Origin of the sequence: Mesorhizobium sp. LNJC394B00 (assembly GCF_000502555.1) — a bacterium.
In the GTDB taxonomy this organism is placed as follows: Bacteria; Pseudomonadota; Alphaproteobacteria; order Rhizobiales; family Rhizobiaceae; genus Mesorhizobium.
On record NZ_AYWH01000002.1, the window covers coordinates 234,938 to 346,744 of the forward strand.

At 64.0% G+C, this 111,807-nt stretch carries 111 protein-coding genes and 2 pseudogenes (2 of these 113 only partly in view); 53 read left to right on the forward strand and 60 right to left on the reverse strand.

What is annotated here, in order from left to right:
* From X751_RS157990 to X751_RS157975, 4 genes are all read right to left on the reverse strand, one after another.
* On the reverse strand, positions 1–2,755 hold the 5' portion of the coding sequence (locus X751_RS157990) for a caspase family protein (protein WP_023744077.1). 269 nt of this gene lie to the left of the window's left edge; the window shows 2,755 of its 3,024 coding nt (coding positions 1–2,755); its start codon is at positions 2,753–2,755; its stop codon lies off the left edge, out of view.
* Positions 2,756–2,767: 12 nt separating this feature from the next.
* The gene (locus tag X751_RS157985) at positions 2,768–3,481 is read right to left on the reverse strand and encodes a hypothetical protein (protein WP_023740817.1); all 714 of its coding nucleotides are present in this window, start codon (positions 3,479–3,481) and stop codon (positions 2,768–2,770) included.
* Entirely contained in the window at positions 3,478–3,858 is a 381-nt protein-coding gene (locus X751_RS157980; protein WP_245265737.1) for a hypothetical protein, read from the reverse strand. Before X751_RS157980 ends, X751_RS157985 begins: the two co-directional genes overlap by 4 nt.
* A 101-nt stretch (positions 3,859–3,959) precedes the next feature.
* Positions 3,960–6,179, reverse strand: a complete 2,220-nt coding sequence (locus X751_RS157975) for a caspase family protein (RefSeq protein ID WP_023744078.1) — start codon at positions 6,177–6,179, stop codon at positions 3,960–3,962.
* A gap of 295 nt (positions 6,180–6,474) precedes the next feature.
* Between X751_RS157975 and X751_RS157970 the strand changes: the two genes are divergently transcribed.
* Positions 6,475–6,879, forward strand: coding sequence for a Fur family transcriptional regulator (locus tag X751_RS157970; RefSeq protein ID WP_023669789.1), 405 nt, complete (start codon positions 6,475–6,477; stop codon positions 6,877–6,879).
* A gap of 8 nt (positions 6,880–6,887) precedes the next feature.
* Here the strand turns inward: X751_RS157970 and X751_RS157965 are convergent, their stop codons facing one another.
* Both X751_RS157965 and polA read right to left on the reverse strand, forming a co-directional pair.
* Complete coding sequence (locus tag X751_RS157965; RefSeq protein ID WP_023728547.1) at positions 6,888–7,376, reverse strand: macro domain-containing protein; 489 nt, start codon at positions 7,374–7,376, stop codon at positions 6,888–6,890.
* A 7-nt stretch (positions 7,377–7,383) separates the two neighbouring features.
* Positions 7,384–10,311, reverse strand: a complete 2,928-nt coding sequence (gene polA, locus X751_RS157960) for a DNA polymerase I (RefSeq protein WP_023744079.1) — start codon at positions 10,309–10,311, stop codon at positions 7,384–7,386.
* A 444-nt stretch (positions 10,312–10,755) separates the two neighbouring features.
* Here polA and X751_RS157955 point away from each other — a divergent pair, with 444 nt between their 5' ends.
* The 9 genes from X751_RS157955 (at position 10,756) to X751_RS157915 (ending at position 17,801) form a co-directional block, all read left to right on the forward strand.
* Positions 10,756–12,141 carry a M20/M25/M40 family metallo-hydrolase gene (locus tag X751_RS157955; protein WP_023686593.1) on the forward strand — a complete coding sequence of 462 codons (1,386 nt, stop codon included), beginning with the start codon at positions 10,756–10,758 and terminating at the stop codon, positions 12,139–12,141.
* Positions 12,142–12,218: 77 nt separating this feature from the next.
* Complete coding sequence (locus X751_RS157950) at positions 12,219–12,839, forward strand: ribonuclease D (protein WP_023698188.1); 621 nt, start codon at positions 12,219–12,221, stop codon at positions 12,837–12,839.
* Positions 12,840–12,919: 80 nt separating this feature from the next.
* Positions 12,920–13,126 (forward strand): hypothetical protein, encoded by a 207-nt coding sequence (locus tag X751_RS157945; RefSeq protein WP_023683046.1) that lies wholly within the window; start codon positions 12,920–12,922, stop codon positions 13,124–13,126.
* Between the two features lie 105 nt (positions 13,127–13,231).
* On the forward strand, positions 13,232–13,486 hold the full coding sequence (locus X751_RS157940) for a GlsB/YeaQ/YmgE family stress response membrane protein (RefSeq protein ID WP_023683047.1): 255 nt from the start codon (positions 13,232–13,234) through the stop codon (positions 13,484–13,486).
* 25 nt (positions 13,487–13,511) lie between these two features.
* Complete coding sequence (locus X751_RS1000000165345; RefSeq protein WP_023683048.1) at positions 13,512–13,658, forward strand: hypothetical protein; 147 nt, start codon at positions 13,512–13,514, stop codon at positions 13,656–13,658.
* A gap of 143 nt (positions 13,659–13,801) precedes the next feature.
* Complete coding sequence (locus tag X751_RS157930) at positions 13,802–13,984, forward strand: type II toxin-antitoxin system HicA family toxin (protein ID WP_023669780.1); 183 nt, start codon at positions 13,802–13,804, stop codon at positions 13,982–13,984.
* A gap of 63 nt (positions 13,985–14,047) precedes the next feature.
* Positions 14,048–14,458: a type II toxin-antitoxin system HicB family antitoxin gene (locus X751_RS157925; protein WP_023669779.1), complete on the forward strand. Its 411-nt coding sequence runs from the start codon at positions 14,048–14,050 to the stop codon at positions 14,456–14,458.
* Positions 14,459–14,641: 183 nt separating this feature from the next.
* Positions 14,642–16,918, forward strand: a complete 2,277-nt coding sequence (locus X751_RS157920; RefSeq protein WP_023669778.1) for a transglycosylase domain-containing protein — start codon at positions 14,642–14,644, stop codon at positions 16,916–16,918.
* Between the two features lie 130 nt (positions 16,919–17,048).
* On the forward strand, positions 17,049–17,801 hold the full coding sequence (locus X751_RS157915; RefSeq protein WP_023669777.1) for an SDR family oxidoreductase: 753 nt from the start codon (positions 17,049–17,051) through the stop codon (positions 17,799–17,801).
* A gap of 15 nt (positions 17,802–17,816) precedes the next feature.
* Here X751_RS157915 and X751_RS157910 read toward each other — a convergent pair whose 3' ends face one another.
* Complete coding sequence (locus tag X751_RS157910; protein ID WP_023669776.1) at positions 17,817–18,737, reverse strand: zinc-binding dehydrogenase; 921 nt, start codon at positions 18,735–18,737, stop codon at positions 17,817–17,819.
* A 111-nt stretch (positions 18,738–18,848) separates the two neighbouring features.
* Between X751_RS157910 and X751_RS157905 the strand changes: the two genes are divergently transcribed.
* On the forward strand, positions 18,849–19,658 hold the full coding sequence (locus X751_RS157905; RefSeq protein ID WP_023744080.1) for a helix-turn-helix transcriptional regulator: 810 nt from the start codon (positions 18,849–18,851) through the stop codon (positions 19,656–19,658).
* A 20-nt stretch (positions 19,659–19,678) separates the two neighbouring features.
* Here X751_RS157905 and ybaL read toward each other — a convergent pair whose 3' ends face one another.
* Positions 19,679–21,469, reverse strand: a complete 1,791-nt coding sequence (gene ybaL, locus X751_RS157900; RefSeq protein ID WP_023744081.1) for a YbaL family putative K(+) efflux transporter — start codon at positions 21,467–21,469, stop codon at positions 19,679–19,681.
* A 184-nt stretch (positions 21,470–21,653) separates the two neighbouring features.
* Positions 21,654–22,106, reverse strand: a complete 453-nt coding sequence (locus X751_RS157895) for a host attachment family protein (RefSeq protein WP_023700117.1) — start codon at positions 22,104–22,106, stop codon at positions 21,654–21,656.
* Positions 22,107–22,526: 420 nt separating this feature from the next.
* On the opposite strand from X751_RS157895, the gene cysG reads away from it, so the two are divergent.
* The 6 genes from cysG (at position 22,527) to X751_RS1000000168410 (ending at position 27,530) form a co-directional block, all read left to right on the forward strand.
* Positions 22,527–23,978 (forward strand): siroheme synthase CysG, encoded by a 1,452-nt coding sequence (gene cysG / locus X751_RS157890; RefSeq protein WP_023744082.1) that lies wholly within the window; start codon positions 22,527–22,529, stop codon positions 23,976–23,978.
* Positions 23,975–24,268: a DUF2849 domain-containing protein gene (locus X751_RS157885; RefSeq protein WP_023737532.1), complete on the forward strand. Its 294-nt coding sequence runs from the start codon at positions 23,975–23,977 to the stop codon at positions 24,266–24,268. Before cysG ends, X751_RS157885 begins: the two co-directional genes overlap by 4 nt.
* A gap of 35 nt (positions 24,269–24,303) precedes the next feature.
* Positions 24,304–25,974 carry a nitrite/sulfite reductase gene (locus X751_RS157880; protein WP_023744083.1) on the forward strand — a complete coding sequence of 557 codons (1,671 nt, stop codon included), beginning with the start codon at positions 24,304–24,306 and terminating at the stop codon, positions 25,972–25,974.
* Positions 25,949–26,713, forward strand: coding sequence for a phosphoadenylyl-sulfate reductase (locus tag X751_RS157875; protein WP_023744084.1), 765 nt, complete (start codon positions 25,949–25,951; stop codon positions 26,711–26,713). The genes X751_RS157880 and X751_RS157875 overlap by 26 nt, the downstream gene beginning before the upstream one ends.
* A 118-nt stretch (positions 26,714–26,831) precedes the next feature.
* Positions 26,832–27,365, forward strand: a complete 534-nt coding sequence (locus tag X751_RS157870; protein ID WP_023744085.1) for a DUF934 domain-containing protein — start codon at positions 26,832–26,834, stop codon at positions 27,363–27,365.
* Between the two features lie 42 nt (positions 27,366–27,407).
* Complete coding sequence (locus tag X751_RS1000000168410; RefSeq protein ID WP_023728539.1) at positions 27,408–27,530, forward strand: hypothetical protein; 123 nt, start codon at positions 27,408–27,410, stop codon at positions 27,528–27,530.
* Positions 27,531–27,683: 153 nt separating this feature from the next.
* Here X751_RS1000000168410 and X751_RS157865 read toward each other — a convergent pair whose 3' ends face one another.
* Both X751_RS157865 and X751_RS157860 read right to left on the reverse strand, forming a co-directional pair.
* On the reverse strand, positions 27,684–28,706 hold the full coding sequence (locus tag X751_RS157865) for a fatty acid desaturase (protein ID WP_023744086.1): 1,023 nt from the start codon (positions 28,704–28,706) through the stop codon (positions 27,684–27,686).
* An 84-nt stretch (positions 28,707–28,790) separates the two neighbouring features.
* A complete protein-coding gene (locus tag X751_RS157860; RefSeq protein WP_023669766.1) occupies positions 28,791–28,991 on the reverse strand; it encodes a hypothetical protein in 201 nt (66 codons plus the stop codon).
* Between the two features lie 259 nt (positions 28,992–29,250).
* Between X751_RS157860 and grpE the strand changes: the two genes are divergently transcribed.
* Together grpE and X751_RS157850 are read left to right on the forward strand one after the other, a co-directional pair.
* Complete coding sequence (gene grpE / locus X751_RS157855; protein ID WP_023691975.1) at positions 29,251–29,880, forward strand: nucleotide exchange factor GrpE; 630 nt, start codon at positions 29,251–29,253, stop codon at positions 29,878–29,880.
* A 161-nt stretch (positions 29,881–30,041) separates the two neighbouring features.
* Positions 30,042–30,674, forward strand: a complete 633-nt coding sequence (locus X751_RS157850; RefSeq protein ID WP_023744087.1) for a trimeric intracellular cation channel family protein — start codon at positions 30,042–30,044, stop codon at positions 30,672–30,674.
* A gap of 86 nt (positions 30,675–30,760) precedes the next feature.
* Here X751_RS157850 and X751_RS157845 read toward each other — a convergent pair whose 3' ends face one another.
* The 6 genes from X751_RS157845 to X751_RS157820 all read right to left on the reverse strand — a co-directional run bounded on the left by X751_RS157845 (position 30,761) and on the right by X751_RS157820 (position 37,846).
* Complete coding sequence (locus X751_RS157845; RefSeq protein ID WP_031203911.1) at positions 30,761–31,648, reverse strand: GNAT family N-acetyltransferase; 888 nt, start codon at positions 31,646–31,648, stop codon at positions 30,761–30,763.
* 253 nt (positions 31,649–31,901) lie between these two features.
* Positions 31,902–34,190: a response regulator gene (locus tag X751_RS157840; protein ID WP_023744089.1), complete on the reverse strand. Its 2,289-nt coding sequence runs from the start codon at positions 34,188–34,190 to the stop codon at positions 31,902–31,904.
* A 101-nt stretch (positions 34,191–34,291) separates the two neighbouring features.
* On the reverse strand, positions 34,292–35,281 hold the full coding sequence (locus tag X751_RS157835; RefSeq protein WP_023744090.1) for an MDR family oxidoreductase: 990 nt from the start codon (positions 35,279–35,281) through the stop codon (positions 34,292–34,294).
* A 105-nt stretch (positions 35,282–35,386) separates the two neighbouring features.
* On the reverse strand, positions 35,387–35,875 hold the full coding sequence (gene lspA, locus X751_RS157830; RefSeq protein WP_023683060.1) for a signal peptidase II: 489 nt from the start codon (positions 35,873–35,875) through the stop codon (positions 35,387–35,389).
* Complete coding sequence (locus X751_RS157825; RefSeq protein WP_023683061.1) at positions 35,872–36,729, reverse strand: RNA methyltransferase; 858 nt, start codon at positions 36,727–36,729, stop codon at positions 35,872–35,874. Before X751_RS157825 ends, lspA begins: the two co-directional genes overlap by 4 nt.
* A 34-nt stretch (positions 36,730–36,763) precedes the next feature.
* The gene (locus X751_RS157820; protein WP_023744091.1) at positions 36,764–37,846 is read right to left on the reverse strand and encodes a class I SAM-dependent rRNA methyltransferase; all 1,083 of its coding nucleotides are present in this window, start codon (positions 37,844–37,846) and stop codon (positions 36,764–36,766) included.
* A 127-nt stretch (positions 37,847–37,973) separates the two neighbouring features.
* On the opposite strand from X751_RS157820, the gene X751_RS157815 reads away from it, so the two are divergent.
* The 4 genes from X751_RS157815 to X751_RS157800 all read left to right on the forward strand — a co-directional run bounded on the left by X751_RS157815 (position 37,974) and on the right by X751_RS157800 (position 40,145).
* Positions 37,974–38,672, forward strand: coding sequence for a YafY family protein (locus X751_RS157815; RefSeq protein ID WP_023683063.1), 699 nt, complete (start codon positions 37,974–37,976; stop codon positions 38,670–38,672).
* A 91-nt stretch (positions 38,673–38,763) separates the two neighbouring features.
* The gene (locus tag X751_RS157810; RefSeq protein WP_023683064.1) at positions 38,764–39,174 is read left to right on the forward strand and encodes a VOC family protein; all 411 of its coding nucleotides are present in this window, start codon (positions 38,764–38,766) and stop codon (positions 39,172–39,174) included.
* On the forward strand, positions 39,171–39,602 hold the full coding sequence (locus X751_RS157805; protein ID WP_023714121.1) for an EVE domain-containing protein: 432 nt from the start codon (positions 39,171–39,173) through the stop codon (positions 39,600–39,602). The genes X751_RS157810 and X751_RS157805 overlap by 4 nt, the downstream gene beginning before the upstream one ends.
* Before the next feature lie 120 nt (positions 39,603–39,722).
* Positions 39,723–40,145, forward strand: a complete 423-nt coding sequence (locus X751_RS157800; RefSeq protein ID WP_023744092.1) for a VOC family protein — start codon at positions 39,723–39,725, stop codon at positions 40,143–40,145.
* Here the strand turns inward: X751_RS157800 and X751_RS157795 are convergent.
* From X751_RS157795 to sppA, 4 genes are all read right to left on the reverse strand, one after another.
* Complete coding sequence (locus tag X751_RS157795) at positions 40,135–41,100, reverse strand: ornithine cyclodeaminase family protein (protein ID WP_023714119.1); 966 nt, start codon at positions 41,098–41,100, stop codon at positions 40,135–40,137. The two genes, X751_RS157800 and X751_RS157795, sit on opposite strands and share 11 nt — an antisense overlap.
* A gap of 31 nt (positions 41,101–41,131) precedes the next feature.
* Positions 41,132–41,476, reverse strand: coding sequence for a lipopolysaccharide assembly protein LapA domain-containing protein (locus tag X751_RS157790; protein WP_023698203.1), 345 nt, complete (start codon positions 41,474–41,476; stop codon positions 41,132–41,134).
* Positions 41,477–41,529: 53 nt separating this feature from the next.
* Positions 41,530–41,814, reverse strand: a complete 285-nt coding sequence (locus tag X751_RS157785) for an integration host factor subunit beta (protein ID WP_023700102.1) — start codon at positions 41,812–41,814, stop codon at positions 41,530–41,532.
* 80 nt (positions 41,815–41,894) lie between these two features.
* The gene (gene sppA, locus X751_RS157780; protein WP_023700101.1) at positions 41,895–42,851 is read right to left on the reverse strand and encodes a signal peptide peptidase SppA; all 957 of its coding nucleotides are present in this window, start codon (positions 42,849–42,851) and stop codon (positions 41,895–41,897) included.
* Positions 42,852–43,471: 620 nt separating this feature from the next.
* On the opposite strand from sppA, the gene lptC reads away from it, so the two are divergent.
* The 6 genes from lptC (at position 43,472) to ptsN (ending at position 48,617) form a co-directional block, all read left to right on the forward strand.
* Complete coding sequence (gene lptC, locus X751_RS1000000167815; protein WP_245265738.1) at positions 43,472–43,936, forward strand: LPS export ABC transporter periplasmic protein LptC; 465 nt, start codon at positions 43,472–43,474, stop codon at positions 43,934–43,936.
* A complete protein-coding gene (locus X751_RS157775; protein ID WP_023683069.1) occupies positions 43,923–44,507 on the forward strand; it encodes an LptA/OstA family protein in 585 nt (194 codons plus the stop codon). The genes lptC and X751_RS157775 overlap by 14 nt, the downstream gene beginning before the upstream one ends.
* Positions 44,504–45,322 carry an LPS export ABC transporter ATP-binding protein gene (gene lptB / locus X751_RS157770; RefSeq protein WP_023669746.1) on the forward strand — a complete coding sequence of 273 codons (819 nt, stop codon included), beginning with the start codon at positions 44,504–44,506 and terminating at the stop codon, positions 45,320–45,322. Before X751_RS157775 ends, lptB begins: the two co-directional genes overlap by 4 nt.
* A gap of 213 nt (positions 45,323–45,535) precedes the next feature.
* Positions 45,536–47,062: an RNA polymerase factor sigma-54 gene (rpoN, locus tag X751_RS157765; RefSeq protein WP_023735117.1), complete on the forward strand. Its 1,527-nt coding sequence runs from the start codon at positions 45,536–45,538 to the stop codon at positions 47,060–47,062.
* A gap of 397 nt (positions 47,063–47,459) precedes the next feature.
* Positions 47,460–48,044, forward strand: a complete 585-nt coding sequence (gene raiA, locus X751_RS157760) for a ribosome-associated translation inhibitor RaiA (protein WP_023683071.1) — start codon at positions 47,460–47,462, stop codon at positions 48,042–48,044.
* Positions 48,045–48,152: 108 nt separating this feature from the next.
* Positions 48,153–48,617 (forward strand): PTS IIA-like nitrogen regulatory protein PtsN, encoded by a 465-nt coding sequence (ptsN, locus tag X751_RS157755; protein WP_023669743.1) that lies wholly within the window; start codon positions 48,153–48,155, stop codon positions 48,615–48,617.
* A 71-nt stretch (positions 48,618–48,688) separates the two neighbouring features.
* On the opposite strand, the gene X751_RS157750 is transcribed toward ptsN, so the two are convergent.
* Together X751_RS157750 and X751_RS157745 are read right to left on the reverse strand one after the other, a co-directional pair.
* Complete coding sequence (locus tag X751_RS157750; protein ID WP_023683072.1) at positions 48,689–48,946, reverse strand: DUF1150 family protein; 258 nt, start codon at positions 48,944–48,946, stop codon at positions 48,689–48,691.
* A gap of 64 nt (positions 48,947–49,010) precedes the next feature.
* The gene (locus tag X751_RS157745) at positions 49,011–49,436 is read right to left on the reverse strand and encodes an Hsp20 family protein (RefSeq protein WP_023669741.1); all 426 of its coding nucleotides are present in this window, start codon (positions 49,434–49,436) and stop codon (positions 49,011–49,013) included.
* Between the two features lie 144 nt (positions 49,437–49,580).
* On the opposite strand from X751_RS157745, the gene X751_RS157740 reads away from it, so the two are divergent.
* Positions 49,581–50,522 (forward strand): nucleoside hydrolase, encoded by a 942-nt coding sequence (locus X751_RS157740; RefSeq protein WP_023698210.1) that lies wholly within the window; start codon positions 49,581–49,583, stop codon positions 50,520–50,522.
* A 209-nt stretch (positions 50,523–50,731) separates the two neighbouring features.
* Here X751_RS157740 and X751_RS157735 read toward each other — a convergent pair whose 3' ends face one another.
* The 5 genes from X751_RS157735 to X751_RS157715 form a co-directional block, all read right to left on the reverse strand.
* Positions 50,732–51,004 (reverse strand): hypothetical protein, encoded by a 273-nt coding sequence (locus X751_RS157735; RefSeq protein ID WP_245261353.1) that lies wholly within the window; start codon positions 51,002–51,004, stop codon positions 50,732–50,734.
* A 148-nt stretch (positions 51,005–51,152) separates the two neighbouring features.
* On the reverse strand, positions 51,153–51,767 hold the full coding sequence (locus X751_RS157730; protein WP_023669737.1) for a LysE family translocator: 615 nt from the start codon (positions 51,765–51,767) through the stop codon (positions 51,153–51,155).
* 98 nt (positions 51,768–51,865) lie between these two features.
* Positions 51,866–53,326, reverse strand: a complete 1,461-nt coding sequence (locus X751_RS157725) for an amidase (RefSeq protein WP_031196903.1) — start codon at positions 53,324–53,326, stop codon at positions 51,866–51,868.
* A complete protein-coding gene (locus X751_RS157720; protein ID WP_023744094.1) occupies positions 53,323–54,231 on the reverse strand; it encodes a ribokinase in 909 nt (302 codons plus the stop codon). Before X751_RS157720 ends, X751_RS157725 begins: the two co-directional genes overlap by 4 nt.
* A gap of 141 nt (positions 54,232–54,372) precedes the next feature.
* Positions 54,373–55,278, reverse strand: coding sequence for a methylated-DNA--[protein]-cysteine S-methyltransferase (locus X751_RS157715; protein ID WP_031192912.1), 906 nt, complete (start codon positions 55,276–55,278; stop codon positions 54,373–54,375).
* A 115-nt stretch (positions 55,279–55,393) separates the two neighbouring features.
* On the opposite strand from X751_RS157715, the gene X751_RS157710 reads away from it, so the two are divergent.
* Positions 55,394–56,209, forward strand: coding sequence for a class I SAM-dependent methyltransferase (locus tag X751_RS157710; protein ID WP_023737543.1), 816 nt, complete (start codon positions 55,394–55,396; stop codon positions 56,207–56,209).
* Between the two features lie 10 nt (positions 56,210–56,219).
* On the opposite strand, the gene X751_RS157705 is transcribed toward X751_RS157710, so the two are convergent.
* Positions 56,220–56,714, reverse strand: a complete 495-nt coding sequence (locus X751_RS157705; protein WP_023744095.1) for a DUF2244 domain-containing protein — start codon at positions 56,712–56,714, stop codon at positions 56,220–56,222.
* Positions 56,715–56,736: 22 nt separating this feature from the next.
* On the opposite strand from X751_RS157705, the gene nth reads away from it, so the two are divergent.
* Entirely contained in the window at positions 56,737–57,570 is an 834-nt protein-coding gene (gene nth, locus X751_RS157700) for an endonuclease III (protein WP_023691952.1), read from the forward strand.
* Here the strand turns inward: nth and X751_RS157695 are convergent.
* From X751_RS157695 to X751_RS157680, 4 genes are all read right to left on the reverse strand, one after another.
* Complete coding sequence (locus X751_RS157695; protein WP_023683079.1) at positions 57,530–59,038, reverse strand: tripartite tricarboxylate transporter permease; 1,509 nt, start codon at positions 59,036–59,038, stop codon at positions 57,530–57,532. The two genes, nth and X751_RS157695, sit on opposite strands and share 41 nt — an antisense overlap.
* A 9-nt stretch (positions 59,039–59,047) precedes the next feature.
* Positions 59,048–59,521 carry a tripartite tricarboxylate transporter TctB family protein gene (locus tag X751_RS157690; protein WP_023744096.1) on the reverse strand — a complete coding sequence of 158 codons (474 nt, stop codon included), beginning with the start codon at positions 59,519–59,521 and terminating at the stop codon, positions 59,048–59,050.
* Positions 59,522–59,619: 98 nt separating this feature from the next.
* On the reverse strand, positions 59,620–60,597 hold the full coding sequence (locus tag X751_RS157685) for a tripartite tricarboxylate transporter substrate-binding protein (protein ID WP_023744097.1): 978 nt from the start codon (positions 60,595–60,597) through the stop codon (positions 59,620–59,622).
* Positions 60,598–60,775: 178 nt separating this feature from the next.
* Entirely contained in the window at positions 60,776–61,231 is a 456-nt protein-coding gene (locus X751_RS157680) for a DUF2214 family protein (RefSeq protein ID WP_023669727.1), read from the reverse strand.
* A 141-nt stretch (positions 61,232–61,372) separates the two neighbouring features.
* Here X751_RS157680 and X751_RS157675 point away from each other — a divergent pair, with 141 nt between their 5' ends.
* The 3 genes from X751_RS157675 (at position 61,373) to X751_RS157665 (ending at position 63,506) form a co-directional block, all read left to right on the forward strand.
* A complete protein-coding gene (locus tag X751_RS157675; RefSeq protein WP_023669726.1) occupies positions 61,373–61,603 on the forward strand; it encodes a YdeI/OmpD-associated family protein in 231 nt (76 codons plus the stop codon).
* Between the two features lie 142 nt (positions 61,604–61,745).
* On the forward strand, positions 61,746–62,285 hold the full coding sequence (locus X751_RS157670) for a GNAT family N-acetyltransferase (protein ID WP_023726468.1): 540 nt from the start codon (positions 61,746–61,748) through the stop codon (positions 62,283–62,285).
* Between the two features lie 120 nt (positions 62,286–62,405).
* On the forward strand, positions 62,406–63,506 hold the full coding sequence (locus X751_RS157665; protein ID WP_023744098.1) for an OmpA family protein: 1,101 nt from the start codon (positions 62,406–62,408) through the stop codon (positions 63,504–63,506).
* Here the strand turns inward: X751_RS157665 and X751_RS157660 are convergent.
* A complete protein-coding gene (locus X751_RS157660) occupies positions 63,493–64,266 on the reverse strand; it encodes an IclR family transcriptional regulator (RefSeq protein ID WP_023683085.1) in 774 nt (257 codons plus the stop codon). The genes X751_RS157665 and X751_RS157660 overlap by 14 nt on opposite strands.
* Positions 64,267–64,472: 206 nt before the next feature.
* Here X751_RS157660 and X751_RS157655 point away from each other — a divergent pair, with 206 nt between their 5' ends.
* The 5 genes from X751_RS157655 (at position 64,473) to X751_RS0132805 (ending at position 69,690) form a co-directional block, all read left to right on the forward strand.
* Entirely contained in the window at positions 64,473–65,450 is a 978-nt protein-coding gene (locus X751_RS157655; RefSeq protein WP_023744099.1) for a tripartite tricarboxylate transporter substrate-binding protein, read from the forward strand.
* A gap of 124 nt (positions 65,451–65,574) precedes the next feature.
* Positions 65,575–66,111, forward strand: coding sequence for a tripartite tricarboxylate transporter TctB family protein (locus X751_RS157650; protein ID WP_023700086.1), 537 nt, complete (start codon positions 65,575–65,577; stop codon positions 66,109–66,111).
* 4 nt (positions 66,112–66,115) lie between these two features.
* On the forward strand, positions 66,116–67,639 hold the full coding sequence (locus X751_RS157645; protein ID WP_023744100.1) for a tripartite tricarboxylate transporter permease: 1,524 nt from the start codon (positions 66,116–66,118) through the stop codon (positions 67,637–67,639).
* Positions 67,640–67,654: 15 nt separating this feature from the next.
* Positions 67,655–68,833 carry a CoA transferase gene (locus tag X751_RS0132800; protein ID WP_031246961.1) on the forward strand — a complete coding sequence of 393 codons (1,179 nt, stop codon included), beginning with the start codon at positions 67,655–67,657 and terminating at the stop codon, positions 68,831–68,833.
* The gene (locus X751_RS0132805) at positions 68,830–69,690 is read left to right on the forward strand and encodes a citryl-CoA lyase (RefSeq protein WP_032892537.1); all 861 of its coding nucleotides are present in this window, start codon (positions 68,830–68,832) and stop codon (positions 69,688–69,690) included. The genes X751_RS0132800 and X751_RS0132805 overlap by 4 nt, the downstream gene beginning before the upstream one ends.
* A gap of 6 nt (positions 69,691–69,696) precedes the next feature.
* Here the strand turns inward: X751_RS0132805 and X751_RS157640 are convergent, their stop codons facing one another.
* Both X751_RS157640 and X751_RS157635 read right to left on the reverse strand, forming a co-directional pair.
* Positions 69,697–70,173, reverse strand: a complete 477-nt coding sequence (locus X751_RS157640; protein WP_023669717.1) for an NUDIX hydrolase — start codon at positions 70,171–70,173, stop codon at positions 69,697–69,699.
* A 122-nt stretch (positions 70,174–70,295) separates the two neighbouring features.
* The gene (locus X751_RS157635; RefSeq protein ID WP_023683090.1) at positions 70,296–70,598 is read right to left on the reverse strand and encodes a hypothetical protein; all 303 of its coding nucleotides are present in this window, start codon (positions 70,596–70,598) and stop codon (positions 70,296–70,298) included.
* 218 nt (positions 70,599–70,816) lie between these two features.
* Here X751_RS157635 and X751_RS0132810 point away from each other — a divergent pair, with 218 nt between their 5' ends.
* Positions 70,817–71,407 (forward strand): invasion associated locus B family protein, encoded by a 591-nt coding sequence (locus X751_RS0132810; RefSeq protein WP_023669715.1) that lies wholly within the window; start codon positions 70,817–70,819, stop codon positions 71,405–71,407.
* A gap of 15 nt (positions 71,408–71,422) precedes the next feature.
* Here X751_RS0132810 and X751_RS157630 read toward each other — a convergent pair whose 3' ends face one another.
* The 6 genes and pseudogenes from X751_RS157630 to X751_RS22890 form a co-directional block, all read right to left on the reverse strand.
* Positions 71,423–72,115, reverse strand: coding sequence for a response regulator transcription factor (locus X751_RS157630; protein WP_023704189.1), 693 nt, complete (start codon positions 72,113–72,115; stop codon positions 71,423–71,425).
* Positions 72,112–74,851: pseudogene (locus X751_RS01000000163570) on the reverse strand (sensor histidine kinase KdpD). Before X751_RS01000000163570 ends, X751_RS157630 begins: the two are co-directional and overlap by 4 nt.
* 67 nt (positions 74,852–74,918) lie before the next feature.
* Positions 74,919–75,485, reverse strand: a complete 567-nt coding sequence (kdpC, locus tag X751_RS157625) for a potassium-transporting ATPase subunit KdpC (protein ID WP_023744101.1) — start codon at positions 75,483–75,485, stop codon at positions 74,919–74,921.
* 12 nt (positions 75,486–75,497) lie between these two features.
* Positions 75,498–77,602 (reverse strand): annotated as a pseudogene (gene kdpB / locus X751_RS01000000163575) (potassium-transporting ATPase subunit KdpB).
* Complete coding sequence (locus X751_RS157620; RefSeq protein ID WP_023686545.1) at positions 77,599–77,826, reverse strand: hypothetical protein; 228 nt, start codon at positions 77,824–77,826, stop codon at positions 77,599–77,601. Before X751_RS157620 ends, kdpB begins: the two are co-directional and overlap by 4 nt.
* Before the next feature lie 1,807 nt (positions 77,827–79,633).
* On the reverse strand, positions 79,634–79,723 hold the full coding sequence (locus tag X751_RS22890) for a K(+)-transporting ATPase subunit F (protein ID WP_023669708.1): 90 nt from the start codon (positions 79,721–79,723) through the stop codon (positions 79,634–79,636).
* A gap of 402 nt (positions 79,724–80,125) precedes the next feature.
* On the opposite strand from X751_RS22890, the gene X751_RS157615 reads away from it, so the two are divergent.
* A complete protein-coding gene (locus X751_RS157615; RefSeq protein WP_023744102.1) occupies positions 80,126–81,916 on the forward strand; it encodes an NAD(P)/FAD-dependent oxidoreductase in 1,791 nt (596 codons plus the stop codon).
* Positions 81,917–82,071: 155 nt separating this feature from the next.
* Here the strand turns inward: X751_RS157615 and X751_RS157610 are convergent, their stop codons facing one another.
* Complete coding sequence (locus X751_RS157610) at positions 82,072–83,298, reverse strand: amidohydrolase/deacetylase family metallohydrolase (protein WP_023744103.1); 1,227 nt, start codon at positions 83,296–83,298, stop codon at positions 82,072–82,074.
* A gap of 104 nt (positions 83,299–83,402) precedes the next feature.
* A complete protein-coding gene (locus X751_RS157605; RefSeq protein WP_023707576.1) occupies positions 83,403–83,768 on the reverse strand; it encodes a RidA family protein in 366 nt (121 codons plus the stop codon).
* Between the two features lie 175 nt (positions 83,769–83,943).
* Between X751_RS157605 and X751_RS157600 the strand changes: the two genes are divergently transcribed.
* Entirely contained in the window at positions 83,944–84,429 is a 486-nt protein-coding gene (locus tag X751_RS157600; RefSeq protein WP_023669704.1) for a hypothetical protein, read from the forward strand.
* Positions 84,430–84,561: 132 nt separating this feature from the next.
* Here the strand turns inward: X751_RS157600 and X751_RS157595 are convergent, their stop codons facing one another.
* Positions 84,562–84,792, reverse strand: coding sequence for a hypothetical protein (locus X751_RS157595; protein ID WP_023669703.1), 231 nt, complete (start codon positions 84,790–84,792; stop codon positions 84,562–84,564).
* Between the two features lie 146 nt (positions 84,793–84,938).
* On the opposite strand from X751_RS157595, the gene X751_RS157590 reads away from it, so the two are divergent.
* From X751_RS157590 to X751_RS157580, 3 genes are all read left to right on the forward strand, one after another.
* Positions 84,939–85,580, forward strand: coding sequence for a glutathione S-transferase family protein (locus tag X751_RS157590; protein ID WP_023700072.1), 642 nt, complete (start codon positions 84,939–84,941; stop codon positions 85,578–85,580).
* A 136-nt stretch (positions 85,581–85,716) separates the two neighbouring features.
* On the forward strand, positions 85,717–87,264 hold the full coding sequence (locus tag X751_RS157585) for an ATP-binding protein (protein ID WP_023744104.1): 1,548 nt from the start codon (positions 85,717–85,719) through the stop codon (positions 87,262–87,264).
* A gap of 128 nt (positions 87,265–87,392) precedes the next feature.
* A complete protein-coding gene (locus tag X751_RS157580) occupies positions 87,393–88,358 on the forward strand; it encodes a hypothetical protein (protein ID WP_023744105.1) in 966 nt (321 codons plus the stop codon).
* A gap of 70 nt (positions 88,359–88,428) precedes the next feature.
* Here the strand turns inward: X751_RS157580 and X751_RS157575 are convergent, their stop codons facing one another.
* Positions 88,429–88,872, reverse strand: coding sequence for an SRPBCC family protein (locus X751_RS157575; protein WP_023683102.1), 444 nt, complete (start codon positions 88,870–88,872; stop codon positions 88,429–88,431).
* Positions 88,873–89,283: 411 nt separating this feature from the next.
* Here X751_RS157575 and X751_RS157570 point away from each other — a divergent pair, with 411 nt between their 5' ends.
* The 3 genes from X751_RS157570 to X751_RS157560 are packed head-to-tail and all read left to right on the forward strand — an operon-like array spanning position 89,284 to position 93,792.
* Positions 89,284–90,708 (forward strand): family 16 glycosylhydrolase, encoded by a 1,425-nt coding sequence (locus X751_RS157570; protein WP_023698648.1) that lies wholly within the window; start codon positions 89,284–89,286, stop codon positions 90,706–90,708.
* Positions 90,709–92,469 (forward strand): type I secretion system permease/ATPase, encoded by a 1,761-nt coding sequence (locus X751_RS157565; protein WP_023744106.1) that lies wholly within the window; start codon positions 90,709–90,711, stop codon positions 92,467–92,469.
* Between the two features lie 3 nt (positions 92,470–92,472).
* Positions 92,473–93,792, forward strand: a complete 1,320-nt coding sequence (locus tag X751_RS157560) for an HlyD family type I secretion periplasmic adaptor subunit (RefSeq protein WP_023744107.1) — start codon at positions 92,473–92,475, stop codon at positions 93,790–93,792.
* On the opposite strand, the gene X751_RS157555 is transcribed toward X751_RS157560, so the two are convergent.
* The 3 genes from X751_RS157555 to X751_RS157545 form a co-directional block, all read right to left on the reverse strand.
* Positions 93,779–94,093, reverse strand: a complete 315-nt coding sequence (locus tag X751_RS157555) for a type II toxin-antitoxin system RelE/ParE family toxin (protein WP_023669695.1) — start codon at positions 94,091–94,093, stop codon at positions 93,779–93,781. The genes X751_RS157560 and X751_RS157555 overlap by 14 nt on opposite strands.
* Complete coding sequence (locus tag X751_RS157550) at positions 94,090–94,371, reverse strand: type II toxin-antitoxin system ParD family antitoxin (protein ID WP_023669694.1); 282 nt, start codon at positions 94,369–94,371, stop codon at positions 94,090–94,092. The genes X751_RS157555 and X751_RS157550 overlap by 4 nt, the downstream gene beginning before the upstream one ends.
* A gap of 68 nt (positions 94,372–94,439) precedes the next feature.
* A complete protein-coding gene (locus X751_RS157545) occupies positions 94,440–95,435 on the reverse strand; it encodes a GlxA family transcriptional regulator (protein WP_023744108.1) in 996 nt (331 codons plus the stop codon).
* Between the two features lie 278 nt (positions 95,436–95,713).
* On the opposite strand from X751_RS157545, the gene X751_RS157535 reads away from it, so the two are divergent.
* The 3 genes from X751_RS157535 (at position 95,714) to X751_RS157525 (ending at position 98,191) form a co-directional block, all read left to right on the forward strand.
* Complete coding sequence (locus tag X751_RS157535) at positions 95,714–96,862, forward strand: amidohydrolase (RefSeq protein WP_023700064.1); 1,149 nt, start codon at positions 95,714–95,716, stop codon at positions 96,860–96,862.
* Between the two features lie 88 nt (positions 96,863–96,950).
* A complete protein-coding gene (locus X751_RS157530; protein ID WP_023744109.1) occupies positions 96,951–97,310 on the forward strand; it encodes a hypothetical protein in 360 nt (119 codons plus the stop codon).
* Positions 97,311–97,756: 446 nt separating this feature from the next.
* Positions 97,757–98,191 (forward strand): hypothetical protein, encoded by a 435-nt coding sequence (locus tag X751_RS157525; RefSeq protein WP_023744110.1) that lies wholly within the window; start codon positions 97,757–97,759, stop codon positions 98,189–98,191.
* Between the two features lie 293 nt (positions 98,192–98,484).
* On the opposite strand, the gene X751_RS157520 is transcribed toward X751_RS157525, so the two are convergent.
* From X751_RS157520 to X751_RS157490, 8 genes are all read right to left on the reverse strand, one after another.
* On the reverse strand, positions 98,485–99,465 hold the full coding sequence (locus X751_RS157520; RefSeq protein WP_023728503.1) for an ABC transporter permease: 981 nt from the start codon (positions 99,463–99,465) through the stop codon (positions 98,485–98,487).
* A gap of 262 nt (positions 99,466–99,727) precedes the next feature.
* Entirely contained in the window at positions 99,728–100,699 is a 972-nt protein-coding gene (locus tag X751_RS157515) for an ABC transporter permease (protein ID WP_023744111.1), read from the reverse strand.
* Positions 100,696–102,246 (reverse strand): sugar ABC transporter ATP-binding protein, encoded by a 1,551-nt coding sequence (locus X751_RS157510; RefSeq protein ID WP_023744112.1) that lies wholly within the window; start codon positions 102,244–102,246, stop codon positions 100,696–100,698. The genes X751_RS157515 and X751_RS157510 overlap by 4 nt, the downstream gene beginning before the upstream one ends.
* A 277-nt stretch (positions 102,247–102,523) precedes the next feature.
* The gene (locus tag X751_RS157505; RefSeq protein WP_023704174.1) at positions 102,524–103,558 is read right to left on the reverse strand and encodes an ABC transporter substrate-binding protein; all 1,035 of its coding nucleotides are present in this window, start codon (positions 103,556–103,558) and stop codon (positions 102,524–102,526) included.
* Between the two features lie 78 nt (positions 103,559–103,636).
* Entirely contained in the window at positions 103,637–104,551 is a 915-nt protein-coding gene (locus tag X751_RS157500; protein WP_023744113.1) for a sugar phosphate isomerase/epimerase, read from the reverse strand.
* Positions 104,552–104,574: 23 nt separating this feature from the next.
* Entirely contained in the window at positions 104,575–106,029 is a 1,455-nt protein-coding gene (locus X751_RS01000000163585; RefSeq protein ID WP_348524578.1) for a mannitol dehydrogenase family protein, read from the reverse strand.
* A gap of 153 nt (positions 106,030–106,182) precedes the next feature.
* The gene (locus X751_RS157495) at positions 106,183–106,965 is read right to left on the reverse strand and encodes an SDR family oxidoreductase (protein WP_023744114.1); all 783 of its coding nucleotides are present in this window, start codon (positions 106,963–106,965) and stop codon (positions 106,183–106,185) included.
* Positions 106,966–107,044: 79 nt separating this feature from the next.
* Positions 107,045–107,932, reverse strand: coding sequence for a MurR/RpiR family transcriptional regulator (locus X751_RS157490; RefSeq protein ID WP_023744115.1), 888 nt, complete (start codon positions 107,930–107,932; stop codon positions 107,045–107,047).
* A gap of 301 nt (positions 107,933–108,233) precedes the next feature.
* Here X751_RS157490 and X751_RS157485 point away from each other — a divergent pair, with 301 nt between their 5' ends.
* Positions 108,234–109,418: a Gfo/Idh/MocA family oxidoreductase gene (locus X751_RS157485; protein WP_023737575.1), complete on the forward strand. Its 1,185-nt coding sequence runs from the start codon at positions 108,234–108,236 to the stop codon at positions 109,416–109,418.
* A gap of 6 nt (positions 109,419–109,424) precedes the next feature.
* Here X751_RS157485 and X751_RS157480 read toward each other — a convergent pair whose 3' ends face one another.
* The 3 genes in view from X751_RS157480 to X751_RS157470 are tightly spaced (each overlapping or abutting the next) and all read right to left on the reverse strand, a layout consistent with a single transcriptional unit that may run on beyond the window.
* On the reverse strand, positions 109,425–110,288 hold the full coding sequence (locus tag X751_RS157480; RefSeq protein ID WP_023671061.1) for a carbohydrate ABC transporter permease: 864 nt from the start codon (positions 110,286–110,288) through the stop codon (positions 109,425–109,427).
* Entirely contained in the window at positions 110,285–111,175 is an 891-nt protein-coding gene (locus X751_RS157475; RefSeq protein WP_023744116.1) for a sugar ABC transporter permease, read from the reverse strand. The genes X751_RS157480 and X751_RS157475 overlap by 4 nt, the downstream gene beginning before the upstream one ends.
* On the reverse strand, positions 111,175–111,807 hold the 3' end of the coding sequence (locus X751_RS157470; protein WP_023744117.1) for an extracellular solute-binding protein. Its footprint extends 660 nt past the window's final position; only the last 633 of its 1,293 coding nucleotides appear in the window; its start codon lies off the right edge, out of view; its stop codon occupies positions 111,175–111,177. Before X751_RS157470 ends, X751_RS157475 begins: the two co-directional genes overlap by 1 nt.

Here is a 111,807-nt window from a genome sequence, read left to right on the forward strand (position 1 = left end):
CCAGGCGCGGGTTGAAGGCGTTGGCGGCGTGGCAGGTGTCGAGCAGCATGAAGCGCATGCCCTTGGCCCGCTCAACCGATTTCTGGATGTCGCCCCAGTCGACCAGCGAGGAGCGCTTCCAGCGGTCGGGATCCTGTTTGCGGCCGTCCGTGGGGATGAAATAATAGTCTTCGTCGATGTTGATGCCGTGACCGGCGACGAAAATGATGGTGGTGTCGTTCTCGCCGGGTTTGTCGAGGAAATCGGCGAGCTGGTCGTCGATGGTGTCGGAATCCGGTTCCAGGATGGTGTCGGCGCTGGCGACCTTGAACACGTCCTTGCCGGTATCGGGCGCCTCATCCAGCGCTTCGCGGTTGACCAGAACCAGCGTCTCCATCGCCGAAAACAAGGGCGCGGATTTCTGCGAGATCACCTTGAGGAATTCGGTGGCGTCATCGACGGGATAGCGCAGATCGCAGGCGTGGCCGGCGCATGCATCGGTGAGGAAAGGATATTTGTCGACGCCGATCACGGCGACGTAGAGCTTGCCCTTGTTGGCTGGATTTTCGGTTTTCCTGGCAAGCGCTGTGACACTGCGCTCGGTCAGATAGCCGAACTCGTTGGTGCCGGTGATGCGAATGGTATTTTCGCCATTCTCGACCGGCACTTCGACGATGGTGCTCTTGCCGCCATCGATTGACCGAGCGGTGACATCGCCGACATTGCGGCTGTCCGACAGGATCGAAAATCCGGCGACATCGGCGCCGGCTTCCTGCGCGCCCGAAATCTCGACGGCGACATAGCCCTCGCGGACGTTGCTCTGGTCGGCGGCAAGCTTGATGCCGAATTCCGGCGGTTTGCGCTCGAGCAGCTTTTCCAGCTCGCGGTCGACGCCGGGGCGCATTTCCTGGACCGCCTGTTCGGCGCTGCGCAGGATGATGGCCCGGCGCACCATTTCCGGGCTCCAGAGATATTTCTTCAGCTGGCCGGCGCTGATGAAACGCCCTTCGTGGTCGCGACCCTGATTGACGTGCCAGCCTATCAACTTGTCGCCGTCGGCGGAGGAATAATAGTAGCCCTGCGGCATCCAGGCGATCCATTCGGAACCGGCGAAGAACATCGACACGATCAGTTTGTGGCTCTTCAAATTCCACAACCGCACGGTCTGGTCGGCGCTGCCGGTGACCAACAGCCCTTCCTTCTCGGCGGCAACCATGGCGTTGATCTCGCCGGTGTGGCCGGTGAATCCACCCGATACATCGGCGGTCGCGGTTTTGTATTCCAACAGCGTGCCGTCGCTGCCGCCGGTGATCAGGCCAAGCCCATTGCCGATCAGCGTGTAAGCCGAATGGACGAAGCCATTGGTGGCGGCATTCTCGATGCTGTGCATCACCTTTCCGCCGCTCGCGATTTCGAGCACGGCATTCTCCAGGCCGTCCTTGCCGCCGGGGGCAGCACGGAGCGACCACTCACCCTCTGCGAGTGCCGCGCGGGCATAGGCGCCCTGTTCCGCCAACGCCACCGGGTCTTCGAAGAACCGCTCGGCCGTCGGTAGTGCCAGTACCTTGTCCAGCGTGCCCTGCAGCTCGGGACAGGACACGCGTTCAGGGCAGGGGTTGGTGTTGCCCCAAGCGATGGAGTTGCTCGCCGCATCGATCCCGATCGCCGTCACGGGTTCGCCGACCCCTTGCAGCAGCGCCTTGCGCTCGCCGGTCATGGGGTTCCAGACCTGGATGCCGTTGCGGGTGCCGCCGGCTGTCGCCACCAGCGAGCCGTCGGCATTGCCGGCGCCAGCAAAGACCGTGCCGTCATGGCCGTTATAGTCGAGCAGTTGCTCGCCGCTGTCGGTATTCCAGATCACCGAGCGATGCTTGTCGGCGCAGCGATAGCTGCATGACGCCACAAGCCGCGAACCCGTCGCGAAGCTCAGAGCGCCGATCTGGAAATCCTGCTTCGGCATGGCGCGGACGAATTTGCCCGTGCTGGCCTGCCAGAGCTGGACGTCGCCGTCCTTGCTGCCGGTGGCGAACAGCCTGCCATCCAATGACACGGCGAGTGCGGCGACGCCGACATCGCGCAGCGGTTCGGCCTCGGCGGGCAAAGCGATTTCCTCTGACTTGGCGACGTCCCAGAGCCGGATGCCATTGTCGGTGGTCGTCGCTGCCAGCCGGGTTCCCGCAGCGGCGAAGGCGAGCTTTTCCACACGCCAGGAATCGGCATCGAATTTTTCCGCCAGCGTCCAGCCCGACGCGGATTTGTCGTCCGCCCGCCAGAGGTAGACGAAACCATCGCCACCGCCGGCGGCGAGCGTGTTTCCGTCGGGTGAAAAGGCGACATCATAGATGGCATAGTCGGCGGCCTTGAGCACGGTTCTGATCTTGCCGGTGGCGAAATCGAACAGCCTGATATCGCCATAAGGGGGCTTGTCGCCGATGCCGGCGCCGAAATAACCGCCGGCGGCGATCGTCTTGCCATCCGGCGACACGGCAATCGCAAAGACCTTGCCGTCATTGCCATTGCCAAGATAGCCGCGAATGGTGCGGAGCGTCACCCCGCTCTGCCAGTCCCAGATGCGGATGGTCTTGTCATCGGACGCCGAGACCAGTCCCTCGCCGTCCGGCGTGAAGGCAAGATCGGTGACCCTGGCGCTGTGGCCGCCGGTGTTGAGATCGAGATGGAAATCGAGGTCCTCGGCACCGGCGGTTGACGTTAACGCCAGAAGACCGACCAGGATTAGCCACCGGATAGCACGAAAGGGATGGGAGCTGCCCGGCACCTTGTTGCGCCGCTATTTGGAGTCGGCGGGCGGCGGCGACCCGTGACGCACATAATTCTCGATCGCCTGGGCATAATTGGCGGAACCGGCCTTGCGTTCTTTTTCGATGTAGCCGGCAAAATAGCTCCAGAACGACACCGCATAGTCGCGGAAATAGGCATCGGCGACATCGCGCGAACAGAGCTTGCCCTCAACACAGATGGAGAGACGATTGAGGAAATAGACGATGCGATCAAAATTGTCGTTGAAATCGGCGATCGGCATGGTGCCGCCGCCGGCAGTCATCGCCTCGATGCCAATGCGTTGCCGGAAGACCTGTTCCTCGGTCGGCGACGGCGTGGCGCTGAGCAGATTGTCGTATTTGGCGTTGAGCGACGAGAGGCGCTCCTTGAGCGCGCGCTGCGCCTGCTGAAAATCCTTGCTTTCCCAAAGCTCGACCAGCGACATCGTCTGCTCGACGCGCTTCTGTTCCTGGTTTGCCAGAAACTGGAAGACCGAGAAGGCCAGGGTGAAGATGATCGCCAGGCGCACGGCGAGACCCGACCAGGCGTAGATCAGCATGCGCCAGTCGCGGTCGGTGAAGGGGTTGGCTTCCTTCTTGATCTCGTGACTGCTCGGCCACGGAAAGCCTTCGGTGGTTTCGGGCAAGGTCGCCGGCTTCTTGGCCGGCGGAGGCGCCGATGTGGCCGGCGATTTCTGCGTTGCAGTGCCCCCCGGCTTTTTCATCCGCAGCTGTCCAGTTGGATAATTGCGGTGGGATCGAGCACGATGCCGGGTGTCTCTAGCTTCTTTTTCAGGCAATCGAGCTGCGTGCGCGAAATCATGAACTGCACGTCCGGTTCGGCAGCCGCCTTGCTGGGTGACGGCAAGGGCTCGACCACGCCGCGCGAGGCGCAGCTGGAGAGATCGACGACAACGGCCGTGTTGCCGGTCTTGGCGATCTGGTCGTACTGGTCGAGAAAGCAGGTGGCGAGCTCGGAATTGGTGACGATCTGCTTGGCGCACAGGCCGCAATTCTCGTCCGCCGAGGCGCTGGCAACCAGCAACAGGCTGCCGGCAAGGCCGACCGTCGCTGCACGCCAGGAGAGCACGGGGATAGTCACTGATGTCCTCATCTGTTGCATCCAGCCGCGGCGCATAGAAGTGTCGCGAGCCGGGAATGTTCATATATCACGCCGGCAAGAGCCGGCGAAGCGATGTCCGGTCAGGCGCGGGGCACCGTCTCCATCGGGAAGATCATCACCGCGCCTTTGGGACCGCTCTTGTCGGCAAGCCGCATCACCGAGCGCGTCGCCGGCGCCATGCCGATGTCGGCCAGCATGTCGGAAAAACCAGGCGTTCCCGATGCGGCACGCGTCACGGCGCGCACGCCTTCCTGGGCAAGAAAGCTCAGATCCTCTTTCTCGCTCTGCGGCGGCGCCTCGGTCAGCACGGCAATCATGCGCTCCATGCCGAAGCTGGTGTCGGTGAAGGCGAGCAGCCCTTCCTTCAGGCCCTGATCGGCCTGCTGGTTGATCGGCGCCAGCCGCTCTGCGACGATATGGGTGATCGAATAGTCGCTGCCGATGTAGAGCACGTTGATGTCGACGAACTCGTCGGACCCGTTCTTGGCCGCAATGTGTACCTGATCGCCCGGCGAAACGCGCGGCACCGTCGAGGATTCGATCGGCTCCAGCACATCGCTGTCCTGGCGCTTGATCAGGAACTGGACGCTGACCTCGTCCGGCCGGTAGTCGGACGCCGCGGCGAGCCGCGACAGGCCGGTGGCGCGGAAGATCGTGGTCAGGTTCTTGGCGGTGTTTTCCGCAAGCTTGTCGCGGCCATCCTGATGGATGACGATGCGTGGCGGCTTGCTGCCGTCCTTCAGGCTGATGTCGCCGGACGCCGGCAGGAACCACAGCGCCGGTTCGTCGCTGGCGTTGGCGGCAGCGCCGTCCATGGATTTTTCGCGCAGCACCGCAAGCCGCAGATCGGCGCTCTTGCCGGGCTCGACCAGCGCGATGTGGAAGCCGGACTTCGGCTTCGCCACCAATTCGTCCAGAACCGAATTGACCAGCTCGGTTTCCTTTTCGAGCCCTGCGGTCGGCGCCGGCTTTGCCACCAGCAGCTTGTAGTCGACCGCGAGTTCGGCAACGCGCGCATAGGCGCCGGCGGGCACCGCCGTCGGCGCAAGCGCCGGCTTGCCGTCGAATTCGACCGGTGCGAGCTGGCTGTCGAGGTTTTTTGCCGATTTCACTTCGAGATAGCCGACGGAGTCGGAGAGCTTCGACAGCGCCGAAGGCAAAATGGCGAGCTTGCTGCCGGGGGTCAGACCCTGCAGCAGCCCGGCGCCGATCGCGACATCGCCGTCCTTGACGGCAATCGGCCATTGCATGACGGCGTCGGTCTTGTCGGTGCCGAACACGCGGGCGTCCAGTTCGCCCTCGAACAGGGGCGTCGGCCTTGTGCGGCCGTCGGCCGAATATTGCTGCAGCACGGCCTGGCCGAGCTGGCGATAGGTGACGTTGGGGTTCTCGGCCAATTTCGACAGGATGGTGAAGGTGAACAGGCCGAAGCGCGGCGCGTCGGGCGTGCCCTTGGGCAGCGGCATTTCCGGCGTCGTCTCGACCGTCTGCGCGGCATAGAAGGCGACCAGCTTGCCCCTGGCGATCGGCTCTGCGCCGGTCGGCGTCAGGTTGAAGGCCGGCTTGCGGCCGCCATTCTCGTCGAAACCGCGCGATGCGCTTGCCGAGATGTCGTCATAGGCCTTCACCGCGGCTGCTCTCGCCGCGTCGTCGCCGCCGACGAGGTCGGCGAACTCGACCTTGCGCTCCAGTTCGTCATCGACTTCCGCGGCGCGCGTCGCGGTGCCGGAATGGCAGCAGTCGAACACCACCCAGACAAAGGCGCCCTTGTCGCGGATGGCGTCGAGTGCGGCGCCGACCTCGTTGTCGACCAGCGCGTTCGGCACGCCCTCTTCGCGGTTGATCCATTTGTCGATATCGGACGGCAGGAAAATCTCGTCGAGGCCGTCGGTCTCGTCACCGGCCTTGGCTTGCGGCTGCTGGGCGCCGTGGCCCGACAGATGCAGATAGACGAAATCGTCGCGTTGCACCTTGCCGGCGAGGTCGGCAAGGGCGGCCTTGATCGCCGCATGCGTCGGCGGGCCGTTGGCGCCTTCGACGTCCTTGGCGAGCAGGATCACATTCTCGGCCGAGAACTTCACCGGATCGGGCGTGTTCTTCAGGAGATAGTCGCGCACCAGGCCGGCATCGTTCTTCGGCCCGATCAGCCAGTTCTTCTGCGGCAGGTTCGGATAGTCGGTGCAGGCAACCAGCAGCGCGTGATAGGTGCGCGAGGCGGCGAGAGCGCGGAACGAAACCGTACCGGCAGCCACAAGCGCCGACGTGCCGACGAGCAGCGTCCGTCGTGTCAGTTTGATCATAATTGCTTCCCCAAGCCCGATCGAATTTGCAAGTGCGGCACCTTTCGTCGCGAATTTTGTCAGTATTTTGAATGTGGTCGGTGCCGTCAATCGGCGGTGGTGGTCATGGTGTCGATGGCGATAACGGAAACAGTGGCAAAAAGCCTGCTTCATCGCTATCTCAAGAGAATTGAGACCGTCGCATGGCAGAAATGATTTGCGAGCGGCGCTGGATCAAACAGATGGAACGTGATGTCGTCCGAGAACCGCTCCACACTTTTCGGCATCATGCTCTAAACGATCGGAAAACGGGATCATGGCGGCAAGGGATGTGCTGACGAAGAATCAGCTGAGCGTGCTCGAAAAGCTCGAGGCCGCCAGCGGACCGCTCAGCGCCTATACGCTTCTCGACCAGCTGCGCGAGCGCGGTTTCCGCGCGCCGCTACAGGTTTACCGGGCGCTCGACAGCCTGGTGAAGTCAGGCTTCGTGCACCGGTTGGAAAGCCTCAACTCCTTCGTCGCCTGCGCCGAACCGCACGACCATACGCATTCGATGACAGCCTTCGCTATCTGCGACACATGCGGGCAGGTGATGGAGATGTCCGACCATGACGTCGACCATCGGCTGGACGAATGGGTGCGCTCGACCGGGTTTGCTGCGAAGAAGGCGGTGATCGAGTTTCGAGGGACGTGTGCCAAGTGCCTGGCTGAGGCGGCTTAGCTTGCTTCCTACTTGAGCCGAGGCGGTGCGCTATTCTCGAATTCGTTCAAGAATGTCTCATAGACGACGTACCGCGTAGGCCCAGGTGTTAGCTGCTCCATAAGCAGGGGTTTCACCTCGTCGAGCCAAGATAATTTGCCAAGGCCAGACCCGATTTTTGGCAAGGCGATGGATTCTACCCGGTTTTTGTCGGCCCATTTCACAAGCCCGCGAACTGCTTTCCGTAAATAGGGAAGCGTGGCGTGATACATATCTGGCTGGGTTGCCAGATAAATGAAGCCCGGCCGATTGCCGTCTGGCTCCAATGTCCAGATATGACCGCCAATAAACCTGCCGGTCCGAGCATATTTCTTGAACGCAGCCTGCACATTCGGCCACTTTTTCGAAATCTTCAGCGCAAGTCCGGTGCCAAGGCCCTCTTGATTGCCCTCTGCCACGCCTTGAGCGATATAGCTTTCCTTGGCGGCCAGCAGGTCTCCCGTGACAAAGACAATCATCGCACCTTCAATGCGCCTCGTCCCAGTTGTTCGCCGCCCGCGCATCGACATGCAGCGGCACCGACATCGAGATGGCCGGCATCGGCGCGTTCTCCATCACCCTGCGCACCACGGGGATCGTCGCCTCGACTTCCGCTTCAACCGTCTCGAAGATCAATTCGTCATGCACCTGCAAGAGCATGCGGGCGGACAGGCCGGCCTTTTCCAGCGCCTCGTCCATATGCACCATGGCGCGGCGGATGATATCGGCAGCGGTGCCTTGCAGCCTGGCGTTGATCGAGGCGCGCTCGTTGAAGGCACGGATCGACGGGTTTGACGACCGGATCTCAGGATAGTGGATGCGGCGGCCGAAGATGGTTTCGACGAAGCCATGTTCGCGCGCATAGGCCTTTGTTGCCTCGATATAGTCGCGGATGCCGGGGAAACGCTCGAAATACTTCTTGATGTAGGCGCCGGCCTCCTCGCGCGGGATCGACAGCTGGTTGGCGAGCCCAAAGGCCGAGATGCCGTAGATGATGCCGAAATTGATCGCCTTGGCGCGGCGGCGCACTTCGGACGGCATGCCTTCGACCGGCACGTTGAACATTTCCGAGGCGGTGATGGCGTGGATGTCGGCGCCATCGGCGAAGGCCTGCTTCAACTGCGGGATCTCGGCGACGTGGGCAAGCACGCGCAGTTCGATCTGGCTGTAGTCGGCCGAGACCAGTTTCTGGCCCTTGTCGGCGATGAAGGCCGTCCTGATCTTGCGTCCCTCCGCGGTGCGCACCGGGATGTTCTGCAGATTGGGATCGGAGGAGGACAGCCGGCCCGTCGTCGTTGCGGCCAGCGCATAAGATGTGTGCACGCGCCTGGTGTCGGGATGGATGAAACCGGGCAGCGCGTCGGTGTAGGTCGATTTCAGCTTGGTCAGCTGACGCCAGTCGACGATCTTGCGCGGCAGTTCGTGGCCTTCGGCGGCGAGGTCTTCCAGAAGCTGCGCGGAGGTCGACCATTGCCCGGTCTTGGTCTTGGAGCCGCCGGGCAGGCCCATGCGGCCGAACAGGATGTCGCCGAGTTGCTTTGGCGACCCGATGTTGATGCGCTCGCCGACAAGGCCGTAGATTTCCTCTTCCAGCCGTGCCGCGCCTTGCGCCAGCTCGCCGGAGAGCCGCGACAGAATCTGGCGGTCGACCGAGATGCCGCGCTGCTCCATACGCGCCAGAACCGGCACCAGCGGACGCTCCAGCCGCTCATAGACCGAGACCAGGCCCTTGGCGGCCAGCCGCGGCTTCAGCACCTGCCATAGCCGCAGCGCTACGTCGGCATGGCCGGCGGCGTAGGCGGTCGCCCGGTCGATGTCGACCTGCTCGAACCCGACCGAGCTTCTGCCGGAACCGGCGAGGTCCTTGAGCGGCGTCGTGGCATGGCCGAGCCATTTGTCGGCAATCGAGGACAAAGTGTGGTGGCCGGTGCCGGCGTCGAGCACATAGGAAATCAACATCGTGTCGTCGAAGGGTGCGATATCGATGCCGTGGCGGCTCATGACGACGATGTCGTATTTGGCGTCCTGGGCGATCTTGAGCACCGATTTGTCTTCCAGCAGCGGCTTCAGCAGCGCCAGCGCCTCGCGGACCGGAATCTGGTTCTCCAGCGTGCCGCCGCCGAGCAGGTCGCCGGCGCCGCTCTTGTGGGCGAGCGGCACATAGGCGGCGCGGCCGGGGCCGATCGCCAGGGAGAAACCGATGAGGTCGGCCAGCATCGGATCGGAAGACGTGGTTTCGGTGTCGAAGGCGACGATCCCGGTCTCCTTGGCTTGGGCCAGCCAGGTCTTGAGCGTCGCCGTGTCGCGGATGGCGACATAGGCGGCGGGATCGATTTTGGCCGCAGCGGCCGTTTCCAGGCGAAGTGCGGCAAGCAGCGAAGGGGCGTCGCCGGCCCTGGCGGTTTCGGTTTTGGCTTCATCCTGTGTTGCCGCAGGCGCCGCTATGCCGGAACCGACATCGGGGCCGTGCGCGGTGTCGGCGCGCTCGACGGTGACGGCGACAGCCTGCACATCGCCGGCTTCGGTGCTGGTCGCTTCAGCAACGCGCCGGGTCAGCGAGGTGAATTCCATGGTTTTGAGAAAGCCGATCAGCTTCGGCCCATCCGGCGCATGCAGCACGAAATCGTCGAGCCCGTCGGTCACCGGCACGTCGTTCTTCAGCGTCACCAGCTGGCGCGATATGCGCGCCTTGTCGGCATTGGCGATGATGGATTCGCGCCTCTTGTCCTGCTTGATCTCGCTGGCCCGGGCGAGCAGCCCGTCAAGGTCGCCGAACTGTTCCAGAAGCTGCGCCGCCGTTTTCGGCCCGATGCCGGGTACGCCCGGCACATTGTCGACGGAGTCGCCGGTCAGCGCCTGCAGGTCTATCATCTTTTCCGGCGGCACGCCCCATTTCTCGATGACTTCGGGGATGCCGATCTGGCGGTCCTTCATCGGGTCGTACATGCCGACCGTGGGTCCGACCAGCTGCATCAGATCCTTGTCAGAGGAGATGATAGTGGTGTCGCCGCCGGCCTCGCACGCCAGCCTGGCATAAGTGGCGATGAGGTCGTCGGCCTCGTAGCCTTCGATCTCGATGCAAGGCAGGTTGAAGGCCACGGTTGCCTGGCGGATCAGACCGAATTGCGGGATCAGGTCTTCGGGCGGTGCGTTGCGGTTGGCCTTGTATTCCGGGTAAAGATCATTGCGGAAGGTTTTCGACGAATAATCGAAAATGACCGCTAAATGCGTCGGCACGATGCCTACATCGGTGTTGCGGGCGTCCTGCATCAGCTTCCACAACATGTTGCAGAAGCCGGAGACCGCGCCGACCGGCAGCCCATCGGATTTGCGGGTCAGCGGCGGCAGCGCATGATAGGCGCGAAAGATGTAGCCGGAGCCGTCGATAAGGAAGAGATGGTCGCCTTTTTTCATGCCGGCAGGGATAGCGCGGCAGGACGGCGCGGTCCATGGCAAAGGCGGGCTTCCAACAGGTGTTGCGGCGACATGCTGACAGAGCCTGCCTGCCGATAGGTCCTGCTGCTGTTTGCCTCGGCGCTCACGGCTATGTTACAAAAGTGTAATTTTTGTGCCCTTGAAACGCCACGATCCGAGACACAAATAAAGGTCATCGGCAGTTTTCGCCGAGTCCGGAGCAAGGCCCGTCCCCCGCCTATCCCGGACAATTGCGGCAGCCTATCCCCCCTCTCCGGGCTGCCGCATCGTTTCGAGTAAAAGACCGCCGTGGTTCCCCTCCACCACGGCGGTTCTTTTTTGCCTTCTGACAAGTGTTTACGGTCCGTGGTCCAACGATCGCGGGCTTTTCGTTTTGATGCGCTGCCTTTACGGTCCCGGCACCGAAAAGAAAGGCCCGCAGTAATGTCCACCATTTCCTCCGTCCTCGACCGTCTCGACAAAAATCTCGACCAGAGCCTGGAGCGCCTGTTCGGCCTGCTCCGCATCAAGTCGATCTCCACCGATTCAGACTATGCCGCCGACTGCCGCAAGGCCGCCGAATGGCTGGTGGCGGACCTCAAGCTGATCGGCTTCGACGCTTCGGTGCGCGACACGCCGGGACACCCGATGGTGGTTGCGCACCATGAAGGCCCCGCCGGTTCGCCGCATGTGCTGTTTTATGGCCATTACGACGTGCAGCCGGTCGATCCGATCGAGCTTTGGGAGAACGACCCGTTTGCGCCGGCGGTCAAGGAGATCGAGCCCGGTCACAAGGTAATCACCGGCCGTGGCTCGGCCGACGACAAGGGGCAGCTGATGACCTTCGTCGAGGCCTGCCGCGCCTGGAAGCAGGTGCATGGCAATCTGCCCTGCCGCATCACCATCCTGTTCGAGGGCGAGGAGGAGTCCGGTTCGCCGTCGCTGAAGCCGTTCCTCGAGGCCAATGCCGATGAGCTCAAGGCCGATTTCGCTCTGGTCTGCGACACCGGCATGTGGGACCGCGAAACGCCGTCGATCTGCGTTTCGCTGCGCGGAATGGTCGGCGAGGAGGTCACCGTCAAGGCCGCCGATCGCGACCTGCATTCGGGCCTCTATGGCGGCGCCGCCGCCAACCCGATCCGCATCCTGGCGAAAATCCTCGCCGACATCCATGACGAGAACGGCCACATCACCATTCCCGGCTTCTATGACGGGGTCGAGGAAACGCCGTCGCAGATCCTGAAATCATGGGAAACTCTGGGCGAGACCGCCGAAACCTTCCTCGGACCGATCGGCCTCTCGATCCCGTCGGGCGAAAAAGGCCGCTCGGTGATGGAACTGACCTGGGCGCGGCCGACGGCCGAGTTCAACGGCATCATCGGCGGCTACACCGGCAAGGGGTTCAAGACGGTGATCGCGGCGGAAGCGTCGTCGAAAATCTCCTTCCGCCTCGTCCACAAGCAGGACCCCGAGAAGATCCGCGCCGCGTTCCGGGAATTCGTCAAGGCGCGCATTCCCAGGGACTGTTCGGTCGAATTCCACCCGCATGGCGGCGGGCCGGCAATTCAGCTTTCCTACGACTCGCCATTCCTGGCCAAGGCCAAGACTGCGCTGTCGGATGAATGGCCGAAGCCAGCGGTGACGACCGGCAGCGGAGGCTCGATACCGGTGGTCGGCGACTTCCAGACCTATCTCGGCATGGAATCGCTGCTGGTCGGGTTCGGGCTCGACGACGACCGCATCCACTCGCCCAACGAGAAATACGAGCTGACCTCCTTCCACAAGGGCCAGCGCTCCTGGGCGCGCATTCTCGATGCGCTGACGCGCTGAGGAGGCTGGGAAGTTTTCTTGTTGATTTTTCAGCGGATCGCGGCGAGGACGAGTTACGCCGCGATCCGGAGACAACTATGCCCGACATCCGCTTCCACAAGAACGATCTGCCCGACCTCGCCCACTACAATGTCGACGCGGTGGCCATCGATACCGAGACGCTGGGGTTGAACCCGCACCGCGACCGGCTTTGCGTGGTGCAGATCTCGCCCGGCGATGGCTCGGCCGACGTGATCCAGATCGCGCCCGGCCAGAAGAAAGCGCCGAACCTCGTCAGCCTGCTCCGCAACCGCGGCATATCGAAACTGTTCCACTACGGCCGTTTCGACCTCGCCGTGCTGTACAATGCCTTCGGCGTCATGCCGGAGCCGGTGTTCTGCACCAAGATCGCCTCGCGGCTGACCCGCACCTATACCGACCGGCACGGCTTGAAGGACATCTGCTTCGAACTGCTTGGCGTCGGCCTGTCGAAGGCGCAGCAATCGTCGGACTGGGCGGCCGAGACCCTGTCGCCCGAACAGCTCGAATATGCCGCTTCCGACGTTCTCTATCTGCACCGTCTGCGCGAGGTGCTGGCTGGACGCCTGGCGCGGGACGGGCGCACCAAGGAAGCCGACGCCTGCTTCCGCTTCCTGCCGACGCGTGCCAAGCTCGATTTGATGGGTTGGGACGAAGAGGATATTTTTGCCCACAGCTAATGGCCTTCGGATAACGCTTCCGGCAGCCTTGCAACCAGACACGCGTCGTGGCGTTCTGTCGACTCAATGAGGGGGATGACGTGGCAGACCGCAAACCGATAGCGACCGCCCCGACGGATGGATCCAAGGTCACTGTTCTGTGGAAGGACGGCGCCGGCGTCGTCAGCGAATCCGTCGGGCAATATCGCGACGGCGCCTGGTGGGTCTACACCGACAGCGATACCCAGAAAAAGGTCGACCCGACCAGCTGGCGGCCAGTCTCCAGCGACGATGACGACGATCAATGAGCGCCGCTGGCGGGTGCAACTGCTTTCGCATAGCCTGAAGTCGTTGATATCGAGGCCGATTCGGGGCCTTCCGCTCCGTAGCCTCTCTTCCTGGAGGAACGCGTCATGGGCATCGAAAGCCTTCTCATCTTCATCATAATCGGCGCCATTGCCGGCTGGCTCGCCGGCCTCATCGTCTCGGGCTTCGGCTTCGGCCTCATCGGCAACATCGTCGTCGGCATTATCGGCGCCCTGATCGCCGGCTGGCTGTTTCCAAGGCTGGGCTTCGCAATCGGCGGCGGCATTCTGGCTGCCATCATCAACGCCACGATCGGCGCTGTCATCCTGCTGGTGCTGGTCAAGGTCTTGAAGCGAGCGTGACGCTCGATACGAAACGGAGCGCGCCATGAAACAGAACACCCTCTATCTCCTCATCGGCGCGCTCTTGGTCGTGGTCATTGCGCTAGGTATCTATGTCTATCACGAGCAGACCAAGCCAAAGGGCGTGGAGCTGAAGATCGACGACAAAGGCATTTCGATCCAGCAGAATTGATGATGTCCGCCTGCGGGTGGCGCTGATTTGTCATCCAGGCATTTTACGGCGATTGGGAGTTTCCTTGTGCAAATATTTGCACATCGTGATTGACTTTCGTTTCCACTATGTGCAAAAATTTGCACATAGATTTGAGCCGAGAAATGAACGAAACCAACACCGCCAAAGTCAAGGCCCGGCTCGAGAGGGAAGGCTGGAAGAACGTCGGCGGCACGAAGCATGACAAGTACAAAAAAGACGGCATGCCGACGATCATGGTTCCTCGCCACAAGACTCTGACGCCGTTGGTAGCTCGGTCTATAGCCAAGGCGGCAGGCTGGGAATAAACCGACCTCATCGCGTTCCGAAGCCTAATGGACATAAAGTCGGAATAAGGAAAGCTGTTAGATATGTCTCGCTATGTCGCACTCGTGGATGCTGCCGACGGCTTTGTCGGCGTCTCGTTTCCCGATGCTCCTGGCTGCGTCGCGCAGTCGGAAAGCCGGGACGAGGCTGTAAAGGACGCTATGGCCGCGTTGGCCGAATGGGTGGCTGAAGAAATCGCGGACGGCCGTAAAATCCCCACTCCTCGCAAAGTCGAGGCGCTTTTAGAAGATGCTGAGGTTCGAGCAGCGCTCGCCGCTGGCGCTATCTTGATGTCCGTGCCCTTGATCCGAGATGCCGGCCGTCCGGCCCGGGCCAATATCTCGTTGGATGCCGGTTTGCTCGCCGAGGCTGACGAAACAGCCAATCGGTTGGGGGTCACCCGATCGGCCTTTGTCGCCGCCGCGTTGCGAGACAAGATCCGTCAAACTGTTTGAACAGTGATCTCGGGCACCCGCCAAAGTACCGCGTTGCCGACGCCTGTTAGCCAGCGGCAGCGGATTTTAGAAATTCTTAAGGAATTTCAGAAGGGTGCATAAACCCTGCTTTAACGCGCCCTTAAACCGCCGCATCTACCCTCCAACCCGAGCGCCATTGATACCGGGAAGACAGCGCAACGCATGGCGAACCGCAGAGACAGTCGCGTCGAACCCAGCTTCGAGGGATCGCCAAAGGCGAAATCCGCGGCCGGTTTTTCGGTGAACGAGGAGGATCGGGTCGTGCCGGCCAATCGCAAATCATCTTCGGCGCGCAAAACCTCCAAGGCAAAATCATCGTCACGCGGCAAGCGCGGCAAACCCCGGCGCGGGCTGTTCGGCGTGATGGCCCGGATGTTCTACTGGTGCTTCGTGCTCTGCATCTGGGGCGGCATCGCGGTGGCCGGCATCGTCGTCTATTACGGCGCCAAGATGCCGGCGGCGACCACCTGGTCGATCCCCGACCGTGCGCCCAACATCAAGATCGTCTCGGTCGACGGGCAACTGCTTGCCAACCGCGGCATGAGCGGCGGCGAGGCGGTCGGCCTGCACGAAATGTCGCCCTACATTCCGGAAGCCGTCATCGCCATCGAGGACCGCCGCTTCTATTCGCATTTCGGCATCGACCCGATCGGCCTGTCACGCGCCATGGTGACCAATGTTCTGGGCCGGCGTTTCTCGCAGGGCGGCTCGACGCTGACCCAGCAACTGGCCAAGAACCTGTTCCTGAAGCCCGACCGCACGCTGGAGCGCAAGGTGCAGGAAGTGCTGCTGGCGCTGTGGCTGGAGCACAAGCATACCAAGGACCAGATCCTCGAAATGTACCTCAACCGGGTCTATTTCGGCTCCGGCGCCTATGGCGTCGAGGCGGCCTCGCGCCGCTATTTCGGCAAGAGCGCGCGCGACGTCACTCTGTCGGAGGCGGCCCTTCTCGCCGGCCTCTTGAAGGCGCCGTCGCGACTGTCGCCGGCGCGGGATCCGAAGGCGGCGGAGGAGCGTTCGCAGCTGGTGCTCGCCGCCATGCGCGACGAAGGCAAGATCAGCGCCAAGGAACTGGCCTCGGCGATGAGCGCGCCGGCAACGCGCGCGCCATCCTACTGGACCGGTTCGGAAAACTACGTCGCCGACACCATCATGGAAGAGCTGCCCGATTTGATCGGCGACGTGCGCAGCGACATCGTCGTCGACACCACCGTCGACCTCAACCTGCAGAAGCTCGCCGAAGAGTCGATCCGCCGGCTGATCGACGAGAGCGGCAAGAAGCTCAATGTCAGCCAGGGCGCGCTGGTCTCGATCGACAATTCCGGCGCCGTGCGCGCCATGGTCGGCGGCTACGACTATTCGACCAGCCAGTTCGACCGCGCCTCCGAAGCACGCCGTCAACCGGGCTCGGCCTTCAAGCCGTTCGTCTATATGGCCGCGCTGGAAGCTGGTCGCACGCCCGACAGCGTGCGCAACGACGCACCGATCAAGATCGGCAAGTGGACACCGGACAATTACGGCGGCAAGTATTTCGGCAAGGTGACGTTGGCGACCGCTTTGGCGAAGTCGCTGAATTCCGTCGCGGCACAGCTAACCATGGAGGTCGGCCCCGACGCGGTGGTCGAGGCGGCGCATCGCATGGGCATCCAATCCGATCTGATCGCCAACACCTCGATCGCGCTCGGCACCTCGGAAGTGACGCCGCTGGAGCTGACATCGGCCTATGTGCCGTTCGCCAATGGCGGCTACAAGCCCGACATCCATTTCATCCGCCGCATCACCACGACCGAAGGCAAGGTGCTCTATGACGACAATGGCGGCAGCGCGCCGCGCGTCGTCAAGCCGAACATTGTCGGCATGATGAACTCGATGATGACCGGCACGGTCGAGATCGGCACGGCGAAGAAGGCGGCCTTCGCCTGGCCGTCTGCCGGCAAGACCGGAACCAGCCAGAATTCGCGCGACGCCTGGTTCGTCGGTTACACCGCAAACCTCACCACCGGCGTGTGGTTCGGCAACGATGACGGCACGCCGATGAAGAAGGTCACCGGTGGCGCGCTGCCGGCACAGGCCTGGCACGAGTTCATGGTGGCCGCGCATGAAGGTGTGCCGGTCCGGCCGCTGCCCGGCACCTGGAAGTCGACGCCGCCCGACACCATCGTGCCCGACGATATTCCGTCAGTCGATAACAATCAGGCGGCGCCGTTGCCTGCCGTGGCCGTCAGCCGTTCTGAGCCTGCTGCCGCACCGGCACCTGCTGCTGTACCCGCACAAGCACCGGTCCGCCGTCCGGCCGAAACCGTCGATGCCGACGGTTTCAACATGCCGGGCGACGGCGGCACCACGGCCTCGATCAAGCATCCGGTACCGCCGGGCAGCGTCGGCGGCCCGACCAAGAAGCGGAAAACCTCAATCCTGGATATTCTCGGCGGCGGCTGAGTGGCTCGTCATTCTAGCTTCGAACCAAATGCGAGCTGGCAATCCGTTCCTCATATGAGAGCTGCGGTGACAATTCGGCCTCTCGCCACCTTCGCGGCATTCGGCTACATCTCCGGCCGGAGTGACAGACATGGCTGAGACCGACACCAGAAAAACCATCGTGCTGACCGGAGCCAGCCGCGGCATCGGACATGCCACGGTCAAGCGCTTTTCGCGTGAGGGCTGGCGGGTCATCACCTGTTCGCGCCAGGCTTTTGCCGAGGATTGCCCGTGGCCAGCCGGCCCAGAGGACCACATCAAGGTCGATCTCGCCGACCAGGAGGATGTCGGCATCGCCGTCTCGGAGATCCGTCACCGGCTGGAAGCGCATGGCGGGCAATTGCACGCGCTGGTCAACAATGCCGGCATTTCGCCGAAGCTCAAGGACGGCAACAGCCGCATGGATTCGATCGACACGCCGATGCATGTCTGGCGCGACGTGTTCCAGGTCAATTTCTTCGCGCCGATCATGCTCGCGCGGGGCCTCTTCAAGGAGCTTGCTGCAGCAAAAGGCTCGATCGTCAACGTCACCTCGATCGCCGGCACGCGCGTGCATCCTTTCGCCGGCACCGCCTATGCGACCTCGAAGGCGGCGCTCGGCTCGCTGACGCGCGAGATGGCGCATGATTTCGGCCCGCACGGCATCCGCGTCAATGCGATTGCGCCGGGCGAGATCGACACCGCGATTCTGTCGCCTGGCACCGACAAGATCGTCGAGACGATCCCACTCAGGCGCCTTGGCGCCACCTCGGAAGTCGCCGACATCATCTTCTTCCTGTGCTCGCAGCAGGCGTCCTATGTGACGGGCTCGGAAATCCACATCAATGGCGGCCAGCACGTCTGAGCACTGACAGACTGCTCATTCGGCGATGGTGAGAACAGCCTTGCCGCTGAAGCTGCGCTGTCGCAAGGCGTCCAGAGCCTGGGCGATGTCTGTCCACGGCACGGTCATGGACACACGGGTTTCCAGCCGGCCAGCCGCGACCAGAGCGAGCAGCGAGGCGATGTCCGCGCCAATGGCTGGACCGGATGTGTAGTAGGCGAAAGTCTGAAGCCTCGCTCCCTCATGGCCCGGAACGAACTGTCTGAAGCCAACCGGCGTGAGTTCGCCGCTGCTCGAACCGAACATGACGATGGTGCCGCCGGGGGCGACGCGTTCGATGGCATGGGCGAGGCTTTGGCCGCCGACCGACTCGGTGATCAGAGAGAATGGCCCTTCGGCCAGTTCGATCGACTCGACGACTTCGTGAGCACCAAGACCGCGGAGATCCTCGGCGTGCCGGGCGGCGGCGATTGCAGTCACCGCGGCGCCTTGCTCGCGGGCGATCTGGATCTGGAAACGGCCGACCGCGCCGCTGGCGCCGGTGATCAACACCTGCTGTCCCGCGAGGTCGCCGCCATGGCGCAAGACCCTTAGGGCCGTCGTGCCCGCCACGGGAAGCGTGGCGGCGGAAACGAAGCTGACCTCATCCGGGATGACGGCGAAGCGGTCGGTCGGAACGGCGACCCGTTGCGCCCAGCCGGCCTCGTCGACCAAAGCCACAACCCGGGCGCCGACGGCAGGCCCGGAGCCATCGGCTGCCGCCCGTTCGACAATCCCTGCGATGTCCTGGCCGGGTATCCAGCCTTTTGGGCGTATGGTGAGCAGGCGCAGTTCGCCGCGGTTCAACGAGGTTGCGTGGACGCAGACAAGCGCTTCGTTGGCGAGGGGTTGAGGTTCGTTGGCCTCGGCAAACGTCAGTCCGGTGGGGCTGTCGGGAGAGATGACGAGGGCGCGCATGGGAAGCCTTCCTGCCGGTTTGTGAAATGCCAGCCACGAACCAGAGCCTATCGACATCCCGGATCAAAGAATTTAGCTATCATAGCGAATAGTCGCTAAAAGCCGTCAATCATAAGACAGCCTCTCCGCTACCCCTGGGTCAATTTCGACGTCGATGATGTGATCGCTCCTGCAATTGCGGTTCGCGTCGATGTCACCGAAACCAAAGCGGAAGTGGCGACCCATTGGCACCGCAAGGGCCAACTCGTCTTCGCGCTCGGCGGTGGCGTCACATGCCGCGTCCCGAGCGGCCTGTGGATGGTGCCGCCGCATTGCGGTGTGTGGATTCCCGGCAGTATGGAACACAGCAACATCGCGACCGCCAATGCGCGGATCTTCTTCGTCTATATCGAGCCGGGAGCCGCCGATCTGCCGGACCGGTGCTGCACGCTGTCGATCTCGCCATTGTTGCGCGAACTGATCATCGAGCTGGCCGATCGCGTGGAGGAAGATGAGGCGAGGGACGGGCTCTTGAACACGATCCTGCTTTCGGAACTGCCGCGCATGCCTGTCCAGCAGCTGCATCTGCCGATCTCCGCCGAGCCGCGCTTGCGGCGGATCGCCGAAGCGTTGGCGCAGAACCCTGCCGATCGCAGCACGCTTGCCGAGTGGGCCAACCGTGTTGCGCTCTCAGAAAGCAGCCTCGCCCGTCTCATCGTGAAGCAGACCGGCCTGAGCTTCGGCCGCTGGCGCCAGCAATTGCACCTGATCGTCGCCATACGGGAGCTGGCCTCCGGTGCGAGTGTCCAGCAGGTTTCGGGCGATCTCGGTTACGGCTCCGTCACCGCCTTCATCACCATGTTCAAGAAGGCGCTTGGCAAGCCGCCGGCAAAATATCTCGCCAGCGTCGCGCGAAATGGCGGCTCCGCCTTCGTGGCGTGATGGGATCGGCGGTACAAGCCTCAGGCCGGAGAGGGTTCAATGGCTTCGTGGCGCGGCATTGGCTTTGGCCCCAGCACTTCTTCGACAATGCCGCGGGCGATTTCGCGTTCACCCATGATGACGGTGTCGGCGCCGAGCCCCTTCAGGTGCTCGACCTCGGCATCGGAATGGGCTCGCGCGATGACGTTGATGCCGGGGTTGGCGGCGCGTGCCCTGAGTACGATCTGCCCGGCCTCGAAGGCGTTGGGTATGGCAAGGATCAATCGCCTGGCGCCCTGCGGATTCGCGGCGGCGAATACACCTGCATTGGCCGCATTGCCGGAGACGATTTCGACGCCGTCGTCTCTGAGCCTCGCCAGCGTCTTGTCGGCGTCCTCGATGACCAGGAAGGGCAGCGATGCCTGTTTCAGCGCCGCGCCGATCAGGCTGCCGACGCGGCCGTAGCCGATCAGGATGGTGTGGCCCGAAAGCGTTGTGCGTGGCGGTGGGCCATTCTCTTTTGCCGCGGCGGCCACCGAGGCCACTTGTCCGGGCTGCGTCGCCGGGCCGACCGGCTTGGCCTCTTCCGGTGGTGCTGCCTTGGCGGCGCGCGCGTCCAGCCATGGCTTCATCCAGTCGAGGGCGAGGAACATCAGCGGATTGACCAGGATCGACAGGATGGCGCCTGCCAGGATCAGGTCGCGTCCCTGTTCGGGCAACAGCTTCAGCCCGACGCCGAGCTCCGCCAGGATGAAGGAGAATTCGCCGATCTGCGCGAGGCTGGCCGAGATCATCAAGGCGGTTCCCAGCGGATAGCGGAAGGCGATGACGATAACGAAGGCGGCCAGCGACTTGCCGATGACGATGATGGCCAGCGTCGCCAGGATCGGCCAGCCATTGCTCATCAGGCTGAACGGATCGAACAGCATGCCGACCGAGACGAAGAACAGCACCGAGAAGGCGTCGCGCAGCGGCAGTGATTCCTCCGCCGCGCGGTGGCTGAGCTCGGATTCGCTCATGATCATGCCGGCGAAGAAGGCACCGAGCGCCAGCGAGACGCCGAACAGTTTGGCGGCGCCGAAGGCGACGCCGAGCGCGATCGCCAGCACCGCCAGCCGGAACAGTTCGCGCGAGCCGGTATGGGCGACGTAATGCAGGATCCACGGAATGACGCGGCGGCCAACCACCAGCATGACGATGACGAAGGCGACGACCTTGGCCAGCGTGAGGCCGACGACGCCCCAGATGCCGAAGCTGGCCGGCAGCGACAAAAGGCTCGCATGGTCATCGACCTGCGGCTGGCCGCCGAGCACGCCGGCCAACGCCGGCAAAAGCACCAGCGCCAGCACCATGGCGAGGTCCTCGACGATCAGCCAGCCGACGGCGATGCGGCCGCGCTCGGTCTCGATCAGCCGTCGCTCCTGCAACGCGCGCAACAGCACCACTGTGGACGCGACGGAAAGCGCCAGGCCGAAGACGAGGCCTGCGCCCATCGACCAGCCGAGCATCCAGGCAAGGCCGGCGCCCAGCGCGGTGGCAAAGCCGATCTGGACGATGGCGCCGGGTACGGCGATGACGCGGACGGAGAGAAGATCCTTCAGCGAGAAATGCAGGCCGACGCCGAACATGAGCAGGATGACGCCGATTTCGGCCAGCTCATTGGCAAGACCGGCATCGGCGACGAAACCCGGCGTGTTCGGTCCAACCAGCACGCCGGCGACGAGATAGCCGACCAGCGGCGGGATGCGAAAACGGTTGGCGAGCGCCCCGAAGATGGATGCCAGCCCCAGACCGGCGACGATGGTGGCGATAAGGGGCGTGTCATGCGGCATTGTCTATGGAGCGCCTTTCGGGAAATGTCGGGTGTGCGCCGCCCGCAGCCGCCGCCTTTGCAATATGGTGGAGGGGGTGCGGGCGACGCAACCCGCGAGACGTAAATTGGTGGCCAGAGGCGCCGAAAAACGAAAGGCGCGCGCAGCGAAAACGCTGCGCGCGCGAATGATCTATGAGATAGCGTCAGGCTGCCTGCTGCAGCATGGCCTCGATGTCGATCAGCGGGCGGTTGGTCAGTGTCTTTGGGATCTCCGCCTGCACCTTGTCGGTGACTTCCTTGTGCAATTTCTTGCGCATGGTGCCGAGCACCAGCGGCGGCGCGACCAGCACGATGTCGTCGAAGATGCCGTGATGGGCGAGCTTGTAGAGCCGGTCCGCGATCTCTTCGGCAAAGCGTTCCTTGCCCTGCCGGTGCCAGTCGGTTTCCTCAACCGCGCTGCGATGCACGGAGGGGCCGTCATTGTAGCGGCCGGGACTGTCGCTGCCTTGCTCGCGCGTCGCCGGATTGTCCTGTTTCATCTCCTGGAAGAGCTGCAGGTTCGGATAGAGATTGTCGCCCTCGTTCTTCAGGAACAGCGCTTTTTCGCCATCGGCCACCATGACCAGAAGGCCATGTTTCAGGTTGATCTTGCTCATGTGCGCGCTCCTGCTTGAAGGGTTCAAATCCTGCCGACGATTGTCTGTTACGGCAAGGGCAGAACGCGTGGTGAAGCGGGAACGTTCCACTTCGTTTGCCGGGTTCGCACGCAGCCCATATTGAGCCGATTCAACCGGCTATCGGAGCAATGTCCGTGGTGGCGGCTTTAATCTACTAAATTGGTAGAATTTAGAAAAAACAATTTTGCGGCTTGGCCGGATGGCGGATAAAAGAGCCGCAGAACAAGGCCTGCGGCAGCAGCTTGAATCCGCCTGATAGGCGGATGTGGAATATTTTTCTCCTGGCCTTCAGGCTTGCGGAAAACCGATTGCCTCCCGTCAGGGGATGCGCGAGTGGGTTCCTTCAGCTTTTTCACGCCCGCGCGTAAAACTGCCACCTTGTTCCGGAATCTGTTCGTCATGCCGCAGGCCAATCCCAAGCTCAACGCGTTCCCGGTGTTCATGCGGGTCGAAGGCGAAGCCGTGGCCATCGTCGGCGGCGGCGATGAAGCATTGGCAAAGGCACGGCTGCTCGATCAGTCGAGCGCTGTGCTGCGCATCGTCACCGATGCCGCCGACGCCGAATTGCTGACCTTCATCGCCACGACCGGCGCCACCCACATCGACGCCCCTTACGACGCCGAGCATCTCGAAGGCGCGGTCTTGGTGTTTGCCGCCAGCGGCGACGAGACGCTCGACCGCCGCGTCGCCCACGATGCGCGCCGCCTTGGCATTCCGGTCAATGCCGTCGACCGGCCGGAGCTATGCGATTTCTTCACCCCGGCGCTGGTCAACCGCGCCCCGGTCGCCATCGCCATCGGCACGGAAGGCGCGGGTCCGGTGCTGGCGCAGATGCTGCGCAGCCGCATCGACCGCATGCTGTCGCCGTCGCTCGGGCCGCTGGCAGCGCTTGCCGCCTCGTTCCGGGGTGCCGCCGAAAAGCTGCTGCCGAAAGGCAACGCCCGCCGCCAGTTCTGGAGCAGTTTTTTCCAGGGTGCACCGGCGCGCGCCGTCGAAGCCGGCGAGCTTTCGCAGGCGCATGACGCCGCCGCCGATCTGTTGCTGTCGAAGGCTCCGGCTTCGGGCCATATCGCGTTGGTTGGCGCCGGGCCAGGTGCTGAGGATCTTCTGACGCTGCGCGCCCATCGGCTTTTGATGGAAGCCGACGTCATCGTCTATGACGCGCTGGTGCCGGAGGCGATCGTCGCCATGGGCCGCCGCGACGCCGAGCGGCTGCCGGTCGGAAAACGCAAGGGATGCCACACCAAGAGCCAGGCCGAGATCAATGCGCTGCTGGTCGATCTCGACAGGCAGGGCAAGCGCGTCGTGCGGCTGAAGTCGGGCGACCCGCTGGTGTTCGGCCGCGCCGGCGAGGAGATTGCCGCACTGCGCGATGCCGGCATCGCCTATGATGTCGTTCCCGGGGTCACCGCCGCCTTTGCCGCCGCCGCCGATTTCGAGCTGCCGCTGACGCTGCGCGGCGTCTCCTCGTCGATGGTGTTCACCACCGGCCATGATCTGAAGGGCAATTCGCTGCCGGATTGGGCCAAGCTCGCCATTTCCGGCGCCACCGTAGCCGTCTATATGGGCCGCTCGGTCGCCGCCGAAGTCGCCGGACGGCTGATCGAGGCCGGCCTGTCGCCGGACACGGCGGTTGCCGTGGTCGAGAATGCCAGCTTGCAGAACCGCCGCCGTTTCCACGGCACACTGGCCGATTTGCCGTCGCTGGAAGAGCGCGCCGATCTGGCCGGTCCGGTGATGACCATCATCGGCGACGCGGTTGCCGGCGCCAACTTTGAACGTTCCGAGCCGCTCGCGGCACATAACTATGAGGGCGCCGCCAACGCGGCCGACGCAGAGGTCGAGCCATGAAGATACTGACCGCAAACCGCCTCTCCGACGGCATCGCCGTCTGGTATGCCGATGGCGGCTGGGCCGAGACGGTCGACCATGCCGACCTTGCCCATGACCAAGCGGCAGAGGACAGGCTGGAAGCAATCGGCGCCAAGGCCAACGCCAACAATCAGGTTGTCGACGTGAATCTGATCGACGCTGAAGTCGTCAATGGCGTCGTCGTGCCGGTGCGGCTGCGCGAAAAGATCCGCGCCGCCGGCCCGACCATCCGGGAAGATCTGGGCAAGCAGGCTGCGCGGGCAGCTTAACAAAATACGGGCGGACGCGCCCTGAAAGACGAAACATGTACCGCTACGATGAGTTCGACCACGATTTTGTCCAGGCCCGCGTCGCCGAGTTCAGCGACCAGGTCGAACGCCGCCTCTCCGGCGAGATCACCGAGGATCAGTTCCGGCCGCTGCGGCTGATGAACGGCGTCTACCTGCAGCTGCACGCCTACATGCTGCGCATCGCGGTGCCCTATGGCACGCTGAACAGCGCGCAACTGCGCATGCTCGGCCACATCGCGCGCAAATACGACAAAGGCTACGGCCACTTCACCACGCGCCAGAACATCCAGTTCAACTGGCCGGCGCTGTCCGACATTCCGGCGATCCTGGCCGATCTCGCCACCGTCGAGATGCATGCCATCCAGACCAGCGGCAATTGCATCCGCAACGTCACCGCCGACCATTTTGCCGGCGCCGCCGCCGACGAGGTCGCCGACCCGCGCCCCTATGCCGAGATCCTGCGGCAATGGTCGTCGGTGCATCCGGAATTCTCGTTCCTGCCGCGCAAGTTCAAGATCGCGGTGACCGGGGCCGAGCGCGACCGCGCCGCCATCCAGACGCATGATATCGGCCTGCATCTGAAGAAGAACGCCGCCGGCGAGCTCGGCTTTGCCGTCTATGTCGGTGGCGGCCAGGGCCGCACGCCGATGGTGGCGCGCAAGATCCGCGACTTCCTGCCGGAAGCCGACCTGCTGTCCTACTGCACCGCGATCCTGCGCGTGTACAACCTCTATGGCCGCCGCGACAACAAGTACAAGGCGCGCATCAAGATCCTCGTCCACGAGACCGGCGTCGGGGAAATCACCCGCCAGGTCGAGGCCGAATGGCAGGAGCTGAAGGACGCCGAGCTGAAGCTGCCGGAAGCCGACATCCGTGCCATCGACGCCTATTTCGCGCCGCCGGCACTGACCGCCCGGCCGGAAGGCGACGCGGCGATCAAGCTGGCGCGGCTCGATTCCAAGAGCTTCTCGGATTGGCTCGACCAGAATGTCGTGACGCATCGCCATCCCGACTATGCCGCGGTGACGATCTCGCTGAAAGGCATTGGCGAGGTGCCGGGCGATGCCACCGACAGCCAGATGGAAGCGGTCGCCGACATCGCCGAGAAATACGCGTTCGACGAACTGCGCGTCAGCCATGAGCAGAACCTGATCCTGCCGCATGTGGCGCGCGCCGATTTGAAAGCGGTCTACGACGCTTTGGTCGACATTGGCCTCGCGACGGCCAATTCCAACCTGATCAGCGACATCATCGCGTGCCCTGGCCTCGATTATTGCGCGCTGGCGACAGCGCGCTCGATCCCGATCGCGCAGGAGATTTCGCTTCGCTTCGCCTCGCTGGAGCGGCAGCGCGAGATCGGCGAATTGAAGCTGAAGATTTCCGGCTGCATCAATGCCTGCGGACATCACCATGTGGGCCACATCGGTATCCTCGGCGTCGAGAAGAAAGGCTCCGAACTCTACCAGGTGACGCTTGGCGGATCGGCCGACGAGAACACCTCGGTTGGCGAAATCATCGGCCGCGGCTTCTCTTCGGAAGAGATCACGGACGCCATCGAGCAGATCGTCGACACCTATCTCGGCCTTCGGCTCGGTCCCAGTGAACGTTTTATCGACGCCTACCGCCGTGTCGGTCCCGCGCCGTTCAAGGAGGCGCTCTATGCTGGCGAAACCAAGGCCGCTTGACCGCATCGTCGACGTCGACGACAGCATCGCCGCCAAAGCGGCGGGCTTCGAGGCGCTGTATGGACATCTGAGCCCGCTCGACATCATCGAACGCGCGGCGAGCGAATTGTTTCATGACGAGATCGCCGCCGTGTCGTCCTTCGGCGCGGATTCCGCCGTCCTGCTGCATATGATCGCCAAGGTCGACCGCACGCTGCCGGTCATTTTCCTGGACACCGGCAAGCATTTCGAAGAGACGCTGGGCTATCGCGATGCGCTGGTCGCCGATTTCGGGCTGACCAACATCAGGGTGATCAAGCCCGAAGACGCGGCGCTCGAGCGGGTCGATCCGACCGGCAATCTGCACCAGAGCAACACCGATGCCTGCTGCGACGTGCGCAAGGTCGAGCCGCTGGCGCGCGGCGTCGCCCCCTTCCGGGCCTGGCTGACCGGCCGCAAGCGCTTCCAGGCGGCGACGCGAGCCGCGCTGCCGGTGTTCGAGGCGGTCGGCCCGCGCGTACGCGTCAATCCGCTGGCGCACTGGACGACATCCGACCAGGCTGACTACATGCGCGCGCATGCGCTGCGCGAAAATCCGCTGGTTGCGTACGGCTATCTGTCGATCGGCTGCTTCCCATGCACGCAGCCGGTGCAGCCGGGCGAGGATGCGCGAAGCGGACGCTGGGCCGGTCATGCCAAGACCGAGTGCGGCATCCATCTGTCGGGACTGGAAGTGTCGCTGACCGACGCATCCCTTTAAGCTATGGTGATATTCAGGTGAGGCTGGCCTGCAACGGCGGCTTCCGCTCGGAGGCCGCCGGTTTCGTGTGGACCGGCTTTCGCGGACTTTCGATTTTTTGGGGCTTTAGGAATTTTCGATGACTGAACAGACCACAGCGGAGACCCGCCTCTGGACCCCGACGGGTTTTCGCGAAGACGAGTGGAGCCATGCCGAAAGCGCAGACGCGCTGACGGGCAATGGCCGCTTCATCCTGCCGTTGCAGGCATTTCTCGGCCTCGATGCCGAGGTGCGGCGCTCGGCCAAGGAGCGGCTTGGCGTCGCGCTGCAGCCCGGCGACCAGCTGGAAAAGATCGTGGATCTGCTGGAGCAGCTGTCGCTGGTGGCGCTGGCCTTTCCGGCCTTCAGCGACGGCCGCTCGTTTTCCAAGGGCGAATTGCTGCGCAGCCGCTACGATTTCGAGGGCGCGGTCCGCGCCACGGGCCAGGTGCTCGTCGACCAGCTGCCGCATATGCTGCGCCTCGGCTTCGACGAGTTCGAGATCTCCAACCCGGTTCTGCTGAAGCGCCTCGAAGAAGGCCGCACAGGCGGGCTGGGCCTTTACTATCAGCCGACCGAAGCGTCGGAGCCGAAGGGGCCGAAATACTCCTGGCGGCGCGTTCGCAACAGCTGACGCAGCGGTAATTTCGCCTGTCTTTACAAAGACTGTGATCTCTTGGCTGTCCGGACGGAAGTATCCGCCAGGGAGGAAGCCGCGCTGATCGGCGGCAACACCAATGCAGCGACCATCATGATCGCCGAAAAGGCGGCTGACGTGATCAGGGCTGCAAGGTCCTGATGCGCGAGGAGCGCAAGGCCACCTGAGCAGATCTTCTGGGAGATGCAGCCGCGCCTTTGGTACGGCGGTTTATTTCTTGTTTTATGCGATCCCGAGGGAAGGCGCTGCGCGCTTTTCCCGGGAAAACCGCATCACACTTTGCTGGGATTGCTTTCAGGCCAAGGCCCGCGCTTCGCGAAACGAGATCAGCTTGCGGCGATTCTCGTCCCATAGCGCCAGCTTTACGCAGCGCAGGCTGTCGAGAAGCGTGACGCGGCCGATGCCGCGCAATTCCGGATAGTCGCGCAGCACTTCCTGCAGCCGGTACCCCGGCACCTTGGCCGAGAGATGGTGCACGTGATGGACGCCGATATTGCCGGTGAACCAGTTCAGCACCGGCGGCAAATCGTAATAGGACGAGCCGTGCAGGGCGGCACGCTGGAATTCCCACTCTTCGTCCTTCGCCCATTCCGTCTCCTCGAACTGGTGCTGGACGTAGAACAGCCAGATGCCGGCCGATCCGGCCAGGATCACGATCGGCAAATGGACAATCAGGAAAGCGCCGGGGCCGACCAGCCAGATAAGCAGCGCTGCCGCGATCGCGATGCCGAGATTGGTGGTCATCGACGACACCCAGGGCGTCAGGCCGCCGCGCATCATTCCGACGGGCAGCCTCTGCTCGAAGATGAACAGCCAGATCGGCCCGAGGCCGAACATCACCAGGGGATGGCGGTAGAGACGATAGGCAAGGCGTCCCCGCCAAGACAGCTCCCGGTATTCAGCAACCGTCAACGTCCTGATATCGCCCATGCCGCGCTCGTCAAGATTGCCGGCGCTGGCGTGATGGGTGGCGTGCGCGCGCCGCCAGCAATCGTAAGGGGTCAGCGTCAGCACGCCGAGCGCGCGGCCGATCCAGTCGTCGGCAGTGCGGTTGGCGAAGAAGGAGCCGTGGCCGCAATCGTGCTGGATCATGAAGATCCGCACCAGAAAACCGGCGGCGGGAAGGATCAGGATCAAGCCCCACCAGTGGCCATAGGAATAGGCTGCCGAAGACAGCGCCCACAGCGTAACGAAAGGAATGAGGGTGATGGCGAGTTCAAGAGTGCTGCGTCGCCGGTCGGGCTTCTTGTAGCGCGCCAGGATCTTCAACCAGGCGCGCTTGCTGTTGGCGGCCGTCTCGGGGGAAATCATGTTCATCAGGAAGCATAGGCGGGGCGTCCCGCTGCCGCAAGGAAAAGCTCACGCAAAATTACTGCGCGTAATTGTCGCGCGATTGCATCGCTATTGACGGCGTTGGCCGCCGGCCATGCTGGCTTCTATGCCGTCCAGCCGGTCGAGCAGGTCCCGGAAACGGGCGGGAATGTCGGCCTCGGTGCGGAAGGCCGGCAAGGTGCGCAAGAAGCGCGTCGTCGCCTCGGTGCCGAACTGGCGCCTGATGTCGGCGGCGAGCTCTTCGCTTCTGTTGCCAGTATTGCGGTCCATTGTCTCAAATCCTGTGTCGGTTTCAAAACTCCTCCAAGCTTTGAATGGTTCCCCATAGCGGGGTATTGGCAAGCAAAGGCTGCCGTTACGGTAAAGTTTGAATTAATTTTGAACGTCTTTGCGTCCCGCACCAAGTCCGACGGGCAGCCCGCAACATTGCCTGCTGTTGGGCGTCCTCCTGGGCTTGCCCCTTGATTTTTGGCCGCCAAACCTCGATATCGGGCGCAAATCCAAACCATTCGAATGACGGGAAATGGCGATGAGCGACCAGACAAAAGACGAACGCGCGCCCGAGGATATCGAAACGGCCGAGGCCGAGCGCACGCAAGGCGGCATCGACGGCGACTATGAAGCGCTGGTGCGGCTGCTGAAGGAAAACGAGGAGCTGAAGGACCGCGCGCTGCGCGTCGCAGCCGAGATGGAGAATCTGCGCCGCCGCACCGCCCGCGACGTGCATGATGCGCGCGCCTATGCGGTGGCCAATTTCGCCCGCGACATGCTGTCGGTGTCGGACAATCTGCGCCGCGCGCTCGATGCTATCCCCGCCGAGGCGAAAGCGGCCGGAGATGCCGGCTTCAAGGCGCTGATCGACGGCGTCGAGATCACCGAGCGCGCCATGCTGTCGACGCTGGAACGGCATGGGGTGAAGAAGCTTGAGCCGGAAGGTGAGAAGTTCGACCCGAATTTCCACCAGGCGATGTTCGAAGTGCCCAATCCAGATGTGCCGGCCAACACCGTCGTCCAGGTCGTGCAGCCGGGCTATTCGATCGGCGAGCGCGTGCTGCGGCCGGCCATGGTCGGGGTCGCCAAGGGCGGCCCCAAGATCGCGGCCACCGAAGCGCCGGTCGAGCCGGGGCCGGTGAACGAGCAGGCCGAGAAGGATGCGTGAGTAGGGAATAGCCAGTAGGGCATAGGGAATAGGGAATAGGGAATAGGGAATAGGGAATAGGGAATAGGGAATAGGGAATAGGGAATAGGCAGGCGTATCAATCGCGCGGCTTCGTGTTATTCATACTTTCCCTAATTCCCAATCCCTACTACCTCATGTCCCTGACACCCATCGACCTCCTCGACTATGCCGGCGTCGCCGTCTTTGCCGCGACCGGGGCGTTGGCGGCTTCGCGCAAGCAGCTCGACATTATCGGCTTCCTGTTTCTGGCCAGCGTCACCGGCATTGGCGGCGGCACGCTTCGCGACGTCATCCTCAACCTGCCCGTCTTTTGGGTCGCCAACTCCGGCTATGTGCTGGTTTGCGCGGCGGTTGCGGTGCTGGTCTTCTTCATCGCTCACCGCGTCGAATCCCGCTGGAAATGGCTGCTCTGGCTCGACGCCATCGGATTGGCGGCCTTTTCCGTAATGGGCGCGGCCAAGGGGCTGGCCATCACCGGCTCGCCGGTCGTCTCCGTTGTTATGGGCGTGCTGACAGCTACGTTCGGCGGCATCCTGCGCGATCTGCTGGCCGGCGAGCCATCGGTGCTGCTCAGGCCCGAAATCTACGTCACCGCCGCACTCGCGGGCGCCGGCCTCTACACACTTGGCGATCTTGCCGGCCTGCCACCGCTCGCCTCGGATGTCGCCGGCTTCGTCGCGGCTTTCCTGGTGCGCGGCGGCGCGCTGAAATTCGGCTGGACCTTTCCGTCCTACAAGAGCCGCCCGGGACGGCGACCGGAGGATATTCCGTAGGGAGAGGGATTAGGGAATAGGGAATAGTCGGTAGTCAGCAATTCGCGGCAGCCTTCACTACTGCCTACTGCCTACTGCCTACTGCCTCACGCCGCAAAGCGCTGCACTTCCCCGCCATAATAGTTGACGTAGCGGGCGCCGATTTCCTTGACCGGCATCACCACGAACACATCGACCGTGGAGAACTCACGGTCGATGACGCAGCCGTCGCCGATGCGGGCGCCGACGCGCAGATAGCCCTTGACCAACGGCGGCATGGCCGCGATCGCCGCCTTGGCGTTGACCGCCTCGATCGGCATCAGGTCCATCGAGCAATAGCGCCCGGAGACCGCCCGCACATCCCAGGCGGAGTTGGTCCGGCAGTGATGGGCAAGGTAGGTGAGCGCCTCGGCATGCGCAGCCGGCACCGTGCCAGGGAACGAGGCACAACCGGTCATCACGCCGATCTCATAGTGGTTGATGTAGGCCCAGATGCCTTGCCACAGCGCCTCGATGGTGCGCTTCGAGCGGTATTCCGGCAGCACGCAGGAGCGGCCGAGCTCAAGGAAGCGCTGGCCGGGATGGCGGGCGATCAGCTTGGTCAGTTCGAACTCGCCTTCGGAATAGAAGCCGCCGGCGGTCGCCGCAATCTCTTGCCGCAGCAGGCGGTAAGTGCCGACGATGCGGCGATGCTCGGGGCCGGAGATCGAGGTGTCAAGCACCAGCAGATGGTCGCACAGCGGGTCGAAGCGGTCGGCGTCGCGCCGGTCCTGCGCCTGGAACAGGTCCTTCCTGGCGCCAAGCTCGTCATAAAACACCCGGTAGCGCACTTCCTGCGCGGCGGCGATCTCGGCCTCATTGCGGGCAAGCCGCACTTCGAGATTGCCGATACGGCCCAGCGGTGCGCCTGTTGCGACGGCATCGGCGTTCCGCGCGGCGAGCAAAGCGCCGCCTGCGCTGGGCCGAGTGTCACATTCCGGCATAACTGTATGCACGAGTGATTCTCCTTCGAGCCATCCCTCTTGGCACGGGGATACGGTGTAGGTGCAACAGGATTGTGACAGTACCGTGATACGGCGCGACGGGCAATACTTCGTCGGCTGGCGAAAACCCTCATTCGGCTACCTACGTGACGCGAGGATTGCGCCAGCGTCGCGTCGCGCTGGGACGATTCACGCGACGCGCTTCTGTCTTTGTTTTGTGCATGTCGTCTTCTCAAAACCGGGGCCACTTTTGAGGGACATGAATTCAGGCGGCCACCTGGCCCTCGACGGCATGGACCAGCGCGTCGGGATCGAGCGGCTTGGTGACAAAGCCGCTGGCGCCATGGGCGAGCACGGTGTGGCGGGTCTTTTCCTGGCTGTCGGCCGAAAGCACCATGATCGGAACCGGCGGCACAGCCATTTCCTCCTCGTGGCGGCGGATGGCGGCGATCGCGTCCAGCCCGTCCATGACCGGCATGTGCAAATCCATCAGCACCACATCGAAGCGATTTTTCAGCCCGGCTTCGGTCACCGCCTCGACCGCGGCCTTGCCATTGCCGACCACTTTCACGCGATGTCCCGCCTTCAAAAGCGTGGCGCGGGCAAGCATGGCGTTGATGTCGTTGTCTTCGGCGATCAGCACCGACAAACCTTGCTGGCGCCCGCCATGGGCACGAAGCGAGGACGCGCCGGTCTTTTCCGGCTTGGGCGGCGGCAAGGCAGGGGCATGACTGGTCAGCAGCACGCGCAGCAGGGTTTCGCCGCGCACCGGCCTCGCCAGGAAGGTGGCGTAGCCGTTGGTGCGGAATTCGCCAAGCATGCCGCGGTCGGTCGGCGCGATCAGCGTGATCGCCTCGCAATCGGCAAAGCCACTCTGGCGCAGGCGCTTGAGCAGTCTGCCGTCGCCGTCCTCCAGGGCCGCGTCGATCAACAGCACATCGCAATGTTCGGCGAAGGGCGTCGCCTGGGAAGCGGTTGCGGCGACGTCGACGGCGCCGCCATGGGCGCGGATGGTGCGGGCGATGGCGTCGGCCTCGACGGCGTTCTTCGACACGATCACGGCGCGCCGGCCGGCCAGGATGTTCTGCCGGTTCTGCGGTGCTTCGGTTGCTCCTGCGGCCGGGATCTCGAAGACGAATTCCGATCCCTCGCCAAGCCGGCTCGACACCGAAATGGCACCGCCCATGGCGGCGACCAGGCGCCTCGATATGGCCAGACCGAGGCCGGCGCCGCCATGGGTGCGGGTCGAGGTGCCGTCGGACTGTTCGAATTCCTCGAAGATGCGCTCCATATCGTCTTCGCGCAGGCCAGGGCCGGTGTCGGCGACGGTGAAGCAGATGCGGTCGCTGATCTCGGTGCGGGCCCGTGCAACCGAAACCAGCACGCCGCCGGTGTCGGTGAACTTGATCGCATTGCCGATCAGGTTGAGCAGCACCTGCCTGACTCTTCCCGGATCGGCCATGATCATCTGTGGCACGTCGGGCTCGACATGACAGCCGAGGCCGATGTTCTTGGCGAAGGCTTTCGCCGCCATCAGTTCGATGATGTTGTCGGCGATTTCGCGCAGCGATGTCGGCTGCGGCTCCGGGTCGAAACGGCCGGCCTCTATCTTGGAATAGTCGAGCAAATCCTCGATGAGCGCCAAAAGGGCGCTGGCCGAGGTCGAGACAGCGCCGACATAGGTGCGCTGCTCGGGCGACAGATTGGTGTCAGCCAGAAGCTTGGCCATGCCCATGATGCCGTTCATCGGCGTGCGGATCTCATGGCTGACGGTGGCGAGGAAGCGCGACTTGGCCTGGCTGGCATATTCGGCGCGCTCACGCGCGGTGATCAACGAGGATTCGGCGCGCTTGCGGGCGGTGATGTCACGGGCAATCGCCCGGTGCGAGACGGCGCCGCTATCCTTGTCGCGCACCGACAGTTCGATCCATGAGAACCAGCGCGGACCGTTCGGGGTACGTATGGAGACGTCGGTGGAACTCAGGCATTCATGATCGGAAAAGGCGGCGTCGGGAACGATACCGACATCAATGCCGAGGTCGGCCAGAGTCCTGCCGGCAAGGTCGCGCTGATCGGTTCCGACGAGGCCGGCGAAAACCATGTTCGCATAGACGATGTGGCCGTCGCGGTCGCGGTGGACGACGAGATCGCCGAGCGCATCGATCAGCCCGCGAAAACGCTCCTCGCTCTCCTGCATCTCCCACATGCGGTCGGCCAGCGTCTCGATTTCGGCGCGGCTACGGGCCGCGGTTTCGTCGAGCAAGGCCGCCGCGCGGCGGACGGTGCGCCGGCTGCGCAGGTGCATGGCGACGCCGGCAACGCCTGTCGCCAGCAAGCCAAGGGTGATGAAGATTGGCGCCCCGGTGAGGTGGGAGAGGCCCGCCAGCACGACACTAGCGACCACCGTCAGAAACGGCAGGCCCTCGGGCGTGGCGCGCGGCAAATCCGGCGCAAGAGGCGGCGCAGCAACATGCTGCCGCTTGGGCGTCGCCGGGCTCGGCCGGTCGATGCTTTCGGCGCGGCTCTTCTCTTTCCTGGCGGACTCCGCGATCATGCGGAAATCCTTGCCAGATAGAGATTATGGAAAAGCGCGGCGGATCGTTCGAATTTTAGCGGTCATGCATTTTTGCCGCCCGTTCTGGTGGCTTCGGGGCCTCACATATCCACGACCATGCGCCCCCTGATCTTGCCCTCGACGATGTCATGGGCGGCGGTGATGATGCCGTCGAAGCCGATGGTCGTCGACAGGCCGGCGAGCTTCTTGAGATCAAGATCGCTGCCGATGCGGCGCCAGGCTTCCAGCCGCACAGCCTTTGGCGCCATCACTGAATCGATGCCGAGCAGCGAGACGCCGCGCAGGATGAACGGGGCGACGCTCGACGGCAGATCCATGCCACTCGCCAGGCCGCAGGCGGCGACCGCGCCGCCATAGGCGGTCATCGACAGCACATTGGCCAGCGTGTGGCTGCCGACGGCATCGATGCCGCCGGCCCAGCGCTCCTTGGCCAGCGGCTTGGCCGGCTGGGAGAGTTCCTCGCGCGAAATCACTTCGGCGGCACCGAGGTCGATCAGATAGGAGCTTTCCGCGTTGCGGCCGGTCGAGGCGATGACGTGATAGCCAAGGCTGGACAGGATCGAGACCGCGACCGACCCAACGCCGACGGCTGCACCCGTCACCACCACCGGGCCGCGATCCGGCAGGATGCCGTGCCGCTCCAGCGCCATGACGCTGAGCATGGCCGTATAGCCGGCGGTGCCGACCGCCATCGCATCGTGCGCGCTGATGCCGTCGGGCAACGGCACCAGCCAGCCGCCGTTGACGCGGGCGCGCCCGGCATAGGCGCCGAAATGCGTCTCGCCGACGCCCCAGCCATTGAGGATGACCTTGTCGCCCTTGCGCCAGTCGGCATGCGATGAGGAGAGGACGGTTCCGGCGAAATCGATGCCCGGCACCAGCGGCCAGCGGCGGATCACTGGCGCTTTCCCAGTGATGGCCAGCCCGTCCTTGTAGTTGACCGTCGTCGCCTCGACCGCGACGGTTACGTCGCCTTCCATCAGATCGGCTTCGCCGAAATCGACGATCTCGACCGACTGCTTCTTTTCGGCGTCGCGCGAAACGAGGATGGCTTTGAAGGTTTCAGGCATCTCTTCTCCTCGGCTTCGCAAAGGCTGGCGGTCGGCATTGGCTGGCTCTGGCCGAACTGTGCGGCGACCGTCCGGCGAGGTCAATTGGTCAAATGAGTCGGGCCGTCAGGCTTCTGGGCCTTGCGGCTTGGCCTCGCGCCGCCAGCCGATGAATTCGTCGAAGACGACCAGCGCCGCGCCGACCGAAATGAAGGCATCGGCGAGGTTGAAGACGGCGAAGGACCATACCGGCGTGTGGAACAATATATAGTCGATGACGTGGCCGTAGACGGCGCGGTCGATCAGATTGCCGATCGCGCCACCGATGATCAGGGCAAAGCCGATGCGGGCCAGCACATGGCCGGATGGCGTACGCGTTGCCAGATAAAGCACGAAGGCGACGACGACGACCGCGATGACGACCAGGCCGGTGTCGCCGAAGGACGAGAACATCGAGAAGGCGATGCCGGTATTGTAGGTGCGAAACAGCGCCAGGAATGGCACCAGGTCGAGCTTTTCCTGGAAGACGAGGCCGGTCTCGATCAGATGCTTTATCCACTGGTCGAGCGCGATTGCCACCATCACCAGCAGCGCATAGGGAGACCATGATTTCACGATGTGGCGTCCTCGGGGGCAAGTTTCAGCGCGCCGCGCCGGATCTCGAACAGCATGATTCCGGTGGCGACCGCCAAATTGAGTGAATCGGCGCGGCCGGCCTGCGGAATCCGCAGCAGCCGGTCGCAGCTTTCCGCCAGATTGTCGGGCAGGCCCTGCTGCTCATTGCCCATCATCAAGAGCACCGGTCCTCGGGAGAAATCGACCGAGCGGTAGTCGACCGCACCCTTCAGATGGGTGCCGACCACCAGGCCCGAGAAGCTGTTTCGCCAAGCCAGAAATGCTTCCGGCGTCGCCTTGGTCACCGGCACGGCGAAGATCGAGCCCATGGTGGCGCGCACGGTCTCGACCGAAAAAGGATCGGTAGTCTCGCCGACCAGGATGACGCCCTTGGCGCCGACGGCATCGACGGTGCGGATGACGGTGCCGAGATTGCCGGGATCGCGCACCCGGTCGAGCGCCACCCAGACGTCGCCGTCGTGAGCGCGGATGTCTCTTAGCGGCAGCAGTTTTTGCCGGAAGACGCCGACCACCATTTGCGGATTGTCACGGCGGGTGATGGCGACCAGCACTTTTTCGGACACTTCGAGCACGGTGCCGCCGGCGGCAACCGTGCGCGCCGCCACCTTTTCGACCGCCGCATTGCCGCGTCCGGCCTTGGCGAAAACCAGCGTCCTGATCGACCAGCCGAGGTCGAGGGCGTCGATGACCAGCTTCAGCCCTTCGGCCATGAAGGCGTTCTGCTGGTCGCGGAATTTCTTCTGGGCGAGCGCCTTGATGTCCTTGATCAGCGGATTGGCAAGGCTGGTGACTTCCTTGACCTGCCCGGGCGCACCTGCGTGCCGCTCATTCATTCGGGACTCCCGGGCATTCAGGTCTCCCGGGCATTCAGGCCACCCAGCGCGAAAACAGCGATGTCGACAGCGCCCGCCCGGCGGTTTGCTCGCGGATGATCAGTTCGCCTGATTCAACGGTGCCGCCCATGCCGGCAAAGGTGTCGCGCATCAAGGCATGGATGGCGAAGAAGGAGGCGCGGATGGAATAGGCGGTCAGCACCACGGTGAGCGGTTTCGGCGTCAGGATCGCGCGGCAAAGATCGGTCAGGCCGGGCAGGTCCTCGAACAACTGCCAGACCTCGCCCTTGGGGCCGCGGCCATAGGCGGGCGGGTCGAACAGGATGATGTCGTAGCGGCTGCCGCGGCGCTCTTCGCGCTCGGCGAATTTCACAGCATCGTCGACGATCCAGCGGATCGGCTTGCTGCCGAGACCGGCCATTTCCTGGTTTTCGCGCGCCCAGCCGACCGCCTTCTTGGAGGCATCGACATGGGTGACCTCGGCACCGGCGCGGGCGGCTACGAGAGACGCGAGCCCGGTATAGCCGAACAGGTTCAGCACCTTGACCGGGCGGTTGGCCGCCGCGATCAGGCTGGCCATATGGTCCCAGTGCGAAGCCTGCTCGGGGAAGACGCCGACATGGCGAAACGAGGTGAAGCGGCCGAGATAGTCGATGCCGTCATGCTTCATCGGCCAGGTCTCGCCCAGCGGTACCTTCGGGAACCGCCAGCGGCCGATGCCTTCCTCGTCGGTGTCGCCGGTGAAGATGGCGTCGGCTCGGTCCCAGTCCCTGGCGGGCAAGGCCTTTTGCCAGATCGCCTGTCCCTCGGGCCGCACGATGCGGTAGGGGCCGTATTGTTCGAGCTTCTCGCCGGCACCGCTGTCGAGCAGTGCATAATCCTGATTGGGCGCCACTTCGAGGATCACCGGCAGGCGCTCAGTGGGCAGGATGCCTTCGCGACGCGCCAGGATACGGGGGGCGGGCTTCGGATCAGACCGGTCGTCCGGTTTTGTTTCGTGGCGTTGCTGTCTGACTTCGGGTCGGATTGGTACGGTCTCCGGCTGCGGCCGCGCATGTTCGGTCCTGCCTTTTGCGGGCGGACGGTTGTCGCGGCGTTTGTCGCGAAAAGACTTCAAGCAGGAGCGTCTCCGGAGGCGGCAGGCCGCTTTTGGCATAGGGTCACCGGCTGCGCAAACAAAATGGTCCAGCGTGCGAATGTCTGAGGTGGTGGACCTCGCTGAGGAAACAGGCAAATCTCGAATCATGTCCCGTTCCGAACGCCTGCTCGACCTGATCCAGATCCTGCGCCGGCATCGCCGGCCGGTGAGCGGTCGCACGCTTGCCGGCGAGATGGACGTTTCGATCCGAACGCTCTACCGCGACATTGCCACGCTGCAGGGGCAAGGCGCGCCGATCGAGGGCGAGGCTGGGCTGGGCTATGTGCTGAAACCCGGCTTCATGCTGCCGCCACTGATGTTCACCGACGAGGAGATCGAGGCCATCGTTCTGGGATCGCGTTGGGTTGCCAGACAACCGGACAAGCGGCTGTCGGCCGCCGCCACCGACGCGCTGGCCAAGATCGCCGCTGTGCTGCCGGATGATCTGCGCGAGGACCTCGATGCGACCGCGCTTTTGGTCGGGCCGCACGGCGATGCTGTCGAAAGCATCGACCTTGGCCTGGTGCGCCAGGCGATCCGCAACGAGAGAAAACTCGGCTTTCTTTACCGCGATGCCGGCGGCGCCGCCTCCGAGCGCTTGATCTGGCCATTCGCGCTCGGCTTTTTCGACAAGGTGCGGGTGGTGGTGGCCTGGTGCGAGACGCGGCAGGATTTCAGACATTTTCGCGCCGACCGGATGTCGGGGCTCAACACCACGTATATCCGCTATCCGCGTCGTCGGCAGGCGCTGCTGAAGGAATGGCGCGCGACGCTGGACGCACCGAAGCGCCAGCCTGGCGCTTAATGCTCCTTTCCACGCGCCCACAAGACGCTGCTGCCAGAATCTGACAGTGGGGTCACCTATGCTCCTCCAATCGAAACCCTGGAGAGCAGACATGAACACCCCCAATTTCGTCATCCTTTATGTCGACAGCCCGGAGCGGAGCGGCGCCTTCTACGGTGCGCTGCTGGGACGCCAGCCGGTGGAGACGTCGCCGACCTTCGTGCTGTTCGTGCTCGACAATGGCTTCAAGCTCGGCCTGTGGTCGCGCCACACGGTGGAGCCGTCGGCCGCGGCCGCGGGCGGCGGTGCGGAGCTCGTCTTCGCGTTGGACCGGCCTGATGCGGTGGACGCCGCCTACACGGACTGGGCAGGACGCGGCTTGACCGTTCTGCAGACGCCGACCGACATGGACTTCGGCCGCACCTTCGTTGCGCTCGATCCCGACAAGCACCGGCTGCGCGTCTACTGGCTGAACGACGGAGAACAGGCCAATGGGGAACAGGCCAATGGAGAACAGAAATGAGTGCGCACTGGATCGCGGTCGCTTCCGCCGAACATGTCCGGCGCGGCCGCGAGGCCGGCTTCATGCAGGTCAACCACGGCAAGGCGGCACCTTTGCGCCGCATCAAGCCCGGCGACGGCATCATCTACTACTCGCCGACCACAATTCTGCGCGAGAAGGACGGCCTGCAGGCCTTCACGGCAATCGGCACCGTGCGCGAAGGCGAGCCTTATCAGGGCGACATGGGCGGTGGCTTCACGCCGTTCCGCAGGGATGTCGAATGGGCCAAGGCCGAGGAGGCGCCGATCAAGCCGCTGCTCGAGCAGCTCGACTTCACCGCGGGCAAATCGAACTGGGGTTATCAACTGCGCTTTGGCCTGTTCGAAATTACGGCGCATGATTTCGCGCTGATCGCCGAGGCGATGGGCGCTGCCATGAAGGCAGGCTGAAGCATCCAGCCGCCGGATCGGCAAGGCACCGTGACAAGGCTGCTGACACCAAGTTGTCAGCAGCCTTGTGCGACAAGCGATTGTCTTCAGATAGCGTCGCGCTTGCCCCAGGAGAATAAGATGGACTTCGTCTCGATCCGCATCATTACCGATCAGATCAAGCCCTTGGTGGCATTCTACGACACGATCACCGGGCTTACCGCAACCTGGTTCACAGACGATTTCGCCGAACTGGCAACGCCGTCCTGCACACTGGCGATCGGCAGCACCCGCACGCTGGCCCTGTTCGGAACTGATGTGGCGCAGCTGGCCGCCAATCGCTCAGCGATCATCGAGTTTCGCGTCGCCGATGTTGATGCTGAGTACAGCAGGCTGGCGAAAATTATCGGCGATTTCGTACAGACGCCGACGACGATGCCATGGGGTAACCGGTCGCTGCTGCTGCGCGATCCCGATGGCAATCTGGTGAACTTCTTCACCCCGGTCAGCGCGGAAGCGATCAGGAAGTTCGATCGCAGAACCGGCGCAGACGCTACTGCTTGAGCGCGTTGTAGACGGCAATGCCGGCGGCAAGGTCCTCAAGCGCGGCGCCGACCGACTTGAACAGCGTGACCTCAGTGGGGCTCTGCCGGCCCTGTTTTTCCCCGCGCGCCAGCTCATGCAAATCGGCGACGATGGCTTCCGGCTTCAGCACGCCGGAGGCGAGCGGCTGGACGATGTCGCCGGCTTCCTTGGTGGCGCCGGCGCGGGTGTCGACATAGACGCGGGCGCGCGCGATCGCGTCGTCGTCGCTCTCGCGCATGGTCGGCGTGAAGCCGCCGACCAGATCGACATGCGCGCCCGGCTTGAGCAGCGCACCCTTGACCAGCGGCGTCGTCGTGATCGTCGCCGATGAGACGATGTCGGCCTCGGCGAGTTCGGCGTCGAGATCGCTTGCGGCCTCGGCGTTGAAACCGTCCGCGCGCAAATCAGCCGCGACCTTTTCGGCATTGGCGGGCGTGCGGTTCCAGATGCGGATGGTCTTGATCGGCCGCACCGCGGAGTGCGCCTTGGCGAGGAACGGCGACAGCGCGCCGGCGCCGACCACCAGAAGCCGCGATGCGTCCTCGCAGGCGAGATAGGAGGCCGCCACCGCCGAGGCGCAAGCGGTGCGCCACTGTGTCAGCCGTTGGCCGTCGATCAGCGCTTCGGGCTCGCCGGTGGCGCCGTTGAGCAGGAGGTAGAGCCCCATCACCGCCGGTTTGCCGATGGCGTTGTTGTCGGGCGATACGGTGACGATCTTGACGCCGATATGACCCCCGACCGACGTGCCGGCCGCATGGAAGTCGGTCCACGCCGGCATCAAAAGCAGCGTGGATGTGGCACCGTCGGGCCGCTCGACCCCGTGATGATGGCGGACGGGTTGCACAGCACCCTCGCGGAAGGCCGCGCGCAATGTCTCGACCAGCCCGGGAAAGGTCAGCGCCTGGTCGACAGCGTCGGCCGAAATGGTCAGCATGCAAAACTCCGCGAAGATAAAAGCGCCGGCTTCAGGCCGTTGGCTTCGGCAGCGCCGGCCCCTGGCCCGAGCCTTGCGGTGCGGCGGGTACCCGGCTGACCGCCTGGCGCAAATTCTCGGCCTCGACGCCGCGCTGGCGCGCCAGCTTGCGGTAGCGGCCCTGCTTGACCCAGGTCGCCAGGCTGCCGACGACCATGCCGATGGCGAGCGCCACGAACAGGAAGATGAACAGCGGCAAGGTCAGCGTCAGTTTCGGATTGCCGGGGTTGAACGGGTCGAGCGTGAAGGCGACCAGCTCGCGGTTGGCGACGGCCAGCGCAATCAGGATGACGGCGAGCGGCACGAAGACCACGATAAGTATGAAGCGGTTCAACATAGAGATTCCCTGGAGAAGGCAGGCCTTGATAACGCCGGCGCGTTGGTCCGCGCCTACTTGCCGCCATTCAGCCTTTCACGCAATTCCTTGCCGGTCTTGAAGAACGGCACCCACTTCTCCTCGACGTCGACGGATTCGCCGGTGCGCGGGTTGCGGCCGGTGCGGGCAGGGCGATTTTTCACCGAAAAAGCGCCGAAGCCACGCAACTCGACCCGATTGCCTTCCGCCAGGGCATCGGTGATCTCGTCGAAGATCGCTCCCACGATGTTTTCGACGTCGCGCAGGAAAAGATGCGGGTTGCGCGTGGCAATGATCTGCACAAGCTCGGATTTGATCATCAGAAAGGTCCCCGTGAAAGCGCTGCGGTCAAATTATCAGGATGATTTTATTTGCTTTTTTACTCGCCCCAACCGGCAGATCAAGGGTGCCAGACGGAAACGAGACCGTCAAGAAACAAGCGATCCGCGCCAATTTCGTGAAGCACGTCGCTGCCGGCCTCCGACAGGCCGAGCGCGCTGCCGACGCTGCGCGCTATTGCTTTCGAGAACAGGAAGCCACCACGCCGCTCGGTGTCCTTCCATTCCACCACCTTGAGCTTGGCGTCGACACCCTTGGTCGCCAGCCAGTCGATCGCCACGCTCTCGCCGCCGACAGCGTCGATCAGCCCGTTGGCAAGGCCCTGGCGGCCGGTGAAGATCGAGCCGTCGGCAAGGGCCAGTGCCTGATCGCGGGTCATTTTGCGGCGCTCGGCGACGATGCCGACGAACCAGTCATAGCTGTCGAGGATGAGCTTGCGGACCATGGCTCGCTCGTCTTCATTGGTCGGTTTGAAGGGCGAGGGCGATGCCTTCAGCGGCGAGGATTTCACTTCCTCGAGCTTGATGCCGACCTTGTCCATCAGACCGCTGACATCGGGATACTGGATGAGCACACCGATCGAGCCGACGATCGACGTCTTGCGGGCAACGATATGGTCGCTGGCACTGGCGATCATGTAGCCGGCCGATGCGGCCAGCGTGCCGACCTCGGCCACCACCGGCTTGTCGGCGGCAAGCTTGCGCACCTCCTCGTAGATCGATTCGCCGCCGACCGTGGTGCCGCCGGGCGAATCGATCGCCAGGATGACGCCCTTGACCTGCGGGGATGTGCGGATGGTTTCCAGCCGCTTGATCAGTTCCTCGTCCTCGGCGATGGTGCCTTCGATCCTGACCTTGGCGATGTGGTCGACGGAAGAACCGCCGAGGTCGCCCCCATAGAACCAGCTTGCAAGCGCAATCACCCCAAGGGCCACGATGGCAATGGCGGCGCCGCGCCAGAAGGTCAGCTTGCGCCGCAAGCGGCGGCGGTCGATCAGGTCGTCGGCTCTCAGTGCCATGGTCTGCCTCACAGTCGGTGGGAAGCGATGCTTTTAAAGCAAGCGTCCGCGCCCGGCTACCTCTTCCTCAAGAGCCTGCGACGAAGCGACCTTCGCGACGGAGGCATTTCACGAAAAAATGCCGCGGCGCGTTCGTTTCTGCTATGAAGTGACGAAATTGTGTCGCCTGAGTTCCGTCTGTAAAACAGCGGCCGTCACATTTTTGCGGTTTTCCTCCGCTTGTGCTTGCTTGCGGGGGCCGGCAACCCACCTATAGCAGGTGTTTTGGCGGACAAGGGTTTATTAGAAGTCAGTCATGCTTGCGCGATCGAACGAACCGACCAACGCCGATGCGGCCTTGGCGCCCACGGCGCCAGCGGGCACGCGCGGCGACGCCTTCGACCGCGCCCAGCGCCACTCGCGCCGCGTGCGCGTGCTTAAGTTTGCCGTGCCGGTGCTTGCCGCCGGGATCGCGGTTGCGTTTCCGGTCTATTCCTATCTGGCGGCGCCGATCAACATTTCGATACAGGCAGACGGCACCGCTTTCGCGGATGGCAAGCTGGTGATGGCCAATCCGAAGCTCAACGGCTTCACCAAGGACAAGCTGCCCTATTCGCTGACGGCCTTGCGCGCCATCCAGGATGTCGGCAAGCAGGNTCAACGGCTTCACCAAGGACAAGCTGCCCTATTCGCTGACGGCCTTGCGCGCCATCCAGGATGTCGGCAAGCAGGACATCATCGAACTCGAAGGCATCCATGCCAAATTGCCGCTGACGGCCGACAATGTGGCGACCGTCGACGCCAAGCGCGGGATCTACAACAGAAACGCCAACACGATGGACATGACCAGCGACGTTACCGTCACCACCACCGACGGCGTCGCTGCCATCTTCAAATCGGTCTTCCTCGATATGGGCAAAGGCTCTATGAAGACAGGTGATGCGGTCGATGTCAGCCGTAACGGCTCGCGGATCACCGCGGGTTCAATGTCGGTCGAAGACAATGGCAAGGTCATCGTTTTCGAGAACAAGGTAAGCGTTCACATCGATCCGGCCACTATGAAGGCGGCAGAGGCAAAGAGCGGAGAAACGAATGCGTCCCAGTAATTCGGCACGGCTTGTCGCCGCAGCTTCGGCCTTGCTGTTGCTGGGTATGGCGCCGTCCTGGGCTCAGTCCAGCGCCAGCAGCCAATCCGGGCTCAAACTGTCGGGCGACCAGCCGATCCAGATCGAGAGCGACAAACTTGAGGTCCGCCAGGCCGACAGCATGGCGCTGTTCAGCGGCAACGTCACCGTCACGCAAGGGCCGACGCTGCTCAAGGCCGGCAGCATGGAGGTCTACTACGTCAAGGACCCCAACGCCGCCAAAGGTGCTGCCGCCGGCGCTTCGGCGATGACCGGTTCGGCCAATATCGACCATCTGGTGGTCAAGAACAAAGTCTACATCAAGTCGAATGACCAGATCGCCACCGGCGACAACGCCACGTTCGACATGAAGACGCAGGTGCTTGTTCTGTCGGGCAAGGAGGTCGTCTTGTCCCAAGGACCCAACGTCCTCAAGGGCTGCAAGCTCACCGTGCAGATGAAAAGCGGCCTTGCTCAGGTCGATGGCTGCGGCGGGCGCGTCATCATGTCGATGACGCCGCCACCGAAATCCGAGGCCCCGAAGCCCGAATGACTGGCGTGTCTTCGCTGCTGACCCGCCTTCCGGGACGGGCGGCCAGTAAACTTGCAGCACCGGCCACAGTCACCGTTGATTCCTCGAAGTTCAAGGGCACCCTGATCGCCAAGGGTCTGACCAAGAGCTACAAGGGCCGCAAGGTGGTCAGCGGTGTCACCATCGGCGTGCGCGCCGGCGAGGCTGTCGGGCTGCTCGGGCCGAACGGCGCCGGCAAGACCACCTGTTTCTACATGGTCACCGGCTTGGTGCCGGTCGATGAGGGCACGATCGAGATCGACGGTTTCGACGTCACCTCGATGCCGATGTACCGCCGCGCCCGCCTCGGCATCGGCTATTTGCCGCAGGAAGCCTCGATCTTCCGCGGCCTGAATGTCGAGCAGAACATCCGCGCCGTGCTCGAAGTGGTTGAGAAGGACCGCAAGGTGCGCGAGCGCAATCTCGACGAACTGCTCGAGGAATTTCACATCAGCCATCTGCGGAAGTCGCCGTCCATGTCGCTGTCGGGTGGCGAGCGGCGGCGTCTTGAGATCGCCCGAGCTTTGGCGACGCGCCCGGCCTACATGCTGCTCGACGAGCCGTTCGCCGGCATCGACCCGATTGCCGTCGCCGACATCCAGCAGCTGGTTCGTCATCTAACGGCGCGCGGCATCGGCGTGCTGATTACCGACCACAATGTGCGCGAAACGCTCGGCCTCATCGACCGCGCCTACATCATCCATGCCGGCCAGGTGCTGACTCATGGCCGTGCCGACGAGGTGGTGGCGAACCCCGATGTGCGCCGGCTCTACCTCGGCGAAGGTTTCACGCTCTGAGCGTGAAATTTGTTTCCTGACGTGATTTTTGCCGCCCCGCCGGGCTTTTTCTCCGATTTTGCGTGAGATAATGCTTCGGTAGGGGCCTTTTGCCATCGTTCGCCTTGACAAGCAAAAGCCGGGCCAGTTTCTATGGAAGGTCGGAAAAATTCATTTTCCGGCAGCTTCTGATGTGTAGGCTTCCGGGTGCAGAAGGGCGTTTGAAACCGAACCATGGCGTTGGCGGCGAAACTACAGCTACGACAATCCCAGTCGCTGGTGATGACGCCGCAGCTGATGCAGTCGATCAGGCTGTTGCAGCTCACCCATGTCGAGCTCGACCACTTCATCGACGACGAGATCGAGCGCAATCCGCTGCTGGAGCGCGCCGAGCCCCAGGATGACGCCGCAAGCGACCAGGTGCAGAAGGGCGATGCCGCTCCTGAGCCTGCCGCCGATGGCGACTGGTTCGAAAACGAGACGGCGTGGAGCGCCGAAGCGATCTCCGACAAGCTCGACAGCTCGCTGGAAAATCTGTTCCCCGACGATCCCGGCACCAGCGAGCGGCTCGGTCCGGACCTGACGGCGCAGTGGAAGTCGGCCACCGGCAATAGTTCGTCCGGTTCTTCCGAAGGCTTCGACGTCGGCGACATGGCCGCCGCGGCGATCACGCTGCGCCAGCATGTCGGCGAGCAGATCGCGCTTGCCTTTGCCGATCCGGCCGCAAGGCTGATCGCAGCCGAACTGGCCGACGGCCTGGACGAGGCCGGCTATCTGCGCGCCGATCCCGCCGAGATCGCCAAACGGCTCGGCGCCGATCAGGCGGTGGTGGCCAAGGTGCTGGCAGCCTGCCACACATTCGAGCCGGTCGGCCTGTTTGCGCGCGACCTTGCCGAATGCCTGTCGCTGCAACTTGCCATGCGCGATCGTCTCGATCCGGCGATGAAAACGCTGATCGGCAACCTCGAACTCCTGGCGCGGCGCGATTTCCAGACGCTGAAGCGGCTTTGCGGGGTTGACGAGGAGGATCTTCTCGACATGCTGGCCGAAATCCGCGCGCTCGATCCGCGTCCGGGCACGGCATTTTCAGGCGGCGCCAGCGATGCCATCGTCGCCGATGTCGAAGTCCGTGCCGCCAATGACGGTAGCTGGACGGTCGAGCTCAATGCCGAGACGCTGCCGCGCGTGCTGGTCGATCACATCTATTTCGCCCAGGTCTCGCCGCATGCGAAGAATCAGGCGGAGAAGGATTTCCTGGCCGAATGCCTGCAGAATGCCAACTGGCTGACGCGGAGCCTCGACCAGCGGGCAAAGACGATCCTGAAAGTGGCGTCGGAAATCGTGCGCCAGCAGGACGCTTTTCTCGTCCATGGCGTGCGCCAGCTCAGGCCGCTCAACCTGCGCACGGTGGCCGATGCCATCGGCATGCATGAATCGACCGTCAGCCGGGTGACGGCCAACAAATACATGCTGACGCCGCGTGGCGTGTTTGAGCTGCGTTATTTCTTCACGGCTTCGATCGCGGCGTCGGGCGGCGGTGATGCGCATTCCTCGGAAGCGGTGCGCGACCGCATCAAGCAGCTGATCGACGAGGAAAAGCCCGCCGATGTGCTGTCCGATGACGCAATCGTCGATATGTTGAAGGAAAGCGGCGTCGATATTGCCCGGCGCACGGTGGCCAAGTACCGGGAGGGTATGAATATTCCCTCGTCGGTGCAGCGGCGGCGTGAAAAGCGCGCTCTGGCGAGCGCGGGGCGCTAGGTCTGCTTGCCCGGCAAGGCTTTTGCTATGGCTGGATTCCACAACTTTCCGACCTTAAAGCGCATCGCGCTGAAACGGATTCATACGACGCGCTTTAAGTCTTTGTTTTGATGCATGTCGTTGTCCCAGAACCGCAGCGCACTTCTGGGCGACATGCATTAATTGACAAGCTGCAATGAAGTGTCTAGAAGCCCGCCCGCATGAGACGGGCTCGCGGCCCGCATGCGGATGGTCCGTCACGATGAAGGCCACGGGACGGCCAAGAAGGCGGATTGTGATCAACCGGAAAGTTCGGATCTAAAATCGGCGCGAGTTGACGCCGCAAAGCTTGTGCGCACGGATCACGAGTATAAACTCTGGCCAGTTTGAAGCCTGAGCAAGGAAGGTCAGTTTTCAGATGAAATTGCGCATATCGGGTAAACACATGGATATCGGCGATGCGTTGCGTACGCGCATTACCGATCGTGTCGGCGAGGCGATTGGAAAATATTTCGATCGCGGTTTTTCAGGGCACGTCACGGTCATCAAATCGGGGTCGCGTTACTCGGCCGATTGCATGATCAGGCTGGATTCCGGCGCTTCGCTGCAGGCAACCGGCGATTCCCAGGATCCGACACTTGCCTTCGAGGCGGCCGCGGACCGCCTCGAAACCAGGCTGCGGCGCTACAAACGCCGTCTGAAATCGCACAATTCAGGCACTGGAAATGGTGAAATCACCGACATCGCCTATACGGTGATGGCGCCGCTGACCGATGACGATGAGGACATTCCGGAGGACTACGCCCCGGCCATCGTCGCCGAATCAACCATGACGCTGCAGACCATGTCGGTGGCGTCGGCGGTTATCGAACTCGACACCAAGGACAGCCCGGTTTTCGTCTTCCGCAACGCCGGAAACGACCACCTCAACATCGTCTATCGGCGGCCGGACGGAAATATCGGCTGGATCGACCCGTCGACGACCAAAGTCGCACAGGCGTGACGACAACGACAATGGTCGCACAGGTGACGACAATGGTCGCACAGGGATAATAGCCAGCCGCGCGAGGGGCGAGGACTGGCGACGGCAGGCGAATAAGGGATTTCAAATATGGATCTGAGCGATCTTCTCAACGTTCCGGCGATCTTGCCGGCGTTGAAGGCGAACTCCAAAAAGCAGCTTCTGCAGTTGCTGTCCGAGAGAGCGGCGGCGATTTCCGGCATTCCGGAGCGCGAAGTGTTCGACACCATCCTGCAGCGCGAACGGCTGGGCTCCACCGGCGTCGGCAACGGCATCGCCATTCCGCACGGCAAGCTCGCCGGGGTGAAGCGCATCGCCGGCGTCTTTGCCCGTCTGGAGACGCCGGTCGATTTCGAGGCCTTGGATGACCAGCCGGTCGATCTGGTGTTTTTGCTGCTGGCCCCGGAAGGCGCCGGCGCCGATCACCTCAAGGCACTGTCGCGCATCGCCAGGGTTTTGCGCGACGCCGACACGGTGGCCAAGATCAGAGGCACGCGCGACGCGGTCGCCATCCACGCACTGCTTTCGGACACGCAGGCCTCGCACGCCGCCTGAAGTTCTTCGGATTTAAGTCTTCCAGGGGCCGCCGAAGGCGGCCCTCTCCATTTCAACCGCCAGCAGTCGCCTTAGTGAATGGCGACAGTGGTCAGGTCGTTTTCCATGGCGCCGGCCAAAGCCCGGTCTTTCGCATCCGAAAGCAGGATCGGCTGGCCGTTGGCGGCAAACAGGGCCCACAGGACCATACCAGGCGCTATTTCGCCGAGGTTGGGGAAGCGCCCGAGCAGCTCGTCGCTCGAGACCTTGCGGAGATAAGCGACCGAGCCTTCGCCGAGATGGGCGAATTCGCCGCTGGTCATGGTGATGGTTTCGTCAGTTCTGGTCATTTCAAGCCTCCTTGGCGCGAGGACGCCGCTCAAGGCCATCCCGCATGAGAGCCATCGGTAAAGATCAGTCTTTCACCGATATATTTATTTTCCGTACCAGCCGTTCGGTATCCGGCCGATCGAGATCGATCGACAAAAGGCCGTTCTTCAGTTCCGCTGCGATCACCCGCATGCCGTCTGCCAGCACGAAACAGCGCTGGAACTGGCGCGCGGCGATGCCGCGGTGGAGGAATTCGCGCTCAGTGTCGTCGGTTTGACGGCCGCGCACGACCAACTGGTTTTCCTCCGTGGTGACATCGAGATCGCTTTCGGCGAAACCCGCGACAGCCAGCGTAATGCGCAGCCTTTCGGCCTTGCCGTCAGCACCGCTGAGGCGCTCGATGTTGTAGGGAGGATAACTGTCACCGGATTTCGCCAGTCGTTCCAGGGTCTTTTCCATGGCATCGAAACCAAGGAGAAGCGGGCTGGAGAAGGGCGTCATTCGGCTCATGTTACACTGTCCTCTTTGGAGCGACATAAACTGGAAAAACCCGGATGGCATTTTTCCCGATGGTCTTGATATGGTCCGCGCCGCGGCCAAGTTCAAGCCGCCGAACACCCCCGCCAAAAAGACTCCCCCGCATAAGGAAATGAAATGCCCCAGACCCGCAAGATCATCATCGACACGGATCCCGGCCAGGACGATGCCGTCGCCATATTGCTGGCGCTCGGCAGCGCCGAGCTGGAGATCGTCGGCATCTCTGCTGTTGCCGGCAACGTGCCGCTGAAATTGACCGAAAAGAACGCCAGGAAAATCTGCGAACTGGCCGGCCGGCCCGACATCAAGGTCTATGCAGGCGCCATCCGCCCGTTGGCGCGCGAGCTGGTCACCGCCGAGGAAGTGCATGGCAAGACCGGCCTCAACGGCCCGCAACTGCCCGATCCGAAGATGAAGCTGCAGGGCCAGTATGCGGTCGACTTCATCGTCGAGACGCTGATGAAGGAAGAGGCCGGCACGATCACGCTGTGCGCGCTCGGCCCGCTCACCAATGTCGCGCTGGCGCTGATCCGTGAGCCGAAGATCGCGCCGCGCATCAAGGAAATCGTACTGATGGGCGGCGGTTTCTTCGAAGGCGGCAATGTCACGCCGACCGCAGAATTCAACATCTATGTCGATCCGCAAGCCGCCGACCTGGTGTTCAAATCCGGCATTCCGATCGTCATGATGCCGCTCGACGTCACCCACAAGGCGCTGACCACGGCCAAGCGCACGCAGGCCATCCGCCAGCTCGGCACCCGGGTCGGCACCGCGACGGCCGAGATGCTGGAGTTCTTCGAGCGCTTCGACGAGGAGAAATACGGCACCGATGGCGGCCCGCTGCACGACCCCTGCGTCATCGCCTATCTGTTGAAGCCGGAGCTGTTCAAGGGCCGCAACTGCAACGTCACCGTCGAAACGACCTCCGAACTCACCATGGGCATGACCGTGATCGACTGGTGGGGCGTGACCAAGCGGCCGAAGAACGCCATGGTGATGCGCGACATCGACCATGACGCGTTTTTCGCGCTGCTGGTTGAGAGGTTGGCGCGGCTTTAGCTCTGTCTTTCCTTTCTCCCATTGTGGGTTCCGAAGGGACGGGGCGAGACAAGTGGCTCGCCCCCGGGCGGCGTCGCCGAAGGCGACGGATGTGGGGTGTTCCAGGGAACGCCCACGTCTCACTCCGCTGGAACACCCCTCATCCGTCTCGGCGCTATCGCGCCGATCCACCTTCTCCCACAGGGGGAGAAGGAAGGCGCCGCCGCCGTTCACTTTGCAAATCGATAGAAGACCATTCCATTCTCGCGCGTGACGCGCTCCATGTTTGCCGTCGCGCCGATCAGATGCGGCCGGTCGTCATCGACAAGAATGGACGAACCGCTTTCGAGCGAAACCAGATAAAGGGTGTGGTCGTGGTCCGATTGGGCGCTTTTGACCGTTGCGTGGATTGGCTCGACTGACCGGATAGGGCTCGCGTCATTCGTCCATTTGTAGAGCGCCGAAGGAACCATCATCGCGAACATGGCGACGATCAGGACCACGCCGGGCGCGTTCCTTTTCAAATCCCTATAAGTCCATGACATTTGAAAGAATCCCCAGCACAAAGTCATGTGGTGGCGTGGAGACTGACTTTCAATCAGCCTTCACGTACGGGCTCATTCTGCCGTTGGAAACGACCGTCCACGGTTGTTACTTCGCCTTCGAAAAAGCTAGCCACAGGCCGCCGCCGACCAGAAAGCTGCCGCTGATCCTGGACATCAGCTTAATGCGGCTTGCCGAGAGCAGGCGGCCGGCGCGGCTGGCGGCGAGAGCATAGGTGGAATCCGAGACGGCGGCGAAGATCATGGCGGTGAGGCCCATGACGACGATCTGCAGGGTGTAATTGCCCTGCGGGGCGATGAATTGCGGGAAGAAGGCGCCGAAGAACACCAGGGTCTTGGGGTTGCTCAGCGCCACCAGCAGGCCCTGCAGGAAGAAGCCGCCGCGCGGCTTTCTCGCGGTGCCGTCGGCATTCAGCGCGCCCTTGGAACGGAACATCTGCACCCCCATCCAGATCAGATAGGCGGCGCCGATCAGGCGTACCCATTCGAACCAGTGGCCCATGCCCGATATCAGCGTGTTGAGGCCGATGCCGACAATGGCGATCATCACGGCGAGCCCAGCCTGCGTGCCGGCGACATTGGCAAGGCCGGCGCGGTAGCCATGGCGGATGCTGTTGGCGATGATCAGCGTGACAGTCGGACCGGGCACCAGGATGATGACGATGCAGGCAAGGACATAGGCGGCGTAGAGTTCCAGCGACATGGGGGATTTCCTCGAGGATGCGCTTAGGCGGCTGGCTGCAATCAATGCATGGCGGCGGGGCTGGTGCAAGCCGGTCGCAGACCGTGCCGCCCCTCGCGTCAGGACGCCCCCACCTGCCAAGGCAAGGTCGCCTCATAGGCCGCTCCGGCCCTGAGCACGGCGAGGTCGCCGCGCGGCCGGCCGATCAGCTGCATGCCCAAGGGGCGGCCTTTGTCGTCGAAGCCGACGGGCACGTTGAGCGCCGGACAGCCGCCGAGCGTGGCGAAGGCCGAAACCTGCATCCAGCGATGGTAGCTGTCCATCGTCCGTCCGGCGACCTCACTTGGCCAATGCGTGCCGACTTCGAAAGGAAAGACCTGCGCCGTCGGCAGCGCGATGAGATCGAAGTGCTCGAACAGCGACAGCAGCGTCCGGTGCCAGGAGGTGCGGATGACCGAGGCCGCGCGGATCTGCGGCGCCGTCAGCCGCATGGCGTTCTCCACCTCCCAGACGGCTTCCGGCTTCAGCAGGGCGCGCTTGTGCGGGTCGTCATAATGGACTTTCAGCGCCGAGCCGCTGCTCGCCTGCCGCAGCGTCACGAAGGCTTGCCACAGTGCCTCGAAATCGAAATCCGGCAGCAAGGGCTCGGTCAGGAAGGATGCCTCCGCGAAGCGGCCGAGTGCGGCCTCGCACAGATCGAGGATGCCAGGCTCCACCGGCAGGTGACCGCCGAGATCACCGAGCCAGCCGACGCGGCCGCCGCTTGCCGGCGTTGCCAGCCCTTCGAGGAATGAACCAGGCTTTTCCCAGGACAAGGGCGCATGCGGATGGTAGCCCGCCTGCACGTCGAGCAGCAGCGCCATGTCGCTGATGCTGCGGCCCATCGGCCCGTCTATGCCCATCTGAGCATGAAAGACTTCCAGGTCCGGCCCTCCGGGGACAAGGCCCTGCGACGGGCGGAAGCCATAGACATTGTTCCACGCCGCCGGATTGCGCAGCGAGCCGCCGAAATCGCTGCCGTCGGCGACCGGGACCATGTCGAGCGCAAGGGCGACCGCTGCGCCGCCGCTCGAGCCGCCGGCGGTCAGCGCCGGATCGAACGCGTTCAGCGTCGGTCCGAAAACATTATTGTAGGTGTTGGATCCCAGCCCGAATTCGGGAACGTTGGTCTTGCCGATGATGATGCCGCCGGCCTTGCGGATGCGCTCGACGAAGAAATCATCCTCCTGCGGCACGAAATCGGCGAAGATCGGCGAGCCGAAACTGGTCCTCAAGCCGCGCGTCATGGCGAGGTCTTTTATCGCCATCGGCAGGCCAAACAGCGAGCCGGCCGGCCCGCCTTGCGCTAGATGCGCGTCCGCCGCGTCGGCCTCGCGCAGGATGTCGGAGCGCTCGCGCAACGAGACGATGGCATTGACCAGCGGGTTTACCGCGTCGATGCGGTCAAGGAATGCGGCGACCAACTCGCGCACGGACAGGCGGCGCAGCCGGATCGCCTCGGCCAGGTCGACAGCGGACATCCGGCAGATGTCGCCGGCGGGGGGCACGGCGTGCTTCGTTGCGGGGCGCAGGGCTGTCATCCGGCGTTGTTGCGCAGGGCGGTGTCCACATCCGCGGCCAGCGGGATGGCCGGCTGGGCGCCGGGCTTCAGGCAGGCGAGCGAGCCGGCGGCTGCGGCGCGGGTGAGAGCCTGCTCCAGCGGCAGGTTGGACGCCAGCCCGGCGGCGAGATAACCGCAAAAAGTATCGCCGGCCCCGACGGTGTCGACCGGCGTGATCTTCAGCGCCGGCACGGTCAGGAAATCCTCCGGGGTCGCCGCCAGCACGCCGTCGCCGCCGAGCGTGACGACGATGGTGCGGCCGGTCTTGCGGGCGAAGTCGCGCATGCGCGCCGGGCGGTCGCGGCCTTTCAGCGACAGCGCCTCGCCGTAAAGGTCGAATTCGGTTTCGTTGGCGACGGCGTAGTCGGCCTTGCCGAGCAACGCTGCCGCCTCGCTACGGAACGGCGCGGTGTTGAGCACGGTGACCGCGGCGGCGGCGCGTGCGGCGTCGAGCGCTGCATCGACAGTCTGCAACGGGATCTCGTGCTGCAGCAGGACGACGTCGCCCTTCGCAAGGAAAGCCTTGGCGAGATCGCCGGGCAGCACCGAATCATTGGCGCCCGGCACCACGGCAATGACATTCTCGCCATCGGCGCCGACGAGGATCAGCGCCGTGCCGGTGGAGGCGAAGCTCTGGCCGACGCCGGAGAGATCGACCTTGCCGGCCACGAGCAAAGCCAGGGCTTCGGTTGCGAAATTGTCCTTGCCGACGGCGCCGACCATGCGCACCTTGGCGCCGGCGCGCGCCGCAGCCAGCGCCTGGTTGGCGCCCTTGCCGCCGGGCGCGGTGGTGAAGCCGGAGCCGCGGACCGTCTCGCCCGGCGAAGGCAGGCGGTCGACATTGGCGATAAGGTCGAGGTTGATCGAGCCGACAACGATGATCAAGAAAGCCTCCTGCGGAATGCGCGGGAAGCTAACCTGTAAGCCGGCGGCTTGCCAGAGCGTGCGGATGTTTTGCGCCGGGAGCTCGCAAAAAGAAAAACACCGGCGAAGGGATTTCGCCGGTGTTGTTTGATGCGGGCAGCTTCAGGACGCGGTCTGGCCCGCTTCCCAACCGAGGATGGCGCGTTTGCGGGTCAGGCCCCAGTGGTAGCCGGTGAGTGCGCCGGACTTGCCCAGCGCCCGATGGCAAGGGACGACGAAGGACAATGGGTTGGCGCCGACCGCCGCCCCCACCGCCCGGCTGGCGTTTGGCGCGCCGATCCTGGAGGCGATCGAAGAATAAGTGCAGGCCTTGCCCATCGGGATCCTGAGCAGCGCGTCCCAGACGCGCAGCTGGAAGTCGGAGCCGATCATCACCACGCGCAGCGGCTGGTCGGCGCGCCACAATGTCGGATCGAAGATGCGCGCCGCATAGGGCTGGGTGGCGCTCATGTCCTCGACATAGGTGGCGTTCGGCCAGCGGCCCGACATGTCGGCGAAAGCCGCCCGCTCGCCGCCCGGATCGTTGAAGGCGAGCCCCGCAAGGCCACGGTCGGTGACCATGATCAGGGCGATGCCGAAGGGCGAGATGTGGTAGCCGTAGCGGATGGTCAGGCCAGCGCCGCGCGTCTTGTAGTCGCCCGGCGACATCGCCTCGTGGGTGACGAACAAATCGTGCAGCCGGCCGGGGCCGGACATGCCGAGTTCGAACGATGTTTCGAGGAGCGGCATGCCGGAATCGAGCAGTTTGCGGGCATGGTCGAGGGTGACCGCCTGCAGGAAGGCTTTTGGCGACAGGCCGGCCCAGCGGGTGAACAGCTTTTGCAGGCCCGTGGGTGTCTCGCCGACATCAGCGGCCAAGGCTTCCAGCGAGGGCTGGTCGCGATAGTCGAGGCTGATCTTCTCGATGGCGCGGCGCACGACCTCGTAGTCGCTGCCGTTGGGGGTGATGTCGTGCTGCAGGATCGCTGTCGGTTTCATCTGCGTATTCATGGTCATCTGGGCGTTCATGGCAATATCTCCTTGACCGCGAATATCGGTCTTTCCGCCCCTTGCAACCACCCGAAACTTGCCTTGTTGCCGCCTGTTCCCAGATAAATACTGGATTGCGCCCCGGGAGATGCCAATGGCCGGCGAAAGGGTGAATCTGAGCGGAGCAAGGGAGACCTTGCTGATGACGCTTTATGGCAAGGCACTGGAAAGCCGGCTGCCGCATTCGCTGCTCGGGGATCGCTTCGCCGACGAGGCCGTGCGCAAGATCGACTATGATTTCTCGCGCCTCAAGGTCGACACCAATCTCGGCATCGGCCTGGCGATCCGGGCCAAGACGTATGATGTCCGCGTTCAGGACTTCATCGCCAGAAATCCCGGCGCCATCGTGCTGCATCTCGGCTGCGGGCTCGATACGCGCATTTTCCGTGTCGATCCACCCGAAGGCGTGGAGTGGTTCGATGTCGATTTTCCGGATGTCATCGCGCTCCGGCGCAAGCTTTACCCGTCCCGGGACCACTACCACCTCGTCGGCTCTTCGGTAACCGACCCAGACTGGCTGGCAGAAGTGCCGAGCAATCGTCCGGCCGTCGTGGTGATGGAGGGGTTGACGCCTTATCTCCCGGTAGAGGAGGGGCCACGGCTGCTGTCACGCCTTGTCGCGCATCTTGCCGGCGGCGAGCTGATGTTCGACGCCTACAGCCACTTCGGCCTGAAGATGCTGCGCCTCAATCCGACCATCAGGGCGACGGGCGCCGAGGTTCACTGGGCGATCGACGACCCGCAGGTACTGGAGCGTGCCGTTCCGAAGCTGCGCTTTGTCGACGATATCTCGGCCTACAGCGCGGAACGCACAGCGCATATGAGCTGGTCCGCAAAACTGTTCATCGGGCTCTGGAGACACATTCCCGCATTGCGCAAGGTCGGCAGGATTTTACGCTACCGGTTCTGACGCGCCGACTCTAACGCGTCCTGGCTTTTGTCAGAGCACGTGAAAATGCATTGGCAAAACTCTCGCGGGAGTCAGGGTCCAGGAATGACCCGATCGGCACATTCTGTCCTTGTGCTTCCACCGTCATCCTGGTGATGCCGATCTCGGCATGGCGAGCGACGGAAAAGCGCGCCCAGAACGGGTTGAAGCGATGCGCTTCCGACTTTCCCGAGGGCGCCGTCTTGCGGATGTCGAGGCTGGTGCGCGACACCGACACTTCCTCGCGGGCACGGGCGGCACGATAGTTGGCGCGGAAGGCGATGTAGACGGCGATGACGTCGAGGCCGAAGAAGCCGAACACCGGCCAGGCGCCGCGCGACAGGAAAAACGCCCCGGTCACCACCCAGCCGAACAGCAGCGCGCCCATCAGCACGGCAAAGCCGGTGCGGCCCAGCGAGCGGTGCGGTGTCAGCAGCGCCTGGAAGAATGGCTCGTCGGCCTGAAACGAGGCGTTTGTGTCGCTCATCCCAGGATATTATAGGAGGGAAATGGCCAGCCCCAAGTCCAAAAATCTTTCCCTATCCAAAAGTGAACTGCCGCCCGGGCGGCGCGACGGCTCGAATGCCAAGCCGCGACCGGCGCCGGCGCGGGTCCGTTCGCTCTACAGCGCGGCCGAGGTGCATGAGATCTTCCGGCGGTTTTCGGTGCAACGGCCCGAGCCGAAGGGCGAGCTCGAGCATGTCAACGCCTTCACGCTGCTGGTGGCCGTGGTGCTGTCGGCGCAGGCGACCGATGCCGGCGTCAACAAGGCGACGCGGGCGTTGTTCAAGGTCGCCGACACACCTGAAAAGATGCTGGCGCTGGGCGGAGCCAGGGTCGGCGAGTACATCCGCACGATCGGGCTCTGGCGCAACAAGGCCAAGAATGTCGTGGCGCTCTCGGAGGCGCTGATACGCGATTACGGCGGCGAGGTGCCCAGCGAGCGCGATGAATTGGTCAAGCTGCCGGGGGTCGGTCGCAAGACCGCCAATGTCGTGCTCAACATGGCATTCGGCCAGCACACGATGGCGGTCGACACCCATATTTTCCGCATCGGCAACCGCCTCGGCCTGGCGCCAGGCAAGACGCCCGAACAGGTCGAGCAAGGGCTGCTGCGGATCATCCCGGACGAGTATATGCGCCATGCGCATCACTGGCTGATCCTGCATGGCCGCTATGTCTGCAAGGCGCGCAAGCCCGATTGCCCGGCCTGCGTCATCGCCGATCTCTGCAAGGCCGAGGTGAAGACGACAGACGTGCCGGCGCCGCTCGTGGAAATCGCGGCGCCCGGCGTCCCGACAACTAGCTTTCCTCCACGAACACCTCTTCGCGCTTCTTCTTGACCGACGGCAGGAAGACGACGACGAGCACGGCCAGTGCGACGAGCAGCAGGCCGGCGCTGATCGGCCGCGTCACGAAGGTCGAGGGGTCGCCGCGCGACAGGATCATGGCGCGGCGCAGGTTTTCCTCGAGCAGCGGGCCGAGCACGAAGCCGAGCAGCAGGGGTGCGGGTTCGCAGCGCAGCTTGGTCAGGATGTAGCCGAGCAGGCCGAAGAATGCGACCGCGTAGAGATCGAAGGCGTTGGTGTTGACGCTGTAAACGCCGATCGAGCAGAACGCCATGATGATCGGGAAGAGCACATAATAGGGGATCGTCAGCAGCTTCACCCATAGCCCGATCAGCGGCAGGTTCAGCACGATCAGCATCAGATTGCCGATCCACATCGAGGCGATGATGCCCCAGAACAGCGCCGGCTGCTCGATCGCGACATTGGGGCCGGGCACGATGCCCTGGATGATCATGGCGCCGATCATCAGCGCCATGACCGGATTGGCCGGAATGCCCAGCGTCAGCATCGGAATGAAGGAGGTCTGGGCGCCGGCATTGTTGGCCGATTCCGGTCCGGCGACGCCGGCGATGGCGCCCTTGCCGAACTCCTCCGGGTGTTTCGACACGCGCTTTTCGACCGTGTAGGAGGCAAAGGCCGCAAGCACCGCGCCGCCGCCGGGCAGGATGCCGAGCGCCGAACCGATGATCGTGCCGCGCACGATGGGCGCGGCCATCGCCTTGAAGTCGTCGCGGGTCGGCATCAGGCCGGAGACCTTTTTGATCATCACCGAGCGCTCGTGCTCGTTTTCGAGATTGCGCAGGATCTCGGCAACGCCGAAGACGCCGACCGCCACCGCGACGAAGTTCAGCCCGTCGGCATATTCGCGGATGCCGAGCGTGAAGCGCGGCGTGCCGGTGTAGATGTCGGTGCCGACAATGCCGAGCAGCAGGCCGAGCACGACCATCGCCAGCGCCTTGACGATCGAGCCGTGGGCGAGCGCGATGGACGAGACGAGGCCGACGATCATCAGCGAAAAATATTCGGCCGCGCCGAATTGCAGGGCTATTGCCGTCAGCGGCGGGGCAAAGACGGCGACGAGAAAGGTCGACACCGTGCCGGCGAAGAACGAGCCGATCGCGGCGATCGCCAGAGCCGCCCCGGCGCGACCGTTCCTGGCCATCTGGTAGCCGTCGATGGCGGTCACGGCCGAGGAGGATTCGCCGGGCATGTTGATGAGAATGGCGGTGGTCGAACCGCCATACTGGGCGCCGTAGTAGATGCCGGCCAGCATGATGAGGGACGAGACCGGGTCGCCGATCTGGAAGGTGATCGGCAGCAGCATGGCGATGGTTGCGGTGGCGCCGATGCCGGGCAGGACGCCGATCAGCGTGCCGAGCAGAACGCCGATGAGGCAAAAACCCAGATTGGCCGGCGTGGTGGCCGTCGAAAAGCCGAGTTCGAGGTTCCTGAGGAGGTCCATCTCAGCGCCTCACAATGCCAGCCATTGGGGCAACCAGGGGCCGAAGCGCTGGAATGGCAGCCCGAGCGCGTAGCTGAAGACCAGCACCGAAAACAGCGTCAGGCCGGCCGACAGCAGAAGTGCCGTCAGCGGCTTCATGCGGGCGCTGGCAAAAGAGGCGATCAACGCCGTCAGGAAGATCGACGGGACGAAGCCGAGGCCGCGCACGGTCATGCCGAAAAAGATCGGCGCCGGCAGGATCAACAGCATGCCGCGCCACGCAATGGGGCCGATCGGCTCGTCCTCGACGCGCACCGCCTGGACGAGGATGATGGCGCCGAGCACGATCAGCACGATCGCCAGCACCAGCGGGAAATAGCCCGGTCCCATGCGAAAGGCGGTGCCGATTTCGAGGCCGAGCGATTGTATCGCGAAAAAGGCGCCGAAAAAGATGAACAGCGCGGCGCACAGGCCGTTTGTCCTGTCGATGGCGAAAGGTTTCATGGCGGTCCTCCCCTGACCCTTGCAACGGGCTTGCCGTTGCAAATGTGAAAACGGACGTCGAAGCGAAAACGGGGCGCCGGCAGCGCCCCGTTCAAGCCTCAGTCGGCGTATTGGCCGGCGGCTTCGATGATCGGCTTCCAGCGCGTGATCTCGCCTTCCAGCTTGGCCTTCAGCGCTGCCGGCGTCGCGTCGGCCTCGGACGACGGCTTGGTGCCGAGTTCGGCGAAGCGGGCGATGACGTTGGGGTCCTTCAGTGCGACCTGGAGCGATTTCGACAGTCGGCCGGTGATCTCGGCCGGCGTGCCCTTCGGCGCATAGAGGCCGTGCCAGATGCCGACCTGCACCGCGGGCAGGCCGGCTTCGATGGTCGTCGGCACGTCCTTCAGCACGTCGAGGCGTTCCGGCGTGGTGACGGCATAGGCCTTGATCGTGCCGCCCTGGATCTGCTTGGTGGTGTTGGTGGTCTGGTCGCACATAATGTCGACCTGGCCGCCGAGAAGGTCGGTCATGGCCGGGCCGGTGCCCTTGTAGGGCACGGTGACCAGCGGCGTGCCGATGGCGCTCATGAACAGCATGCCGCACAGATGCGAGGCAGCGCCGATGCCGGCGTTGGCGACGGTGATGGTGTCCTTGTTGGTCTTGGCGTATTCGACCAGCCCTTTCAGGTCGACCGGCTCAAGGTCCTTGCGGGCGACGATCGCCATCGGCACCTCGGTGACGAGGCCGACATACTCGAAGGCGTTCAGCGTGTCGTAGGCGAGTTTCCTGTAGAGGGTCGCGCTGGTCGCCATGCCGATGTGATGGAGGAGCAGCGTGTAGCCATCCGGGTCGGCGTTGGCGACGCGGCCGGCGCCCAGCGTGCCGCCGGCGCCGCCGACATTTTCGACGATGATCTGCTGGCCGAGATCCTTCGACATGGCTTCGGCGACGAGCCGCGTGACCGTGTCGGTCGGACCGCCGGCCGCAAACGGCACGACGACGGTGATGGTGCGCTCGGGATAGGTCTGTGCGCTGGCGGTGAACGAATAAAGCGTGACGGCCGCGGCGGCGGCCAGGGCGGCTACAATTTTCCTCATCGTAATTCTCCTCCCAGGATATCAATCTCCGATCGCTGTGCAGGTCAGGCAGCGAGGGTGCAACAAAGGCAAGCTAACAGATTGTCGCCTGACGCAAACTGCAAAATACAGTCGTGCGCAACCATGGCGATCAGTGGGGAGTATGCCCGGAGGAGATGGGTTTGGTGTTGGCGTTGCTTCAATAATCGTAGCCGCGCGCCATCGCCGCCGCGAAGATCGGGATCAGCAGGAAGATGAAGGCTTCGGCGCGCACATAGGTCTTCACCGAGGCGAGTTCCGCAACCGGCACCTGAAAGCCGGGATTTGCACTGGCTTGCCGGTTCCAGGAGATGAAGCGGATGGTCGGGATGATCGACAGCAGGCCAACGATGCCGAATGCCGCCATCTTGGTCCAAAACACCCAGTTGTAGACATAGAACTCCCAGCCCTTCAGGCCGTAGACGACGCGGCCGATGCCGACGATGATGATCGACATCGCGAGGATGCCGTAGTGGCGGTCGATGCCGGCAAGCCGCTTCAGCGTGGCGGCGGAGAGGTCGCCGCGGATCAGGACAAATTCGGCGCCAATGATGCCGGCCAGCGAGAACACCAGCAGATGATGGAAAATGGCAAGCACGAGATCGGTGGTGTCCATGGCGTTCTCCTCCCATTGGCGGTATCGAGACCGGCCCTTGCCGGACCGGTTGCGAAAGGTAGCATCGTTCGGCAGAATTCCCAGAGGCGGATCTGGGTTGGACCATCGGCGTCGCCATCCTGACAGCTGGGGTTTTCTGAAATGACCGGACTGAAGCGCGCCCTGTACCCGATGCCGGACGACATCCGCATCGCCCTGACCGAAAAAGGACTGACAGCGGCCTACGAGGCGCGGCCGGACTACCAGAAGAACGATTATCTCGGCTGGGTCGCCCGCGCCAAACGCAGCGACACCAGGCAGAAGCGGCTCGACCAGATGCTGGACGAATTGCGGCGCGGTGGGCTCTACATGAAGATGGTCTGGCACGGCTGAAAGTAAGCCGACGCTGTTCGCTTCGACCGCCTGGTCGCGCCAGGCCGTTCGGAAGCTTCCCTGGCTGAATGATGATCCGGCTTGGCCCTTGTCCGGGCGCGCTGGTTTGCTAAGCGCTGACCGTCAACGGAGGCAGAGTTTCATGGGCAGTCCAAAAACAGCCGGCGTCCCGGTTCTCGAAACGGAACGGACCATCATGCGGGCGCACCGGATCGAAGACTTCGACAACTATGCTGTCATGTGGGCCGACCCCGTCACCACCCGTTTCATCGGCGGCAAGCCGCGGACGCGGGAGGAAAGCTGGATGCGGTTCCTGCGGCATGCCGGCCTGTGGTCGCTGCTTGGCTACGGCTTCTGGGCGGTCGAGGACAAGGCCAGCGGTCGCTTCATCGGCGAGGCCGGATTCCACGATCTGAAGCGCGACATCGAGCCGTCGCTCGAGGGCATTCCGGAAGCCGGCTGGGCGCTGGCGCCGCAAGCGCATGGCAAGGGTCTTGCCAGCGAAGTCGTCAGAAGGGCCCTGGCCTGGGGCGACGAAACCTTTGCCGGCGCGAGAACCGTCTGCATCATCGATCCGGAAAACACCGGCTCGTTGAACGTCGCGGCAAAGTGCGGCTACACCAAGGTCCTGGAAACCACTTATCACGACGGGCCGACGATCCTGCTCGAACGGCGGGTGTGAAGCGCTTCATCGACGCAATTTCCACGTTCTGCCAGGGTTGGCTATTCTAATCTAGCTACGCAATTCCTGTGGGAAAACCGCTCACACTTTTCCTGGAATTGCTCTTTGGGGGAGCCGACCATGCGTGCGATCAATGCGATATTTCTGAAGCTTTTCTGGGCGGGGCTGCTGCTCCTGGCGGCCGTGCAACTGGCGGGCGCCGATGCGACGGTGCCGACCGCCGACATCGAGGGCGGTGCCGACAATCATCTGGCCAAGCGCTATGAGGGGTCGTTCATCGTCTCCTACGAAAAATTCGCCTATACCGATTTTACAGTGCCGCTGTCGCCGCTGAAGCCGAGCGCCGATCCGGATGCCCGTGACACGATGAACAACCGTGTGTTCGCGCCGGACAAGAAGGCCGAGGTCGAAGGCGCGCTGACCCGCATCGTCTATGTGCTGCCGGCCGAGCGCTCCCCGCTCGAAGTGCTGCGCAACTACCAGGATGTGATCGCGGCCGCCGGCGGCGAAGTCCTGTTCGAATGCAAGAAGGAAGAGTGCGGCGGCGCCGCCGACCGGTCGTCGAGCGGTGGCGGCGGCGACATGAGCCTGATGATGTATTTCTTCCATGAAAGCGACGTCAAGGACGCGGCCTTTTCCAATGGCGCCTGTGCGGTAACCACCGGTATCAACGACCAGCGCTTCTTCGCTGCCAAGGTGCCGCAGGATGGCGGCGACGCCTATGTCACGGTTCAGGCCTATTCGCTGATCGACGACCTCTACTGCAAGGAACTCAACGGCCGCACCATCGCCGTCGTTCAGGTGCTGGAGCCCAAGGCGCGCGACAAGAAGATGGTGGTGGTCGAAGCGGCCAAGATGGCGGAATCGCTGTCGGCCACCGGCTCCATCTCGCTCTACGGCATCTTCTTCGACACCGACAAGGCCGACATCAAGCCGGAATCGGAACCGACGCTGAAGGAGATCTCGACGCTTCTGACCAACGAGCCCGGCATGGCGGTGATCGTCGTCGGTCATACCGACAACCAGGGCGCCTTCGACTACAATATCGATCTGTCGTCGCGGCGGGCGCAGTCGGTAAAGGCGGCGCTGGTCTCGAAATACGGCATCGATGGCGGCCGGCTGACCGCCGCCGGCGCCGGCATGATGGCGCCTGTCGCCAGCAATGATGACGAAACCGGCCGCGCCAAGAACCGCCGCGTGGTGCTGGTCAAGGCGAACTGAGGCCGATCACGGTTTCAGCGCCGGCTAGGCGCGCTGCCTGCTCCAGCATCGAGGCATCCTCGCCGAAGGCGCGGGTGGCGCGAGCGGCGGCCTCCAGCAGGTCCGGTGTCATGCGGCGCAGGAACGCCGTATCGACGCGTGTCGACGGGCCGGCGAGCGTCAAGGCGCCGAGCAGAACGCGGCCCGGTCCGAACACCGGCACCGAGACGCCCGCCGTCTCAGGGTCGCGGTCGCCGATCGACAGATAGTGGCAGGCCTTGCGGATGGTCTCGTATGGTTCGCCCGGCTGGCCTGAAAACGCTGCCAGCACGCGGCCGCCCGAGCCGGTGAGCAACGGCAGCAGGTCGCCTTCCCGGATCGTGTAGCGGATAGGATGCTTGGATTCGACGCGGTAGAGACAGGTGCGGGCGTCGCCCGAGCGGACATAGAACGCCACGCTTTCCCAGCTGCGCTCGGCGAGATCGCGCATGATCGGCAGCAGGATGTCGACCGCCACCACGGAGCGCTGGTAGAGCGCGCCGAGCCGGAAGGTGGCGGGTCCGATGCGGTAGCGGCCATCGTCGAGCCGCTCCAGCAACTGCCCGCGCAGCAATGAGTTCGCCAGCCTCAAAATGGTGCTTTTGTAGAGCCCGGTGCGCGCCGCGATCTCGGCCAGGCTGAGCGAGCGGTCGGCGGTCGCGAACGCGTCGAGAATGGCGATCGCGCGGTCGAGCGCGGCAACGCCATCGGCCGGCAACGGCTGGGATCGCGCTTCGGTCATCTCACGAACAGTTTCATTCCAGTTTACCTGCTCGGACAAAGGCCGGCCGAAGCGATTGTGCCGCACATCCATGGTTCTGTCTAGTAGAACAGCGTTCCTGTTGACAGAACGTACCGAAATCGGCATGAATTTTTGCCGAGCGGGTCTGTTTTCAGGCTACGTTTCTGGCAGGCACCGGAGGAGGTGTCGTGATTTGGAGGAATCCCATGCTGAACAGACGCAGATTTTTGATGAGCACCGCGGCCGCAGGCGCTGCCGGATTCGTCGCAACGCATTTGACGCCCGCTTTCGCTCAGGATGCACCGCAGATCCAGATCTTCGTGCCGGCCGCGCCCGGCGGCGGCTGGGACCAGACGGGGCGCACCATCGACCAGGTGCTGCGCAGTGAAAAACTGATCTCCGGCTCGCAGATCACCAATGTCGGCGGCGCCGGCGGCACTGTCGGCCTGCCGCAGTTCATCAGCCAGTGGAAGGGCAAGGGCAATTCGCTGATGGTGGCCGGCATGGTCATGGTCGGCGCCATCATCGCCAACAAATCGGCCAACAACCTTTCCGAAGTGACGCCCATCGCCCGCCTCACCGGCGAGTTCGAGGCGCTGGTGGTGCCGGCGGATTCGCCGTTCAAGACGGCCGGCGATTTCGTCGCCGCGCTCAAAGCGGATCCGACCAAGGTTCCCGTGGCCGGCGGCTCGGCCGGCGGCTCCGACCACATCCTGTTCGGGCTGATCGCCAAGACGGTCGGCGTTCCGGCAACCAACCTCTCCTATGTGCCTTTCGCCGGCGGCGGCGAGGCGCTGTCGGCGCTGCTCGGCAACCAGGTGGCGGCCGGCATTTCCGGCTTCGGCGAGTTCTCCGAGCAGGTCAAGGCGGGCGCGCTTCGGCTGTTGGCGATCTCCGCCGACAAGCGCCAGGACGGCATCGACGCACCGACGATGAAGGAAGCCGGCATTGACGTCGAACTGTTCAACTGGCGCGGCGTCTTCGCACCGCCAGACGTCTCCGACGCCGACAAGGCGGCGATGGTCACGATGATCGAGACCATGGCCAAGAGCGATGCCTGGGCAGCCGAGTGCAAGAACCGTAACTGGACGCCCATCCTGCTTACCGGCGACGACTATGCGAAATTCCTCGTCGACGACACCGCCCGCATCACCGCGATCCTCAAGGATCTCGGCCTCGCCTGATGTCTTCAGGGGCGGCCACGGCCGCCCCTCCGACATTCGCCTGCGGCATGGACATATCATGCGCTGGGAGTGAAACTGCGGATGCGGCCGGCGGGAGGATGCCGGCCATCTCGGGAGGACATCGATGAGCACCAGCGACCAGCAGCCGGCGCCCCCGCGCCTTGCCATGCCCGAATTGTTGATCGGCATCGGGCTTCTCGCCTGTGCTGCGGCCGTGGCGTGGCAGACCCTGGCGATCCCGGTTTCGCCGCTCTATTCCAAGGTCGGGCCGACCGTCTTTCCCTACATCACCATGACCGGCATGATCGTGCTTTCGCTGCTGCTCATCGTCGCCGCGCTGCGCGGCGGCTGGCAGCCGCAGGAGGAAAAGGAAACGCCGACCGACTGGAAGGCGATGGGCATCGTCGTTGCAGGCCTGGTCGCCAATCTGGTGCTGATCCAGCCGCTCGGCTTCACCGCCGCCTCGGTCATCATGTTCGTGCTCGTCTGTTATGGCTTCGGCAGCAAGCACACGCTGCGCGATGCGCTGACCGGCTTGATCCTGGCGCTTGCCGCCTATTTCGGCTTTGCCAGGGCGCTCGGCGTCAACATTGGCGCCGGCTTCATCGAAAACCAGCTGAACACGGTGATCGACGCGATCATCGCCACTGTAAGGGGCTGACGCCATGGAGACGCTCGGCCATCTCGCCCACGGATTTTCCGTCGCTTTCTCGCCGATGAACCTGTTGTGGTGCCTGGTCGGCACCACGCTCGGCACCGCCATCGGCGTGCTGCCCGGCCTCGGGCCGGCGCTGACCATCGCGCTGCTGCTGCCGATCACCTACCAGGTGGCGCCGGAGGCTTCCTTCATCCTGTTCGCCGGCATCTATTACGGCGCCATGTATGGCGGCTCGACGACCTCGATCCTGCTCAACACGCCGGGCGAAAGCGCCACCATCGTCACCGCGCTGGAAGGCAACAGGATGGCCCGCTCGGGTCGCGGCGGCGCGGCACTGGCGACCTCGGCGATCGGCTCCTTCGTCGCCGGCACCATCGGCACGATGGGCGTCGCCTTCCTGGCGCCGGTGGTGGTGAAGTTCGCGCTGGCCTTCGGGCCGGCCGAATATTTCTCGCTGATGGTGCTCGCCTTCATCACGGTTTCGGCGGTGCTCGGCTCGTCCTCCGTGCGCGGCCTCACCAGCCTGTTCATCGGCTTCGTCATCGGCATGATCGGCGTCGACCTGCAGACGGGACAGCCGCGCTTCACCTTCGGCATGAACGAACTGCTCGATGGCGTCGATGTCATCATTGCCGCGGTCGGCCTGTTTGCCGTCGGCGAGACGCTCTACATGGCCTCGCGCCGCTATGCCGGCAAGGACGAGATCGTGCCGCTCAAGGGATCGCTCTACATGACAGCGGCCGAATGGGGACGATCGTGGAAGCCATGGCTGCGCGGCGCTTTCATCGGCTTCCCGATCGGCGCCATGCCTGCCGGCGGCGCCGAGATCCCGACCTTCCTGTCCTATGCCATCGAGAAGAAGCTGTCGAAGCACAAGGAGGAGTTCGGCACGGTCGGCGCCATCGAGGGCGTTGCCGGACCGGAAGCCGCCAACAATGCGTCTGCCGCCGGCGTGCTGGTGCCGATGCTCACCCTTGGCCTGCCGACCTCGGCGACCGCCGCAATCATGCTGTCGGCCTTCCAGAGCTACGGCATCAATCCGGGACCGCTGCTGTTGACGACGCAGGCCGATCTGGTCTGGGGCCTGATCGCCAGCCTGTTCATCGCCAACGTCATCCTGGTCGTCCTCAACCTGCCGCTGATCGGGCTGTGGGTACGGCTGTTGAAAATCCCGGCGCCGCAGCTCTATGCCGGCATCCTGGTGTTCGCCACCGTCGGCACCTACGGCATCTCGCAATCGCCGATCGACCTCTTCATCCTCTATCTCCTGGGGGCCGCCGGCTTCCTGATGCGGCGCTTCGATTTCCCGACAGCGCCGGTCATCATCGGCATGATCCTGGGGCCGCTTGCCGAAACGCAGTTCCGCCGGGCGATGACGATCTCGAACGGCGACTGGTCGGTGTTCTACACCCACAAGCTGTCGCTGGTGCTGCTGATCCTTGCCTTCATCGGGCTCGCCGGTCCGCATATCTGGGCCTTCATCGAGCATCGGCGCCGGCGCGGGCCGGAGCATGTGCCGGGCGATGCCTGAGCGACCTGGAGCATCATGACCGATCTGCTTGCCGGCATCCGCATTCTCGACCTGACCAATGTGCTGGCAGGTCCTTACTGCGCCTACCAGCTGGCGCTGCTCGGCGCCGATGTCATCAAGGTCGAGACGCCGCAAGGCGGCGATCTGGCGCGTCAGCTCGGCGCCTCGCCGGCGCTCAACAAAGCCGGCATGGGCGCGTCGTTCCTGGCCCAGAATGCCGGCAAACGATCGGTGGTGCTGGATCTCAAAAGCGAAGCCGACCGCGAACGCTTCCTCGATCTCGTCGCCTCGGCCGACGCGCTGGTCGAGAACTTTCGACCGGGCGTGATGGGGCGGCTGGGTCTCGGCTATGAGGTGCTGAAAGCGGTCCGCCCCGGTCTCGTCTATTGCGCCATATCAGGGTTCGGCCAGAGCGGGCCGATGCGCGACAATCCGGCCTACGATCAGATCATCCAGGGGCTGTCCGGCATCATGAGCATCACCGGCACGCCGGAGACAGCACCCTTGCGGGTCGGCTATCCCGTCGCCGACACGCTGGGCGGGCTGGTCGGGGCCTTCGCCATTGCCGCGGCGCTGGTCAAGCAGAAGACCTCGGGCGAGGGCGCGTTTCTCGATGTCTCGATGCTCGAATGCACGCTGTCGGCGCTGGGCTGGCCGGTGTCCAACTATCTGACCGCCGGCGTCGAGCCGCAGCCGATGGGCAATGAGAACATGACGGCTGCGCCCTCCGGCGCGTTTCGCACCGGCGACGGCCTGCTCAACATCGCCGCCAACAAGCAGGAGCAGTTCGTCACGCTTTGCCGGCTGATCGGCCAGCCGGAGCTGGCCGACGATCCGCGCTTTGCCGAGCGCGAGACGCGCAAGCAGAACCGCGCCTCCTTGAAAGGGCTGATCGAGACAGCGCTTGCGAGCGCCTCGGCGGCTGCCTGGGAAGAAAAGTTCAACCGCGCCGGCGTTCCGGCGGGCCGGGTGCTGACGATCCCCCAAGTGCTTGGCGAGCGCCAGGTGGTCGAGCGCGACATGACCACGCGTTTCCAGGGTCTGCCCGGCATGGCGGAGCCGCTGACCGTGGTGCGCGGCGGCTTCATGGTCGATGGCGCGGCACCCTTGCCGGTCCTGCCGCCGCCTGTGCTGGGCGAGCATATGGACGAGGTTTTTTCCACCCTGCCGCCGCGCGCCAGGAGAAGCGCGTGAGCGAGAGAAAAACCGGCCGCGAGCGCGGCGAGGAGTGGTGGCAGACCGGCATCATCGAGATGGGCCCCGGCATCATCCGGCTGCGCGGCTATGAAATCCAGGAGCTGATCGGCCGCGTCAGCTTTCCGGCCACGATCTGGCTGATGCTGCGCGGCGAATTGCCGAGCGAGGAGCAGGCGGCGCTGCTCGGCATTGCGCTGGGGGCGGCCGTCGACCACGGGCCGCAGGCGCCGTCGATCGCCATTGCCCGCATGGCCATCACCTGCGGCGTCGGCATCAACAGCGCCATGGCGTCCGCCGTCAACGTGCTGGGTGACGTGCATGGCGGCGCCGGCGAACAGGCGCTGTCCTTCTATGGCGACATTGCCGTGGCACTTGACCAGGGTGTTGCGCTGGACCAAGCCGTAGCCGCACGGCTCGACCGTTTCTTCGCCGAGGAGAAAGGCTATGTGCCGGGATTTGGCCATCGCTTCCACCCGGTCGATCCGCGCGCGCCGCGCCTGATCGCAGTGACGCGCGAGTTTGCCGCGCGCGGCGTCGTCAGCGGACGCTTTGCCGACATCGCCGAGGCCGTCGAATCAGAGGTGGCACGGCGCAAGGGGAAGAAAATACCGCTCAACATCGACGGCGCCACCGCCGTCATCTATGGCGAGCTCGGCTTTCCGCCGCCGTTGACGCGCGGCCTGTTCGTGCTCTCGCGCTCGGTCGGCATCCTGGCGCATGCATGGGAACAGTCGCAGCAAAGCGAGCGCAACAAAGGGCCGCTGCCGCGCGAATGGCTGTGGGCCTATACGGGCACGCCGCTGCGGCCATTTCCAGGGGACCAGGGTCCCGCTGAAGGGGACGAGGGCAAGTGAGGTTGGTCAGGCCGGGTCCGGCACTGCCGGCTGAGGCGGCGCCAGGTTGGCCATCAGCGTCGAGAGATCCGGCTCATCGATGAGCAACGCCGCGTCCTGCGGCTTGAGCCATGCCCGCTGGCGGCTCTTGGCCTCCTGCCAGTTGGCCAGTTCCTCGGACACCTCCAACAGATAGACGACGACGTCGACGCGCACGAAATTGTGCTCCAGCCGTTTCCAATAGGAATAGCTGCCGGCCGGCGCCTTGCGGGTCTTGCCGAGCACGCCGGCTTCTTCGCGCGCCTCGATGGTGGCGGCCTTGCGCCCGCTCTTGCCTTTCATGGGCCAGCCCTTGGGCACGATGAACCGCTTCGTCGCTCGCGACGTCACCAGCATCACTTCGAAATTGCCTGAAACGTCCAGGCGAAAGGGAATGGCGGCGACCTGGCGAATGCGTTCGCCTCGCCTTGCCTTGCGTACCGCCTTTTTCTTGGTCGTCGCCATGTGCTGAAAATCCGGTCGGCGGGCGCACCGCCGCACGCCGCCTGCAAACCCCTGATATGCCCGCGAGGCAATGAGGCATTTTTAGTAAATAAGTCGACTAAGTAAATCGCAAGCGACCGATATCAACGGCAAACACGCACAATCTGGTTGTTGACGATCTGAATCGGACAAGCTTGCCGGACGACGGGCACTTCGGGGCGCGGCTGCGGCACGATCCGACGGTCCTGCTCGCGATATTGCTGCTGCTGTTGCTGGAACTGCTGCCGCTGCAGGCTGTTGCGCAATTGCTGCAGCTGGTTCTGCTGGATCAGCCGGTTGGCGCTGGGATTGACGGACTGAGCCGCAGCAGATTGCATGATGCCGGCGAGCGTTGCCGCCGCCAGCATTGCCGACATGAGAACTGTCGATAGGCGAAGCGTCGACATCAGTTCATTCCCGTACAGATATAACCTCCTCTCTATATAGGGCGTTCGTCTCGATCTGCCATGGGCCGGTCTGCCATGGGCCGATCTGCCACGGGTTGGCGAAATCCCTGAGGAAGCGGCCCGGCCGCACTTGACAGAAAAGATCGATTGACCGCTCTATCGGGCGCGGATCTCGGGCTCAATCGCGGCTGACTCGAGGCACAATCGGGAGCATATTGATGAAAAGCAGGCAAGTATATTTCGCGGCGCTACTGGGCAGCATCTGTATTCTTGGCCCGGTGGCAGTCGCGGCGCAAACCAAGACCGACAAGGCGGCGCCTGCCGCCGCAGCGCCCGCCCCTGCTGCCGGCCCGACATTGCCTGGCGGCGCCTCGGCGCTGTCCGAGACACATGGCGACTGGACGGTCAATTGCCAGGTAACCGGCACGGCCAAGGTTTGCAGCCTGTCGCATCAGCAGTTCAACAAGCAGTCCAACCAGCGCCTGCTGGCGATCGAGCTGTCGAGCAAGAGCGGCGAGGATGCCGCCGGAACGCTGGCGCTGCCGTTCGGCCTGGCGCTCGCCAAAGGCGTCAGCCTGACCATCGACGACCAGAAGCTGGAAGGCAGCCTGCCGTTCAACACCTGCCAGGCCGTCGGCTGCCTGGTGCCGGTGGCGTTCGATGCCAGCGTCACGCCGCTGCTGAAGGCAGCCACCACGCTGAAGATCGACGCCTTCGCGGCCGACACCGGTCAAGCGGTGAGTTTCACCATCCCGCTCAACGGCTTCGGCGGCGCACTGGCACGGACCGCGGAACTCTCGGCGGACTGAGCGGAAAACGTCCGGTCACTCAACCTCGCGTAGCCGGTACCCCACCCCGGTTTCGGTGGTGATGTAGCGCGGCTGGTCGGGCGACTTTTCGATCTTCTGCCGGAGCTGGCGGACATAGACCCTCAGATACTGCACGTCGGTCGAATCGCCCCACACCTGCTTCAGAATGAAATGGTGGGTCAGCACCTTGCCGGCATGCTGCACCATAATGCGCAATATGTCGTACTCCTTGGGGGAGAGCTTTATCTCCTTGCCTTCGACCTTGACGATGCGCTTGACCAGGTCGACGCTGAGATCGCCGGTGTGGAACACCGGCTTTTCGCCCTGCTGCTGGAATTTGTGGCGCAGCGCGACGCGGATGCGGGCGACCAGCTCGTTCATGCCGAACGGCTTGGTGATGTAGTCGTCAGCGCCGAGTTCGAGCGCCGCGACGATGCCGGCTTCGTCGGTGCGGCTGGACAGGATGACCACGGGCACGTCGAGGCCGTCGCCGCGCCATTTGCGCAGGAGGTCGAGGCCGCCCATGCCGGGCAGGCCGAGATCGAGCAGGATCAGATCCGGCTTTTGCGCGTCGACGAGTTCGATCGCAGCGTTGGCGTTGGGCGCTTCGCTGACCGCATAACCCTGGCTGCCGAGGCCGACGCGCAGCAGTTTGCGGATCGGCGGCTCGTCATCGACGACCAGTATGCTGACGTTGGAATTTGTCATGCCGGATCACCAGATGCTTGCTCGTCCACACCTGATACGTCCGTATCGGACGATTGTACCAACCTCGGCATGCGGATTGTGAAGACTGCGCCCGGGCGATCGCTGCGGTTCGCCGCCATGATCGTGCCGCCCATCGCCTCGATGAAGCCCCGGCAGATCGACAGGCCGAGCCCGGTGCCGGCCTGGACCTGATCGCGCTTGCGCACCCGGTAGAAGCTGTCGAAGACGCGCTCCAGGTCGGCGGGCGGAATGCCCGGTCCCTCATCCATGATCTGCAGCGCGACGGAGCCATTGTCGGCCCAGCCCTGCAGCCGGATTGTCGATCCCTGTGGCGCGTATTTCGCGGCATTGTCGAGCAGATTGAACAGCATCTGTTCGAACAGCACGGGATCAAGCTTCAGCATCGGCAGGTCGGCCGGAACATCAACCTCGGTCTTGTGCCCGGCAGTGATCTTGCGCGCCCGTTGCAAGGCCGAGCCGACGACATCGCCGACATAGTGGAGAGCAAAATTCGGCTCCATGGCGCCGGATTCAATCTTGGTCATGTCGAGCAGATTGGCGATGAAGCGGTTCAGCCGTTCGGACTCGTCGAGCACGGTGGTCAGCAGCTCGGCCCGATCGTTCTCGGGCAGTGCCGGCGCAAATTCCCTGAGCGTGCCGGCCGCGCCCATGATGGCCGCCAGCGGCGTCTTCAGATCATGCGAGATCGACGTCAGCAGTGCCGAGCGCAAGCGGTCGGCCTCGGCCGCCAGCCTGGCGCGATCGACATCGGCGACCAGCTGGATGCGCTCGATGGCAACCGCCGCCTGATCGGCCAGCGCGTCGAGCAGGCGCTGTTGCTCGGGCGTCAAGAGCGGCCCCTGCTTGTCATTGTCGAGGCCAACGACGCCGATGGCGGTACGGCCGGTCCGCAAGGGCAGGTAGAGCCGTTTTGCCCCGGGCAGGGTATCGGCGCCACGGCCGGCAGCCCGGTTGTGTTCCCAGGCCCAGCGTGCAGCCGCGATGTCGGCCTCGGCCAGCGTGTCGTCGGGGGGATAACCGGCCTTGACGGTGATCGTGCCTTCTTCCGGCAACAGCAGCACTACGCGCAGCTTCAGCATCGAGGCGATCTGGAACGCGGTGGCCCACAAAACGTCGTCGAGCGTGCCGGCGCCGGCGAGTTTCTTTGAAAAGAGGTAGATGTCCTCGGTGGCCCGGGCGCGTGAACGGGCGGCGGCTGCCTGACGCTGCACACGCGCCGTCAGATTGCTGGCGATGACGGCAACGACGAGGAAGACGGNAGACGGCGAAGGCAACGATGCTCTCCGGATCGCGGATCGTCATCGTGTAGCGCGGCTCGAGAAAGAAGAAGTTGAAGGCAATGGCGCTGAGGAAACAGGCGTACAGCGCCGGCCACAGGCCAAAGGTCACTGCCGATGTCAGCACCGCCAGCAGAAGCACGCTGGCAAGGTTGCGAACGTCGAGGAACTGATCGAGGACGGCACTGACGGCAAGCGCGCCGGCGACATAGACGGTCGAGAAAAGATAAGGCCAGATTTGAAATGGCGTCTGCTCGGCCGCCGCCTTGACCCTCGACGTGGCCTCGTTGTCGCGCTCCGTTCCTGAAATGACATGGACGCTGATATCGCCGGCATTGCGGATCAGATCGTAGGTGAGCGAGCCCTCGATCAGTTCGCGCCAGCGCGAGCGGGTCGGCCTGCCGACGACGATATGGGTGAAGTTGTTCACTGTGGCGTGGCGGACGATGTCCTGGGCGACGTTCTGGCCCGGAATGGTCGTCACCTCGGCGCCGAGCTGCTCGGCCAGGCGCAAGAGCGTGGCCAGCTGGTCCTTGTCTTCCTCCGACATGCCGGCCGAACGCGGCGTGTCGACATGCAGCGCCGTCCACGGTGCGCGCAGCCGGTCGGCCAGCCGGCGCGCATAGCGGACACGAGACGCTCCGCCCGGACGCGCATCGACGCAGACGAGCACCCTTTCGCCCGCCGCCCAGGGGCCGGGAATGGCGTGCGACTGCATGTGGTTGAGCAACTGCTCGTCGACGCGCTGGGCGGTGCGGCGCAGCGCCAATTCCCGAAGCGCGGTCAGATTGCCCGGCGAGAAATAGTTTTCGACTGCGCGCTGGGCAGTGTTGGGGAAATAGACCTTGCCCTCCTTCAGCCGCTTGATCAGGTCGTCGGGCGTGAGGTCGATGATCTCGATGTCGTCGGCCTGGTCGATGATGGAGTCCGGGACCGTTTCGCGCACCCTGACGCGGGTGATCTGTGCCACGACGTCATTCAGGCTCTCGACATGCTGGATATTGAGCGTGGTGTAGACGTCGATGCCGCGCGCAAGGATTTCCTGGACGTCGAGATAGCGCTTGGGGTGGCGGCTGCCGGGTGCGTTGGTGTGGGCGAGTTCGTCGACGAGCACCAGCGCCGGCCGGCGGGCGAGGATGGCGTCGATGTCCATCTCATTCAGCACGCGGTCCTTGTAGTCGACCTTCTGGCGCGGGATGACCTCGTAGCCGTCGACCAGCGCCAGTGTTTCCTTGCGGCCGTGGGTCTCGACGACGCCGATCACTACGTCGACGCCGTCGGCCAACCTGGCGCGGCCGGCCATCAGCATTTCATAGGTCTTGCCGACGCCGGGGGCCGCGCCGAGAAATATCCGCAGACGGCCGCGCTCTTCCCGTTCCGCATGCTCGAGCAGCGCGTCCGGAGAGGGTCTGGTATCGTTGCTTCTGGCGTCCGGCATCAGGCTCGATCATGAACGGCGCCGAGGATCGTGTCGATCCCCGGCCCCTGGCTTCAGAGATTGTCTCTCACTGCTTGGTATCGTCCAGTGCCAGGTTGAGCGCCAGCACATTGACGACCGGCTCGCCGAGGAAGCCGAGTTCGCGGCCTTCGACATGGCTGTCGACAAGCGCCTTGACCTTGGCTTCGTCGAAGCCCCTGGCCTTGGCCACCCGAGCGACCTGGAAATAGGCGGCGTCCGGGCTGATGGCGGGGTCGAGGCCGCTGCCGGACGTCGTCACCAGATCCATCGGCACCGGCTGGTTCGGGTTCTCCGCCTTCAGCTTTGCAACATCGCCCTTGATGCGGTCGATCAGCTTGGGGTTGGTTGGACCGAGATTGGAGCCGCTGGACGCTGCGGCGTTGTATCCGTCGCCGGCAGCCGAGGGGCGGCCATGGAAATACTTGTCGTCGGCAAAGCCCTGGCCGATCAGTTCGGAGCCGATGACCGTGCCGTTTTTCTCGATCAAGCTGCCATTGGCCTGGTGCGGAAACAGCGCCTGGGCGATGCCGGTCATGCCCAGGGGATAGATCAGGCCGGTCAAAACGGTGAAAAAGACGATCATGATAACAGCGGGTCTTATCTGAGTGAGCATGGACGTATTTCCTTAAGCGAGGCCGAGGCCGGTGACGATCATGTCGATCGCCTTGATGCCGACGAAGGGAACGATGATGCCGCCGAGGCCGTAGACCAGCAGGTTGCGGCTGAGCAGCGCGCCGGCGCCGATGGCGCGGTATTTGACGCCTTTAAGCGACAGCGGGATCAGAGCGATGATGATCAGCGCGTTGAAGATGATGGCCGACAGGATGGCGCTCTGCGGCGTCGCCAGATGCATGATGTTGAGCGCTTGCAGGGGGCCGATTGTATGTCCCGGCGCAACGTAGAAGACGGCAAACATGGCCGGGATGATGGCGAAGTATTTGGCGACGTCGTTGGCGATCGAGAAGGTCGTCAGCGAGCCGCGCGTCATCAGCAGCGCCTTGCCGATCTCGACGATCTCGATCAGCTTGGTCGGGTCACTATCGAGGTCGATCATGTTGCCGGCCTCGCGGGCGGCAACCGTGCCGGTGTTCATGGCGACGCCGACATCGGCCTGCGCCAAGGCCGGCGCGTCGTTGGTGCCGTCACCGCACATGGCGACCAGCTTGCCCTTGGCCTGTTCGTCGCGGATCAGCTTCAGCTTGTCCTCGGGCGTGGCCTGGGCGAGGAAATCGTCGACGCCGGCTTCGGCTGCGATCGCCGCCGCAGTCATCGGATTGTCGCCGGTGATCATCACGGTGCGGATGCCCATTTTGCGCAGTTCGGCAAAGCGCTCGCGGATACCACCCTTGACGATGTCCTTGAGGTGGACGACGCCGAGCAGGCGGCCGTCACGCTCGACGGCCAGCGGCGTGCCGCCCGACTTGGCGATCTCGTCGGCGATCGCCTGGAGATCCTTGACGGTGTCGCTGCCGGGGCGCGTGCCGTGAGTGGCCGATGACGACTGGCTGACATAGGCGAGAACCGAATCGACGGCGCCCTTGCGCACCGACGAGCCATCGATGTCGACGCCGCTCATCCGGGTCTGCGCGGTGAAGGGCACGAAGCTGGCATGCAAGGTTGCCATGTCACGGGCGCGGATGGCGTATTTCTCCTTGGCCAGCACGACGATCGAGCGTCCCTCAGGCGTCTCGTCGGCGAGCGAGGCGAGCTGCGCGGCATCGGCCAGTTCCTGTTCGGTGACGCCCTTGACCGGGCGGAATTCGGTGGCCTGGCGGTTGCCGAGCGTGATGGTGCCGGTCTTGTCGAGCAAAAGCGTATCGACGTCGCCCGCCGCTTCGACGGCACGGCCGGACATGGCCAGCACGTTGAAGCGCACCAGGCGGTCCATGCCGGCAATGCCGATGGCCGACAGCAGGGCGCCGATGGTGGTCGGGATCAAGGTGACGAACAGCGCGACCAGCACCGTCACCGGGATATAGCCGCCGGAATAGGAGGCAAAGCTCGGGATCGTGGCGGTGGCCAGCACGAAGATCAGCGTCATGCCGACGAGCAGGATGTTGAGCGCGATCTCGTTGGGCGTCTTCTGGCNGTCTTCTGGCGCGAGGCACCCTCGACCAGCGAGATCATGCGGTCGAGGAAGGTGTGGCCGGAGGCGGCTGATATGCGCACGCGAATCCAGTCGGACAGAACCTGCGTGCCGCCGGTGACCGCCGAACGGTCGCCGCCGGATTCGCGAATGACGGGTGCGGACTCGCCGGTGATTGCCGCCTCGTTGACCGAGGCCACGCCTTCGATCACTTCACCGTCGGACGGGATGATGTCGCCGGCTTCGACCAGCACGATGTCGCCAACCTTCAGGCTGGTGCCGGGCACCAGCTTGAACCTGGAGCGGTCTTCGCCGGCAAGCAGCTTGGCCTGGGTTTCGGTGCGCGCCTTGCGCAGCGAATCGGCCTGCGCCTTGCCGCGGCCTTCGGCGACGGCCTCGGCGAAGTTGGCGAACAGCACGGTGAACCACAGCCAGATGACGATCTGCAGCGTAAAGCCGAAATCGCCGCCGCCGGTGGCGAGATCCTTGACGAACAGGACCGTGGTAAGAAGCGAGACGATGGCGACGACGAACATCACCGGGTTCCTGACCAGCGTGCGGGGGTCGAGTTTCCTGAAGGCGCCGCCGATGGCCGGCCACAGGATGCGGGCATCCATGATGCTCGCGGATTTGGACTGGCTCATTTGGTGGCTCCAGTATCTGAACTGTTGGCCGGCACCGACCGATCGGATGCCGAAAAGAGGGGCGGCGGACCATAGGCCAGCAGCCAGATCACGATCATGACTGCCGCGAGGCCGAGGAAGGTAGATACGCTGGGGAAGGGAGGGGGCGTTTCCTCCCCCTCATTGCCGGCTCGTGGGCCGGCTCGCGGCCGGGCCTTCATGCGTTTCGGGTAGAACCAGGACATGACAAGCCTCAGAATGTCTGGCCGTTGATGGCAGCCAGGTGCTCGACGATCGGTCCGATCGCCAGTGCCGGGAAGAAGGTCAGGCCGACGACGATCAGGATGACGCCGACGAGCAGGCCGACGAACAGCGGGCCGTCGGTCGGGAAGGTGCCGGCGGAAGCCGGAACCGTCTTCTTCGTCGCTAGCGAGCCGGCAATGGCAAGCGCTGGAATGATGACGAAGAAGCGACCCACCCACATGGAGATGCCGAGCGTGATGTTGTACCAGGGCGTGTTGCCGGAAAGGCCGCCAAAGGCCGAGCCGTTGTTGGCCGCCGCCGAAGTGTAGGCATAAAGAACCTCGGAGAAGCCATGCGGACCGCCATTGGCCATCGAGGCGACGGCGCTTGGCAGCACGACCGCTATTGCCGTGAAGACCAGCATGACCAACGGCAGAGTGAGGATGGCGAGCATTGCCATCTTGACCTCCTTGGCCTCGATCTTCTTGCCGAGATATTCGGGCGTGCGGCCAACCATCAGGCCGGCGACGAACACGGTGATGACGATGAACATGACGATGCCGTAGAAGCCGGCGCCGACGCCGCCGACGATGACTTCGCCGAGCTGCATGTAGATCGGAAGAGCACACGTCTGAACTNGTAGAAGCCGGCGCCGACGCCGCCGACGATGACTTCGCCGAGCTGCATGTTGAGCATCGGGATCAGGCCGCCAAGTGCTGTGAACGAGTCATGCATGGCGTTCACCGCACCGCAGCTCGCAGCCGTGGTGATGACGGCGAATAGTGCCGAAGCGGCAATGCCGAAGCGGCTCTCCTTGCCTTCCATGTTGGCGCCGTCGACGCCCAACGCATGGACCAGCGGATTGCCCGCGGCTTCCGCCCAGTAGCAGATAACGACGCCAGCGATGAACAGCACACCCATCGTGGCCAGGATCGCCCAGCCCTGGCGCTGGTTGCCGACCATGCGGCCGAAGACGTTGGTGAGTGCAGCACCCAGCGCGAAGATCGTCACCATCTGGATCATGTTGGAGATGGCGTCGGGGTTTTCGAAAGGATGCGCGGCATTGGCGTTGAAGAAGCCGCCGCCATTGGTGCCGAGCATCTTGATGGCGACCTGCGAGGCGACCGGCCCAAGGGCGAGCGTCTGCTTGGCGCCCTCCAGCGTGGTGGCGTCGACATAAGGCCCGAGCGTCTGCGGCATGCCGAGCCAGACATAGACAAGGGTGAGCACGATGCTGAGCGGCAGCAGGATGTAGAGCGTGCAGCGGGTCATATCCACCCAGAAATTGCCGATCGATTTGGCCGAGGCGCGGGCGAAGCCGCGGATCAGCGCCACCGCAATGGAAATGCCGACGGCGGCGGACATGAAGTTCTGAACAGTCAGGCCGGCCATCTGCACGAGGTAGGACAACGTGCTTTCGCCGCCGTAATTCTGCCAGTTGGTGTTGGTGACGAAGCTGACGGCAGTGTTGAAGGCGAGATTGGGTTCGACCGATGCCATCCCGGCCGGATTGTAAGGCAGGACGCCCTGCAGGCGTTGCAGAAAGTACAGCACCAGGAAGCTGGCAAGGCTGAAGAAGATGATTCCTGCCGCGTAGGTCGTCCAGTGCTGCTCCTCGCGCTCGCTGGTTCCCGAAATGCGGTAGAGGCCGCGCTCAACGGGCCCGAGTATGGCCGAGAGAAAGGTGCGATCGCCATTGAAGACGCGGTACATGTAGCCGCCGAGCGGCTTCACCAGCAAAACGACCATCCCGCAATAAACCAGGATCTGTATCCATCCGTTGAGTGTCATGGGTTTCCGTGCCTTGCTTCAGAAGCGTTCTGGGCGAACGAGGGCGTATGTCAGGTAGACGAGCAGGAACAAGGTCACGCCGCCACCGAGGATGTAATCGACAAGCATGGTGCGATCCTTCCGCTTAAAGAGCGTCGCAAGCTTTGATGTAGGCGAGGGAAAGACCGAAGAACAAAACCTCGATCCCGATGACGACGATGTCCATTTGTGTTGGTCCTTGCTTCTGCTTGTATTTGGCGCCAGCGACCGGCGAGCCAGAAATTCCATGAGAACGGCCCGCCGTAACTCTGGGGTCACGGCGTCCGCAGCGTTTTGCTCGAGATGGAATATGGACCCGATCGCCATAAAGGTTCGAGACGGGGCCGGGAGGAAAGATATAAAATTCCTATAAAGATTTCCGGGAGATGGCTCCGTTCCGGGCCGCTAGAAACCGACGCCATGATATCGCGACCCCTCTTGCGGCGGCTCCGTCTTTCGAAACAATGGGAACGCAAAGTGAGGGAAAAACAGATGCTCGACATGGCACCATCGAAACAGGCGGCGACATGGCTTTGCGCGCTTGCACGGGCGCTGGAAGCTGATGACGCCGAGGCGGCCGCCAACCTGTTCGTCGAGGATTGCTACTGGCGCGATCTGCTGGCTTTCACCTGGAACATCACCACGATGGAAGGCCGCGATGAGATCCGCGACATGCTGCAAGCGACGCTGGCGGAAGCGAAGCCCTCACACTGGACGCTGTCCGGCGAGGCGACCTCGGATGAGGGCACCGTCGAGGCCTGGTTCACGTTCGAAACGGCGGTCGCGCGGGGCGAAGGGATTGTGCGCCTTACGGACGGCCGCTGCCGGACCTTGTTCACGGCGGTGCGTGAGCTCAAGGGGTTCGAGGAACAAAAGGGACCGGCGCGGCCGCTTGGTATCCGTCACAAGGCCGATCCGAAGCGCGAAACCTGGGCGGAGGCGCGGGCGCGCGAGACGCGCGACCTCGGCGCCACCGAGCAGCCCTATTGCCTGGTGATCGGCGGCGGGCAGGGCGGCATCATGCTCGGCGCGCGGCTGAGGCAGCTCGGTGTGCCCACCATCATCATCGAGAAAAATGCGCGCCCCGGCGATTCCTGGCGCAACCGTTATCGCTCGCTCGTGCTCCACGATCCGGTCTGGTACGACCATCTGCCCTACATTCCGTTCCCGGAGAACTGGCCGGTGTTCACGCCCAAGGACAAGATGGGCGACTGGCTGGAGATGTATGTCAGGGTGATGGAGCTCAACTACTGGGTCGCCACCAAATGCCTCAGCGCCAGCTATGACGAGGCCGAGAAGGTGTGGACTGTGGTGGTCGACCGTGTCGGCCGGCAGATCACGCTGAAGCCGAAGCACATTGTCTTTGCCACCGGCGCCTATGGCCCGCCACGCCAGATCGCGCTGCCCGGCGCCGAGACCTTCAAGGGCGAACTCCTGCATTCCAGCCAGTATGCAAGCGGCGAGAAATTCCGCGGCAGACGTGTCGCTGTCATCGGCGCGGCAAGCTCGGGGCACGATGTCAGCGTCGACCTCTGGGAGAGCGGCGCAGACGTCACCATGATCCAGCGGTCGCCGACGACAGTGGTGAAATCCGACACTCTGATGGAAGTCGGCTTCGAGATCTTCTCGGAAAAGGCTTTGGCGCGCGGCATCAGCACCGACAAGGCCGACCTGATCGTCGCGTCCACGCCGTTCGCGCTTGTACCCAAGGGCCAGCGGGATCTTTACGAGGTGATCAAGGCACGCGACGCAGACTTCTACGACCAGCTACGCGCCGCCGGCTTCGCCATCGATTTCGGGGAGGACGAGACCGGGCTGTTGATGAAGGCCTACCGCACCGGCTCCGGCTACTACATCGATGTCGGCGCCTGCGAACTGATCATCAATGGCGAGATCAAAGTGAAGAGCGGCGTCGGCATCAGTTCATTGACGCCGACCGGCATCCTGTTCGACGACCGCAGCGAGCTGGCCGTCGATGCGATCGTCGCCTGTACCGGCTACCAGTCGATGAACGAGACCGTGGCGGCCATCGTCTCGCGCGAGGTCGCCGACAAGGTCGGGCCATGCTGGGGCCTCGGCTCCGGCGTCAAGGGCGATCCCGGTCCTTGGCAAGGCGAGCTGCGCAACATGTGGAAGCCGACGGCGCAGGACGCGCTGTGGTTCCACGGCGGCAATCTGGCGCTGTCGCGGTTTTACTCGAAATATGTGGCGCTGCAGATCAAGGCGCGGATGGAAGGGATTGCGACGCCGGTGTTTGGGGCGGTGAGTAACGCAGGGCGCTAGCGATCTCCTCCCCCCTCGAGGGGGAGATGTCGCCGAAGGCGGCAGAGGGGGGTCGCCGCGCGTGGAGCGCTGACCTCCAGCTGCCGCGCGGAGCTTGCGTCCGGTCGAACCGACCCCCTCTGGCCTGCCGGCCATCTCCCCCTCAAGGAGGGAGATTATCCACGCCCGAAATGCCGTGCCGCGACCTCGACATGCGTATGTGCCGCACGCGGCTCGAAGCGCTCGGTCTCGTTGTGGTCGGGCGCCTCGTTCGGCCACCAGACACCGCCGATAACAATGCCTTCTGAGACCAGCCGCTGATCCGCGATCAGCGCCGCACCGACCGCATCGACGAAGGTAAAGCGCCCGGGGCGCAGTCTCAGCACCGCGACATCGCCGACACCGCCAACTTTCAGCGTCCCAAGCTCCGGCCTGGCGATCGCCTCGGCTGGCCTTTGCGTGGCGGCGCGCAGCACCTCGACCAGCGGCATGCCCAGCGCCATTAGCTTCGACATGCAGACCAGTATGTCGAAGGCCGGACCGTCGACGCAATAGAGATGCACGTCGCTGGAGATGACGTCGGGCGCGAGGCCCTCGGCCAGCATCGCTTTCGCCACGGCGAAGTCGAACGATCCCATGCCGTGGCCGATGTCGAAGATGACGCCGCGTTCGCGGGCCAGCCGCATGTCCGGCCGCACCGCGCCGGAGGCGAAGACCGGCGCGTTGGGGAACGGGCGAAAACAGTGCGTGAGGATGTCACCCTTGCGCAGCCGCGGCAGCACTTCGGAGCGGCCGGGCGGCGGCTCGTCTATATGCGCCATCAGCGGCAGGCCGGCCTGGTCGGCGGCTTCCAGCGCGAGATCGACCGGCGCGATGCCGCTGGCGCCGCCGGCATGCTTGCCGGAGCGCACTTTTACGCCGACGACGACATCGGCGTGCTCGCGCACCGCAGCCACCGTCTCGCGTGGCTCGCAGAGCCTGAGATCGCTGCATTCGCCGACAGAGACGCTTTGCGAGAAGCCGAATATGCCGGCAAAGGAGATGTTGACATAGGCCAGGATGCGCACCTTCGAGCGCTCGATGACATGGCGGCGAAAGCCCAGAAAATTGCCGGCGCCGGCGCTGCCGGCATCGATGAAGGTGGTGGTGCCGCTCTTGGCCGCCAGCCGGTCGGCGTCGACGCCAAGCGAGGTGCCGCCCCAATAGACATGGCTATGCAAATCGATGAGGCCGGGCGTGACGATGCAATCACGAGCGTCGACTATCTTGGTGGCGTGCTCGGCATCGATCGCCGCCTCGATGGCCACGATGCGTCCGCCCGCAACGGCGACATCGCGCGGCGCGTCCAGGCCCGAGGCCGGATCGATCAGGCGGCCGCCCTTGATCAGGAGATCGAACTGCATCGGCGCCTGCCTCTCTTCGTTTTGGGGCATGATCTCTGGACAAAACGGTTTCCGTTTGTCCGAGAAAACCCCGTCTCCACTTTTCGGGATCATGCCCCGGCTGGTCAAACCGGCCGGTAGGCGACGGCTTCGACCTCGATCTTGATGTCGATCATCAGCCGCGATTCGACCGTGGTGCGGGCCGGCGGATTCTTCGGGAAGTGCTTGGCGTAGACGGCATTGAAGGCGCCGAAGTCGCGCGCGTCCTCGAGCCAGACCGTGGTCTTGACGACATCGTCCATGGTGCAACCGGCCAGCGCGAGTGCCGCCTTCACATTCTGCAGCACCTGCTCGGTCTGCTCGGTGATGCCGCCCTTGACCACGATGCGGTCGCTGTCGACCGGCACCTGGCCTGAGATGTAGACGAAATCCCCGGCGCGCACGGCCGGCGACAGCGGCACGTGGGATGTTCCAAAACACTCTTTAGGCAAAGGAAACTCCTGTTCAGAATGGCGGGCCGCGCCCCGTTTTCGACGACCGCTCTACGCCTGTCCCGGTGATCCTCATAGGGGGCTTTTTGGAAAGCAGCATTTTTCCAAACGCGTGTTGCTTTATCGCAGGCTCGCCAGCATCTTGCGCGTCGCATTTTCCCGACAGGAGATTTCAATGACCTTCGACAAGAACCCGTTTCCAGAGGGCGATGCCGATCGCCACGCGCTCTGGGAAATGTTGGTGCGGCGCGACATCGACGCCTTTATCGGTCAGGACTGGTCGATGGTCGAGGATGATTTCCTCGCCGACAGCTTCTTCGGCATGCATGCGCATTTCCTCAGCGATGCCGACGCCTGGCGTCTGCAATTCCCGAGCCTTGCCGTCTATCGCGACGAATGGCTGCGCCAGGCCAAGGAGACGGCGGCGGCCAGATTCGCCGAGCCGCTGCGCGAGGCGCTGTTTCGCGTCACCAACATGCGCGACATCGATGTCGATGGCGACCGCGCCGTGCTGCACAAGAAGTTCAACGGCTCGGTGGCCAAGGCCGATGGCAGCGTCGACAAGCTGAAATGGCAGACGCTGTATTTTTGCAGGAAGGTGGCGGGCCACTGGAAGATCGGCGGCTTCGTCGGCTACATGCCACATCCCTTGGGGATCTGAGGTTTACCCGCTTATGCCATTGCCGGCCTTCGCGCACGAAGACGTCCGCTTCCGGGCTGCAGCTGTAAAAGCTCGCCAACCGAACCCACTCGAGCTCAAGCGAGTTGAACGGGACAGGTTCGTCCAACAGGGCTAGCGGGAGCGGTGGTCGAACACAACCGCCATGGTCTTACCAATTGCCGCCATGACGACGAGTTCGACGAGATCGTCGTCGCTGTCGACACAGGTTGGATCCATGCGGCGGATGGCGTCGAGCGCCGCCCTGGTCGAGACGGTATCGCCGGCGCGGAATCTGGAAAGCGCAGAGGAAACAAGGTTCTGGGTTGTCACGTCGATGACAGGTACGCTCGGCACTACGTTCATGGCTTCCTCCTGCCAAGAACCCTCTCCCGAAGGAAATAATACGCCGAACGACGGCGTGTGCCAGCGGAATCGTGGTCCGACCAGATTGCCTGGAGGGCACGTTTGCGTGTTTGATAGGATCGAGCCCACAGCGTCCAGGACGGGACATGAAACTGTACTTCAGCCGCAATCCCAATCCGCGCCTCGCGGTTGCAACTGCACGTCATCTGCAGGCCAAGGTCGAGTGTGAGTTTGCGGCACCCATGGCGCCCGGGCAGGCTGAGCGGTTTCGTCAGCTCAATCCCAATCTTACCCTGCCGATATTGGCATGGCCGGGCGGCAGCCTGTGGGAAGCAGACGCCATAGCCTGCCTTCTGTCGCGCGAAGCGGGTTCGGATTTCTGGCGCGGCGGCGATGACCAACCCGACATGATCCGCTGGCTGAGCTGGGGCAAGGAGAATTTCGTCCGGGCCTGCGACATCGTGCATTTCGAGCGCGGAACCAAGCAGCGCTACGGGATTGGGCCCGTCGACCAGGGCAAGGTCGAGGAGGGGCTGGCGGAGTTCCGCATCGCGGCAGCGATTCTCGAGGCGGAGCTCGCCAAGCGGCCATGGCTTGTGGGCAAGTCGCTCTCCTATGCCGATTTCCGTATGGCGACGTTTTTGCCGTTCAACGATGCAGCCGGCCTGCCGCTGGCGGACTATCCCTCTGTTCTGGGTTGGTATCGCCGGCTCGAAGCCATCGATGCCTGGCGCGATCCCTTCGACGGGCTGGACGCGCCGCTTCTGCCGCCGGTCAACTCCGCTTGATGTGCTTCCCTTTGGGCAGATGGGCTGATGTGTGGCGCTTTGGCAGCATAGGTGTGGAACAGCGGGCGAGTTGCCATGGCGCGCTCGACGGCTCGCGGCCGGGTTGATAAGCCCTGTCCGCAAGGAGAGTCGTGACATGACCGTAGCCATCGAGATGGGACAGACGACGGCGGGTGCGCCGGCGGCGCTCGACCTTGAGGAGCTGCTGGCGACCCGGCTTCTGGTGCAAGGCAATTCCGGCTCCGGCAAATCGCACCTTTTGCGCCGGCTCCTGGAGCAGAGCGCGCCCTGGGTGCAGCAGACCATCATCGACCCGGAAGGCGATTTCGTCTCGCTGGGCGACCATTACGGGCATCTGGTCATCGATGCCGAGGAGCATACGGAGCGTGGCCTGCAAGCAGCCGGCGAGCGGGCGCGCATCCACCGCGTCTCCACGGTGCTCAATCTCGAAGGGCTCGATGCCGAGAACCAGATGCGGCGCGCCGCTGCCTTTCTCGGCGGGTTGTTCGAGGTTGCCCGCGAGCATTGGTATCCGATGCTGGTGGTGGTCGACGAAGCGCAGCTGTTCGCGCCCGCCGTGGCCGGCGAAGTGTCCGACGAGGCGCGAAAGCTCTCGCTCGGCGCCATGACCAATTTGATGTGCCGCGGCCGCAAGCGCGGCCTTGCCGGCATCATCGCCACGCAGCGGCTGGCAAAGCTCGCCAAGAATGTCGCGGCGGAGGCGTCCAATTTCCTCATGGGCCGTACCTTCCTCGATATCGACATGGCGCGCGCCGCCGACCTTCTGGGCATGGAACGGCGTCAGGCCGAGGCGTTTCGAGACCTGGAGCGCGGGCACTTCATGGCGTTGGGCCCAGCGCTGTCGCGCCGTCCGCTGGGCGTGCGCATCGGCCAGACCGAGACCAGCCCGCGCAACGGTACGCCGCGGCTGATGGCAATGCCGGAAACAGCGCTTGAAGACGCGCGCGCCATCATCCTGGCGGCGCCGCCGCCCGAGACGATGCGCGCGCCGCGCCGGATGGCGTCGCCGGAGCTGCTCGACCAGCTGATGGCGGCCAAATCGGCGGCGATGGAGATCCGCCCGGAACCTGCGGAACCGGCGGTAAGCGCCGAGGATATGGCCGAGCGGCGGTTTTTCAGCCCGCAAGCGGCGGGGCGCGCGGATTGNGAGCGGCGAGAGCGGGTGGACCGTGTCCTGCGCGCCATCCTGGCGCAGCCCGATGCGGGTTTCCGCGTCATCGGCGTGCTTTATCAGGAGTTCGTCGTCCGCTGCCGCATCGAAGGCCTCGCTTCGGTGGTGCCGGACCTCTCAGAATTCCGTCGCATGCTGACGCGTGCCCGCGCCGGGCTCGGCGCAGACATGGCAGGCGATGACGCCTGGCAGGACGTTTCCGTGCGCGCCTCGCTGCTGCCCGAGGACATGCAGGGCGTGTTCATGATGATCGCCCGCGCCGCCAAGGAGGGCTGGCCGTGCCCGAGCGACGCGGCGATCGCGCGCGCCTACGGCTCGCATTCGCTGCGGCGCGCCCGGCGGCTGCTCACCTATATCGAGGAGCAGGGCCTCATCGTCTGCCAGCTCGACGGCACCGGCCGCCGCACGGTGACGCTGGTCGAGCTCGCCTGGGCGACGGCGCCGGGCGACCCCAATGCCGCGGAGGCGGAACAGGGCAGCCTGGCGCTCTGAAAGGCGAACAGGCAGCTACCTGACTTGCTTGCGCGGTTCTGAACAAGATGTGTTTCGCCGATCGGCGCGCGACGATTTATGATGGGTTTCCGAGAATCGCAGAACGGTTCGGGCGGGAGGGTTGTCCGGTGCGGTTGAAATCTCTGGCTGTCTTTGTCTTTGGCCTCCTCGCCATCGCCGGCATCGCCTTGACGGTGTCTGCCCGGTCTTTTGCCGCGTCCTCCGATATACCGGCCTGGCTGCAGGCCCATGTCGGCAATGACGACGGCGAGATTTCGCAAGTGGTGCTGGAGCGGGCGCGCGCGCTTTACCTGAAAAAGGTCGCGCAAGGCGCGGTCCACAATGGGTGCTATTTCGCCATGGATGCGACGCGCCCCGGCGATCTCGGCAATGGCGTGCTAGGGCGGCGCTACTACGTCATTTGCGAGGCCAAGCAGTCGTTCAGGGCGATCTCGTCGGGCCATGGCGGCGGCCGCAATTTGAAAGGCGTGGTCGATTTCTCCAACGGCAAACGCTGCGCGAAAAACTTCGGCAATGCCCTGGACTCGTCCTTGACGACCGGTGGCGCCTATATGACCGGCGAGGCAAAGACCTCATTCAAGGGTTTTTACCGCATCGGCGCAAAAAAGGACCAGGCGCTGCTGCGCACCTTCATCCAGTTCGACGGTGAGGGGGAGACGGCGAATGCCAGGCAGCGGGTGATCGGTGGCCACGCGGCGCGGCTGTTGCGCGGCATGTGCCTGCGCAAGAACCCGAACAGCTCCTATGCCGACCATGACGGCTTCGTGCCATACGGCAAGCTGGTGGATTATGCCGGCGGCCGCAGCAATGGCTGCACCAGCTGGTCGCCGTCCGACGCCGACCAGATCATTTCGATGGTGAAGGGCAATCCGACGACGCTCTATATCTACCCGGAATCGCGCGACATCGCCGCCGTTGGTAAATCGGGCGCCTATTGGAATGCGTCCTGCCTTAAGGAGATCGGCAAGCCGAAATTCTGGCCGCGAAAGAGCCTTGAGCCGATCATCGCGCAATACGCCAAGGACAACCCGCCACCGCCGCCGCAACCGTTGCCGGTCTGCACCGGGCCGTGAGGGATGAGTCCTCGGCTCGGCATTGTCGGCGGCGCGGACTGGCTGGGCGGCGCCGCCGATCCGATGGGCTCTACTGATTGATCTCGGGTTCGACGAGCTTTGCCAGATTGCGCAGCGACTCCTGCCAGCCGAGATAGCAGGCTTCAGCCGGAATAACGTCCGGAATGCCGGCCTGGGTGATGTCGAGTTCGGTGCCGACCGACACTTTCTTCAGGAGCACGGTCACTTCGATCTGGCCGGGCAAATTGGGGTCGTCGAACCTGTCGGTGTAGCGCAGGCGCTCGCCGGGAACGAGTTCGAGATATTCGCCGCCGAAGGAATGGCTGCCGCCCGTCGTGAAGTTTCGGAACGACATCTTGAAGGCGCCACCGACTTTCGCGTCGAAGCTGTGTACCGTGCAAGTGAAGCCGTTCGGCGGAAGCCATTTCGCCAGCGCGTCGGCTTCTGTGAATGCGCGGTAGACCTTCTCCGGGCTGGTCGTCAGAACGCGGTGCAAACGTACGGTGCTTGGCATCTCTTCGGTATCCTTTGTGGTTTCGTTGTCCGATGCCCCAAGGACGGGTGAACCTCACCCGGTCCGACATAGCCTGTCAAATTTTCTTGAGCCCTTTGCCGGCAGCCATCTGCCCGCGACTTCGAGTCGCCGCCTCAGGCGGTCGTGTCGCGTCAAATTGCATGCTCATTGACAGGTTGCCTAACCTTTCGGCGCGGATCTCACAATTTATTAAAATTGTAAGTCTCTCCTACAAAGTTGTATTAGGATCAGCTTAACGCCTTCGGCATTATCTATTAAATGATGGGCGACGATCTTCTTCGTGTACTATAGGATGATTCCCTGGAACGATGGATCAATTTAAAAGTTGATCCGAAATGGTTGCTCGAAGGTTGTCGAACGACCAAGGCAGCACGCGCAAGGAGTGTCGGAATGACCACAGTCCTCAACGCCAAAGGCATTCCACTTCCCTATACCGGCGCTTCCACCCATTGGTTCTCGGCGACTGGAGGCGCGTCTTACCGCTACGGCACCTCGGGCAACGATTCCTTCTGGGGCGACACCAACGTCAAGGTCACCATGTATGGCGGCGCGGGTGACGACTATTACCATCTCTATTCGACGATCAACAAAGCGGTCGAAAACTACGGCGCGGGCGTCGACACGATCGATACCTGGATGAGCTACAAGCTGCCCGCCAATTTCGAGAACCTCGTCGTCACCGGCGACGGCCACTATGCCTTCGGCAATGCTCAGGACAACATCATAACGGGCGGCGCTGGCAGCCAGACGCTGGACGGCGGCAAGGGCAATGACGTGCTGATCGGCGGCGCCGGCGCCGACACCTTCATCATCACCAAGGGCAATGGCAGCGACCTTATCTCCGATTTCGGCGCGACCGACACGGTGCGCCTCAACGGCTATGCCTTCACCTCGTTCGAGGCCGTCCACGCCAATATGGTCCAGGTGGGATCGAACGTGCAGCTGAACCTCGGCTCGAGCGAGGTGCTGGTGTTCCACAACACCACGATCGACAAGTTTCAGCCCGGCCAGTTCGAGCTGCCGATCGACAAGACCGGCATGACGCTGTCCTTCAACGACGATTTCAACACGCTGAGCCTGTGGAACGGCCAGAGCGGCATCTGGGATTCCAATTTCTGGTGGGGGGCGCAGAACGGCAGCTCGCAGCCCCAGAACGGCGAGCTGCAATGGTATATCGACGCCAATTATGCGCCGACCAGCTCGGTCCATCCGTTCAGCGTCGCAAGCGGCGTGCTCACCATAACCGCGGCGCATGCGCCCGACGACATCAAGCCGCTGATCAACAATTACGAATACACTTCCGGCATACTGACGACGCACGACACCTTCTCGCAGACCTATGGCTATTTCGAAATGCGGGCCGATCTCCCGGAAAATGCCGGCGCGTGGCCGGCCTTCTGGCTTCTGCCCGAAGACGGTTCATGGCCCCCGGAACTCGACGTGATCGAAATGTATGGGCAGAACCCGAATGCGCTTCTCATGACCGCGCACACAAATGAGACGGGAACCCACACCACGGTCGGGTCGACGGTGAATGTCTCCAACACCGACGGCTATCACACCTATGGCTTGTTGTGGACGCCGGACAAGCTGGTCTGGACCTATGATGGCGTCCAGGTCGCGGAAGCGGCGACGCCGTCCGATATGAACAAGCCCATGTATATGCTGGTCGACCTTGCGGTCGGCGGTCAAGCCGGCGCGCCGCCCGACCATCTGGCGACGCCCGCGCAAATGAAGATCGACTATATCCACGCCTATACGCTGAACGATTTGCAGCAGAGCCATCTGAGCACGACAGCCGAGCACGCGGTCTAGATGTCACGGGACCGCGCGCCACTCAGGGATGCGGCCATCGGCCTGCGCCCGGTTTTCCTGCGCGGCATCGCCGATATCGGCATCTTTTCGTTGCTGATCAACATCCTGCTCCTGGTGATCCCGCTCTATCTGCTGCAGGTCTATGACCGGGTGTTGCCGTCCTCCAGCGTCGAGACGCTGCTTTATCTCTCGGCCATGGCGGTCCTCGCGCTCGCCTTCCTCGGCCTGCTGGACGCGGTCCGCGCCATCTACGCGCAACGTGTTGCGGCCACCGTCGACCTGAAACTGGGCGCGCGGACATTCGCCGCCTCGCTTGGCGCCAGACATGCCGGCAGCGGGCTGTCGCCGCTGAACGACCTTGCCACGACTTGCGCCTTCATCAGGTCGCGCGGCGTGGCGGTGTTGTTCGACCTGCCGTTTGCGCCCGTCTTCCTGGCCTTGCTCTATTTCATCCATCCCGTCCTGTTCTGGCTGACGCTCGCCGGCGCCGTGCTGCTGTTTCTCTTGGTCGTGGCCAACCAGCTTGCCATCGGCAGGAACGATGCCATGTCGGCGGAACGCTCGGCGGTGGCCAGCCAGGCGGAACAGGCCTTCGCCCGCAACACCGACACGCTGCGCGCCATGGGCATGGTGCAAAATGCCGCCGCGGTCTGGGGACAACACGTTGCTGAGGCGCTGACCCTGCATGACCGTTCCGGAAGCGCCAATGCGATCTTCAGCGCGACGTCGCGGGCGCTGCGCATGATGCTGCAACTGGCGATCCTCGGCGCCGGCGCGTGGCTGGTGCTACAAGGGCAGATGACCGCCGGCATGATCTTCGCTTCGTCGCTGGTGTCGTCGCGCGCGCTGCAGCCGCTCGACCAGCTGATCGGATCCTGGCGGCAGATCGTCGACGCCAAGCGATGCTGGAAGCGGCTGGACACCGCCCTTGCGGCGCAACCAGCGCAGGGGCGCAAGCTCGCACTGCCCGATCCATTGGGCGCGATTTCGGTGCAGGATCTGTTCTTCATCGCGCCGACTGCGGCTTTCGGCACGGAGCCCATCCTCAAGCGGTTGAATTTTGCCATCGGCGCCGGCGAAGCGGTGGCGATCGTCGGCCCGAGCGGGGCCGGCAAATCGACGCTGGCGAAATTGCTTGTGGGCGCGCTGCAGCCGACCGGCGGCGCGGTCAGGGTCGACGGCGCCGACCTGAGGAGCTGGGACGAAACCCAGCTTGGCAGGCATATCGGCTATCTCGCGCAGGAGGTGGAGCTTTTCCCGGGATCGATCGCGCAAAATGTCGCCCGCTTCGAACCCGACGCCGATGACGCCGCGATCGTCGAAGCGGCCAGGCGCGCCGAGGCGCATGAGCTGATTCTCACGCTGCGCGACGGCTATCAGACCATGATAGGCCCGTCGCATACCGTGCTGTCGGGCGGCGAGCGCCAGCGGATAGGGCTGGCGCGCGCCTTCTACGGCAAGCCACGCATGCTGGTGCTGGACGAGCCCAACGCCCATCTCGACGGCAGTGGGGAGGCGGCGCTCGAAGGGATGCTTTCGGCCGCGCGAAGTGTAAGCGTCACGACAGTCGTCATCACGCATCGCCCTTCGATCGCCGCGGCCTGCGACCGCGTCATGGTCCTGCGCAACGGCATGGTCGAAGCTTTCGGACCTGCGAGCGAGGTGCTGAGGCAACCGGCGGCCGGCAAGGCCGGGAGCGCGGTGGTGACAGGCTCGTTCGTGCCGACCGTGCGCCCGCACAGCGTCCGCTTCGGGTCATAGACGATGATGCAGCAGAGCCTCGCCTTCGAAGGTCGACCGCGCACCGACTTCCGCCGCATGGCCGTCGTCGGCTACGTGGCCATAGCGCTCTTCGTCGGCTGCTTCGGCTATTGGGCGGCGAACGCGCCGCTCTCCGGCGCGGTGATCACCTCCGGCACGATCTCGGCGACGGGCGGCAACATCCTCATCCAGCACCCCGAGGGCGGCATCATCGAGCAGTTGCTGGTGCATGAAGGCGACCGCGTGCAACAAGGCGAACCGCTGGTCCTGCTCGACCGCAGGGCGGCCGAGACCGACCTCAACCGGCTGACCAGACAGACGATCGCGCTCAGGGCAAGTGCCGCGCGACTTGAGGCCGAGCGCGACGGATCGGACAGGCTGGCGCCGATCGCCGAAGCAGCACCCGCGCCGTTCCAGCGCGATTTCGACAATCTGGTGCACGAACAGCAGAAGGAGTTAGAGGCCAGGCTCGCCCGGTTCCGCTCCGAGCAGTCGATCCTGGCGCAACGCGTCGCCATGCATCGTGAGTCGGCGCTGGGACTGGAGGCGCAGAAACTCGCCATCCAGCAACAGGCCGAGATCGTGAAGAAGGAACTCGGCATCAAGACCGGCCTGCTCGACAAGGGTCTCACCAACCGCAGCGAATATTCGCAGCTTCTGCGCAGCGAGGCCGATCTGGTCGGCCAGGCCGGCGCGCTGGAGGCGGATATCGCAGCGACCAAGACGCAGATCGTCGAAGCCCAGGCGCAGGTCGAGCGCGCGACCACGCAGCGCGTCGAGGACGCGCTGACCAAGCTCGACGAGGTTCGCACCAGCCTGGCCGACATCGGCGAACAGATCACCGCAGCCGAGGCGGTGCTGGGGCGCACGACGATCAAGGCGCCGGCAGCCGGCATCGTGGTATGGTCGACCTACAACTCCAAAGGCAGCGTGATTGCGCCGGGGCAGAAGATCATGGAGATCCTGCCGACCGCGTCGGGCCTCATCGTCGACGCGAAGCTGCGGCCGAAGGACGTGGATCTGGTTCGCGTCGGCCAGCCGGCGAAGCTCAGGCTGTCCGCCCTGAACGCGCGCCTCACCCCTGAGGTCCCGGCTACGGTGACGCAAATTTCCGCCGACCGGCTGATCGATGAAACCACGCATGAGGCGTATTTCCGCGCCAGGCTGAAGATCACCGACACGCTGCCGCAGGGCGTGAAAGCCGAGCAGCTTTACCCAGGAACGCCGGTCGAGGCGTTTATCAGCACCGGCGACCGAACCTTCCTCGAATATCTGGCGCGGCCGATGCTGGACTCGTTCGCGCGGGCGTTCACGGAGCGATAGGCGCCAACTCGTCCTCCCAGTTGACGCCGCCGTAGAACACCCTGAGAATCACCACCTGGTCGCCTTCTACGGTGAAGGCCACAGTCAGGCGGCGCTCGAAGCCAACGATGCGAAGCCCCGGCCGCACATCATCCCTTAGGGTTCCGCGTTCCGAGGCATAGTCGAGACCCAGGCAAAATCGCTCGATCCGCTCGATGTAGCGAAGGGCGGTGAGGTTGCCGGATGCGTGAGCGACCGTATCGTATATCCATAACAGATCCGTCTGGGCTTCCGGCAAAAGGACAACATGCCGGCGCTTCACACGTTCCCCTTGAGGCGAGCTGCGTGATGTGCGCGAATGCTGTCAAAAGACTTGTCGGCCGGGATGGCCTGGGAGGGGTCTGCCTTCCACCTATCATAGGTCGGCGCGACCTCCTCACGCAGCCAGCGCTCCACGGCGGCGTCGCGTTCCTGCAATGCGCGAAGACCGGCGCGGATCACTTCACTGCTGGTCGCGTATGTGCCGGACCGAACGAGCTGGTCGATGAAAGCAGCCTGCTCGGCCGGCAGGCTGAAGGTGCGTTTTTCGGTGGCGGACATGGATCCCTCCTATCAGGTTGGTATGATATTATCATACCAACGGCGAGATCGCACGCCCCAATATAGGCTTAGGGACCGCTCCCCTTGCCGTCGGCAAAGACACCGGACATTCGGTTCGGATGCCTGAGATGGGTCGGCGTGATACCGGTCTGATGGCGGAAGACACGGCTGAAATGGCCGGCATTGGGAAAACCGCAGCGGTAGGCGATGTCGCCGATTGCCAAGTCGCTCCCCTCCAGCAGCGACTTGGCCTGATGTACGCGCAGCGCAAGATAGGCGGCCATCGGGCCGATGCCGAGCTCGGCGCCGAACAGCCGCTCAAGCTGGCGCCGGGATAAATGCAACCGGCCCGCGATCTCGGCGACCGACAGCGTCTCCTGGAGATTGCTTTCCATCAGAAGCAGCGCCCGTTTCACCGCTCGGCTCGACGCGGCCGGAAAGAGATCGCCGACGGGCTGCACATCCAGGCTCGAGCGGATGCGGTCGAGCACGAGGATCTTGGCGGCTTTTTCCGCCGCCTTGCGGCCGATGAACTGCGACACGAAATGGCCGGCAAGGTCGGCCGCACCCGTGCCGCCGGCGCAGGTCGAGCGGCCCCTATCGACGGAAAACAGGCTGTCGGCATGGGCGTTCACGTCAGGGAATTGGCTGCGGAAATCCTTGATATGGAACCAGCTGACGGCGGCACTGTAGCCATCGAGCAGGCCGTAGCGCGCGAGCACGAAGCTGCCGGTGCAGAGTGCCGTCAGCGGCACGCACTTTTCGGCCGCCCGCAACAGGAAGGCCTCCTTTTCGGAGCTGAGGCTGCGGTTGGTGTCGAGCAGACCGCCGACCACGACGACATTGTCGAACTCCTGCGGATTGCCGATCGCCTTGGTCGGCAGCAACTCGACACCGCAACTCGCGCGGATCGGCAGGCCACGCTCGCCGACGATCTCCCAGTCGAACTCGATCCGGCGGCTGCGGTCGCCTTCATCGCCGGCCAGCCGCAGCGTGTCGATGAACAGCGACAGCGGCGACAGCGTGAAGTCGCGAACCAAGAGAAACGCAAACCGCCTGGCCATTGTTGCTCCGAAACGTTCCTTCGGGTGGATGGAAGCAAAGATGTCGCACAGGCGAGCACGCGGCGCTTTTCAGGAGAAGCCACCGGATGTCGGAGATGAGATCGACGGCCTCAGTGCGGAGCTGGAAATTCTCTGGGTTGTGTGGTGGTCATGGGATGTCGTCATCTACGCTCACACAAGACAGGCAGATGGACCAGTGGAATTGATCAGCATGGCACGGCGTGAGAAAAACCCTATCGTGTTTGTGTAACCTGCAGCACCAAAGCGGAGCCCAAGCCATGACCCTCACCAATCGCGATATCATCGAGCTGACGGCATGGCGCCGCAAGCTGCACCAAAACCCGGAAATCTCCAACGAGGAAGAACAGACCGCCAAGGAAGTCGTCAGCTTCCTCGCCGATACAGCGCCGGATAAGGTGCTGACCGGCCTCGGCGGTCATGGCGTGGCGGCGGTCTATGACAGCGGCCAGGCGGGACCGACGGTGCTGTTCCGCTCGGAGATCGATGCGCTGCCTATCGAGGAGCTTTCGGGCGTCGAGCATGCCTCGCAGGTGCCGGGAAAATCGCATATGTGCGGCCATGACGGCCACACCGCGATCCTCGCCGCACTTGGCCGCCAGCTCGGGCGTGAGCGGCCGGCCCGCGGCCGCGTCGTCTTGATGTTCCAGCCGGCGGAGGAGACCGGCAATGGTGCGGCCGGCGTCGTCGCCGATCCACGCTTTGGCGAGATCGCGCCGGACTTCGCCTTCTCGCTGCACAATCTGCCGGGCGTGCCGTTCGGCGAGGTGCGTCTCAAGCCCGGCGTCGTCAACTGCGCCTCGCGCGGCATCCGCATCGTGCTGGACGGCAAGACCGCGCATTCCTCCATGCCCGAAACCGGCGTGTCGCCGATGCCGGCGATCAGCCAGCTGATGCCGGCGCTTCCGGCACTGGGGCGCGGCACTTTCGCCGATGACGATTTCAGCATGGTCACCGTCACCCATGCGACGATGGGCGAGGCCGTGTTCGGCATCGCGCCCGGCTACGCCGAGGTTTGGGCGACGCTGCGCACAAGGCGTGACGAGCGCATGGCGGAGCTGGTCGCAGCTGCGGAGGCGCTGGCCGCCAGGATAGCGGCCGAGCACCGCCTGTCCGTGCGCTGCGACTATCACGAAATCTTCGTCGCCAGCGTCAATGCGCCGGACGCGGTGGAACATCTCAACCGCGCGCTGGACGAAGAGGGCGTCGCGCGCAGCGAGGAAGCCCTGCCGATGCGCGCTTCGGAAGATTTTGGCATCTTCGGCCACAAGGCGAAGTCGGCGATGTTCTTCCTCGGCGCGGGCGAGCGCACCCCGTCATTGCACAATCCCGATTATGATTTTCCCGACGATCTGATCCCGATCGGTTCGAAGATCTTCATGCGCACGGCGCGCAACCTGCTGGGGTGAGCGGCCCTGCAAAATCCGCATCCTGAAGCTGCCTTTTTCCCGCTGGAATCGTCTTGTAGTCGCCTCCTACATTAGGAGGGGCTTGCGGATGAGAATTGCAATGGTCGTCGCGTTGACTGCGACAGTGGCAGGGTGCGTATCGTCTCCGGTCCAGTATGGAGCCTCGCTCTCGACCCAAGACCCGAAATGGGCGACGCCGGAATGCCAGCAGGCCCGCACCGATGCCATGAATTACGACGCGCGCGAGAAGGAGCATCCGGGATGGGCCGCCGGCGTCGTGCTGGGGCCCTACAGCATGGGCCTCGTGGCGGCCATCAAGGAGCATGAGCAGCAGCAGCGAAGGCTGTTGGCGCGCCAGATGCATCTGCAGTGCTCGAGCCTGCCGCTGCCGAAGGATTTGGACTTCGATCCGCAAATCTACGCACCAAAGCCGGGGAAATATCCGTAGGGCTGGGATTGGTTTGCACAGGGACCATAGCGGAGGCTTGCGCCCTACGAATACCCCCACCCTCAATCCCTCCCAACAAGGGGGAGGGAGACTAGGTTGGCGCTGATTTCCGCAAAACCGTCTAAGTCGACTTAAAAAAGGGCTGGGCGTGCGGCAGCGTTCCCTCCGCCTTGTGAGGGTCCGAAGGACGGGCGAAACCCTGGCTCGCCCCGGCAAGTTAGAGTGGGGGTCCTCTTCGTAAAAGCTCATATGCGATAGCCCTTGCCCCGAGGCATTGGCATTGCCAGCTCTGTATGAAGCGCTCCTCCGCTCTCCCCACCAGCTTTGCGCCTTGACCCACCGAGGGCTCTCCCTGGAACCAAATCCAAGCCTAAACTGTTCAAGTTGGCTACGACGCCGACGAGCCCTGCCGGTTGGGTGAGCGGCGCACTTGAGGAGCTCCCATCATGACCATCTCGTCCAGCTTTCGTTCGCTCGCGGTTGCGGCCATCGCCACTGTTGCCGTTAGCAGCGCCGCGCATGCCGATAGCGGCACGATCCGCTTTGCCGTTTACAAGGCGGCCTTCTTCGTCGGCGGTTCCGGTGGCGAGGGCACGCTGACCTTCCATGGCCGCAGTTACCCCATCACGATCGGCGGCGTCTCGGGCGGCTTCGCTTTCGGCGTTTCCAAGACCTACTTCAAGGGCACCGTGCGCCATATCCGCAGGGTGCGGGATGCGACCGGGGTTTATGGCGCGGCGGGTGGTGGCGGGGCGCTCGGCAAGGGGGCGCAGGTGATCGTCATGACCAATGACAAGGGCGCCACGCTCGAGCTTACGGGCCGGCAGGTGGGGCTGCAGGTGAATGCGGATTTGAGCGGGTTGGCGATTTCGTTGAAGTAAGGGGCGCTCCCTCGCGTTCTCGGTGGGGTAAGCTCGTCTGGGGCGATGATAATCGCCTATGGCTGCGCCAGCCCCCTCATCCGGCCGCTTCGCGGCCACCTTCTCCCCGCTGGGGAGAAGAGGCTGGCGTTGACGCTGGCGCCCTCCTCTCCCCTCGGGGAGAGGTCGGATTGCCCCGAATTGCCCTTCGCAATTCGGTTGGCAATCCGGGTGAGGGGGAACTTGCTCCCGTGCGCTTGGCCTGAACCTTGGATGGGAAAGCTTCGCCCAATGCAGCGTCGGGCGCCAGCCCCCTACCGCTCCTCCACAATCCGCAAATACGCCGCCGTCACGAACAGCACGATCAGCCCGAACAAGATCCGCCGTGCCCCCTCCGGCATCTGCAGGATGGTCAGCAGTGTTGTCAGCACGGTCAGGATCAGGGCGCCGATGATGGTGCCGGTGTAGCCGCCGCGGCCGCCGAAGATGGAGGTGCCGCCGATGACGGCGGCGGCGACCGAGGGCAGCACCAGCGGTTCGGCGAGCGACAGCGAGGGGGCCTTGATCAGGCCGATATAGAGCAGGCCGGTGATGCCGGCGAGCACGCTAGAGGTGACGTAGAGCGCGGTGATGACCTGCCAGTATTGCACGCCCGACAGGCGGGTCGCGCGCTCATTGTCGCCGACGGCGTAGAGCAGGCGGCCGAAGCCGGTGCGGGCGAGCGTGAAGACGATGAGGGCGGCGAGCGGCACGAACAAAAGCAGCGCGTTGGGGAAGCCCCATGTCACGCCGGTGCCGAGCCAAGCCAGGAAGTCGGGGATTTTTGCGCCCGACGCGATCACCGTGCGCTGGTAGACCTGCAGGCAGCCGGTGCCGATCAGGCTGGTGCCCAGCGTCATGATCAGCGGGTGGACGCGGAAGACACCGACGCCGATGCCGTTAACGAGGCCGATCAGCACCGCCGGCATCATCGCCAGGAGGAACGCCACCGCCGGGTCCTGGTTGACCACTTGCGTCGCCATGATGAAGGCGCTCATCGTTGCCACCGTGCCGACCGACAGGTCGATGCCGCCGGTCAGCATGGTCATGGTCTGGCATCCCGCCAGGATCGCCAGCGGTATGGCGAATTTAATAGTGTTGGCGATCCAGCGCTCGTTGACGATGCCGGGGCGCAGGATCTGCAGGATTATAACCAGGATGGCGAGCAGGACGATCAGCGGGATGAGCGGGCGATCGGCCATGAAGCGCTTTATGCGGCGGCCGAAGGGGACCGGGGTGATGGCCGTGGTGCTCATGGGGCGGCTCTTGCTCGCGATGAGGTTTGCAAGGTGCGGCAAGTTGGCGAGGACAGTGCTCTACGGCGCCCCCCTCTGGCCTGCCGGCCATCTCCCCCACTTGTGGGGAGATTGGCAGCTTCAGCGCCTCGCTCATTCGTGCAAGGTTGGAGATTGGCGAAGGTCGTCGCGACATCCAATCTCCCCCCTTGTGGGGGAGATGTCCGGCAGGACAGAGGGGGGCGCGAAGGAACGCCGACGTCTCTCTGCGACAGCACACCCATCATTGCCGCCCCCGCATGGTGATAAACGCCCCGAACATCACCACCGCCACCATGATCAGCCCTTCAATAATCGCGGTGACATTCGGGTCGATGGCGAGCAGCGTCAGGTCGGTGCGCACCAGCCTCAACACGAAGACGGCGACGATGGGGCCGAGCAGGCCGCCCTTGCCGCCGCCAAGCGCGACGCCGCCCAGCACCACGGCGGCGACGCTGGCGAGCAGATAGGGGCCGGGGATGGGGGCGCCGATGCCGGTGCTCATGGTCAGCGCCAGGCCGCCAAAGGCGGCGAACAGGCCGGACAGCGCATAGGCGATGATGCGGGTGCGCTTGACCGGCACGCCGGAGCGGAACGCCGCCAGTTCGCTGGAGCCGATGGCGTAGATGGAGAGGCCCAGGCGCGAGCGCCGCAGCGGGATCCAGATGACGCAGAGGCAGACGATCAGCACCAGCAGCGCCTTGGGCAGCCAGGCGTCTATGGTGTCGGGCAGGCCGGGGATCGGAACGGTGCCGGAGATCAGCACCTTCAGCCATTCGGCGATGCCGCCGCCCGGCGCGTCGAGCACCAGCAGGGCGGCGCCCTGCAGCACGAACAGCATGGCGAGGGTGACGACAATGTCGGGCACGCGGGTGACGACGATGAGCAGGCCGTTGAGCGCGCCGAGCACGAAACCCATGGCGAGCACGAAGGGCACCACGAACAGCGCGTATTCCTCGCTCGCGCCATTCATCATCGAGGCCGCGGTGACGCTGGTCAGCGCCATCATGGCGGCGACCGACAGATCGATGCCGCCGGCGATGACGACCACCGTCTGCGCGGCGACTGCGAAGGCATAGGGCAGAACGGCGCGGGCGAGCGAGCCGAAATCATTGCTGCCATAGGCCGGCTGGATGATCCGGGTGGCGATGAACAGGACGATGAGCAGGGCGAACAGGCCGACGACCCAGCCCTGGCGGCGCAGTAAATGGCTCATGGCGTCGCCTCCGGCGAAGCCGAAGTGTTCGCGGTCGGGTCTGCCAATATGCCGATGTCGGCCTTGGCACCGCGCGGCAGGCCGTAGGCGGCGCGCATCAGCGCCGGCTCGTCGGCCTCCTCGACGGGCAAGATGTCGACGAGGCGGCCGCCGAAGATGACGATGACGCGGTCGCAGACGCGCTGCACCTCTTCGAGTTCCGAGGTGTAGAACAGCACCGACTTACCGTTGCCGGCGAGTTCGCGCAGCAGCTTGTAGATCTCCTGCTTGGTGCCGACATCGATGCCGCGCGTCGGGTCGAAGCACAGGATGGTGCGGGCATCCGCCGCGATCCAGCGGGCAATCGTCACCTTCTGCTGGTTGCCGCCGGACAGGCGCTGCACCTCGCCTTGCGCGCGGGTGTCGATCTGCAGCCGCTCGATGGCGCTGAGCACGGTCGCGCGTTCGCGGCGCATGTTGATCGGACCCCAGTTGCGCAAGGCAGCGCTGAAAGGCAGCGCGATGTTTTCGCGCACCGAGCGCTGCATGGCGAGCGCTTCCGAGCGGTCGCCCGGCACATAGGCAATGCCGGCGCGGATGGCGTCGATCGGGTGGGCGAATTTCACTGGCTGGCCATCGACTTCGATCGTGCCGCCGGAGGGCCGGATCGAGCCGGCAAGGGCGGCGAACAATTCGTCCTGGCCCTGGCCTTCGAGCGCCACGACGCCGGCGACTTCGCCGTCGGCGAGATCGAAGGAGACGTCGCTGAGCTTGGCGCCGACGCGGAGATTGCGCACGGAGATGCGCGGCCGGGCAGCTGCGGGCGCGACCTTCTCGGCGGCGCTGCGGGCGGCGACATGAGTTTTCACGATGCGGGTGCCGAGCATCAGCTCGACGATCTTTTCCTCGACTCCGGGTACGATGTCGACGACACCGACGGTCTCGCCGTCGCGCAGCACGGTGGCGCGGTCGCACAGTGCGGAGATTTCGACGAAGCGGTGCGAGATGAAGATCACGGCGCGACCGGCATCGCCCTGGCGGCGCACCACTTCCAGCACTTTTTCGGCGAGGTTGGCGGGCAGGGCCGCCGTCATCTCGTCGAGCAGCAGCACGTCCGGCTCGACGGCGAGCGCCCGCGCCAGGTCGAGCACGCGCAGCACGGCCAGCGGAATGTCGCGCGCGGTGTCGCGCAGATCGAGGTCGGTGATGCCGAGCTCGCGCACCCAGGCGCGGAACGGCTCGACCGGCGTGCCGGTGAGCCTGAGATTGGAGAGAACGTCGAGATCGGGGATTAGCGACGGCTCCTGGTAGACCGGCAGCAGCCCGGCGCGGCGCGCGTCGGCGGGCGAGCGAATGTCGCGCGCCTCGCCACGGATCAGGATGCGGCCGGAGTTCGCCGGAATGGCGCCGGTCAGGATCTTCACCAGCGTCGACTTGCCGGCGCCGTTGGCGCCCATCAGCGCGTGGACCTCGCCCGGCAGCACGGAGAGCGACGCGTTGCGAAGCGCTGCAACCGCGCCGTAGTACTTGGCGACGCCGGTGGCGTCGAGGAGGGGGCTGGTGGTCAACTGGTTTGTTGTCAAAATTGATGGTTCCAGAAACTAATGTCGGCGCTCTACGGCGCCCCCCTCTGTCCTGCCGGACATCTCCCCCACAAGGGGGGAGATTGGCAGTTCCGGCGCCGCCCCTCGTCTTGCGACGTAGAAAATTAGCGAAAGCCGAGATGACAGCCAATCTCCCCACCTGTGGGGGAGATGTCCGGCAGGACAGAGGGGCGCGGTAGAGCGCTAGTCTGTGTGGCGAGGACGGCCGTTCGCCGTCCTCGCCAGTTCATTCAAACCAGGCTTACTCCCCCGGCCCCTTGCAGGCCACGATCTGCTCCTTCGTGTAGGTCGTCCACTCCGGGATCGAGATCGAGACCGGCCATTCCGGGCTGAGCGACGGGTCGGCGGCTGCCTTCAGCTTGGCCTTGCCTTCGTCGGTGGCGTTGTCCCACAGCTGCGGGTCGACCAGCACGGTCTGCTGCGCCGGCTTCTTGCCGTCGAGGATCTGCAGTGCCAGCGTCACGCCCGCGCCGCCGATCGAGCCGGGGTTGGTGACGGCTGCACCGACGAGACCTTTCACCGAGCTCAGCTGGCCGACGAAGCCGGCATTGTCGGCGCCGACCACCGGCACCAGCGGCGCCTGCGATTCGACCAGCGCGTCGACGATGACGTTGTCGATGCCCGACGTCCACACGCCGTTGAACGGCGTGCCGGTGGCCAGGAACGACAGCATCTGCTGCTTGGCCTGATCCTGCTGCCAGCCGGTGAAGACTTCCTGCGCCACCTTCACGCCGGGGTTTTCGGCCAGCGCCTTCTTGAAGCCTTTGTCGCGATCGCTATCGGCCGAGGCGCCGGCGGCACCGCGCATGTAGAACACTTCGCCCTTGCCGCCCATCTGCTGGAACAGCCATTTGGCGCCGAGATAGGCATACTGTTCCTGGTTGTTGGAGATGATGTAGGCCGACGGTTCGGTCACCGCCTGGTCGACGGCAACGACGACGATGCCGGCCTTGGTGGCTTCTTCCAGGCCCGCCTTGATGCCGGCGGGATCAGCGGGGTTGACGACGATGGCGTCGACCTTGGCGCTGATCAGATTGCGGATGTCTTCGAGCTGGCCGGCGGCATCGGTGTTGCGGTGGGCGATGTTGAGCTTCGTCACTTCGCCCGAAGCCAGCGCCTGCGCCTTCATGGCGCAGACCATTTCCTCGCGCCAGCCATTGCCCTGCACGGTGTTGGAAATGCCGATCGTATATTTGGCTTCGGCCGACGACACGCCCATCGATGCCAGCAAGGCAGCGCCCGCAAGCAACGGGACCATGGTCAGTATTTTCTTCATGTCAGTACTCCTCCACATTGTTGTTTTTCGTCTCAGGGCCAGACCCTTCGGCAGGATCGGACCAAGTCATTCACCTCGTCATTTGACGAAGGGGCGCAGCACGTCGCGGGCGAGCAGGAAGCCCCGCTTCACCGCATCGTCGCTGCCTTCAAACCGCCTGTCCTCATGTTCGATGATGACCGAGCCGTCATAGCCGGCGCGGTAGAGGCCGGAGAAGAAGCCGCTCCAGTCGACATCGCCCAATCCCGGCATGCGCGGCACCTGCCAGCCTATCCCGGCGGAAAGGATTCCGCGCTCATACAAACCATCATGATCGATCATCAAATCCTTGGCGTGGACATGCAGCATGTAGGGGCCGAACTCCCGGATGAAACGGCCCTGGTCGATCATTTGCCAGACCAGGTGCGAGGGGTCGAAATTCATGCCGACCTCGCCGCCCCAGGCCTCGAGGATGCGCCGCCAGATGTAGGGCGAATAGGCGATGTTGTGCCCGCCCGGCCACTCGTCATAACTGAAGATCATCGGGCAGTTCTCGAAGGTGAGTTTTACCCCGTGATCGCGCGCATAGGCGACGGTCTCGGGCCAGACTTTCAGCGCGTCCTGCCAGTTGACGTCGACGGTCTTCGAGGCATCGCCACCGCAGAAGGTGTTGACCACCGGCACGCCCATATTGGCGGCCAGCACGATGACCTTCTTCAGATGGCCGATGACGGCCTCGCGATGGGCGGGGTCCGGATGCAACGGGTTGGGATAGTAGCCGAGGCCGGAGACCGTCAGCTTCTTCTCCGTCAGCGAGGCGACGATCTCCTTGGCCTGCGCGAGCGAGGTGGAAGCGGCATCGATATGGCTGGTGCCGGCATAGCGCCGCGTCGCGCCGGAGGTCTTCGGCCAGCAGGCGATTTCCAGCGCCTCGAAGCCGGCCGAGTGCGCCCAGTCGGCAACCTCGCCAAGCGGCGTCTCCGCAAAAGGTGCTGTAAGCACTCCTAGTTTCATTCTGCCTCCCTAGACCCCGACGACTATAATGCCGATTGTTTGGATCGCTTCAACCTCGCGACCTCATCTTGTTCGAGACTGTGCCGGACAGCCGCCATCGGATCGTCCGACAGCAGGTCGCCCAGCGCCGATGTGACGGCCGCGCGGAACGTCCCGTCAACGGCAAGGCCGGGGTCGAATATCCCGTCGATGGCAAGGATGGCGGACACCAGCGCGCTGGCATCGGGACCCGTCGCGTCGGCGATTGCGGCGACCTTGCCGGCATAGGGATCCGACACCGGCCAGCGTCTGCCGAAACGTTCCGAGGCCTGGATCAGATAGGCCATCCAGCCGGCGACCGGCACCGACAGCAGGCCGATGCTCTGGCCCATCGCAAGCCGGTCGCGGATCGGGTTGAGCAGGCGCTGGACGATCTTCTGCGAACCGTCGGTTGCGACCTGGTGGTTGCGGTGGCGGATCGCGGTGTTCTTCAGCCGGCCGAGGCTCTGCTCGACATAGGCAAGCGGCAGGATGCCCGGCACCGGCATCAGCGTCGGCACAGTCTCTTCGACCAGCATGCGCCTGATGAAGTCCGACAGCAGCGGGTCGGCCATTGCATCCGATGTGTGCTCGAGACCAGCCAGAACGCCGAGCGTGGCGAGTGCCGTCTGGGCGCCATTCAGCACCCGCATCTTGAGATGCTCAAACGGCGTGACGTCGTCGACAAAGGTGGCGCCGACCAGATCCCAGCGCGGCATGCGGCCGGCGAATTTTTCCTCGATCACCCATTGCCGGAACGGCTCACCGACAGCGACGGCGGCATCGTGGTAGCCGAACCATTGTTCGACACTGTCGAGGTCATCCTGCGTCACCGCCGGCGCGATGCGGTCGACCATGGCCGCGGGGAACGCGACATTGGCCTCTATCCAGCGGGCCAGCCCTTTGCTCCGCCGTTCGGCAAACGTCCGCACGACATTGTTCAGAATAGTACCGTTGGTCGGGATGTTGTCACAGGAGAGAAACGTTATGGGTCGCTCATGTGTGGCCCTGCGCTGCTCCAGCGCCCGCACCAGCAGGCCGGGCACGCTGCGCGGCGTCTCGGGGTTGGCGAGGTCGTGGACGATGTCGGGATGGCCAAGGTCGAGTTCGCCGCTGGACGGGATGTGGCAATAGCCTTTTTCGGTCACCGTCATCGTCACCAGCTCGATATCGGGTGAGATCAGCACGCCGAGCGCCGGTGCCGCACTCTCCTGGCTGTCGACCACCCGGACGATGCTGCCGATGACGCGCGCCTCGATGTGGCTGTTCTCGCGGATCAGCCTTGTGTAGAGCCCGCCCTGCCGTCCCAGCGTGTCGGCAAGGCTGGGCGGACGGATGTTGATGCCGACGATGCCCCAGCGGTCGAAGCGCAGCGAGATGAGATCGTCGGTGTATTCGGCCTGATGGCANGATGTTGATGCCGACGATGCCCCAGCGGTCGAAGCGCAGCGAGATGAGATCGTCGGTGTATTCGGCCTGATGGCAGCGATGGAAGGCGCCGACGCCGAGATGCGCCATGCCGGGCGCCAGCATCGTGCGGTCGTAGGACGGTGTCTGGACCGAAGCCGGCAAGCGATCGAGCAGCGCCGGCCCAAGCGTTTCGGTGGAAGCGCTCACCGGTTCGCTCCGATCACCGCCTGCTCCTGGTCGATGACCGCGCCGGTCATCGGGCCGGCGGCGTCGGACAGCAGGAAGACGGCGAGGCTGGCGATGTCGTTCGGGGTCAGCAGCCGCCCGAAAGGCTGCGCGGCATTGGCCTTGTCGAGCCAGCCGGGGCCGTTGCCCAATGTCTCCGCCTGCATGATGCGTTCGGCCGGCGTGTCGGTCCAGCCGACATTGATGCCGTTGACGCGGATGCGGTCGAAGCGGTGGGCGTTGGCGGCGTTCCTGGTCAGCGTCGCCAGCGCGCCCTTGGTGGCGGAATAGACGGCAAGCTCCGGCGAGCCGCAATGGGCATTGATCGACAGAATGTTGAGAATGGCGCCACCTTGGCCGCGCTGCTTCATGTCGGCAATCGCCGCCTGCATCAGGAAGAACGGCGCGCGCGCATTGACGGCAAACAGCGCCGCCCAATCGTCGAGGCTGGCGTCGAGGAAAGAGGCGCGATCGGTCAGGCCGGCGGCGTTGACCAGCGCATCGATGCGGCCGAAGCGCTCGATGCAGGCCTGCGCCAGAAGGGTGGGGGCGTCAGGATCGGCAAGGTCGGCGGCGACGAAGATGGTCGGCGTGCCCAATTGCGAAAGCTCGGCCGCCACGGCCTCGCCACGCGCCCTCTCGCGCCCGGTGACCAACAGCCCGGCGGCACCGGAACGTGCCAGCGTCTCGGCAATGGCGCGGCCAATGCCTTGCGTCGACCCGGTGACCAGAGCCACCTTGCCGTCAAGCCGGATCTCCATTCCTCCTCCCGGGAATAAAGTTTCTATTTTGAGAAATATGGAACGGCAATTCCCGATAGTCAATTGGACCAGTGACGCCTCATTCGCCGCGCAGCGTCGCCACGCCATGGACCAGCGCCATCCCAACGGCGAGCGATGCCGCCAGTGAGCGGAAGCCGGCAAAGTCGGATTCCACCACTTCCAGCCAGCTGTCCGAGAGCGGGGTCAGCGGGCTGAAGGTGCTGTCGGTGACGGTGACGATACGCGCCTTGCGCTCATGCGCCACCGCGACGAGATCGGGCGTGATCGAATTGTAGGGGCTGAAGGAGACAGCGAGCACGGCATCCCGGCCGCCGATGCAGCCGATCTGGTCGAGTGCGGAGGAGCCGACATTGTCGACCAGCACGTTGCGCACGCCCTGCTGCGAGAGCGTCAGCGAGAGATAGGCGGTGACGGGAAAGGCGCGCTTGGAGCCGATGACATAGATCAACTCGGCCGCTGCCAGCAGCGCCACCATCTTGTCGAAACTCTCGACATCGAAGCCGGCCTCGATGCGGCCAAGCGAGGCCTGCGATGCGCCGACCATGCCGTGCAGGAAATGCAGATTCGGCTCGGTCTCAGTGCGCGGCTCGCCGCGCCCTTCCGGCCATGAGCCCTTGATGTGCTCCTTGAACAGGCCCTGGAAATCGGAAAAGCCGGAATAGCCGAAGATCTGGGCAAAGCGCACCAGAGTCGAGGGCTGCACGCCGGCCTGTGCCGCAACCTGCGCGATGGTGCCGAGCGCGACGTCGCTCGGATGCTGCCACAGGAAGATTGCCACCTGGCGCAGCCGCTTGGGGAAATGCACCGTGCCCGACGACAGCACGGCGCGCAGCTCCTCGTAGGTCTGCGGCTGGATATAGCCGAGTGCTGCCAGGGAGCGCCCGCGCTTGCGCGTCGCCGCCTCGTCGGTGCTGGACCGTCCGGATGCCTTGCTTGCCCCAGTCATGATTTCAGGCTAGCGCGATACGATCGTTTTACAATATGAAAATTGGAAATCATGTTCGAAAGTGTGACTGATGCGAGCGGTCAAAAGCAGCGCTCTACGGCGCCCCCCTCTGTCCTGCCGGACATCTCCCCCACGGGTGGGGAGATTGGCAGTTTCGCCTTCGGCGCCCTCTTGCGACGTCTGAGATTGGCGAAGGCCGCTGTGGTGCCTGATCTCCCCCCTCGTGGGGGAGATGTCCGGTAGGACAGAGGGGGGCGGGACAGAACTCGACGACGGCAAAACTGTCTTCCCAGGAGGAAACATGGTCTACGCAACATCGGACGGATCGGCGGGCAAGCGGCTGCGGGTCGGCATGGTCGGCGGCGGCCGCAACGCTTTCATCGGCGCGGTGCATCGGCTCGCCATGCGCCTCGACGACCAGATCGTGCTGGTCGCCGGCGCGCTGTCGTCGGACCCGGAAAACGCCGCCGCATCGGCCGCCGTGATCGGCATCGCGCCCGAGCGCAGCTATGCCGATTATCGCGCCATGGCACGAGCCGAAGCGGCGCGGCCGGACGGCATCGAGGCGGTGGTCATCGTCACGCCCAACCATCTGCACGCGCCGATCGCCACGGCCTTTCTCGAGGCCGGCATCGACGTGATCTGCGACAAGCCGCTGTCGACGACGCTGGCCGACGCAGAAGCATTGGTGGCGCTGGCGCGGGAGAAAAAGCGACGCTTCGTCGTCACGCTCAACAACACCGGCTACGCCATGGTCCGCCAGGCGCGCGAGATGGTGGCGGCGGGCGCGCTTGGCCGCATCGTGTCCGTGCATGGCGCCTACATCCAGGACTGGCTGACCAAGCCGATCGACGCCGAGGGCCAGAAGCAGGCGGAGTGGCGCACCGATCCGGCGCGCGCCGGGCAGTCGGCGGTGCTGGCCGATATCGGCGTGCATGCCTTCAACCTGGCAAGCTATATCTCCGGCTGTGAGGCCGAGGCGGTGTCGGCCGATCTGTTCACCGCCGTCCCCAGACGCCGGCTCGACGACAATGCGCATGTGCTGGTGCACTGGACGGGCGGGGCGCGCGGCACGATCCTCGCCAGCCAGACCTCGCCCGGCCACTACAATGATCTCTCGGTGCGCATCTATGGCGACAAAGCCGGGCTCGAATGGTCGGGCGGCCGGCCGGAAGAACTGCGCTTCTCCATCTACGGCGAGGAGACCCGCACGCTGGTGCGCGGCGGCCATGGCTCGACCACTGAGAGCCAGCGCGTGTCGCGCATGCCGGCGGCGCATCCGGAGGGATATATCGAGGCCTTCGCCAATTTCTACCGCGACGCCGCCGACATCATTCGCGCGCACCGTTCGGGCGGGTCGGTTGATCCGGCGCGCGCGGCACAGGTGCCCGATGTCGTCGATGGCGCGCGCGGGGTGAAGTTTGTGGCGGCGGCGGTGGAGTCGAATGCTGCGGGTGGGGCTTGGACGGCGGCACGGTTCGGGTGAGGCGAGCTATCCCTTGATCGCCGAGCCGACGATGGAATCGACGAAGAAGCGCTGCAGGAAGACGAACAGGATGAGCGGCGGCAGCACGGCCAGCGTGGCGCCGGCCATCACCAGGCCGGTGTTGACCGCGCCCCTGTTGTAGCTCAGCAACCGGCTCAGGCTGATGACGATCGGATAGGCGTCGGCATTGCCCTGCAGCACGGTCAGCGGCCACAGATAGCTGTTCCAGTGATAGACGAAGGCGAAGAGGGCCAGAGCCGCGATTGCGGGGGCGACGCTCGGCGCGACGATCTTGTAGAGGATCAAGAACTCCGAGGCGCCGTCCATGCGCGCGGCGTCGATGAGCTCGTCGGGCACGCCGGAGATGAACTGGCGCATCAGGAAGATGCCGAAAGCATTGGCGAGATTGGGCACGATGATGCCGGCGAGGCTGGCGTTGAGGCCGATCGAGCCGACCAGGCGATAGAGCGGGATCAACGTCACGATCGGCGGCAGGAACATGGTGGCGATCAGCAGAGAAAACAGCAGCGACTTCCCGGGGAAGTGGTATTTGGCGAAGGCGTAGCCGGCCATCATGCTGGTCAGCAGGATGCCGGCGGTGGTGATCGAGGCGATGACCAGAGAATTCCACATCGAGCGGCCGACATTGATCACGCCCGACACCTTCTCATAGGCGTCGAGGCTCGGCGTAAGGGGGATCCACACCGGCGGCACCTGCATGCTCTCGGCCGGCGTCTTGAGGCTCGACAGCGCCATCCAGACCAGCGGGAAGGCCGAGGCGACGGCGACCAGCAGCATCAGCGTCGCCAGCAGCGCCTTGCGGCCGGACGGGCGCCGGCGCGACAGCCGGCTCGACGATCCCGCGCTCATTCGTCGTTCTTCCGGTTGGCGAAGGCAAACAGCGCGCAGACGACGACAATCAGCGAAAGCATCAGCATCACCGCCATGGCCGAACCCAGTCCACCCTGCGCACGCTCGATGCCGACGCGGCGGATGTGGTAGGTCAGCACATTGGTCGAGCCGACCGGCCCGCCCTGCGTGATCAGGGCAACCGGCTCGAACACCTGCACGGCGTTGATGATGGCGATGACGGCGCTGAACAACAGCGTGCGCCGCATCAGCGGCAGCGTGATGAAGCGGAACTGCTCGAAACGGTTGGCGCCGTCGAGCTTTGCTGCTTCATACAGGCTGCCGGGGATTTGCGTCAGTCCGGCGATCGCCAGCACGGTGAAATAGCCGACCTGCTGCCAGACATTGAGGAAGACGATCGAGATCAGCGCCGAGCGCGGCGACGACAGGAAAGGCTGCGGGCCGATGCCGATAAGGCCGAGCATCTGGTTGAGAGGGCCTTCGCTCGGCGAATAGAGTTTCGACCACACCAGCGCCACGGCGATCATCGGCACCATGTAGGTGGCAAACAGCACCGTGCGCAGCGCCGTGCCGCCGGCGACATCGCGCTGGTAGACCATCAGCCCAAAGGCCACCGACAGCGGCAGGATGAGGATGACGGAGAGCGCGGTGTAGACGGCTGTGTTGACGAGCGCGGCCTTGAAATCGCGGCCGACCGAGGTGGCCCCGAAAATCTCGCGGAAATTGTCGAGGCCGATGAAGCTGGCGCTGGAAAACGGTGTCTGCGTCGACCAGTCCTGGAACGACAGCCAGACGGTGAGCAGCATCGGCAACAGGACGAAGATGCCGATCAGCGTCACGGCGGGCGCCAGCATGATGCCCGCCGAGGCACGGTACCTCTGAATCATTATTTGGCGGCGCGCTCCAGGATCGAAATGGCGTCGGCCTGCGCCGTCGCCTGCGCATCCTTGGCCGAGACCTGGCCATACTGCAACGCCTCGAGCGTCTGCTGCAGCGATTCCGAGAATTCCTGGCCGCCGGGCACGACAGGGAACGGCTTGGCGTCGGTGAGCACGCTGACATAGCCGGAGAGGAATTCCGAGCCGAGCTTGTCCTTGTGCGCCTCGATGTCGGAGAGGCGTGAGGGCAGGATGCCCATCGACATCAGGATATCCGACATCGCGGAAGCGCCGTTCTTGCCGGACTTTGGATTGTTCAGCCAGGCGAGGAAGTCCCACGCCGCCTTCTGCTCGGCGGCACCTGCATTGGCGTTGACCACGGTCATCCAGGAGTAGGAGATCGAATGCGGCTTGTCGCCGCTCGGGCCGACGGGAATCGGCGCCGTTGCAATGTCGGCGAACTTGTCGCCCATGCCGGCCTTCAGTGCGCTCTCCCACCAATTGGCCATGATGATCATGCCGGTCTTGCCGGAGACGAAATTGTCGAGGAAGGGGCCGGTGGTGTTGGCGTCTGCGGTCGCCATCGCCGGCACGCTGGCGCCCGACTTGATCAGGTCCTCATAGAACTGGAAGGTCTCGGT

Excerpts from the sequence above, each read along its gene's own strand:
- X751_RS157985 (WP_023740817.1), bottom strand. The coding sequence starts at position 3,481 with ATGAAAAAGCCGGGGGGCACTGCAACGCAGAAATCGCCGGCCACATCG.
- X751_RS157975 (WP_023744078.1), bottom strand. The coding sequence starts at position 6,179 with ATGATCAAACTGACACGACGGACGCTGCTCGTCGGCACGTCGGCGCTT.
- X751_RS157970 (WP_023669789.1), top strand. The coding sequence starts at position 6,475 with ATGGCGGCAAGGGATGTGCTGACGAAGAATCAGCTGAGCGTGCTCGAA.
- X751_RS157965 (WP_023728547.1), bottom strand. The coding sequence starts at position 7,376 with ATGATTGTCTTTGTCACGGGAGACCTGCTGGCCGCCAAGGAAAGCTAT.
- polA (WP_023744079.1), bottom strand. The coding sequence starts at position 10,311 with ATGAAAAAAGGCGACCATCTCTTCCTTATCGACGGCTCCGGCTACATC.
- X751_RS157955 (WP_023686593.1), top strand. The coding sequence starts at position 10,756 with ATGTCCACCATTTCCTCCGTCCTCGACCGTCTCGACAAAAATCTCGAC.
- X751_RS157950 (WP_023698188.1), top strand. The coding sequence starts at position 12,219 with ATGCCCGACATCCGCTTCCACAAGAACGATCTGCCCGACCTCGCCCAC.
- X751_RS157940 (WP_023683047.1), top strand. The coding sequence starts at position 13,232 with ATGGGCATCGAAAGCCTTCTCATCTTCATCATAATCGGCGCCATTGCC.
- X751_RS1000000165345 (WP_023683048.1), top strand. The coding sequence starts at position 13,512 with ATGAAACAGAACACCCTCTATCTCCTCATCGGCGCGCTCTTGGTCGTG.
- X751_RS157930 (WP_023669780.1), top strand. The coding sequence starts at position 13,802 with ATGAACGAAACCAACACCGCCAAAGTCAAGGCCCGGCTCGAGAGGGAA.
- X751_RS157925 (WP_023669779.1), top strand. The coding sequence starts at position 14,048 with ATGTCTCGCTATGTCGCACTCGTGGATGCTGCCGACGGCTTTGTCGGC.
- X751_RS157920 (WP_023669778.1), top strand. The coding sequence starts at position 14,642 with ATGGCGAACCGCAGAGACAGTCGCGTCGAACCCAGCTTCGAGGGATCG.
- X751_RS157915 (WP_023669777.1), top strand. The coding sequence starts at position 17,049 with ATGGCTGAGACCGACACCAGAAAAACCATCGTGCTGACCGGAGCCAGC.
- X751_RS157910 (WP_023669776.1), bottom strand. The coding sequence starts at position 18,737 with ATGCGCGCCCTCGTCATCTCTCCCGACAGCCCCACCGGACTGACGTTT.
- ybaL (WP_023744081.1), bottom strand. The coding sequence starts at position 21,469 with ATGCCGCATGACACGCCCCTTATCGCCACCATCGTCGCCGGTCTGGGG.
- X751_RS157895 (WP_023700117.1), bottom strand. The coding sequence starts at position 22,106 with ATGAGCAAGATCAACCTGAAACATGGCCTTCTGGTCATGGTGGCCGAT.
- cysG (WP_023744082.1), top strand. The coding sequence starts at position 22,527 with ATGCCGCAGGCCAATCCCAAGCTCAACGCGTTCCCGGTGTTCATGCGG.
- X751_RS157885 (WP_023737532.1), top strand. The coding sequence starts at position 23,975 with ATGAAGATACTGACCGCAAACCGCCTCTCCGACGGCATCGCCGTCTGG.
- X751_RS157880 (WP_023744083.1), top strand. The coding sequence starts at position 24,304 with ATGTACCGCTACGATGAGTTCGACCACGATTTTGTCCAGGCCCGCGTC.
- X751_RS157875 (WP_023744084.1), top strand. The coding sequence starts at position 25,949 with ATGCTGGCGAAACCAAGGCCGCTTGACCGCATCGTCGACGTCGACGAC.
- X751_RS157870 (WP_023744085.1), top strand. The coding sequence starts at position 26,832 with ATGACTGAACAGACCACAGCGGAGACCCGCCTCTGGACCCCGACGGGT.
- X751_RS157865 (WP_023744086.1), bottom strand. The coding sequence starts at position 28,706 with ATGAACATGATTTCCCCCGAGACGGCCGCCAACAGCAAGCGCGCCTGG.
- X751_RS157860 (WP_023669766.1), bottom strand. The coding sequence starts at position 28,991 with ATGGACCGCAATACTGGCAACAGAAGCGAAGAGCTCGCCGCCGACATC.
- grpE (WP_023691975.1), top strand. The coding sequence starts at position 29,251 with ATGAGCGACCAGACAAAAGACGAACGCGCGCCCGAGGATATCGAAACG.
- X751_RS157840 (WP_023744089.1), bottom strand. The coding sequence starts at position 34,190 with ATGATCGCGGAGTCCGCCAGGAAAGAGAAGAGCCGCGCCGAAAGCATC.
- X751_RS157835 (WP_023744090.1), bottom strand. The coding sequence starts at position 35,281 with ATGCCTGAAACCTTCAAAGCCATCCTCGTTTCGCGCGACGCCGAAAAG.
- X751_RS157825 (WP_023683061.1), bottom strand. The coding sequence starts at position 36,729 with ATGAATGAGCGGCACGCAGGTGCGCCCGGGCAGGTCAAGGAAGTCACC.
- X751_RS157815 (WP_023683063.1), top strand. The coding sequence starts at position 37,974 with ATGTCCCGTTCCGAACGCCTGCTCGACCTGATCCAGATCCTGCGCCGG.
- X751_RS157810 (WP_023683064.1), top strand. The coding sequence starts at position 38,764 with ATGAACACCCCCAATTTCGTCATCCTTTATGTCGACAGCCCGGAGCGG.
- X751_RS157805 (WP_023714121.1), top strand. The coding sequence starts at position 39,171 with ATGAGTGCGCACTGGATCGCGGTCGCTTCCGCCGAACATGTCCGGCGC.
- X751_RS157800 (WP_023744092.1), top strand. The coding sequence starts at position 39,723 with ATGGACTTCGTCTCGATCCGCATCATTACCGATCAGATCAAGCCCTTG.
- X751_RS157795 (WP_023714119.1), bottom strand. The coding sequence starts at position 41,100 with ATGCTGACCATTTCGGCCGACGCTGTCGACCAGGCGCTGACCTTTCCC.
- X751_RS157790 (WP_023698203.1), bottom strand. The coding sequence starts at position 41,476 with ATGTTGAACCGCTTCATACTTATCGTGGTCTTCGTGCCGCTCGCCGTC.
- X751_RS157785 (WP_023700102.1), bottom strand. The coding sequence starts at position 41,814 with ATGATCAAATCCGAGCTTGTGCAGATCATTGCCACGCGCAACCCGCAT.
- sppA (WP_023700101.1), bottom strand. The coding sequence starts at position 42,851 with ATGGCACTGAGAGCCGACGACCTGATCGACCGCCGCCGCTTGCGGCGC.
- X751_RS157775 (WP_023683069.1), top strand. The coding sequence starts at position 43,923 with ATGCGTCCCAGTAATTCGGCACGGCTTGTCGCCGCAGCTTCGGCCTTG.
- lptB (WP_023669746.1), top strand. The coding sequence starts at position 44,504 with ATGACTGGCGTGTCTTCGCTGCTGACCCGCCTTCCGGGACGGGCGGCC.
- rpoN (WP_023735117.1), top strand. The coding sequence starts at position 45,536 with ATGGCGTTGGCGGCGAAACTACAGCTACGACAATCCCAGTCGCTGGTG.
- raiA (WP_023683071.1), top strand. The coding sequence starts at position 47,460 with ATGAAATTGCGCATATCGGGTAAACACATGGATATCGGCGATGCGTTG.
- ptsN (WP_023669743.1), top strand. The coding sequence starts at position 48,153 with ATGGATCTGAGCGATCTTCTCAACGTTCCGGCGATCTTGCCGGCGTTG.
- X751_RS157750 (WP_023683072.1), bottom strand. The coding sequence starts at position 48,946 with ATGACCAGAACTGACGAAACCATCACCATGACCAGCGGCGAATTCGCC.
- X751_RS157745 (WP_023669741.1), bottom strand. The coding sequence starts at position 49,436 with ATGAGCCGAATGACGCCCTTCTCCAGCCCGCTTCTCCTTGGTTTCGAT.
- X751_RS157740 (WP_023698210.1), top strand. The coding sequence starts at position 49,581 with ATGCCCCAGACCCGCAAGATCATCATCGACACGGATCCCGGCCAGGAC.
- X751_RS157730 (WP_023669737.1), bottom strand. The coding sequence starts at position 51,767 with ATGTCGCTGGAACTCTACGCCGCCTATGTCCTTGCCTGCATCGTCATC.
- X751_RS157725 (WP_031196903.1), bottom strand. The coding sequence starts at position 53,326 with ATGACAGCCCTGCGCCCCGCAACGAAGCACGCCGTGCCCCCCGCCGGC.
- X751_RS157715 (WP_031192912.1), bottom strand. The coding sequence starts at position 55,278 with ATGAACGCCCAGATGACCATGAATACGCAGATGAAACCGACAGCGATC.
- X751_RS157710 (WP_023737543.1), top strand. The coding sequence starts at position 55,394 with ATGGCCGGCGAAAGGGTGAATCTGAGCGGAGCAAGGGAGACCTTGCTG.
- X751_RS157705 (WP_023744095.1), bottom strand. The coding sequence starts at position 56,714 with ATGAGCGACACAAACGCCTCGTTTCAGGCCGACGAGCCATTCTTCCAG.
- nth (WP_023691952.1), top strand. The coding sequence starts at position 56,737 with ATGGCCAGCCCCAAGTCCAAAAATCTTTCCCTATCCAAAAGTGAACTG.
- X751_RS157695 (WP_023683079.1), bottom strand. The coding sequence starts at position 59,038 with ATGGACCTCCTCAGGAACCTCGAACTCGGCTTTTCGACGGCCACCACG.
- X751_RS157690 (WP_023744096.1), bottom strand. The coding sequence starts at position 59,521 with ATGAAACCTTTCGCCATCGACAGGACAAACGGCCTGTGCGCCGCGCTG.
- X751_RS157685 (WP_023744097.1), bottom strand. The coding sequence starts at position 60,597 with ATGAGGAAAATTGTAGCCGCCCTGGCCGCCGCCGCGGCCGTCACGCTT.
- X751_RS157680 (WP_023669727.1), bottom strand. The coding sequence starts at position 61,231 with ATGGACACCACCGATCTCGTGCTTGCCATTTTCCATCATCTGCTGGTG.
- X751_RS157675 (WP_023669726.1), top strand. The coding sequence starts at position 61,373 with ATGACCGGACTGAAGCGCGCCCTGTACCCGATGCCGGACGACATCCGC.
- X751_RS157670 (WP_023726468.1), top strand. The coding sequence starts at position 61,746 with ATGGGCAGTCCAAAAACAGCCGGCGTCCCGGTTCTCGAAACGGAACGG.
- X751_RS157665 (WP_023744098.1), top strand. The coding sequence starts at position 62,406 with ATGCGTGCGATCAATGCGATATTTCTGAAGCTTTTCTGGGCGGGGCTG.
- X751_RS157660 (WP_023683085.1), bottom strand. The coding sequence starts at position 64,266 with ATGACCGAAGCGCGATCCCAGCCGTTGCCGGCCGATGGCGTTGCCGCG.
- X751_RS157655 (WP_023744099.1), top strand. The coding sequence starts at position 64,473 with ATGCTGAACAGACGCAGATTTTTGATGAGCACCGCGGCCGCAGGCGCT.
- X751_RS157650 (WP_023700086.1), top strand. The coding sequence starts at position 65,575 with ATGAGCACCAGCGACCAGCAGCCGGCGCCCCCGCGCCTTGCCATGCCC.
- X751_RS157645 (WP_023744100.1), top strand. The coding sequence starts at position 66,116 with ATGGAGACGCTCGGCCATCTCGCCCACGGATTTTCCGTCGCTTTCTCG.
- X751_RS0132800 (WP_031246961.1), top strand. The coding sequence starts at position 67,655 with ATGACCGATCTGCTTGCCGGCATCCGCATTCTCGACCTGACCAATGTG.
- X751_RS157640 (WP_023669717.1), bottom strand. The coding sequence starts at position 70,173 with ATGGCGACGACCAAGAAAAAGGCGGTACGCAAGGCAAGGCGAGGCGAA.
- X751_RS157635 (WP_023683090.1), bottom strand. The coding sequence starts at position 70,598 with ATGTCGACGCTTCGCCTATCGACAGTTCTCATGTCGGCAATGCTGGCG.
- X751_RS0132810 (WP_023669715.1), top strand. The coding sequence starts at position 70,817 with ATGAAAAGCAGGCAAGTATATTTCGCGGCGCTACTGGGCAGCATCTGT.
- X751_RS157630 (WP_023704189.1), bottom strand. The coding sequence starts at position 72,115 with ATGACAAATTCCAACGTCAGCATACTGGTCGTCGATGACGAGCCGCCG.
- kdpC (WP_023744101.1), bottom strand. The coding sequence starts at position 75,485 with ATGCTCACTCAGATAAGACCCGCTGTTATCATGATCGTCTTTTTCACC.
- X751_RS157620 (WP_023686545.1), bottom strand. The coding sequence starts at position 77,826 with ATGTCCTGGTTCTACCCGAAACGCATGAAGGCCCGGCCGCGAGCCGGC.
- X751_RS22890 (WP_023669708.1), bottom strand. The coding sequence starts at position 79,723 with ATGCTTGTCGATTACATCCTCGGTGGCGGCGTGACCTTGTTCCTGCTC.
- X751_RS157615 (WP_023744102.1), top strand. The coding sequence starts at position 80,126 with ATGCTCGACATGGCACCATCGAAACAGGCGGCGACATGGCTTTGCGCG.
- X751_RS157610 (WP_023744103.1), bottom strand. The coding sequence starts at position 83,298 with ATGCAGTTCGATCTCCTGATCAAGGGCGGCCGCCTGATCGATCCGGCC.
- X751_RS157600 (WP_023669704.1), top strand. The coding sequence starts at position 83,944 with ATGACCTTCGACAAGAACCCGTTTCCAGAGGGCGATGCCGATCGCCAC.
- X751_RS157595 (WP_023669703.1), bottom strand. The coding sequence starts at position 84,792 with ATGAACGTAGTGCCGAGCGTACCTGTCATCGACGTGACAACCCAGAAC.
- X751_RS157590 (WP_023700072.1), top strand. The coding sequence starts at position 84,939 with ATGAAACTGTACTTCAGCCGCAATCCCAATCCGCGCCTCGCGGTTGCA.
- X751_RS157575 (WP_023683102.1), bottom strand. The coding sequence starts at position 88,872 with ATGCCAAGCACCGTACGTTTGCACCGCGTTCTGACGACCAGCCCGGAG.
- X751_RS157570 (WP_023698648.1), top strand. The coding sequence starts at position 89,284 with ATGACCACAGTCCTCAACGCCAAAGGCATTCCACTTCCCTATACCGGC.
- X751_RS157565 (WP_023744106.1), top strand. The coding sequence starts at position 90,709 with ATGTCACGGGACCGCGCGCCACTCAGGGATGCGGCCATCGGCCTGCGC.
- X751_RS157560 (WP_023744107.1), top strand. The coding sequence starts at position 92,473 with ATGATGCAGCAGAGCCTCGCCTTCGAAGGTCGACCGCGCACCGACTTC.
- X751_RS157550 (WP_023669694.1), bottom strand. The coding sequence starts at position 94,371 with ATGTCCGCCACCGAAAAACGCACCTTCAGCCTGCCGGCCGAGCAGGCT.
- X751_RS157545 (WP_023744108.1), bottom strand. The coding sequence starts at position 95,435 with ATGGCCAGGCGGTTTGCGTTTCTCTTGGTTCGCGACTTCACGCTGTCG.
- X751_RS157535 (WP_023700064.1), top strand. The coding sequence starts at position 95,714 with ATGACCCTCACCAATCGCGATATCATCGAGCTGACGGCATGGCGCCGC.
- X751_RS157530 (WP_023744109.1), top strand. The coding sequence starts at position 96,951 with ATGAGAATTGCAATGGTCGTCGCGTTGACTGCGACAGTGGCAGGGTGC.
- X751_RS157525 (WP_023744110.1), top strand. The coding sequence starts at position 97,757 with ATGACCATCTCGTCCAGCTTTCGTTCGCTCGCGGTTGCGGCCATCGCC.
- X751_RS157520 (WP_023728503.1), bottom strand. The coding sequence starts at position 99,465 with ATGAGCACCACGGCCATCACCCCGGTCCCCTTCGGCCGCCGCATAAAG.
- X751_RS157515 (WP_023744111.1), bottom strand. The coding sequence starts at position 100,699 with ATGAGCCATTTACTGCGCCGCCAGGGCTGGGTCGTCGGCCTGTTCGCC.
- X751_RS157505 (WP_023704174.1), bottom strand. The coding sequence starts at position 103,558 with ATGAAGAAAATACTGACCATGGTCCCGTTGCTTGCGGGCGCTGCCTTG.
- X751_RS157500 (WP_023744113.1), bottom strand. The coding sequence starts at position 104,551 with ATGAAACTAGGAGTGCTTACAGCACCTTTTGCGGAGACGCCGCTTGGC.
- X751_RS157495 (WP_023744114.1), bottom strand. The coding sequence starts at position 106,965 with ATGGAGATCCGGCTTGACGGCAAGGTGGCTCTGGTCACCGGGTCGACG.
- X751_RS157490 (WP_023744115.1), bottom strand. The coding sequence starts at position 107,932 with ATGACTGGGGCAAGCAAGGCATCCGGACGGTCCAGCACCGACGAGGCG.
- X751_RS157485 (WP_023737575.1), top strand. The coding sequence starts at position 108,234 with ATGGTCTACGCAACATCGGACGGATCGGCGGGCAAGCGGCTGCGGGTC.
- X751_RS157480 (WP_023671061.1), bottom strand. The coding sequence starts at position 110,288 with ATGAGCGCGGGATCGTCGAGCCGGCTGTCGCGCCGGCGCCCGTCCGGC.
- X751_RS157475 (WP_023744116.1), bottom strand. The coding sequence starts at position 111,175 with ATGATTCAGAGGTACCGTGCCTCGGCGGGCATCATGCTGGCGCCCGCC.